The following is a 90,794-nucleotide window of genomic DNA, read 5'->3' on the forward strand; positions in this document are numbered from 1 at the left end:
TCTTGAAGAGCTCGATGAACGTCCTGAGCTGCGGCACGCGGGTGATGGCTTCGAGCGGGGCGCTTTCGTCGGAATTGACACCAACCGGCTTCAAGACGCGCGAGATGAGGAAGCCCATCATCGAGGTGGCGATGAAGTTGAAGAGAATGGTGGTGATGACGACGTGGCTGCCGCGCTTGGCCTGCAAATAGCCGGGCACGAAGGCCCAGAGCGCGCCGAAGGCGCCGCCGCAGATGATCATCAACGGGAAGACAATGGCCCAGTGGGCGCCATTGAGCGCGAGGCCCAGAAGGATGACGCCGAGGCCGCCAACATAGGCCTGACCCTCGGGACCAATATTGAAGAGGCCGGCGTGATAGGCCAGCGACACGGCGAGACCGGCAAAGATGAAGTCGGTCGTGTAGTAGAGCGTGTAGCCAAAACCCGAACCATAGCCGAAGGCGCCATAGAGCATGATGCCCACGGCCTGCAGCGGATTCTGGCCGACAGCGAGAACGATGAGACCGCCGACGAGGAAGGCCAGAACGACATTGAGGAGCGGCAGAAGGACGACGTCGGCCCAGCGTGGCAAAGGGGTCATTGGTTGGGATCCTTGCCGGAATTATCTTGCGGGCTCATCTGCGTGAGGGTCTGCTGCACGGGCGTTTCATGCGGGGCGAGCGTGCCGGGTTCGGAAACGGTGCCGACATCGCCGGCATGCGAGCCGGTCATGAGGAGGCCAAGTTCGGTTTCATCGGCCGTCGCCGGATCGGCCTCGCCGACGATCTTGCCGTCAAAAATCACCAGGATACGGTCGGCAAGCGAGCGGATTTCGTCCAGTTCCACTGAGACGAGCAGGATGGCCTTGCCGGCATCGCGCATCTTGATGATCTGATTGTGGATGAATTCGATAGCGCCGATATCGACGCCGCGCGTCGGCTGGCCGACGATGAGCACATCGGGATTGCGCTCCATCTCGCGCGCCAGGACGATCTTCTGCTGATTGCCGCCGGAGAAATTGGCGGTTTTGAGATCAAGGTTCGGCGGGCGGATGTCGAATTTCTTGATGTATTCCTCGGCCGTGGCGCGGGCCTTGGCGATATCGAGGCCGGCACCCGAGCCATAGCTGTGCTGGTAGCCGAGGATGGAGTTTTCCCACTCCGAAAAGGTGGTCACAAGGCCCATGCGGAGACGGTCTTCTGGGACGTGGGCGAGGCCGGCGGCACGGGCGCGGGCGGCGCCATCGTCGCCTTCAAGGCTCAGCACTTCGCCATTGAGGCGGATGGTGCCCAAAAGCTGGTCGCGCATGCCGGCGATGGATTCGAGGAGTTCGGACTGGCCATTGCCGGCGACGCCGGCAATGCCGACGATTTCGCCGGCGCGAACCTGGAAGGAAACGCCCTTGACGCGCGGCACCTTGAAATCGTCGGTGACGACGAGATCCTCAACATCGAGCAGCACCTTGCCGGGGCTGGCGGGGCCCTTTTCGACGCGGAGGAGCACGCGGCGGCCGACCATCAGCTCGGCCAATTCGCCGGGCGAGGTTTCCTTGGTGTTGAGCGTCTTGACCATGGCACCCTGGCGCATGACCGAGACTTCGTCGGTGATGGCCATGATTTCACGCAGCTTATGCGTGATGAGGATGATGGTTTTGCCTTCCTCGCGCAATTTGCCGAGGATGCGGAAGAGGTGATCGGCCTCGTCGGGCGTCAGAACGCCGGTGGGCTCGTCGAGAATGAGGGTTTCGGCACCGCGATAGAGGGCCTTCAAAATTTCGACGCGCTGCTGCTGGCCGACCGAGAGGTTCTCGATGATCGCATCGGGATCGACTTCGAGGCCGTAGTCGCGGGCCAGCGCCTTGAGCTGAGTGCGCGCCTTGTTCAGCGTCGGAGCGAGAAAGGCGGAATCCTCGGCGCCGAGGACGACGTTTTCGAGGACGGAGAAATTGTCGACCAGCATGAAGTGCTGGTGGACCATGCCGATGCCGAGAGCGAGGGCATGGCGGGAATCGGTGATATGGGCGGGCGTGCCGTTGACGCGGATTTCGCCGCTGTCGGCGGTGTAGAAGCCGTAGAGGATCGACATCAGGGTCGATTTGCCGGCGCCGTTTTCACCGACAATGCCGTGCACCGTGCCGCGCCTGATAGCGAGGTGGATGTCACGATTGGCGTGGACCGGGCCGAAATGCTTGTTGATGCCGACAAGCTCGATAGCGAGCGGGGCAGCAGCGGTCCCTTCGGACCGCTGCGCGTTTGTCGGGTGAAGACTTGTCATTGGAAGTCCTCCCCTTCTTCGTTCACTTAGAGAGACGGGCAGGCCTTGTCGGTGCGGAAGTCGTGCACGGTGACAGCGCCCGAGATGATGTCGGCAGAGGCCTTTTCGACCGCAGCCTTCATGTCATCGGTGATGAGCGAAGCATTGTTGTCGTCGAAGGCAGCGCCAACGCCGTCTTCGGCGAGGCCCAGAACGATGACGCCAGGCGCCCAGGTGCCGTCTTCAACGCCCTTCATGGCATTGTAGGTGGCAACGTCGACGCGCTTGACCATGGAGGTCAGGACCGAGCCGGGGTGCAGGTGGTTCTGGTTGCTGTCGACACCGATGCCGAACTTGCCGGCGTCGGCAGCAGCCTGGAGCACGCCGGCGCCAGCGCCACCGGCGACCTGGAAGATCACGTCAGCGCCCTGGTCGAGCTGGGACTTGGCGACTTCGGTGGCCTTGCCGGGATCGTTGAAGGCTTCAAAGCCGGTGCCGACATAGGTTTCGAGCACTTCGATATCCGGGTTCACGGACTTGGCGCCCTGGGCATAGCCGCAGGCGAAGGCTTCAAGCAGGTCGAAGTTGAAGGCCGGGACGACGCCGATCTTGCCCGATTCCGACTTCATGGCAGCAAGGATACCGACGAGGTAGGAGCCTTCCTGTTCCTTGAAGACGACCGACTGCACGTTGGGCAGGTCGACGACGGTGTCGATGATGGTGAACTTGGTGTCCGGGAATTCCGGCGCCACGGTCTTGAGCGCGGTTTCCCACGAGAAGCCCGGCATGACGATCGGGTTGTTGCCGCGCGAAGCGAACTGGCGGATGGCCTGTTCGCGCATGGCGTCGCCCGAGATTTCGAGATCCTGGTAGGCGCCGCCTTCGGCCTTGAACATTTCGGCGCCGTTATAGGCGGCTTCGTTGAACGACTTGTCGAACTTGCCGCCGCCGTCATAGACGAGAGCGGCGTCAGCGAAGGCTGCACCAGCCATGAGCGCGCTCAGAGCGACGCCGCCGGCAACGGCCTTGGTAAGGGTCGAGAATTTCATTGATTAGTCTCCCTGTCTCGCAGCGGACGCAAGAAATGCACCCTCGTTTATCCGCATGCGCTGAAGGGCGATAAAATCGTGCAATCACGCCCTTCGCAAGAGGGACGATGTCAAATTTTTCCGATTGGTCAAAAATTGGCGTTAATTTGCTCTCCCGTCCGCTTACCAGCGGGCGAGAATGGCCGAGAACAGGGCGCCGAGATCGACATCGGCATAGAGCACGGCGAGGATGGCGGCGAAGGCGATGACGTAGAGGGCGAGACTGTCGCGGGACGAGCTGGACATGGGCGATTTGAGACAAATTGTAATGAAGGACAACCTGTCTCTACATCGGAGGCAGCGGCGGGATTAAGGCCGGTTCGGGGCGGATATGGACGTGGTTAAGGGTCCGTAAACGCTCAGCTATTTTCGCGCGGCAGCGGGATGACCTCGACGCCGGCGGCGCTGCCGAAACGCTCGAAAAAGCTATCGATGATGCGCTGAGCGGAATTGCCGATGATGGCCTTGCCGAGCTTCATGATCTGGCCCGAGGCGCCGCCATTGGCGATGAAGGTGAGGATGGTGTTTTCCCCATCATCTTTGAGAATGACGTCAGCACTGCCTTCGGCGAGGCCCAGCATGCCGCCCTTGCCGCGGCCGGAAAGGGTATAGCTGACGGCGGGGACGATATTGGAGAGCGCAAGCTCGCCTTTGAAGGTCGGGTGCATGACGCCGAGATTGACCTTGATCTCGAGATCGAGCGTCTGCGGGCCCGACCAGGCGATGAGATGGCAGCCGGGAATGGCGGCCTTGAGCATTTCGGGATCGTTGAGCGCGTCCCAGATGCGGGCGCGCGGGGCACTCATTTTATAGCGTCCGCCGAACTCCATCAGGACTGCCCTGCCCTGTCGCCGACCGTGTCGCAAAGGCGGCATAATGCTTGGGCAAGACTGATCTCATCCATGGTGGCGAACCCTACTCTTTACGTGCGGCTTTTTCGCACCAATATGGACTAAATAGTTGCTGGGATGGGGGGATGCAATTGTCAGCGGAGCCCCCACGCGCAATCTAGGGTTTAGGCAAATGCCGGCCCCAAAGCCAAACTATGCCAGGGAGCAAATGATGACCGACCAAGTGACGACCGCCCCGCAGACCACCGCGCCGGCCATTGCCGAAAAGCCGTTGCAGTACCTGGACAAGGCGGTCAACGCCATTCGCGATCTTGGTATCTGGCCCGAACAGCAGGGCGAGCAGCCGATCACTGGCTTGCTGAGCCAGATCACCGAACTCGATGAGACCCGCGTCATCCTGATCGGCCGCACGCTCTCCCAGGCGAGCGCCTTCAACGAGGTAGTGCGCGAGCAGGTTGCCGCCATGAAGATCGGCGAGCGCTACGAAGACATTACCAAGGGCTTTGACTCGATCCGCGACGATGCCAAGGGCATGGTCGACCAGCTCCAGGACAACAAGCTCGACCTCTTGGAACGCGCTTCGAACGTGTGGATGAAGGTGAGCCGCGGCGATATCGCGACGCGCTTCAACAAGATCCGGGACACGTATCTGGAAGTCACCAAGGATACCAAGGACCAGATCGATCGCGAGCAGACGATCCTGGAGGCCTATCGCGATTTCCGCGGCGCGCTGAAGCAGTCGGAAGTGATGGCGCTCGAAGTGCTGCAGACGGCAGAAAAGCGTCTCGAAGAGCAGAAGAATATCCTGCAGAAGGCGGCGGACGAACTGGCTGCTTTTGCCGGTGACGTGCCGGCCGATCGCGCCCGCCTCGAAATGGCGCGCGACGAAAAGCTGCGCGACATGCAGAACGAGGAAAAGCGCTACCAGATCGCCAAGGACCTCTCGGACAACCTGACCATTTCCTACAATACTTCGGAAGTGGTGATGGCGCGCCTGATGCAGACGACCAATGCCAAGGAACGCGTCTATCAGCAGTCGATCTCGTTCTTCTCGACCAACGAAACCGTTCTTACGGCGCTTTCGGCTTCGTTCACCGGCATGTTTGGCCTCCACGAGTCGACTGCGACGCTGAATGCGATGAAGGAAGGCATGTCCAAGAGCTTGGAAACGCTCTCGGAGATTGGCGACAAGGTGCAGGAAGAAGCGGTCAAGGCCGGCTATGGCCCGACCGTGCGCGCCGATGCCGTCAAGAAGCTCGTCGATTCCGTGGTCAACTTCCAGGAAAAGAGCCGCACCATCATCAATGAGATGCGGATTGCCTCGACCAAGAACTCGGCCGAAATCCGCGATGCGGTGGAAGACGGCAAGCGGCGCCTGGCGACGCTGGCTGCCGAGGGCAATGCCCTGCTGCTCGAAACCAAGAACTGAAACTCTCCGACTGTCATCCCGGCCCTCGGATCAAGTCCGAGGGTGCATTGCGGGGATCCATCCTGAAATCTCAAGATGGGCCCCGGCCTTCGCCGGGGTGGCTATCGAGAGTGGGACGAGACCGGCAAAAACACGGAATGCTCTGAATTTATGCATAGCGGCGACGGGATTAAAAAAAGAGGATGAGCGACGCGACAGCCAAACCGGCTGCCCCACTCGATGAAGTCATGCTGGCCATGGATGTGGTGGATACGCTCCGCCATCGCCAAGACCTGGTGACGCGCGAACTCGATGGTTCGGCACGCGAAGGCCAGCTGATCGAGCGCCTGCGCGAAATCTACCGGCAACAGGGCATCGAGGTTCCCGACCATATTCTCAAGGAGGGGGTCGAGGCACTCGCCGAGAGCCGCTTTGCCTATGACCCACCGGCGCCCGGCTTGAATACGACGCTTGCCCGGCTCTATGTGGGTCGCAAGACCTGGGGCCGTCCGGTGCTGCTGGCGCTCGGCGCCCTATTGGTGCTGAGCGTGGGCTATTTCGGCATCTACAGGCCTTTCCAGGCCGGGCAGGAGCACCGCAGCCAGGTGGAACTGACCGAAGGCCTGCCGGCGCAGATGGATGCGCTCTACAACACCATTTTCGAAGAGACCAAGGTGCAGCAGGCAGTTGTGCAGGCCGAGGCACTGGTCAACCGGGGCAAGGCCTTTGCCGCCGAGGGCAATCGGCCCGGCGCCGAAGGGATCGTCGAAGACCTGACGGCACTGCGCGACAAGCTGCGCCAGGAATATGTCGTGCGTGTCGTCAATCGTTCCGACGAACAGTCGGGCTTCTGGACTTTTCCGGAAATCAATACCGATGCCACGAACTACTATCTCGTCGTCGAGGCGATCGATCCGGACGGCAAGGCGCTGAGCCTGCCCATTCTCAACGAGGAAACGGGCGAAACCGAAGTGGTGGCCCAATGGGGCCAGCGCGTACCTGAAGCGGTCTACAATGCCGTGGCGGCCGACAAGCGCGACGATGGCATTATCCAGACCAATGAGGTGGGGCTCAAGTCCGACGGTTTCCTCGATGTCCAATATCAGATGCCGGTGCTGGACGGCGCGGTGACCCGGTGGTGATGGCATGAGCATAGGTGGTCCGCAGGCTCTGGCGAGCCTGGAAGAAGCGATGCGCGACATCCGGCGCGAGGAAGACGAGATTTCCCGCCGGCTGGCGCGATCGACCGAAATCGTCGCCAAGATCAAGGAAAGCGAAGCAGAGCTGTTTCGCCAGCTTGCACAGCTGCGTCTCGATCCGGCCATTCAATCCGAACTCGACGGACGCATTTCGAGTGCCGAGAGCAAGGCGCGTGAATCGCTGAAGTCGCATGGCAAGGCCGTCGACAAGGCGCAAAAAACCATCGAGGAACTGGAAGCGGCGCGGGTTTCGCTGGTTGAACGGCGCCGCAATGCTGTGGCCGATCTGGCGGAAACGCAGAAATCGCTCGATGCGCTGTTCCAGCAGGTTTCGGCCCAGCTCAAAACCGATCCGGCCTATGCCGAGAAGCAGAGCGCAGCACAAGCGCTTGGTGAAGTGGCCGACCAGTCGATGGAAAAGACCCGGCTCGCAGAACAGGATCGGGAAGAGAAGGGCAAGCCTTATCGCGACGACCCGCTCTTCATGTATCTGTGGGACAGCGGCTATGGCACCTCGGCCTATAAGGCCAACAATCTCATTCGCTATCTCGATGGGCTGGTGGCTGGTCTCGTAGGCTTCCAGAAGGCGCGACCCAACTATGCCATGCTCAACGATATTCCCCTGCGCCTGCGCGAGCATGCCGAGCGGCAGGAGGCCAATGCGCAGGCGGCGGAAGCGGAGCTGACGGCGCTTGCCAATGCGGCGGCGGACGCGGCCGGCGGGCGGCCCTTGCGCGAGGCCAAGACCAAGGCCGAAGCCGATGTGCAGGCGATCGATGCCGCCATCGTCGAGGCCGAGGACAAGCGCAACGAGGCGGGCGAAGCGCTGCAATCCCTGACCAATGGCAGTGACCCCGCGCTCGCTTCGGCGGCGGAGGCTCTTGCGGCCGCGCTCGGCCAGGAAGACATCCAGACCCTCCTTGCCGAAGCGCGGCGCACCCGCACCGGCAAGGACGACACCATTGTCGCCCAGATCGATGAATCGCGCACCCGCATGCGCGAGGAAGAAGAGGAAAGCCGGGACCTGCGCGAGCGCAGCAAGACCCTCGCCGCGCGGCGTCGTGAACTCGAAGACATCCAGTGGGAATTCAAGAAGCAGCGCTTTGACGATCCGCGCTCGAGTTTCCGCGAGGAAAAGCTGGTCGGTGACCTGCTCAACGACTTCCTGCGCGGCGGCATTTCGGCGGCAAGCTATTGGGACCAGTGGCGGAAAAGCCAGAACTGGGCGCCGGGCAATGAATGGGGTGCGGGCAATAATTCCTCGACGCGCCGCAGCCAGTCTTCGCCCTGGGGTGATCAGGGTGGCGGCGGTTTCAACTGGCCGGACAACAGCTTTGGCGGTTCAGCAAGCCGGCGCAAAACGAAGCCGTCGAGTGGCGGCTTTGGCGGGGGCTGGGGTGGTGGCGGCAATAGCGGCGGCGGTTTTTCGCGGCCGCGGACTGGCGATACAGGCACGCGAAAACACTCGGGCTTCAAGACCGGCGGCGGGTTTTAGGTTTTTTGCGCCCGGCGTCGGGATCTCGACGTCCATCCACGATGTCATTCCCGCGAAGCGGGAACCCCTGCTTGGAAACGGAGGTCCCCGCTTTCGCGGGGATGACACTGTGCTGGGGGCAGGTATCAGGGCCGACCGGTAGTGAAGTGTCCTCGGGTCGAGCCCGAGGATGACGTTCGGTGGTTGGGTATGCCTGGCGTTTGACTAGACCGGCTGGCTGCCGAGCACGGCGAGGAGGCGCGGGTTGATCTTGCCGCTTTCGGTCATGCCGGTGCCACGCTCGAAAGTGCGGATGGCTTCGGCTGTCTTGGGGCCGGCGACGCCGTCGGGGGTGCCGACATTGAAGCCGAGACGATTGAGTGCCTGCTGCACGCGGGAAACGACTTCCTTGTTGGAGATCGCCTCGCCGGGATCGAAATCGGCCGCCCAGGTGCCGATGGGGGCGAAATTGACGTCGAGGGCGATGGGCTCGCTGGCCCAGGTCTCGACTTCGCCACCAATGCGGCTGACGGCATCGGCCGTGAGGGACTTGGCGATATCGTCGCGGGCCTTGCCGGCATCGGCATCGCCTGCCTTGGCGGCGAGCGAGAACCACTTGTAGGACTGCTCAAAATCCTGTTCGACACCGAGGCCGCGGGCATAGAGCATGCCCAGGTTGAACTGGCTATCGACCATACCGAGGGTGGCGGCCTGGGTGAACCACTGGGCCGCTTCCTCGAACTGCTGCTCGCCCAACTGGCCGCTGGCATAGAGCGCGGCAAGATTGTGCATGGCCATGCGATTGCCGGCTTCAGCGGCGCGCTGATACCAGAGGCGGGCCATTTCGAGGTCTTTTTCGACGCCCGTGCCGGCTTCGTAGAGATTGCCGAGGCGGTATTGCGCGGGAACAAAGCCCTGGGCGGCCGAGCGCTCATACCACTTGGCGGCTTCTTCGGGGCTGGCTTCGATGGCTCGGCCTTCGGTGTAGATGGCGGCGATTTCGAACTGGGCCTTGGCGTCGCCATCGGCGGCGGCCTGGCGCAGCGGCTCGGGGCCGAGGGCTTCGGGCGGCAGTTCGAACTGTTCGGGGGCGACGGAGGCGGCGATGGAGCCCGTCGGCGGGGTCGCGTCGTCGGTGATGGTTTCGACGGGTGCGTTGGCACCGCCGCTCGTGTCCTGGGCCAGGAGGGTCGGCGGCATCGGCGTTTCGGTGGCACGGGTAAAGCTCATCCGCTCGCCAGGATTGATCGAGCCGACGGCCGTTGCGTCGACCATGTCGATGACGCGGGGCGCGACGAGTTCGGAGACTTCGGCGGCAGGGGTTGGATCGACCGGGCTCGTCGTCGGGGTGGTTTCCGTCGACGTAGCGGCGGCGGGCTGGGGCGCCGGCGCCGAACGCATGCGCTGCATGACGAGATTGAGCGTCAGCATGGAGACGGCGACGACTGCGGCGGCGAGCAGCAGCGTGCGGCGGTTGCGCATGAGGAAGTTGGGACGCGCTTCTTCGGCTTCGTCGCTCGGGGCGACGGCGACGGGCGCCTCGGGCACCGGCTTGCGCGGCCGGCGCTTTTCGGTCTTGGGCTCGGGCGCTGGGGCGGGCGCGGCTTCTTCCGGGGCAGCCTTGGGCTGGGGACGGACGCGCGCCAGGGCGCGGCCGATCAGCGAATTGCCGCTCGTGGGTTCGGTGACCTGCTCCTGCCGGGCGCGCTGGGCGCGGCGGGCGGCGGCGACGAAGGTGCTGGTATTGGAGACCGGGGCTTCGACGGCCGGGGCCGATGTTTCGGCGCGCGGGGGGGCCGTGAAACCATCGCGATCGAACTGGGCGAAGCTCGACTGCGGGCGCGGCGGGCGCTCGACCTTTTCAGGATCGAAGGCGGGCTGCGCGTCGGTACGTGCTGGGGCGGGCGCGGCGGGCCGCGGGGCGGCAGCCTGCGGCTGCGCCGACGCGACAGCCGGCGGCTGCGCTGAGGAGCGCGGCTGGGGCACGTCGGCGAAGCCGCGATCGACCAGCGGCGCTTCGTCGGCCGGATTGGACGGCATGGTATCGGCGCGCTTCTTGCCGTTGAGGCTCGACAGGATGGAATCGAGGCGCGCGGTGCTCGGTTCTTCGACGGCAGCGTCGAATTCGGACGCGCGGCTCTGCGGCTTTGCGGGCCGCGGCGCCGGTGCGGGCGGCTCGGCACGGGTCGGGGCGGCGGCCGGAGCCGAGGTGGAGGTGCGCGAGGCGAGTGCGGCTTCGAGGCGGGCCAGGCGCTCGGCGGTGTCCTTGCCGGCGGTGTTGAAGACGGCGGTCATGCGCTTTTCGAGCGCATCAAAACCTTCGGGATTGAGGACGGGAACCGGGGCACCGGATCTGGCGAAGGCGGCGGAGGTCTTTTCGGCGACGAGGCTGGCGATGGTTTCGGCGTCGGCGCCCGCACCCTTGCTGACCGAGCGCACGAGGCTCGAAATCCGGTCCTCGATGGTCTTCAGGCTTTCCGGGCCGAACATGGCGACAGGGGCCGGAGCCTTGCGGCTCATGGCGTCGCTGGTGCGTTCGGCAACGAGGGTCGCGAGGGACTCGAAATCGGGCTTGTCGCCGGCATCGTGATAGAGCCGGGCGAGGCCATCGAGCTGGGCGCCGGCTTCATCCATGCGCGTCATCAGGCGCTTGAGCTGGCCTTCGACGGCGGAGGTATCGACCGGGGCGACCTTGCTCGAAAGGGCTTCAAGCTGGCTTTCGAGGCGCGTGAAACGGGGCTCCATGCTCTTGAGCACGGATTGCTGCAGGGCAGCGATATCATCCTTGAGCGCCAGGACGTCGTCGCTGCTGCCATCGACGGATTGGAGGCGCTGGGCCAGGGTCTCGACGCGGGAGGCGAGGAGTTCGGGATTGGCAGCGCTGTCGCGCAGGGCCTGGGTGACCTCGGCCATTTCGCTCGTCAGGCGTTCGAAATCGCCACCGGAAATGCTCATATTGCGCTCGATGGCATCGATGCGATCGTAGACGCTGCGCACATTGGCTTCGATGGAGGCCATGGCCGGCTCGAAATTGCCCTTGGGGGCAAATTCGGCGCGCTCCTCGCGGATGATCTCGCGCTCCATCTGCTGGGCCTGGAGTTCGGCGAGCTTGGCGACGGTGGCCGAGACGTCGTCGAGACGCGAATTGACGGCGGAAAGATCGACCTTGGGCGCGCGTTCCATCATGGAGGCCAGGGCGCCGATCTGGGTTTCCAGGCGCTTGACCTGGCCGGTCTCGCCGACGGCGCCGGCGAGGAGCTCGACGACCTGGGTCAGTTGTTCGACCTGGGAGGCGACTTCGAGGACGTCGGACGAGCTATGGCGAGCTGTGCGGAGCTGGCCTTCCAGGCGCCCGAGGCGATCGCCCATGCCGGAAACGAGGCTCGAGAGCTCGCGGAATTCGGGCATGTCAGAGGGGCGGCGGTCGATGGCCGAAATGGTCTGCGCGCCCTGGCGGCTGCGGATTTCGGCAATGGCGGCATTGAGGTCGTCGGCCTCGTCCTCATGCGGGGTGAAGCGATCGACGGCGCGCTTGACGCTGCGCAGGGCCTCCGAGCGGCGGCGGCTTGCCGGATCGGGTGCGCTGACCTGATCGCGCAGGTGCCGGACGCGGTTGGAGACCCCTGCCCCATCCGATACGGCGCCGAAGCGACTTTCCACCTGATCGAGCAAAGCGACCAATTCGCCGCGCAGGGCCTGCCAATCCCCGGCGCCGGGGTCGAAAGCGGTATCGGCGTAGTCCGATTGCGGATAAGCGCGGGCCATGGTCAGTCCCTGTCAAAGCGAACGCGTGCCAAGCCGAAGCAGCACGAAGGTCTAACGGTCACTTTTGGGAAAACATGGTAAAGAAGCCGTTAAGGATTGCTGCAATATGCAAATGCCTCGGGCGGAAAAGGATGGTTTTCTGGTTCCGCCCCCTGATTTGGAGTAGTTTAGGCCCATGACTCGTCGCCGCATCATCATCGTGGATGACCATCCCCTGTTCCGGGCGGCGCTGCGCCAGACCCTGGCCGGAGGCGACGCTACTGTCAGCGTGGAAGAAGCGGGCGACCTCGCCAATCTCAGCAAATCACTCGATGCGGATCGCGATTGCGATCTGGTGCTGCTCGATCTCAACATGCCGGGCGTGCGCGGATTTTCGGGCCTCCTCTTGGTGCGGGCGCAATATCCGGAAATTCCGGTGATGATCATTTCGGCCGTGGAAGACGCGACCGTGGTGCGGCGCGCCTTTGAGCTCGGGGCTTCGGGGTATCTCCATAAATCCGAGGGGCCGACGGAAATCCGGCGCGCCATCGAGACGGTACTGGCCGGCGAAGTGTTCGTGCCCAAGGGGACAACGATCACTGGGGACGACGAGCAATCGGCTTTGATGAAGCGGCTGGCGACGCTGACGCCGCAGCAGGTGCGCGTGTTGATGATGCTCAGCGATGGGCTGATGAACAAGCAGATCGCCTATGAGCTTTCGATTTCGGAAGCGACGGTGAAGGCGCATGTTTCTGCCATTCTGCAGAAGCTCGATGTCGATAGCCGCACTCAGGCAGTGATTGCTGCGGCGCGGATCGAAGAAGGCCAGTTCGAGGCGCTGTTTGCGACCGGGGCGGAAAAAGCTTAGACACGTCCTCGACATAGAGAAGGACGAGGCGATGAAGCCCAAGATCAACATCATCACCATCGGCGTCGACGAACTCGAACGCGCCTTTGTGTTCTATCGCGCGCTGTTCGATATCGAGGATGACAAGATCGGTGCGGGCGAGGATCACGTCGCGTTCTTTTTCGACGAGGATTTTTCCTTCGTGCTTTTTCCGCGTGAGCAGATTGCGCAGACGGCGGGAAAGCCTGAGGCGCTGGAGGGGACGCCGGGGTTTGTGCTGAGCCATCAGGCGGAAAATGCCGATGAGGTCGACGCGATTCTCGAGCGCGTGCTGATCGGCGGCGGCTCGATCATTGCCGCGGGGACCGAAACGGAATGGGGCTATTCGGCCTATTTCGAGGATACCGAGGGCAATGTCTGGGAACTGATGGCTTCGCCGGCGGCGAACTGAGGTCGGAGCCTCTTTGGGGCATCGCACCCCCACCCTTGATCCCTCCCCACAAGGGGGAGGGAGACGAAGGAACTGTGAAATCTCCGCCAGCGCCTCCCTCCCCTTGATGGGGAGGGAATGAGGGTGGGGTGGCGGGAGCCACAGAGCCCTCGTTGTGAGGGGCCGGCGCTGAAGCATGTCGGCGCGCTGCCCTCCCCCACGAAAATTCCAATCATTCGATACAATTTTGTCCTGTTTTTCTGGAACCTTGACCACTTGTTGACGGTCTAGTCGTTAGCCTCTGGCGCAAACAGCCAACCGTAAAACGGGACCCAGGGTCTTGCAGATCTATCTGCCGATCGCCGAGCTTTCCGTGAACCTCTTCTTTCTCGTGGGGATCGGAGGGGCGGTCGGCTTTTTGTCGGGTCTGTTCGGCGTGGGTGGCGGGTTCCTGCTTACCCCGCTTCTGATCTTTTCGGGCGTGCCGGCGCCGGTGGCTGTCGCCTCGGTGACGGGACAGGTCGTGGCAGCATCGACCTCGGGCGCGCTCAGTCATTATAGGCGTGGCGGCATCGACCTGCATCTCGCCATGTATCTCATTCTTTCGGGCATTTTGGGTGCCTTTGGCGGGGTCGCGACCTTCTCCGTGCTACGCGCGGCGGGCCAGCTCGACCTCGTGATTGCCGTGGGCTTTGTGGTTCTGCTCGGTTTCGTCGGCATCCTGATGCTGCAGGAAGCGGTGCGGGCGCTGCTGAAAAGCCGGCAGGGCGTGGTGGTGCGCGAGCGCCTGCCCAATCAGCATAGCTGGATCCATGGCCTGCCCTGGCGCGTGCGCTTCAAGAAAAGCCGGCTCTATATCAGCGTGCTTCCAGTGCTCGCCATTGGCCTCTTCATCGGCTTTGTCGGTTCGCTGCTCGGCATTGGCGGCGGCTTTGTCATGGTGCCGGCGCTGGTTTATCTGCTGCGTGTGCCGGGCAATGTCGTCATCGGCACATCGCTGGCGCAGGTTGTGGCCATGATGGCGGCGACGACGATCATGCATGCCGTGCAGAGCCAGAGCGTCGATATCTTGCTGGCTTTCTGCCTGATGGTGGGCGGCACGGCCGGGGCGCAATTTGGTGCCGCGGCCGGGCAGCATCTGCGCGGCGAGCAATTGCGTGGGCTTTTGGCGCTGCTGGTGCTGGCTGTCGCCATTCGTTTCGGCCTGTCGCTGGTGCTGGCGCCGGACGATGTCTTCTCCATGGCCGTGACGAGTGTGGTGCGATGAGCCGCCTTCTCGCGCTTTTGCTTATCGTGCTTTTCTCGGCAGTGCCGGCGGGTGCGGCGGCGCGGCTGGTTTCCGGCGTTTCCAACGATACGATCCAGATCACCTCGAGCTTTGACGGCGAAAGGCTGACCTTTTTCGGCACCATCGCGCCAGAGGCGGGATCGGGACAGCGCTATGTCGAAGGGCCATTCGATGTGGTGATCGTGGTGCTCGGGCCGACGCAGGACCGGGTGGCGCGCGAAAAGACGCATAATTTCGGCATCTGGCTCAATACCGAACAGGTCGAGTTCAAGCGCTTTCCGAGCTATTTTCATGTGCTGTCGAGCCGGCGGCTGCTGGAGATTGCCGATATCAATCTGCTCAACCAGAATTTCATTCTGCCCGAAGCCCATGCCATGGTGCCCAATATTGCCGGCTTCATGAAGACGCTGGTGTTCGGGCGCGAACTGATCCGGCTGATGTCGGAACAGGGGCTGTTCGGGGTCCAGGAAAACGGCGTACGGTTTCACTCGGACACGTTCTATTCGGCGCAATTGACGCTGCCGAGCAGCGCGCCGCCGGGACCCTATATCGCCCAGACCTATGTGTTCCAGAATGGCGAGATCATTGCGCGCAAATCCGAGGGCTTTGCGGTGCGCAAGATCGCCTTCGAGCGGTTTCTGGCGCAATCGGCGACGCAATATCCGCTGCTCTATGGCATTGCCTGCGTGATCCTGGCGCTGTTTACCGGCTGGCTGGGCGGCGTTCTGTTCAGGCGTTAGAGCCTAGCCGCGCACAAGGCGCTTTGTGGACACAGGATAAGTCCGATCCCGACCCAGCATGGTCACTTCGACGGTTGGCCAATTGAGCAGGCCGAAGAAGGCAGGTGACAGGATATTGAGCGCGCCGGTGGAGCTGCCATAGGCGGGCAGGATCAGGACGCGATTGTCGTGGACGAAGCAGGCGCTGCGGGCGGTGCGCCCCTCCATGGCGATGCGGGCGGCCGGATGGAGATGGCCGGCGACGAGGCCGGGTTTTCCTTTTTTGGGTTCATGCGAGAGGGTGAGGCCGTCGAGTTCCAGTTCGGCGCAGCAGAAGCCGCCGATGGCGTGGGGCGCGGGGTCGTGATTGCCCGAGAGCCAGGTGCAGTCGACGCTTTCGACGATGGCGTCGAGGCGGAGGCGCTCGGCATTGGCGAGCAACGTGCTGGAATCGGCGCGGTGAAAGGTGTCGCCCAGCGAGATCAGTTTCCTGGCGCCGGTGCGGCGGAGATCGGCTTCTAGGCGCGACAGGGTCATGCCGGTGTCGTAGGGCGGCAGCATTTGGCCGCGACGAGCAAAACTCGCCATTTTCTCGAAATGAAGATCGGCCACGAGCAGGGTTTGCCGGGCGTGCCAATAGAGCGCGCCGGACGGCAGGGGCTCGAAATTATGGCCGGCGAAGCGCAGCAAGGGAGACTCGGTCGGTTGGGCAAAGGCAGCGTTGTTCATATGGCGGCTGTTGTGTCCAATCGAAAGGTCCCCTCACCCGGATTGCTCCGCAATCCGACCTCTCCCCCGAGGGAGAGGTGAAGGCTCAGAGTTCGCCGATGGCTTCGCGAAGGAGTTCATCTGCCGCATCAGCCATAGCCGATTCGCGGGCTTCGCCGAAAATCGGTTCCTTGCCGATATCGAGCATGACCGGCACGGCGAGGGGCGAAATCTGGTGCAGGGGCTTGTGGACGATGTGGGATTTTATGCGGGCGAGCATATTGCCGAGGCGCTCGATATCGAGGAGGCCGCGGGCGGCGTCGCGTCTCGTGGCTTCGATGAGGATGTGGTCGGGCTCGTGCTGATAGAGCACGTCATAGATGATGTCCGAACTCATGGTGATCTGGCGGCCGGACTTTTCCTTGCCGGGGTGGCGGCGCTCGATGAGGCCGGAAATGATCGCGCAATTGCGGAAGGTGCGCTTCATCAGGGCGGATTCGTCGAGCCAGGATTCGAGATCATCGCCGAGCATGTCTTCGTCGAAGAGTTCGTCGAGCGAGAGACGGTTGGTGCGGATCAGCGCCGAGAGATCGCCGAGGCCCCAGATGGCCAAGGCATATTCGGAGGCGACGAAGCCGAGGGGGCGGGCGCGCATGCGCTCGAGCCGACGGGTGAGGAGCATGCCGAGAGTCTGGTGCGCGAGGCGCCCTTCGAAAGGGTAGCAGACGAGGAAATTGTTGGTGCCGCGAGGGAAGGTTTCAACGAGGAGGCTATCGCGGCGGGGGAGGACGGAGAAATCGCGCTGCAGGCGGAGCCAATCTGCGACCTGATTGGGAAGTTTGCCCCACTCGTCGGGCGTATCCATGAGGCGGCGGACGCGTTCGGCGAGATAGGTCGAGAGCGGGAATTTGCCGCCCATGTAGGACGGGATTTTCGGGTTTTGGGCGACGGCGCGGGAGACGAAAGCTTCGTTATCCTTCATGCCTTCGAAGGCGACGATTTCGCCGCCGAAGATGAAGGTATCGCCGACCGTGAGCGTGCCGAAGAAGTATTCTTCCATTTCGCCGAGGACGCGGCCGCCGGCGCCGATGGGGCCGGTGGTGCGGCCGCGCTTCTGCTCTTTTGAGCGGATGAGGCGGACGCGGACCATGGGCTCTTCGATGATGGTGCCAATATTGAGGCGGTATTGCTGGGCGACTGAAGGGTGCGAGAGGCGCCAGGTGCCATCGAGGTTTTGTTTCAGACGCGCATAGCGCTCATAGGCGCGGAGGGCATAGCCGCCGGTGGCGACGAAATCGAGAACGCGATCGAATTTGGGGCGCGTGAGGTCGCGATAAGGCCAGGCGCGGGTGACTTCGGCATAGAGGTCGTCGGCGAAGAAGGGTTCGGCCGAGGCCATGCCGAGGACGTGTTGGGCGAGGACGTCGTAGCCGCCGGGATGGGGGTCTTCGCTATCCTGATGGTTTTCGGAGACCGCTTCGACGGCGGCTTCGCATTCCAAAACTTCGAAGCGATTGGAGGGGACGAGGAGGGCTTTTGAGGGTTCGTCGAGCCGGTGATTGGCGCGGCCGATGCGCTGCAGCATGCGCGACGAGCCTTTGGGCGCGCCGACCTGCACGACGAGATCGACATCGCCCCAGTCGATGCCGAGATCGAGGGTCGAGGTACAGACGACGGCTTTCAGCCGGCCATCTGACATGGCGGCTTCGACCTTGCGGCGTTGTTCGACCGAAAGAGAGCCGTGGTGGAGGGCGATGGGGAGCATGTCTTCGTTGATGTCCCAGAGGCCCTGGAACAGCATTTCGGCCTGGGAGCGGGTGTTGACGAAGAGGAGCGTGGTCTTGTGCTGCTTGATCGTCTCGTAAAGTTCGCGATGGGCGTATTTGGCGGAATGGCCGGCCCAGGGAAGGCGTTCTTCGGTTTCGAGAATGGCGAGTTCGGGCGGAGCGCCGCCGATCATGCGGAGGAGATCGGTGGGGCGATCGGGATGGGGTTGGGCGATCCAATCACGCAGGAGATCGGGGCGGGCGACGGTGGCCGAGAGCGCGGTGATGCGCATGTCGGGCGCGAGTTTTGCCAAACGCGCGAGGCCGAGGGAGAGGAGATCGCCGCGCTTACTGGTGACAAGGGCGTGGAGTTCGTCGAGGACGACGCGGCGGAGGGTGCCGAACATGAGTTCGGCATGGGGATGAGAGATGAGCAGCGCCAGTTGTTCGGGGGTGGTGAGGAGGATGTGGGGCGGTTTTACGCGCTGGCGGGTGCGTTTTGATGCCGAGGTGTCGCCGGTGCGGGCTTCGACCGTGATGGGCAGGCCCATGTCGTCGATGGGGTTGGAAAGGTTGCGGTGCACGTCGACCGCGAGGGCCTTTAGCGGTGAAATATAGAGGGTGTGGAGGCCCTGGAATTTGCCGTCGACCAGTTCAGAAAGGCTGGGGAGGAAGCCGGCCATGGTCTTGCCGGCGCCGGTGGGGGCGATGAGGAGTTGGCTCGCGCCGGACTGATAACTGCGCAGCACGTCGAGCTGGTGCTGGCGGGGCGACCAGCCGCGCGTGGCGAACCAGTTGGCGATGACAGGTGGGAGGGTGGGGTCCACGAAAGTTGACAACAGGCACCTACTGCAAATCAGCGACAAGCCTATATGATGGGTTCGACACTGCCAAACGGAGCCGCCTGATGACAGAAGACAGCCGACCCGCATCTCGTTCCGGTCTTGAACGCCTATTGGGCGATCGGCCGGGGTCTTTGGCGATAAAACTGCTGCTGATTTCGCTATTTGTGGGCTTCGTCATGACGGCGCTCGGCTTCAGTGCGGCCGACCTCGCTTATGGCGCCGTGCAGATGGTTCGCGATGCGATCAAGGATGGCGGCGCGGTGTTCCGGCAGGTTGGGACCTATATCGTCACCGGTGCGGCGATCGTGGTGCCGGTGTGGCTGATCCTCCGCCTGATGCAGAGGCGCTGATGCTGGCGGGGCGACTGACGCTGACGCCGATCGATGCACTGACGGAACTGACATGGAAGGCGCAGGAGCTGGCCGAGAAGGCTGGCGGCCGACGCGTGGCTATCGGGCTCGCGGGTGGGCCGGGGACCGGCAAATCGACGCTGGCGGCGGAGCTTGTCGCGGCGCTGAATGTGGCGGAGCCGGGCTCGGCGGCGCTGGTGCCGATGGATGGCTTCCATATGAAGCACGCAAAACTAGAGGCGATGGGGCAGACCGATTTCAAGGGCGCGCCGCATACGTTCGAAGGGGCGGAATTCGTTGTGTTTCTCGGGCGATTGAAGGCGGCGACGGAGGCCGTGAGCGGACCGGGTTACTCTCGGAAAATCGAGGATACGGTCGACGACGCTTTTACGATCGCGTCGGCCGTAAAGGTGCTGGTGGTGGAGGGGAATTATCTGCTGCTGGGCGATGCGCCATGGGATGAGGTGAAGCCGCTGCTGGATTTTTCGGCTTTCATCGTTGTACCGCGCGAGATGGTGCGGGCCCGGTTGATGAAGCGGCATGGCGAAGAGGGCTTGTTCACCGAGGAGCGCAACCGGGCGCATATCGAGCGGAATGATTTGCCGAATTATGATCGCGTGATGCTGTCGCAGGATCGCGCGGATGTGGTGATCACGCTGGATGTGGCGCAGTGAATAGCTGGGTCATTGCCGCAGCAATTCTGATTGGCTCGGCGATGGTTGCCGGCGCGGTGCTGTTGCGGCCCAGTCCATTTCAGGAATGCGTTGGGATCGTCTCGGCTGACATATTTCATCAGAACCTGACGGCGACGCTTGATCCACGCGATGTCGAAGTCGAGGCGGCAAAAGTCTGCTCAGGGGCAGCATTGTAGCCACGTCCTCGTGGTTCGAGGCTTCGCTTACGCTACGCACCTCACCGTGAGGACTACTGCGGCGTGGTTACCCCTATGAAACGTCGCCATCCCCCCTTGCCCAGGCGTCGGTTTTGGCACCTACCAATTCGGAAATGTTCTTCTTGCCGGCCGAGCGTACGCCGGCAACGAGGCCGCGCTTGATCCGGTCGAGCAGGTCGAGGCCGCCAAAGACCATGGCGGAATAGAGCTGGATGGCATTGGCGCCGGCTTCGATTTTTGCCAGCGCCGTTTGCGGGGAGTGGATGCCGCCGACGCCAACCAGCGGCAATGTGCCGACGCGCTGGCGCATCTGGGCGAGGCGCCGGGTCGAGAGCGGGAAGAGCGGTTTGCCCGAGAGGCCGCCGGTTTCGGTGGCATTTTCTATGCCCGCGACTGCGTCACGCGAGATGGTGGTGTTGGAGACGATGAGGCCATCGAGATCGGTCGCGAGGATGACGCGGGCGATGGCATCCATCGCGGCTTCGTCGAGATCGGGCGCGATCTTGAGGAGGACGGGCACGCGGGTTTTCGCCTTGGCGCGGGCGGAGAGCACGGCGTCGAGGAGGCGGGTGAGGGCTTCGTCGGCCTGGAGATTGCGGAGGCCTGGAGTGTTGGGCGAGGAAATGTTGACGGTGAGATAGTCGGCGAGGTCAGCGAAGCGCGTTACGCCGAGGACATAGTCGGCGACAAAGTCCTCGCTGTCCTTGTTGGCACCGATATTGACTCCGAGGGCGGCGGGGACGCGCAGGCCTTTGAGGCGCGCAAAGGCAGCGTCGTGGCCTTCATTATTAAAACCCATGCGATTGATGACGCCATCGGCAGCGGCGACGCGGAAGAGGCGCGGTTTTGGATTGCCGGTCTGCGGGCGAGGGGTGACCGTGCCGATTTCGACCATGCCGAAACCCATCAGCGCCAGTGGCCGCGGTACTTCGGCGTTCTTGTCGAAGCCCGCGGCCATGCCGACGGGGTTTTTCAGTTCGAGGCCGCAAAGGGTGGTGGCGAGTTCGGGCGGGTCCTTGTGCTCCTGGCTCGGGGCGAGGCCGAGGCGCAGGGCGGTGATGGTGGCGCCGTGGGCGGTTTCGGGGTCCATGCGCAAGAGCGTGTCGCGCGTCAGATTGGCGAGGCCGGCATTGCGCAGGAGCGGAGCAAAGGCGGAGAAGATCATTTGACACCTGCGGGCAAGGTGCAGGAGCCGTCGGCGGCAACGCTGATCGGTTCTTCCCAAACCACGCTCGTGAGTTTCAAGGGGCCACCATAAAGGTGCGGAAAGAGTTCGCCTCCGCGGGAGGGCTCCCAGACAAGATTGCTGCCGAGATCGGCCGTGGGGACGGCGAGCAGCAACAGGCCTGCCTGCCCCGCGAAATGCAGGCGCAGGGTTTCGGACAATTGCGCCGCCGTCGAAAAATGCATGTAGCCGTCTTTGGCATCGATGGGCATGCCTTCGAACTGGCCGGAAACGCGCGCAGGGGCGAAGGCCACGGCAGTGGTGATTTTGTAGATCAGCTCGGGTGTCGACATGGGCGCAAACCTAGTTAAGTGATCAAGTCTGGGCAAGCGTGATTGCGCGGGCTTTACAGGGGGAACGGCTGATATTAATCTAGGATTAATTTCCTCAATCCTGATCAATGTCCTTTTAACGGCTTCCACCATGCTTTCTCACCGGGCCATCTGGGATGGCATCGACGCGCTGGCGCAGCGCCATGGCCATTCGGTTTCGGCCCTGGCGCGGCTGGCCGGGCTCGATGCGACCGCGTTCAATGTGTCCAAGCGCGTAAGCAAGGACGGGCGCGAGCGCTGGCCTTCCACGGAGAGCATTTCCAAAATTCTGGAAGCGACGGGCGAAGGGTTCGACAGTTTTCTCGCGGGAGCCGGGGCTTTCATGCAGACCAGCAATACCGCCTTCGGGCAGACGGTGCCGCTTCTGGGTCTGGCGCAGGCGGGCGCGGGCGGCTTTTTCGACAGTGCGGGATTTCCGGCCGGGGAGGGCTGGGATGAGGTCACCCTGCCCTCCCCGGTCGATCCCGGCATTTATGCGCTTGAAATCCAGGGCGACAGCATGGAGCCGCTTTATCGCGAGGGGGACCGGGTGGTGGTTTCGCCAACAGAACAGGTGCGGCGTGGCGACCGGGTGGTGGTGAAAACGCGCGAGGGTGAGGTGATGGCCAAGATTCTCTTTCGGCAGAGCGCCAAGCAGATCGAATTGCATTCGCTCAACCCGGCCTATGAGCCGCGGGTGCTGAATACCAGGGATATCGAATGGATTGCGCGGATCATCTGGGCCAGCCAGTGAAAATTGCCCTGGCGACAGCGGCGGATGCGGCAGACTGGGTCGCCATGCGGACGGCGCTGTGGCCGAGCGGCGGCGATGGTGCGCATGCGGCCGATATTGCCGAATTGCTTGATGATGCCGGGGAAACGATCAACCTGATCGCGCGGGACGCGGATGGCGCGGCACTGGGCTTTGTCGAGGCGGCGCTGCGGCATGACTATGTGAATGGCTGCAAGACCTCGCCGGTGGCGTTTCTCGAAGGCATTTTCGTGAAGCCGGAGGCGCGTGGGCGGGGTGTGGCGCGTGCCATGGTTGGCGCCGTGGAGGCCTGGGCGCGGGAACAGGGCTGCACCGAATTTGCCTCGGACGCGGCGCTGGAGAATTTTGTCAGCCACGATATGCACCGCGCGCTGGGTTTTGCGGAAACGCAGCGCGTGGCGTTTTTCAGGAAAGTGCTGGGCTAGCGCCTAGCTGCACCCTGCCCTGGCGAAGAGGTCGGCCAGGATGATCGGGGTTGCCGGAGTTTCGGCCCAGCTTGCCGTGTCAGGCGCACCGGCAGAGAGCGCCGCGAGGGCGACGTCTTCCGAAAGATTGAAGCTGCTGGTGCATTTGAGCGGCGCGGCGCCGCGGGCCACGGCTTCCGAAACCATGAGACCCGCGGTTTCGCCGACGCCGGCGAGATAGGCGATCACCGTATTGCGGGCTGTGGCGTCACTGCGGGCGCGTTGCACCATTTCCATGACTTGGGTGACGGAAATCCGGCCGGTGCCGGTGGTCGGGGCGGCCATGGCGGGAGCTATGGATAGGGCGAGAAGAGCGAGGAGAGACAGACTACGCATCGAATTTCCTTATTGTTTTGCGATAATTTCTATTCCTCATACGAGCTATTGTTATTGTCAAACGATAATTTTTGTGAGACCAATCGCACATCGAAACGGGAGACGAGACCATGAGTGAGGCAATGGAAACCGGATTTGGCAGCGACAGGGTCATCCACGTTGCGCCGCGCATGGCGCTGTTGTTCAACGGCCTTTCCATTGCCGCGGTGACGCTGGCGACGCTCCTGCCCATGGGGGCGGCGCTCTATTGGCTCTTCATCGACCCGGCCGAGGCGCGGAACATTGTGGGGCTTGGGCCGGAGCTTTTGCCCGATATCACCATGGGGCAGAGGATTGCTGCAGCAGTGGTCGCCTTGTTGACGACGCTGCCGATGGCCTGGGGGTTTGCACGACTGCGGATATGCCTCAGGAGTTTTGCGGCCGGTCGGCCCTTTGCCTCCGAGGGGATCGCGGGGCTGAGGGACTTTGCCATGGGTGGCATGCTGGCGGCGCTGGCGCTGCTCGTCAGCCACACGCTGATGGGCCTGGTGCTCACCTGGACTGCGGCCGAAGGACACCGGCAACTGATCGTGCTCATCGACAGCGACATGCTGCTGCTCGCCATGTTTGCCGGCACCATCGCCGCGCTGGCCTGGGCCATGGAAAAGGCCGCGGCGATCGCCGAAGAAAACAGCCAGTTCATCTGACCCATGGCGATCAAGGTGAACCTCGCCGTCGTGCTGGCGCAGCAGAATGTGAAGTCGAAGGACCTCGCCGAATATATCGGCATTACCGAGGCGAACCTGAGCCTGCTCAAGCAGGGGAAGGTCAAGGGAATCCGGTTCGATACGCTCGAAGCGATCTGCCGGTATTTGCAGTGTCAGCCGGGGGATATTTTGGTGTTCGAGCCGGACGAAGGCGCGAGTTAGAAAACCGGGCGGCAACGACCGGTAAAAAGAGTGCGGCGCGTGATCCGTAGTCCACGCGCCGCACTTTTTTGATTCAAGCAGTGCTTAGCCGAGCTTGCCTGCAAGCGCCCTGTCGATGAGCTTGCGGGTGTTTTCGATGCCGTAGAGGGCAGCGAAGGAGCCGAAGCGGGGGCCGCGTTCCTGGCCAATAAGGACCTGATAGAGCATCTGGAAGAAATCGCCGGACACGCCGGGGCCGCCAGTCGGGCTCTTCTTGGTGTGGTCCTGATAGCGCTCGATGGTGCGGGCCACGTCGAGGGCGGCAGTCTGGATCGTTTCGTTGTCGGCGTCGGCCGGGAGAGCGGCAAACGCGGCAGAAACGGCCTCGAGCGCGGCGCGTTCGACATCGTCGGGCGCGCGATAGGTCTTCTTCACGAAATCGCGGAAGTAGCGCATGGCGTAGCCGACAAGCGCATCGAGATGCGGATGCGTCTTGGCGGAGACACCCGGCGCATAGGCCGAGATATAGCCCCACATGACTTCCGGGGTTTCCGGGTTGGATGCAGTGGCGAGGTTAAGCAGCAGCGCGAAGGTGACCGGCATGTCCACCTCCGGCACATTGCCGTAGTGGACGTGGAAGGCCGGGTTTTCGAGGCGAGCGGCGGCGTCCTGCTTTTCGTAGGCGGCGACATGAGCAAAGTATTCGTCCACGGCGCGGGGGATGACATCGAAATGCAGGCGCTTGGCGACGCGCGGCTTCTGGAACATGTAGAGCCCCAGGCTTTCCGTCGAGGCATAGGTCAACCATTCGTCGATGGTCAGGCCATTGCCCTTGGACTTGGAAATCTTCTGGCCTTCGGCATCGAGGAAAAGTTCATACACGTAGTGCTCGGGCGGCGTGCCGCCGAGGATCGCGCAGATCTTGTCGTAGATGTGCTGATTGGTCTGGTGGTCCTTGCCGAACATTTCAAAGTCGACGCCGAGCGCGGCCCAGCGCATGCCGAAATCGGGCTTCCACTGCAGCTTGACGTGGCCGCCGGTGACCGGGACGGTGGTATCGCGGCCGTCTTCGTCCGTGAAGGTTATGGTGCCGTCCTTGGCGTTGACTTCCTTCATCGGCACATAGAGCACGCGGCCGGAAATCGGGGAGATCGGCAGGAAGGGCGAATAGGTCGCCTGACGCTCGGCCCCGAGGGTCGGCAGCATCACATCCATGATGGCCTGGTAGCGCTCGGCGGCGAGGCGCAGGACGTGGTCGAATTTTCCTGACCGGTAGTAGTCGCTGGCGCTGGCGAATTCGTAATCGAACCCGAAGGTATCGAGGAAGCGGCGGAGCATGGCGTTGTTGTGGTGGCCAAAACTCTCGTATTCGTTGGTCCAGGGATCGGGCACTGCAGTCAGCGGCTTTTGGAGATGCGGCTCCATCGCCTCCTTGGAGGGGACGGTATCCGGAATCTTGCGCATGCCATCGAGATCGTCCGAGAAGCACAGGAGCCGCGTCGGGATTTCATCGCGCGTGAGCAGGCGGAAGGCGGTGCGAACCATGGTGGTGCGCGCCACTTCGCCGAAGGTGCCGATATGGGGCAGGCCCGAGGGGCCATAGCCGGTCTCAAACAGGGCCTCGCCCTTGCCCGACTTTTCCAGCCGTTTGACGATCTTGCGTGCTTCTTCGAATGGCCAAGCGCGAGCGGACTGCGCAGGCTCAAAGAACGACGGATCGAGGGCGGGCAAAACAGCGGGCGACACGGGGCGGGTAGCCTTTCTGGGACGGGAAAACGCTTGAGGAAAGGCGGTGTCGCATTCCCTTTGGCTTACGTCAATGTCGCAGGTGGTTGCGAAACCGGGCGACGCATCCTAGTTTTTGCACCACTTACCATTGCTGGAAGGCGCCATGACCATCTCTGCCCACGACGCTCTCATTCACCTGATGCTGGTGGCTGCCTCTTCGGACAGCACGATGACAGAGCGTGAGCTCATCCGCATCCAGGCGCTGATCGACCGGCTGCCGGTGTTCGAGGGCTTTGACAAGTCGCGGCTGACGGAGGTCGCCAATGAATGTGCAGACCTGCTCAACGGGCCGGATGGGCTTGATCGCGTGGTGGACAACGCGCTGGCGGCGCTGCCGAAGAAGCTCGAAGACACGGCTTATGCGCTGGCCGTAGAGATCACGTCCGTGGACCTGCATCTCGAGCAGGAGGAACTGCGCTATCTTGAAATGCTGCGGGACAAGCTGACGATCGATCGGTTGACGACGGCTGCCATTGAAGTGGCGGCGCGGGCGCGGCACCGGCGGATGCCGAGCTAATAGAACCCGACGGGGAACCAGCGCAGGTAGAGTTCGTCGAGCGCGCCGTTTTCCTTGAGGCGCACCAGGGCCCAATCGATGGCGTGGCGGGCGGCGTCATTGCCCGCGGGAACGGCGATGGTGAGGCCTTCGCCGAAGAGTTCGGGACGGAAATAGGGCTCGCCGGCAAAGGAGCAGCAAGCCGGATTGTCGTTGAGCCAGAAGGCGGAGCGCATGGCATCGCCGAAATAGGCGTTCACCTTGCCGTCGCGCAGCGCCGTCAAGGCGAGGATTTCGGATTCGAAGGTTTCTACCGTCACATTGGGCAGGTAGCGGGCCATAAAATCGGCATGGGCCGATCCGGCGCGGACGGCGACGGTCTTGCTCGAGAGGTTTGTCACCGAGAAGGTGGCGACGTCATCGGCGCGGGTGACGAAGCGGCCGGGAAGCGCGAGATAGGTCGAGGAAAAATCGAATTTTTCGCCGTTTTCGGGCGTGACGGCGAGGCCGGCGATAAGGGCATCGCCCTGGGAATCGGCGAGGGCATTGGCGGCTTGGTCCCACGGCCATGCCTGCAGGGTGCAGGCGATGTTGACCTCGGCGCAGATGCGCTTGGCGAGGTCGACGTTGAAGCCGATCAGCTCGCCATTGGTGTCGCGGAAATTGAAGGGCGGAAAATCGGCCGTGGTGAGGAAGCGGATGGCCGGGACGGACCCTTGCAGGGGCAGAATTTCGCGGGCGTCGGGATCGGAATGGTAGGGTAGCGGCTGGGCGAGCGCAGGGGTGGCGAGGAACGCGGCCACCAGGGTCGCTAGTACTTTAAGCATCGCCATCCTCCGCATCGAGACACGCCCTCGTCCTTCGACAGGCTCAGGATGAGGTCTACTGGGATAGTCCAAAGTAGACCTCATGGTGAGCTTGTCGAACCACGAGGGCGTGGCACTTCTTGTCACACCTGATCGAGCGCGTACATCAGGTCCGCGATCAGATCATCGGCATCTTCAAGGCCGACGGAGAGGCGCAACAGGCCCGGGGTGACGCCGGTTTCCAAGCGGACTTCTTCGGTGAGACGCGCGTGGGTGGTGGTGCGCGGGTGGGTGATCAGCGATTTGGCGTCACCCAGATTATTGGAAATCAGCACCACCGCGAGGGAATCCGAGAGTGTGAAGGCCGCGTCCTGGCCGCCCTTCAAGTCCAGAGCGAGAAGGGTCGAGCCGCGGGTCATCTGGCGCTTGGCGAGATCGTATTGCGGATGGCTCTTGTGGTGCGGGTAGATGACGCGATTGACCTTGGGGTGCGAAGCCAGGGCCTCGGCGATCTTTTCGGCGCTATCGGTCATCTGGCGGATGCGCAGGGCGTAGGTCTCAAGACCCTTGAGTAGTACCCAGGCATTGAAGGCGCTGAGCGTGGCGCCGGTCTGGCGGAGGAAGGTGTGGACGTCGGCCTCGATGATGGCCTTCGAGCCCAGCACGATGCCGCCGAGCACCCTGCCCTGCCCATCGATATGCTTGGTCGCCGAATAGGTGACGAGATCGGCACCCAGTTCGAGCGGCTTCTGGTAGAGCGCAGTCGAAAAGACGTTGTCGACAATCAGCTTGGCGCCGTGGGCATGGGCGATGTCGGCCACGGCCTTGATATCGACCAGTTCGAGCGTCGGATTGGTCGGGGTCTCGATGAAGACGACCTTGGTGTTCGGGCGCATGGCGCGAGCGAAATTCTCGGGGTCGCGGCCATCGACCAGCGTCGATTCAACACCGAAGCGCGGGGCGTAGTCTTCGACCACGTAGCGGCAACCGCCGAACAGTGCCTGGGCGGCGACAATATGGTCGCCTGCGCGGACCTGGCTCATCACCGCATTGGTGACGGCGGCCATGCCCGAGGCAAAACCGCGGGCAGCTTCCGCGCCCTCGATCAGCGCCATGCGGTCCTGGAACATGTCGACGGTGGGATTGGCGAAGCGCGAGTAATTGTGGCCGCCGGGGATCTTGTTGAGGAACAGATCCTCGGCATGCTGCGAGCTCGGGTAGGAATAGCCCGAATTGAGATAGATGGCTTCGCTGGTCTCGTTGAAGGGCGAACGCTTGCCCCCGCCATGGACCATCTGCGTCGCCGCCGAGCGCCGCTTGGGATCAAGGAGGGGATTTTTATCTTTAGACATAGCTTCGCCTTCGAACAAAAAAACCGGCACGCGCGGGCGGCCGGTTTCCCTAGCGGCCTTTAGCAATTTGTTTTAAGTGGCTGCAAGCGACCGGCCAAATCACCACTGGAAATGACTAAACCGCAATTGGCCGGTGGCGTCAATGTTCAGGCTTTGCTAGGGAGAGCGACCCCTGATTTGCCGGAGCACCGCACCATGGCAGAGGCCTGGCCGCAAGGCGTCTTTCCCGCACGCTTGATCGAAAAACTGCATGCGCAAGGCGCGATCGCGACGGCGCGGCCATTCGATGCCGATCAGGTGCAGCCGGCGAGCCTCGACCTGCGGCTCGGCGATGTCGCCTATCGCGTGCGCTCGAGCTTTTTGCCGGGACCGGCTCATTCCATGGTGGATCGGATCGAAGCGCTGAAACTGCACGAAATCGACCTGACGCGCGGAGCGGTGCTGGAGCGCGGCTGCGTTTATCTCGTGCCTTTGCAGGAAAATCTCGACTTGCCGGCAGAGGTGAGCGCTTCGGCCAATCCCAAGAGTTCGACCGGGCGGCTCGATGTTTTCACCCGCGTCATCGGCGATCGCGCGCGCGGCTTTGACCAGATGCCGGCGGGCTATAAGGGCCCGCTTTATCTCGAAGTCAGCCCGCGTACTTTTCCGGTGCTGGTGCGGACGGGATCGCGGCTGAGCCAGATGCGGTTCCGCTGCGGGGATACGCGGATTACTTCGGCCGAGCATCAAGCGCTGCATGCCAGCGATACGCTTGTCATCGGCGGCGACCAGCCGGTGGGCGAAGGCGTGGCGCTCTCCATCGATCTGCAGGGCGAAGGCCGTAACGGGCTCATCGGATTCCGGTCGAAGCGCCATACTGGTGTGGTCGATGTAGATAAGAAGAATGCGCTTGATGTGCTCGACTTCTGGGAGCCGCTCTACAATCGCGGGCAGTTGGAGCTGACGCTGGACCCGGATGAATTCTACATCCTCGTCAGCCATGAGGCTGTGCATGTGCCGCCCAGCCATGCGGCCGAAATGGTGCCGTTCGACCCGCTGGTCGGCGAATTCCGCGTGCACTATGCGGGCTTTTTCGATCCCGGCTTTGGCCACTCATCGGCCGGCGGCACGGGCAGCCGCGCGGTTCTCGAAGTGCGCAGCCGCGAGGTGCCGTTCCTCCTCGGGCACGGGCAGAGCATCGGCAAGCTGATCTATGAAAGGTTGGCTGAAAAGCCTGATCGCCTCTATGGCTCGGCGCTTGGTTCGAACTATCAGGCCCAGACGCTGAAACTTTCAAAGCACTTCAAGCCGTACCCGTGAGGGCGGCTTGACGCTGGGCGAGATTTCCAGCATCTAGTGGCGCGTCGCGGGTGTATCTCAATGGTAGAGAAGCAGCTTCCCAAGCTGATGACGAGGGTTCGATTCCCTTCACCCGCTCCAATCCCCCCACATTTTCCGACCGACTGATTGCCGCGGGCCATGCGCCCGGCAAACGGCAACCAACATGCTGTCATTCAACGAAATTTATGGACCGTAAATCGGTGTAAAGCCGGCGCTACACGGGTACGCAACGCTTAATCTCCATTAACTGGCGAGGGCGCCGCTGCCGCGTCAATCCTGTCCCTGTCGAGACCGCCTCGGCACGCAACAGGAGAGACAAATGCCCAATATCAAAACTGCTGCCTTCGCGGCTGTCGCCATTTCGGCGCTGCTCGCCTCGGCCACCGGCGCACTCGCCGCCGATCCCGTCAAAAACATCGTGCTGGTGCACGGCGCCTGGGCCGATGGCTCGGGTTGGCGCCCGATCTACGAGATCCTCAAGGCGGACGGCTACAATGTCCGTATGGTGCAGAATCCGCTGACCTCGCTGACCGACGATGTCGCGGCGACCGACCGGGTGCTCGACCGCATGGATGGCCCGACCATTCTTGTCGGCCACTCCTATGGCGGGGCCGTGATTACCGAGGCCGGCGATCATGAGAAGGTGGTGGGCCTCGTCTATGTCGAAGCTTTCATGCCCGATGTCGGCGAATCCGTGTTCGGCATGATCCCGCAGGATCCCAATCATCCGCCCCCGTTCGACTTCACGGCCGATGGTTTTGCTTTCTTCAATGAAGATGCCTTTGTTCCCGGCTTTGCCGACAGCCTGCCCCCGGCCGATGCCGAATTCCTGCGCGACAGTCAGGTGCCGATCTCGCTCAATGATGCCGGTGCATTTCCGCTGACCGTTGCCGCCTGGCGGGACAAGCCGACCTGGTACCAGACGGCCGATGCCGACCATGTCATCCCGCCTGCCCTGCAGGAGATGATGTACACGCGCGCCGGCTCCACCGTCGAAAAGGTCAGCGGCGGCCATCTCGCCTTCATCGCCCATGCCGAGGCTACGGCCAAGCTGATCGAGACCGCCGCCACTGCCGCGGCCGGCCAGTAGGCTTTCCGCGAGGGCCCCTGCCCCACATCGCGAAACCCTGCCGCCGCCCCGAGCCTCCCCCATTGCGGGGCGGCGGCACCCTTTCTCGCTCACCACAGGAGAGACAGATGAGCACCTTTACCACCAAGGACGGCACAGAAATCTTCTACAATGACTGGGGCTCCGGCCAGCCCGTGGTCTTCTCGCATGGCTGGCCGCTCAGTGCCGATGCGTTCGAAGACCAGATGTTTTACTTCGCCCAGCGCGGCTATCGCGCCATCGGGCATGACCGGCGCGGCCATGGCCGGTCGAGCCAGCCGTTCCATGGCAATGACATGGATACCTATGCCGATGACCTGGCGGAACTGGTCACCCATCTTGGCCTGCGCGACGCCATCCATATCGGCCATTCGACCGGCGGCGGCGAGGTTGCCCGCTATATCGGCCGGCATGGTACCGGGCGGGTCGCCAAGGCCGTGCTGATCGGCGCCGTGCCGCCGCTGATGCTGAAAACCGAAGCCAATCCGCTGGGCCTGCCGATCGAGGTGTTCGACGGTATCCGTGCCGGGGTTCATGCCGACCGCAGCCAGTTCTTCTGGGACCTGTCGATGCCGTTCTATAGCTACAACCGGCCCGGCGCCGCTGTCAGCGAAGGGGTGCGCAGCAGTTTCTGGCTGCAGGGCATGAATGCAGGCATGCCGGCATCGCATTACTGCATCAAGGCTTTCTCGGAAACCGACCTGACCGAGGACCTGAAGCGCTTCGATGTGCCGACGCTGATCCTCCATGGCGATGACGACCAGATCGTGCCGATCGTCGCCTCGGGCAATATCTCGTCGAAAATCGTCAGGGATGCGGAATTCGTCGTCTATGCGGGCGGCGACCATGGCATCTGCACCACCCAGAAGGATCGGGTGAACGCGGAGCTCTTCCGCTTCGTCACGGCAACGGGCGCGGCCCGCTCGGCCGCGTGATGAGGCAGCGCCCTTTCCGGGCGCTGCCGCCTCAAAGCCAATCGACTGCCAACCATCCATCAGGAGACGAAAATGACCAAAACCATCATGCTGATCCACGGAGCCTGGCTTAACTCCAAGAGCTGGGAACGCTGGAAAGCCCATTATGAGCAAAAGGGGTTTCGCGTTGTGGCGCCGGACTGGCCCTTTAACGATCGCAACCCGGCGGAGCTGCGCGCCAGTCCCCATCCGCAGCTTGCCAAGACGGGCGTGAAGGCGATCGTCGACCACTATGAGCGGCAGATCCAGGCGCTGCCCGAGGAGCCGATCCTGATCGGCCATTCGGCAGGCGGGGTCTGGGTGCAGCAATTGCTCGATCGCGGACTGGGCGTGGCGGGTGTCGCCATCGATCCAGCGCCGACGACCGGGGTGCCGCTTGGCCCGCATTCCATCGTCTCGGCAGCGCCAGCGCTCTTTGCCTGGAACGGCTGGAACCGGTCCTTGCAGATGACGCGCAAATTCTTTGCCACCCGCTTTGCCCAGACCGTTCCCACCAGGGCCGAGGCGGATGCGCTCTATGAGCGCTATATCGTACCGACGGCCGGCAAGGTCTATTGGGATGGCGTCGTCAGTTCTGAGGGCAAGATCCGCTGGAACAATGCCAATCGCGCGCCGCTGCTGCTGATCGGGGGCGGACGCGACCTCATTGCGGATGCCTCGATGACCAAGGCCATCTATGAGCGCCAGAAGCAGGCGCCGAGCAAGACCGAGCTGCGCATCTTTCCGGAGCGTTCGCACTGGACCTGCATGGACCCGGGCTGGGAAGAGGTTGCCGATCTCGCACTGGACTGGTCGTTGGCCAATATGCGGCGGAGCAAGACTCTTGTATTCCCGATAGCCGCTGCCTGAGATCAGGGCCGGCGCAGTCGATGCGCCGGCCGCTTTCGCTGGGGGACACGATGCGCATTCATCATCTCAATTGCGGCACGCATTGCCCGCTGGGCGGCGCGCTGTTCGATGGCCGCAGCCGCGGCCTTTTGGCCGATCTCTGCACGCATGTGGTGCTTATCGAGACGGCGCAGGGGCTGGTGCTGGTCGATACCGGCTATGGCTTGCAGGATGTGCTGCAGAAGCCGCGACGACGATTGGCCTATACATGGCCGCTGATCCTCAATACGAGGCTGCGCGAAGAGGATACGGCGCTGCGCCAGATCGAGGCGCTCGGCTTTTCGGCGCGCGATGTCCGCCACATCATTCTCACGCATCTCGACTTCGACCATGCCGGCGGCATCGAGGACTTTCCCGAAGCGCGGGTGCATGTGCTTGAGGCCGAGCGCGACGCCGCCGAGCACAAGCGCCGGGGTTTCATTGCCCGGCAGCGCTATCGGCCGCTCGACTGGGACGCTGTGCGGGACTGGCGCACCTATGCCGCGGGCGGGGAGGCCTGGTTCGGTTTTGAGGCGGTACGCGCGCTCGATGGATTGCCGCCCGAAATCCTGATGGTACCGCTGGCGGGGCACACGCATGGCCATGCCGGGATCACCATTGCCACCGAAGCCGGATGGCTGCTCCATGCCGGGGATGCTTATCTCCATCGCGGGCAGATGGATCATGCCCATCCGCATATGCCGGTGGGCCTTGCCGTCTATGAGCGGATCATGATGACGGACCTCATGGCAGCGCGCGGCAATCTCGAGCGGCTGCGAGCGCTGGACCGGGAGGCGGACGATGTGCGCGTCTTCTGCTCACATGACAGCGGCGATCTCGAAGCGCTCAAGGGCGCCTCGCGCTGAGATGTTCAATGAATCTCGTCGGCCGCGTATAGGGCACCGAGCAGGGCCCGCGCGGCCTGTGCGGGTTGATCTTCGCCTTCCCCGATGATCAGCAGGCCATGCCGGCTGCCATGGGGCTGGATGTCGAGCCGGCTCGGGATTACAGCGACCGGCTTTCCAGCGTCGAGGAACCTCGCAATCATTCGGGCGGCCGGATCGGCACTGTCTTCGAGCCAGAGCGGGCCAGGCAGACCGATGCAGAAGGCGCCGCCGAAATCTTCGGCATGCACATCGTCGAGGGCCAGGGTGTCGTTGACCGCATCGTGGACGGCCCGGTCAGCCTGATAGCGTTGCAGTTGCGGCAGGGGCGAAGCGGCGTTCGCCTGGCTGCGAATCCAGGGTGCGCCACCACCGGGGGAGGCCAGGACGAGGTCGATGCCGGCATCGACAAAGACATAATAGGGGATGACGAACCGCTCCAGCCGGAGCTCTGCGCCATGCTCGGAGGGTGAAACGTCGCGGTCCGGAATGAGAATCATCAGAATGCGCATGCTTGACGAGCCTATTGTTCTGGTCGGGCAGTTGCGACCGCCCATCCGAACTATGGCAGTTCGCCTGGCTGGGGCCAGTAAAGCGTTGTAAATTCAGCGCCTAGGCGAGCGCTTCGGCGATGGCCGATGCGCGCAGGAAATCGGGCCGCAGAAAACCCTCGGGCATGCGCGGCAGGAGTTCGGCCAGCGCGGCCTTTGCCACATCTTCGCGCCCGTCGCTGCGCCAGAACCTTGCAAGGCTCGTCGTGCTGCGCAGTTCCCAGGCGAGAGCTTCCTGTTCCTGGGCCGTGGTGCGGGCGAGCAGCAATTGCTGTTCGCCGCCGGCCGTGTCACCCAGAAGGAGCATGATGTCGCCCTTGATCCGCTGCAATTCCGGCAGGAACCAGTATTCGCCGGTTTCGGCACATTCGATGAGGCTCGCATCGATCGCCTCGCGGGCCTCGGCAAGCCGGCCGCTCCGCGCCAGCCCTTCGGCCAGCATGCCGCGCAGGGCGGCGAAGTGCAGTCTGAAACCGGCCGACTGCAATTTGCGGAGCGCCTCCTGCAATATTGCGAGGCCCTCCTCCACTTCCCCCGAACGCAGCATCAGGGCGCCGGCGCAGGCGTGGGAATAGGTGTGCCAGACATCCATGGCCGCCTGGGCGGAACGCTGTGCCAGAAGCGCGATATGGCGCTCGGCCCCCTCATAGTCTCCCACCAGGAGGCTGACCATGCAGGCGCCATCTAGGAGCACATGGCACAATGTCGGCGTGTCGTTGAGGGCCAGCGTTTCCTCCACCATGCCGGCAATTTCCGCCAGGGCACGCTCGGGAAAGCCCCGCACCAGCAGAGTGCGTGCAAGCGTCGAGCGGGCCATAACGCGCTGATCATATTGGAAGCGCACCAGATGCGACCGGTTAGGCGCCTGGCCATAGTGGCGCAGCATTTCGGTAAGATCTGCCGCCGCTTCGGACTGGTAGCCGAGCAGGTGCCGGGACCGGCCGCGCATGCGCTTGCCGATCAGGACGTCGCTGGCATCGCTGGAGTTCGCGCTGGTGACGATGAAACGCTCGGCAAGGGCAAGGGCGGCGCGATTGTCGCCGCTATTGGTGCGGTCCACCCAAAGAGCCCAGAGGGCTCGCAACTGATAGTCCGTTTCGCCAAGCTCTTCGGCAATGGTCAGGACGGTGCGCCAGGCGGCGGGGCCGCTCTCGACGCCGGATATGGCGTTGAGCTGCGGCCAGCCGAGGACGACGTTCAACTGCATGCGCTGGCGTTTTTCAGCCTGGGACTGCAAGCCGAGAGCCGCGACGGCGCGCTTTGCCGCCGCCAATCGCTCTTCGACGAGCGAAAGCTGGAACCAGAGGGGAATGGCCGAAACGGTCAGCGCAATGCCGAGGTCGATGGAGCCGCTGGGGCCGAATGCCCAGATGAGGGCGGCGCGCAGATTGCCCAGTTCCCGGCCATAGTTGGGCAGCCAGTCCTCATTGGGCTGGCTTTCCCATTCGGCTGCGGCGCGCTCGAAGAGCTGGAGATAGTATGCGGCGTGCAGTCTCGCCTTGGCCGGAGCTTCGCCGGCCTCGGCGAGCTTCTCGCTGCAATAGCGCCGTGTGGTTTCGAGCAGGCGATAGTGGACGATGCTATTGGCCACATCGGCCGTGAGCAGGGATTTGGCGACGAGGCTGACGATGACGTCGTCGACCTCGATTTCCCCGCCCTCGCCGGCGACATTGCGCGCGGCTTCGAGCGTGAAGCCGCCGTTGAAGACAGCCAGGCGCCGCAGCACCTGCTGCTCTTCGGTCGAGAGAAGGCCAAAGCTCCAGTCGAGTGTTGCCCGCAGGGTCTGATGGCGCGGCAGGGCCGTGCGTCGGCCTTGCTTGAGGAGCTTGAAGCGATCGTCGAGCGCATTGGCAAGGCCGGCAAGCCCAATCGTGTCGATGCGACCGGCGGCCAGTTCGATGGCGAGGGCAATGCCATCGAGCCTGCGGCAGATTTCGGTGGCATGCGCGGCATCGGCATCCCGCAGCTCGAACCCGCCAAGGGCTTCTGACGCGCGCTCGGCGAAGAGCTGGATGGCCGGATAGCGCAAGGCGGCTTCGGCCGTCAGTTCCGCATTCTCGGGTGGAAGATCGAGTGGCGGCAGGCGCTGCACCCATTCGGACGGCACGCGCAGCGGCTCGCGGCTGGTGGCCAGTACCTGCACGGCGGGACAAGCCCGCAATAGCTGTTCGGCGAGGCTGGCGACAGGCTCGATCAGATGCTCGCAATTGTCGAGAACCAGCAGCATTTTCCGGTTCTGCAGATAGGTCCAGAGATCGCGTACCGGGCCAACGCTGCCATTGACGCGCTCGATGACCGAGAGAAGGCCGGGAACGATCAGCTCGGCGCTGTCCATGGTGCCAAGATCGAGAAAGGCTACACCGTCGGGATAGGCGGAGACAACCGTCTCGGCCGCAGCGACGGCGACGGTGGTCTTGCCCATGCCGCCGGGGCCGACGATGTTGATGAGGCGGCGGCGCTGCAATTGGCCGATCAGGGTGGCAATGAAATCATCGCGGCCAACCGGGCGGACGACCGAAAGCGGCAGATTGGAGCGGCCGGCTTCAAGCGATATCGGCACCTCCTGGACGGGTCGAACCGGGCGGGCGACGGGCGCAACGAAGGCATAGCCGCGGCCCGGCACATTTTCGATCAGCGGGGCGGGAAGCTGGTCTTCGCCCAGGGCCTTGCGTAGCGAGGAGATGTGCACGCGCAGATTGGCTTCATCGACGAAGGTGTTGGGCCAGACGGCGGCAATGATTTCTTCCTTGCTGACGACGGAGCCCGCGCGGTCGACGAGGGTTGCAAGCACATCGAAGGCGCGGCTGCCGAGGCGCAGCACGGTGCCGTCCCGCACCAGTCGGCGCTGGGTCGGGGAGAATTCGAACGGTCCAAACGAAAGCGTATGCTCGTCCATCGTGGAATGGTCTCGGCCCGAACTGTCGATGACTAATGCGCTGCGCTGCCCGAAATCGAGGACGCGACGCCCCCTCCACGCGAAAAACTTCGCCGACCGTGTTCCCGTGCCGCGTCCATGTCTTGCAATCGCCCCGTGCGGCGGGACAATGCAGCCGGAAGGCTTCATGGTCAATGGCGATAGCGCGGACAATGCTTCCGCCACAATAGTTTGGGGCCGAAAGCGGCAATCCGCTTTCGGCCCCGGTTCATCGCTCGCTTGTGTGGCAAAGCGATCAGTAGCTTACAGTGCGAAGAGTTTTTTTACCTCGTCGGCGGTGACCTGGCGGCCATAGTCGGCGAGCTGGAAGCTTTCGGCGAATTCGTGGCCGCCGCTCATGCTGGGCAGCGCGTACATGAATTCCGGCCAGTATTTCAGGATAAAGGCGCGCTCGGCGGCCCAGTCGCCGATTTTCGGGGCTTCGTTGAGGAAGCCACGCTCGAAGGGGGCGAATTCGTAGAACTGGGTGGCGTGGGCGGCGCAGGCTTTGAGCTTGGCGTCGATGGACGAAGCGACATCGAAGACCACGTCGTGCTTGTGGACGTCGAGCGCACCGTAGTCGATCATCTTGAGAAAGATCGGCGTCTCGGCCAGCGGCGGCACTTCGGGGCAGATATTGCCATTGGTGCAGAAGCCGGAGGCCTCGCGCACGACCTTGCCGGCATTGCGGTTATCGAGGTGCCCGGGGCAATCGTCATGGAAGGTAATGACCACATCGGCCTGCCAGCGGCGGATGGAGGAGATGACGGCCGTGCGCAAAGCGAGGTCCGGCATCAGCTCGCCATCATGGATGTCGAGGATTTCGTAATCGAGCACGCCCAGATGGCGCGCAGCGGCATAGGCCTCGCGGGCGCGGCGGCGCTTTAGGGGATCGCGGTCCATCTGGTAGTGACCAGCATCACCATTGGTCAGCGACATGAATTTGACGGCGACGCCACGATCGGCAAGGCGCCGCATGGTACCGCCGGTATACATTTCCGCCTCGTCGGGATGGGCTTCGATGACGAGCACTTTGAGCGGATAAGACATGGTCGGTATTACTCCTTTGTAGCAGAAGCGGCGCGCAGCACATCGGCGGCCGCCTTGAGGGTTGCGCCGCTGCGCGACACGAAACCCTCGAGTTCGTCAAGAGAGGGATTGGGGGAGAAATAGTCGTCCGGCGCGATCATCGTGCCGGCGCGGACGCCGTCCTCGAAGACGCGGGAGAGGCGGATAAGCTCGAGGATTTCCCCGAGCACGGCATCCGGCTGGCGGGCCTGCCAGTCGGGGTCGAAAAGCGGGATCTGGTTCTTGTCCGAGCCCCAGACATTTTCGATCGTGAAATTGGGCCGGCTGCCGGCTTCGAAGATGGCGCCGAGAACTTTTACCCAATCGATGACGCCATCGCCGCAGGCGCGGGTCTGGCGTTCGAGGCCGTGCGGGCGGGCGAAGAGCACGATGTCGCGCATGTGGGTTTTGCGCACGAAGGGGGCGAGGCGGCGCGTGGCGGCGACGGGGTCTTCGCCGCGGACTACGACATTGGCGAGGTCGAGGGTGACGCCTAGGGCGTCGTCGCCGACCTGCTCGATCAGGCGGACGATTTCGGCCGTGGTGATCTCTTCATGGGTTTCAACGGCAATGACGGCGCCGCGGTCTTTGAGGACCGGTTTGAGTTTGAGCAGGAATTTCCGCGTGGCTTCGAGCTGGTCGGGCCAATCGACATCGGTGCGGTAGCGGTCGATGGCGTGGAGGCCCCAGCTATGGCGCTGGTAATTGGCCGTGTCGCCCCAGAGCGCGGTACAGCCGATGGCCGTGGTTGCCTCGATCATGCGGGTCATGCCGAGCACATAATCGCCCTGGCCGATGTCGCGGACCTCGGGGGCTTCGGGTGTGTTGTAGGGATTGATCTTGCCGAGCCCCATTTCGAGGTAGAGGCCGAGTTCATCGGCGCGCTGTTTTACGGCGGCGAGGAAGCCGGCATCGAGCGTCGGCGAGACATCGAGCACGGTGCGGAAGAAGACGCCGGCATGGCCGAGCTCGGCACAGCGCTCCAACAAAGCAATGGGGCCAAGTTCGGCAGCGCGAGGAAATTTTCGCCCGTCTATGCCGATGCGCAGTTCCGGAATGTTCATGATAGGGCCACCTGGCTTTGGTCAATCGGCAGCCCCAGCCCGCCGGGAACGGCGGCGATGAGGCGGCGCGTGTATTCGTGTTGGGGATTTTTGAGGACCGCCTTGGCCGGTCCCTCTTCGACCAGCTTGCCGCGGTGCATCACGGCGATACGGTCGGCTATGTAGCCGGCGCTGACCACGTCATGGGTGATGTAGAGCACCGCAACGCCCTGTTCATCGCGCAGGCGCGCGATGAGGTTGAGGATGTCGCGCCGGATCGAGACGTCGAGCATGGAAACCGGCTCGTCGGCCACCAGCAGCTTTGGCGAGGCGGCGAGCGCGCGGGCGAGGCCGACGCGTTGGCGCTGGCCGCCGGAGAGTTCATGCGGACGGCGGTCGAGATAGTTTTCGGTAGGGGTGAGGCCCACTTCGGTGAGGAGCGCGGCAACGCGTGTCTTCACATCGCGCTTGTCCGTGCCGGGCGCCGAAATCACGGCGCGGCGGAGGTGGTGGCCGATGGTGTGGAGCGGATTGAGCGAACCATAGACATCCTGGAACACCATCTGCGCGGCGCGTGGCGTGCCGGGGCGGCGGCGGGAGACGGGAACGGGCGTGTGGCCATCGACGAGGATGTCACCCGAGGTCGGGCGAATGAGGCCGGTTACGATGCGCCCAAAGGTGGATTTGCCACTGCCCGAGGCGCCGACCAGAGCCACGATTTCGCGGGGTGCCAGGCGGAAGGACATGTCATCGACGGCGCGGAGGACCGCGCTGCCGGTGAAGGGATTGCGGCCGTAGCTTTTGACGAGGTGGTGCGTTTCGAGGACGGGCGGAACGGGTTTGCGTTCGGCAACAGGCTCCGAAATCGTGAAATCGACCTTGGGCGTCGCCGAGAGCAGCGCCTTGGAATAGGGGTGCTCCTGATGCTGACGGAAGGTCGCCGTGCTGGCGGTCTCGACGATTTTTCCGTCTTTCATCACGGCGATGCGGTCGGCAACGTCGAAGAGCAGCGGTAGGTCGTGGGTGATGAGGAGGACGGCAAAGCCCATGCGCTTTTGCAGGGCTTTTACCGTCACAAAAATTTCCTGCTGCACGATCACGTCGAGGGCCGTGGTTGGCTCGTCGAGAATGATCAATTGCGGCGAGAGGGCGAGCGCCATGGCGATAACAACGCGCTGGCGCTGGCCACCCGAAAGTTCGTGCGGGAAAGCGCTGAGGCGACTGGGGTCGATGTCGACCATTTCCAGCAGCTCGGCCGGAGTCTTGGTACCGCCGCCGCGTTCGAGGACTTCCTTGAGCTGGGCGGAGATGCGCTTGACCGGATTGAGCGAGGTCAGCGCGTTTTGCAGCACGATGGAGGCCGTGTGCCAGCGCAGTTCGCGGACGCGATCAGAATTGGCAGTCAGCATGTCGTGGCCGGCGACGCGGATTTCGCCGCCGGTGATGACGCCGGGCGCGCGGAGGAGGCGCAGGATGGATTGGGCGATGGTGGACTTGCCGCAGCCGGATTCGCCGGCAAGGCCCATGAATTCGCCGGGCGCGATGCTGAAGGAGACTTTGTCCACGGCGGTGCGGATGCCGTCTTCGGTGGCGTAGCCGACGGAGAGGTTGGTGATTTCTAGGGCGGGAACGAGATCAGGCATCGCGCTTCACCGGGGTCATGAGCGAGGCGCTCGGTTTGCGGAAGCCGGCCTTTCGCAACAGGCGATCGGCGCGAAGGCGCGGATTGCCCAATTCGTCGACGGCATTGTTGATGAGGGCGAGGGAGAAGGCGGTGAGCGCGATGGCCATGCCGGGGACGACGAAGGTCCACCAGGCACCGCGGATCAGGGCGGAGGTATTTTGCGCCCAGAAGAGCATGGAGCCCCAGGTGACCTGGCCGCCATCGCCAAGGCCCAGGAATTCCAGCGAGGCCTGGGCGGTGATGGCAAAGATCACCTGATTGACGAAATAGGCGGCGACGACCGAACCCATATTGGGCAGGAGTTCGATGGCGACGATGCGCCAGCGGCGTTCCCCCACATCTTCGGCGGCGGCGATGAATTCGCGTTCGCGCAGGCTCAATGCCTGGGAGCGGAATAGCCGCGCGCCAAAGGCCCAGCCGGTGATGGTGAGCACCATGATCATAGTTGCCGGTCCGGGCGTCAGGAAGGCGGCGAGGACGACGATGAGCGGCAGCGAAGGAATGACGAGGAAGACATTGGTGACGAGCGTCAGCACATCATCGACCCAGCCGCGGAAATAGGCCGAGGTCAGCGCCACGATGAGCGCGAGCAGCGTCGTCAGAACCGCGATGGTGAAGGCGATCCAGAGTGTGTTCTGGCCGCCATAGAGGAACTGGCTGAGGACGTCCTGCCCCTGCCCGGTCGTGCCGAAAGGATGGGCCCAGGAGGGGAACTCGTTGATGCCGCCGGTGGCGCGGGTGGGGTTGTAGGGGGCGATCCAGCGGGCGAGCGCCGTGCTGCCCACGAGGATGACGAGAATGACGACGCCGACGAGCACCGGCACGGAGCCGAGGGCCTGACGCCGGATTTTGCCAAAGGTTTCGTAAAAGGACATGGCTCAGGCTCCCTGTCCGGCGCGGACACGCGGGTCGAGCAACACATAGAGCGTGTCGACGATGAAATTGGCCGCGAGCACCGAAAGCGTAATGATGAGGAAAAGCGCCTGCATCAGCGGATAGTCGACCGCGCTGACGGCGCGCATGAGCGAATAGCCAAGGCCCGGATAGGTGAAGACGATCTCGGTGAGCAATTGCCCGGAAAAGACGCCGCCAATGGCCGCGCCGAGGGCGGTGACGTTGGGCAGGAGCGCGGTGCGCACGGCGTGGGAGAAGAGCACGCGGCGCGGTTTTAGCCCTTTGGCTTCGGCAAGGGTGAGATAGTCTTCGCTCAAGACGCCGATCATGGCGTTGCGCATGTTGAGGGTCCATGGCCCGAGCGAGACCAGCACCACGGTGAAAGCAGGCGCAATCAGGTGGTAGAGCACATCGCCAATGCCCGAGAGGGTGAAGGGCGGCGGATTGACGCTCGAATAGGCATTGCCCATCGGGAACCACTTCAGCTTGAAGCAGAAGAAATAGAAAAGCAGCAGCGCGAGGAAAAAGTACGGGAACGAGCCGAGAAAGAGCAGCACCGGCGGCGCAACGCGATCGAAGATACCACCGCGTCGCCAGGCGGCGAGCGCCCCGAGCGCCGAACCGATGACGAAGCTGAGGAGCACCGAAGTAAGCCCCAAAAGCACGGACCAGCCGATACCGGCCGCGATGATATCGCTGACCTGGGCCGGGAAATTGGAGAGCGAGCGGCCGAAATCGCCGCGCAGGATATTGCCGAGATAGGTCAGGTATTGCTGGAACAGCGGATCGTCGGTGAGGCCATAGGCCTGCCGAAGAGCGGCGAGGGATTCTTCGTTCAGCGTCGTCGAATAGGTGGCGACGATGGTCGAGGCCGGATCGCCCGGCGTCAGGCGCGGCAGGAAGAAGTTCACGGTGATGGCGACGAAGGCGGCCAGCACGTAGAACGCCAAACGCTTAGCAATGTAGAGCATAAAAGGGCCTCCAAAGTGGGGCTCCCGCGAGCGGGAGCCCCGGCGCCGAATGGGAGCTATTCAGCGCGACGTTCGAGCTTCGGCCAGACCAGCAAGGGACCATTGGTCATCTGCAGGCTCAGAGGCGCGTAAGCATTCTCTGCATTGGGGAAACCGGTGAACCGGGTGGTGTTGTAGAGGCCCCAATCCGGCTGCTCGTAGAGCGGGATGGCCGGGGCGGCCTCGTTGAACATGCCTTCGAGCTCGGCGATGATCGCCTTCTGCTCGGTGGCGTCGGTGGAGGCGGCGAACTTGGCGAGAAGTTCGTCCACTGCCGGATCGCCATAGCGCTGCTGGTTGTTCGGCGAAGCCGTGCCAACCGGCTGGACCGACGAGGTCGCCATATTGTTGCGATAGAATTCGAAGGGCGTTGCGGTGCGCTGGGCGGTGCCGAGCGAGAGGTCGAACTGGCCGGTAAAGGTTGAATTGGTCCAGCTATCGGCTGTCGTCGTGCGCAGGGTTACGTTGATGCCGATATCGGCAAGGTTTTCCGCGACGATCTGGCTGGCCGAGACCCAGTCGTTCCAGCCAGAGGGAACGATGATGTCATAGGCCATGGGCTGGCCTTCCTTGTCGACGCGAATGCCGTCGGCGCCGCGCGCATAGCCGGCATCATCGAGCATCTTGTTGGCGGCATCAGGATCGATATTGACCCAGGAGGCGCCGGCTTCGACCACGGCCGGATCGATCCAGTCCTTGAACGGACCTTCGGGCAGGCCGGTGGCATTGCCGGGCACCGACTTGCCCCAGACACCGGTATTGATCATGCGCTGGCGATCGAGCGCGAGGCTCATGGCCTTGCGCACCGTCGTGTCGCCGAGAGCACCATCGGTGGTGTTGGCGAGCAGCATCACGACGGAGGTGCGCGGCCACCAATAGCCAAAATGTTCGGGATCGAGGGCCACGAAAGTGGTGTCCGGGTCGGGCACGAGCCCACCCCAATCGATATTGCCCGAGAGCACGGCGGCGCTGACCTGGTCATTGCCGTTAAAACCCTGGACGAAGACGCCTTCGATATTGAGCGGCTGCCAGTAGTTCGGGTTCTGCGTCACCTGATAGCGGTCGGTGCCGAAGGCATCGATGGTGGTGAAGGGGCCGGTGCCGACCGGTTCGGAATTCTCGAAGGTGACGGGATCGGCGACATCCTTCCAGACGTGCTCGGGCACGATGAACTGGTCGACGATGGCATAAAGGCCCGGTGTATAGGCTGTCGAAAAGGTGAATTTCACCGTCTTCGCATCCACCGCTTCCACGGCGCTGAGATATTGGCCGAAGGCGCCGGCGGCGGGGCCAATCAGGCCCGGATTGTCCTTCATGAGGTTGAAGGTGAAGGCGACGTCATCGGCGGAAAAGGCTTCACCGTCGGACCATTTGACGTCGTCGCGCAGGGTGAGCGTCAGGGTCAGTGCGTCGGCGGACCATTCGTAGCCCGTCGCCAGCCACGGATCGAGCTGACCCGTCGCATAGTTCTGGATCATGGTCGGTTCATACATGGTGCGGGTGCTGACCCAGCGCGCCGTGGGCGAGAAGGGGTTGAAGGTGCGCGTAAAGCTGTTGCCACCCTCGGCCACGATGCGGACGAGCTGATCCAGCGGCACCTCGGCCATGGCCGGAAGCGGTGCAGAAAGGGCCGCAACGCCTGCCAGGCCGGCCAAGGCCAGGGCGCGCAAACTTCTGGACAAGTGCCAGGGGGACTTCTTCAAACTTGTATGTCTGTGCATAAACGTCTCCGGGGAAGGCTGCTTCATCAGGGTGGTCCATCTCCTCACGGGAGGCCGCGTGCCGCGCTGCCTCCCGTGAACACACGCTCGCGAGCATGCTCGAGTGCGAGTTCTACGGCGCCCGCCCGCACGGCATTGCTGCTCACGGCGGTGGGAACAATCTGGGGAATGGCGATGGGCAGGCGTTTCAGGATGCCGATGACGCTCTCGCAGAGCGCTCGCCCGCCGGCCCGGCCGACATCGCCGCCGAGCACGACCATTTCAGGATCGAGAATGCCGATGGCGCCGGTCAGTGCCGCGGCGACGCGATAGCCAAGTTCGGCGAAGAAGGGGCCCTGCCCGCCGGTGCGAGCGGCTCGCGTAATCGCATCGATACTGTCGGTGCCGGCGAGGCCATGGCGCGCCACCAGTGCATCGATGCCTTCGACATTGAGAAGGTCTTCAACGAGGGCCATGTGGACGGCCTCGCCGGGCTGGGCGAAACGATCGGGCACCATGGCGCCGCCGAGTTCGCCAGCCGTGCCGGTCGAGCCATGGATCAGGCGCCCGCCGATCACCGCACCAGCACCAACGCCATCGCCGACCCAGAGCAGGATGAAGGACTGGATGGAGGTGGCGGCGCCAAAGGTCATCTCTTCGATGGCGACGAGATTGACGTCGTTTTCGATCAGCACATGGCGGTGGCCAAGCACTTCCTGCAGCGCCTCGGGAATATGGTAGCCCTCCCAATTGGGGAGCTGCTGGCCCTTGCGCAGATTGCCGGCGGTGATGTCGACGATACCAGGCAGGCCGACGACCAGTTGGTCGATCTGCCGGATTTCGATGCCGGCTTCCCTGGTCACGGCTTTAAGGACGGCGGTGAGGCGCTCGTGGGCGTCGTAGCGTTCGCCTGGTCGTCCCTCATGCTTGAAGGTGCCGATGATATTGCCGGAGATATCGGCAATGGCCGCGTCGATGCCATGGGTGCCGACATCGATGCCGGCCACGAAGGAGGCAGTGGGATCAAGGCCCCAAAGTCCCGCCTTGGGACCATAGGTGCCAGCCTTTTCACCATCGCGGCGGATGAGGTTGACCGCTTCGAGTCGGCGCAGCAGGTCGGACATGGCGGGCTTGGAAAGACCGGTAAAGGCCTCGAGTTCCATGCGCGTTAGGGCACCCTCGCTGAGGAGGCGCTGCAGCACCGCCTTTTCATTGAGATTGCGAAGCAGCCTGGGACTGCCGGAGAGAACTTCCATCACCACTTGACCGTCTGGTAACTTTCCTTACAGTAATTAAGGTCTCATCTGAAACCGCTTGTCAAGAGACTGTCACAGGGTGGATGCAACCGATGAAAACCAAACCCCCTTCGCCTTTCGACCGCGCCTATCACGGCCAGAGGATCCAGCAGGGCCGAGCGCTGATAGAGCAGCTCGGGCTAGAAGCGATCCTTGGCTTTTCAGCGCCTCGTGGCCTTGCGGCGGGAACGCGAACGAGCGGAAATCTGGGCTGGTTTGCCGGGTTCAGCCCGATCTGGGCGCCATCCCTACTGGTACTGACGGCGGGTCGGGCGACGATCGTCGCGCCCGGGAAGAACGAGGCGCGGCTCTTTTCGACCCGCGTGGGAACAGCGTTCGAGGTTATTGGCGCCGGACCGGACGGGATCATGGCGACGGCTTTGGAATTGCTTAGTGGGTACCAGCGCGTCGGTACGGCGGGAGCTGATGAATTGCCGCCGCGCTTTGTTACTCAGCTTGCAGCGACCCTGCCCCAAGCCGTAGCCGTGGATGCCGAATTGCAGGCGCTGCGGCTGACACGGGCACCGATAGAAATCGACCTGCACCGTCGGGCCAGTGCCATTTCGGATGCCATGATCGAACGCGCCTTTGCCTATGCGGCAGAGCCCGGCGCGACGCCGGCCGGCCTCATGGCCGAGGTGGAGCACGAGGGGCGCCGGCATGGCGCCGATATCTCACGGCTCTGGCTTTCCACTGGTCCCAGGCCGCCGGTGACCTATTTTGAAATGTTCGAATTGCCCGAGACGCTGGACCCCGGCGACCGGGTGCAACTCGGCACCATGGTTTCCTATGAGGGCTATTTTGCCCAGGGGTTGCGCATCGGCAGCATGGGGCCGGCTCGTGCAGCGCTGAAGGATGTCGTCGCGCGGATCGAGGCGATCCAGGACGATGCCCTGGCTCTGATGCGGCCAGGGCGTCCGGTGCATGAATTGGGCGATCTCATTGAAAGCCGGATTGACGCCATCTGCCCCTATTCGCGGCAAAGCGACCCGTTCCGCTTCCAGTCCTGCCATGGTCTGGGGCTCGATTATTCCGAGCCCGGCCTTGCTGTCGCGCTCTCGCCGCAGCGCGATCGCAGTCTTGATGCCCATGGCCCGGTCTTCCAGCCGGGCATGGTGTTTGAAATCCACCCCAATTTTTCGCTGCCCGAACTCGGCCATGTCTGCGCCGGGGATGTGGCTCTGGTCACCGAAACCGGGGCCGAATGGCTTACCCGGTTCCCGCGCGGCGTCTATCCGATCATCTGAAGGAGTTTTCATGTACGCATTGATGCGCGGCAGCATTCCCAATGCCGGCAATGAGCCATTTGAAGTTCTCAAAAGGGCCGCGGCGCTGGGGGCTTCGGAAGTCACCTTCTATAGCCTTTTCGAACTGAGTTCGACGCTGGACAAGGGCGCTTTGGGCGAGCTCAAGGCCGAGGCGGACCGCCTTGGTATCGCTATTGGTGCGAGCCTTGACTGGCTCAATCCGCTCCGCCTCGATCGCCACGGGCGGGAACTGGAGCTAGGCCACGGGGAATTGTCGCGCGGCGTTGCAAGACTGCTCGAAACCGGGGCCAGCCTCGGCATGGCCGATATGTTCTTCACCATCGGGACGCTGGAGGACCGGGCGGGCAATTGGGCGGCGCAACTCGATGCCGTTGGTGCGCTGCTGGTGGGGCTTCGACCCAATCTTGCCGATCTCGGCATGCGGGCACTGGTCAAGACGCATGAGGAAATCACCTCCTATGAGTGCCTGGCTCTGATCGAGCGCGTCGGGGCCGACAGGCTCGGGGTGTCTTATGATCCGGTGAACATGCTGGTGCGGATCGAAGACCCAATCGCGGCCGCAAAACGTCTCGCGCCGCATATCGCCCAGGTGCATGTGGACGATGCGATATTGCGGCCGGAAGAGCCCGGCTCCATCCGCCGCCATCTCGTGCCGGCGGGCGAAGGCATCATCGACTGGGGCGCGATTTTCGCGCTTGTGCCCAAGGCCAAGCGGCTCATCGAACTGCATAATGGGCAATTCGCCATGCCTGTCTTCGACACGGACTGGCTCAAATCCCAGCCCTATATCGACCTCTGCGAATATGCGGGGCTTGTCGGTAAAGCAGTTGGCAAGCGCGAACCGGAGGTTGCGGACCAAGGCAAAAACGGAGATCGTCTCGCAGCAGCGATAGGGATTTGCGGGGCGGCAATGGCGCGCCCCAAGCAGTGAACGGACAGGGATTTTTGATGTCGCCACAGATACGTCAGGCACGCCCGGAAGACAGGGAAGCCCTCTTTTCGATCTGTCTGCTTACGGCGGATGGTGGGGCCGATGCTTCGGCCCTTTATTCGGACCCGGACTATCCGGGACTGGTGTGGTCGGTGCCCTATCTCGACTTTGCCCCCGACCATGCCTTTGTGCTGGAAGATGACGGCGCCGTCATCGGCTATGTGGTCGGAACGACGGATACACAGGCCTTCGAACGGCGGCTCGACGCCGAGTGGTGGCCCATGCTGGCGGAGAAATATGCCGGACGCGAGGCGGCCACCAAACAGGACAAGAATGTGCTCGACCGCATCCGCCAGCCCAAGCATGGCAATGCCTCGATCTCGGATCGCTATCCCGCGCATCTCCACATCAACCTTTTGCCGCCGGCCCAATCGGGCGGCTGGGGCCGCAAGATGATCGAAGCCGAACTCGACTCGCTGCGGAAAGCCGACGCCAAGGCCATGCATCTCGGGCTCAGCCTGACCAATGACCGCGCCTATGGCTTTTACAAGCATATCGGGCTCAGCGAGATTGGCCGCGACGAGGCCATCTGGATGGGGATTACGCTCTAGGGAGACTGCCCGGCATATCCGATGCGCCCGGCCGACTGGTGGGCGATTTCATCCGCGTGTCATGAGCAAAGCCGATGGTGGCCGCGTGTCGCGCGATCCATCGAAAAGCATCACCGTTGAAAAACTTCTCACGACCTGCGAGCGCCTGTTGCAGGCGGCGACGCATCCTGAGGAAGTCACGGTTCGCTCCATCACCCAGCATGCGGGAACGAGCCTCGGCGCCGTGAACTATCATTTCGGCAGCATGGAGCAGTTGATCTTTTCGGCCGGCGAACGGGTCTATCTCCGGCTCAATGCCGAACGGCTATCCCTGCTGCGCCACGCGGTCGAAAGATCCCATCCTGCCCCGGCGCAGGTGGAAGATCTCATCATTGCGCTGGTCGGTCCGTCCATACGCTGGAGCCTTGATCCACATTCCAGCTATAGCGTGTTGCGCCATATGACGACGATTGCCCAATCCAGCGACCATCCGGAAATTTTCCGGCCGATGATCGAGGACGTGGAGCACCACCGGCAGTTCATCCCGCAATTTCGCAGGGTTGCACCCTGGCTGAGCGAGGTGGAGATCGGCTTTCGCATGTCGTGCCTGTTGGGCGTGCGCACGCAGATGACGCGCAATCGCCATCGCACGGACGAATTGACGAGCCACAGGCTCGATCTCACCGATCCTGACATTGTTCTCTCAGAGGTCGTGGCTGCCACGGCACCGATGTTCAAGCTGCGGCCATCGGGCGATTCATACAGCGTTCGAAACTCGTCACGCCACTGAGACGCGCGAGGTCTAGGTCCTGCTCCAGCAATAGGAGCATGGCATGTCCGAGACCATTTTCATCCACATTACCGATCTGCATGTGGGCAATCCGGCCGCGGCGGACGACCACCTTTTCAGCGACACTTCGGCGACGCTGGCGCGCGTAATCGAGCTGATCGGCACGATGGACAAGAGGCCGGCCTTCATCGTCGCGAGCGGCGATCTCACCAATCGCGGCGACGTCGAAAGCTATCGTCAGCTCAAGTCGATCATGGCGGCAACGGATTTGCCGGTGGTCTATGCCATCGGCAACCACGACACCCGGGCTGGCTTCTATGAAGGCATGTTCGACCGTACGAGCGATCTCGACGCGCCTTATGACCATGAACAGGTCATCGACGGCATCCACATCATCACGCTCGACACGACGACACCGGGCCAGATCGGCGGGAGCCTGACGGGCGAACAGTTCGCCTGGCTGGCCCGCGCGCTCGACACACGTTCCGACCTTCCCAAGCTGATCGTCGCCCATCATGCGCCGGCGCTTGGCGACGCGCCGCCCTGGGACCACTGGCGCACCATAGAGTTCGGCCAGTCCCAGGAATTGGCGAAGCTTCTCAAAGGACGCAACGTTCTCGGCATTCTCTCGGGCCATATCCACCACGACCGCTTTTCGGTCTGGCACGGGATCCCGGTCATTGTCGGCATGGGCCAGCACGCGGCTACCGACATTCTCACCACCGACATCCTGCGCATGGTCGAAGGCGCCTCCTTCGGGATCGGCACCATCCGCTCTTCCGGCCTCACCATGGCGCTCGTTCCGCTGCCCCAGACACGTCGCGAACTCAATCGCTACGACCTCTCCCTGCTGCGCCAGAAGCAGGAAGCGGCGCTGGCCGAAGCCACCAAGTAATCCCCTCCTCCCAACAGGAACCCCCGCGATGCAAAAGCGCACCTTCCTCAAGTTCATGGCTGCCGCCGCCCTTGGCGCCACCGCCATGACCGGCGTGGCCCACGCTGAAATGGCCACCGAAATCACCGAACCGGTGACCATCACCTTCTATAACTACAACCTTGCCACCGCGAGCGCCGGGGCCGATGCCACCCGCGAAATGATCGCAAAATTCGAGGAAGAAAACCCGCTGATCACGGTGGAAACCGTCGGCGTGCCTTCCAACGAAATCATCACGCGCCTTCAGGCAGACATGGCCGCGGGCCTGCAGCCCGACGTGGCACAGCTGGTGTTCCGCGATCTCATCTATCTTTCCACCGACCTCGGCGCACAGCCGCTGGAAGATATGGCGGGCGCGGCAGGCTATGCCGAACTGATCGACGGGCTCATTCCGCGCGGTGTTGATCTCGGCAAGGTCGACGGCAAGACCTATGGCCTTGCCTATACCTTCTCGACCCCGATCCTTTACTACAATGCCGACCTCTTCCGCGCAGCTGGTCTTGACCCGGAAAACCCGCCGAAAACCTGGGCCGAGGTGAAGACCGCCGCCGAGGCCATCGTCGAAAAGACCGACGCCGACGGCTTCTTCCCCGGCGCCTATGGACCGGCCGATGGTACCTTCGTCTATCAGGGCATTCTCATGTCCAACGGCGGCAATGTCCGCGACGGCAACACGCTGACCTTCGCCAATGAAGAAGGCATCGAGGCCGTGCAGATGCTGCGCGACATGGTCGATAGCGGCGCCCATGCCCGCCTCGACCCGGCCAATCCGCACGAGGCGTTCGCCGCCGGTAATCTGGGCATGTATCTCTATACGAGCGCCCTGCAGAACTCGCTTTCCAAGTCTGCCGAGGGCAATTGGGAACTGCGCGTTGCCGGCATGCCGGCCTTTGGCGACAAGCCGACCGCCCCCACCAATTCGGGCTCGGCGCTCTATGCCTTCTCGCAGGACCCGATCAAGCAGCGCGCCGCTTACGAGCTGATGAAGTTCCTGACTTCGGACTATGGCTACACCATCATCACCTCCAAGATCGGCTATCTGCCGCTGCGCCTCGACATCGTCGATGATCCGAACTTCCTCGGCCCCTGGACCGCTGAGCACCCGCTGATCCGCCCGAACCTCGAACAGCTCTCGCGCCTGACGCCGAACGTTGCTTTTCCCGGCCAGAACTATCGCCAGGCCGAAGCCATGATGAAGGAAGCCGTCACGGAAGCCGTGCTCGGCACCGGCGACGTGGCCCAGACCCTGCTCGACGCGCAGGCCAATGCCCAGGGCTTGATGCCCTGATTGCGACCGAGCGCGGCACTCTAGGCCGCGCCCCTTTCGCTCTTTGAAAAATTCCAAAAGAACAAGAAGAATGGAGGCCGCCATGACCCTGGCAGCGCCCCGTCATTGGCCCCTGCCTGACACCCACAATGTTCGCGACCTCGGCGGCTATGCCAGCAGGGTTGGCGGCACCACACAGTGGCGACGCATCCTGCGCGGCGAGGCTCTGCACCCCCTGACGGAGGACAGCCGCGCCGAGCTTGTCGATGGCAACCTGTCTCTAGTCATCGACCTGCGCGGCCCGCATGAAACCGGAATTGCCGCCCACCCCTTTGGCGATCACCCCTCGGTCGCCTATCGCAACATCGTTCTCTTCGATGCGCTGTCGCCGATTGCCATGGCGCAACAACCTTTCGATATGGCCGAGCGCTATTGCGAGGCGCTGGATCGCTGCGGTGCAAGGTTTGCCGAAGTTTTTCGCGCCGTCATCGAGGCCAAGCCGGGGATCGTGCTGTTTCATTGCACGGCGGGTAAGGACCGTACTGGCGTCGTCGCGGCCATGCTGCTCGCGACATCCGGCGTCTCGCATGAGGACATCGCCGCCGACTATGCGCTGACCGCCTCGGCAGGCGGCCTGATCGACCATCTGCGCAATCGCGCGCTTGCGGCGGGCACCGATCCCCGCCTTGTCGAACGCATGCTGGCCAGCGACGCCGAGACGATGGAGGCTTTTCTGGCCTACCTCGACGGCGCCCATGGCGGCATCGAGGCCTATCTGCAAAAGATCGGCCTGACCGCCATCGAGATCACGGCGCTCAGGGATCGCCTATGCACCTGATCCCGCTACGCGCGAACCGCAGCCCAGCACATGTCGGCCACCAGTTGCCGGTCCGCTGCCGGCAAAACTGTCTCGGTGAGACGGCGGCGTTTCAGCGTGTTGCGGATGGAGCCGCGCAGGAAGCTGGTGATCATGGTGGGCGTGCCTGCCCGCACCGCGCCTTCGGCCTGCGCCGCTTCGATCATGGCGATGCCGTGCAGCACGAAGGGACCGAAGACGGTCTTGGCGTCGTCGAGGCTGATCAGCGGGTTGTTGTCGAGATAGTCGAACAGCCGGGCGCGCTGGGCATCTTCCCAAATGAAGTCGATATAGCGCTCGATATAGCGGCCGACCTCTTCACGGGCGCTAAGCGAGGGATCGGGCGGCACCATCAGGCGCTCGGTCATCTCCGCGCTCACCTGCGTATAGACGCCCAGCACCAGTTCTTCCTTGCTCGCGAAATAATTATAGAGCGAGCCGGTCGCCACGCTGGCCTCTTCAGCGATCGCCGCCATCGAGCATTGCAGGCCATTGCGCACGATCAGCCGGGCGGCCGCTGCCAGAATGCGCTGACGCTTGTCGGGAACAACATCCATATTCTGAATGAACCTTCATTCACTTGTCATGGAGGAAAGGTAACTCTGCAGCCGTCGCCGCACAAGCCTTTTGTGCAAAAACTTTGACGAAACAGATAGTTACAGCGTTTTTGGCGCCTCCCCGCCATGCGCTAGAGCCAGGAGAACGCTCGTGTCCGAAACCGTCACTTTCGTGCATCTCACCGATTTGCATGTCGGCAATCCGGCCGTGGCCGATGACCACCTCTATTCCGACACCACCACCACGCTCCGCCGCATTCTGGCCGATGTAAAGACGCTGGTGCCGCAGCCCAAATTCATCGTTGCCAGCGGCGACCTGACCAATCGCGGCGACGAAGGTTCCTATGAAAACCTCAAGGCGCTGATCGCCGAAGCCGGCCTCGAAATGCCGATCCTCTTTGCCCTCGGCAATCATGACCGCCGCGATGGCTTCTATCCGGCCATGCTCGGCCAGACCGACAATCTTGATGCGCCCTATGACCACTCGGCTGTCATCGCCGGCATCCATGTCATCGTTCTTGACTCGAGCGTTCCCAACAAGGTTGGCGGCGCTTTCGAGCCGGGCCAGCTTGATTGGCTGAAGTCCGAACTCGCTGCCCATGCCGATCTGCCCAAGCTGCTGGTCATGCACCATGCCCCGGCCCTCGACACCACTGACGCGTCGATGGAGTGGGAATCGCTCGCCTATGCCGACACCGAAGCCCTCCGCGGCGCTGTCGCCGGCAAGAACGTCATCGGCATTCTGTCCGGCCACATCCACTATGACCGCGTCGCCAACTGGTATGGCATCCCGACCATTGTCGGCATCGGCCAGCACGCTGCCACCGACGTTCTCTGGCTCCATGAAGGTCTGCGCATGCTCGAAGGCGCTGCCTTTGCCATCGGCACGCTGCGTCCCTCCGGCCTTGCCATCACCTTCGCGCCGCAGGCTGCGACCCGTCGCGAACTGCACGGCTTCCGGTTCGCGGACATGGCCGAAATGCTCAAGAAATACGAAGCCGACACCGCGGCTGCGGCCGAATAACCCGCGAACGAGAGAAAGCTCCTCCCATGTTCCGCACGACCATTCTTGCCAGCTTGCTGGCGCTCTCCGCCGCTGTGCCGGTACTGGCCCAGACCATGGCGCCCACAATCGACCAGCCGGTCACCATCACCTTCTATAACTACAACCTCGCTACGGCCGGTCTCGGCGCCGAGGCCACGCAGAAGCTGATCAACGAATTCATGGAAGCCAATCCCAACGTCACCGTTGAGGGTATCGGCTATTCCAGCGCCGACGCCAGCCGCATCCAGGCCGACCTCGCCGCCGGCCTGCCGGTCGATCTCGTCCAGACCGTGTTCTCCGATCTCGACTTCTCGGTGAACAATTTTGGCGCCCAGGCACTCGAAGACATCGCTCCGACCGACGAAATCACCGCGCATATGTCGGGCATGCACCCCAATGGTACCAAGCTTGGCGTGCTCAACGGCAAGACCTATGGCCTCGCCTATACCTTCTCGACCCCGGTGCTGTTCTACAATGCCGACCTCTTCCGCGCTGCGGGCCTCGATCCCGATGCCCCGCCCGCGACATGGGAAGCAGTGAAGGCCGCTGCCCTCGCCATCGAGGAAAAGACCGATGCCGAAGGTTTTGCCGGCGGCATCACCGGTGTCGGTGCTGCCGACTGGCTCTTCCAGGGCGTCGTTCGCTCCAACAACGGTGAAGTCATCTCGCGCGATCGCACGACGCTGAAATTCGGCGAGCCGGAAGCCATCGAGGCCGTGACCATGCTGCGCGATCTCTATGATGCCGGCGTCTACGAAAACTACGACTTTGCCGGCGCCCTCGACGGCATGGCTTCGGGTCACCTCGGCATGTATCTCCAGACCAGCGCCCTGCAGGGTTCACTGGTGAAGGGCGCGGAAGGCAATTACGAGCTGCGCTCGGCCGCCATGCCGCGCTTTGGCGAAAAGCCGACGCGTCCGAACAATTCCGGTTCTGCCCTGACCATCCACACCACTGACCCGCTCAAGCAGCGCGCCGCCTGGGAACTGATGAAGTTCCTGACTTCCGAGCATGGCTACACCATCATCACCTCGGAAATCGGCTACCTGCCACTGCGTCCGGCCATCGTCACCGATCCGAACTACCTCGCCGGCTGGATCGCCGAGCATCCGCTCGTCGCCCCAAATCTCGAACAGCTCGACCGTCTCGAGCCCTGGGATCCGATGCCGGGCCCGAACTACCGCCAGATCACTAAGACCCTGATGGACGCAGTTGAAATGGCGGTCTTCGGCGGCGCCGATGTCGCGGCAACCATGGCCGATGCACAGGCCAATGCCCAGGCATTGATGCCGTAACCGCCTTGGCCCGCCGCATCCGTCCCGGTCGATGTCGTCCCTGCATCGACTGAAGCACACGGAGCGGCGGGCCAAACCCCTTTTTCTGCAACTGGAGTGCGACACATGGCTCTCGCTTCCGCCGGCCCCACGCGCCTGAGGCGAATGACCCAGTCCCGCTGGGCACCCTGGCTCTATCTCTCGCCGGCCCTGATCACTCTCGTGGTCTGGATCTACTGGCCGCTGTTCGACGCGCTCCGGCTTAGCTTTTATCAGTGGAATATGCTGCCCACCTCGCCGCAGACCTTTGTCGGCTGGGAGAATTATGCGCGCATTTTCGCGCTACCGAAATTCTGGCAGGCCCTGCGCAACACCGGCGTCTATATCGTCGGCCTCCTGCCGCTGGCCGTGCTCATTCCGCTGGCCATAGCCATCTACACCCACGACCTGCCGGAAAAATCGCGAAACATCTATCGCGCCATCATCTTCGTGCCGATGATCATTGCCCCCGTCGTTGCCGCCGCCGTCTGGCGCTGGCTGCTCGATCCCGGCTATGGCCTCGCCAATCAGATGCTGAAGGGGATCGGCCTCGACCCGGTCAAATTCCTTTCGGACCCCAAGATCGCCATCTGGACCGTGATCGTCATCACCGGCTGGAAGCTGATGGGCTTTTCAACGCTCATCCTTTCGGCGGCGAATGCGAATATCAATCCCTCGCTGGTGGAAGCCGCGCGCATGGACGGCGCGAGCAAGTGGGAAGTCATCCGCGACGTTCGCCTGCCGCTGCTTTCGTCCACCGTGCTGTTCCTGGTCGTCATGACAATCCTTCTCGGCGCGCAGTGGAGCTTTACCTATATCAACGTCCTGACCGGCGGCGGCCCGCTCGGCTCGACCACCAATATCTACTACCTCCTCTGGGACTTTGGCTTCTCCACCATGTCGGTAGGCTGGGGCTCGGCCTCGGCAGTCATTCTCTTCCTCGGCTTCGGCGTCGTGGCCTTCGTGCTGTTCCGCCTGATCGACAGGTATTCCTTCCATGACAACTGAAGCTCTTGCGCGCCCCATGGCGCGCCCGCTCCGCCGCATTTCCGAGCGCTCCGGCCTCAACACCGCCGCCGGCCATGTGCTGATGGTGCTGCTATCGATTTTCTGCCTGTTCCCGGTCTACTGGATGCTCGCCAGCTCCTTCCGCCCGGCCAATGCCATGTTCGAAACGAGCCTTTGGCCCACGACCATGTCGCTGGACAACTACACCCAGGCCGTCGATGCGATCCCGATCGCGCGCATGCTGTTCAACACGCTGGTCTTTTCGGCCCTCTCGACGGTGTTCCAGCTTCTTACGGGCATTCTGGCCGCCTTCGCCTTTGCGCGCTGGAAATTCCCGTTCGACAAGCTGGTCTATACGGCGGTCGCCCTTACCTGGCTCGTGCCGTTTCAAGTGGTGATGATCCCCAACTACCTGCTCGTCGCGCAGATGGGTCTCCTCGACAACATCATCGCACTGATCCTCCCCAACCTGGCCGCTGCCCTCGCGATTTTGCTTCTGGCACAGGCCATGCGCGGCTTTCCCAAGGAAGTCATGGAAGCCGCCCGCATGGACGGCGCCCGCAACTGGCGCATTCTCTGGGAAGTGCTGGTGCCGAACCTCCGCGGCACCATCGCCTCGCTCGCCATCCTCATCTTCATCTCGACCTGGAACGAATATTTCTGGCCGCTGCTTCTCAGCCGCACCGCCGAAAACTCCGTCGTCCAGATCGGCATCCAGATGTTCATGACCGCCGAAGGCAACCAGTGGGGGCCGCTCATGGCCGCGTCCACGCTGGCCAGCCTTCCGGTCCTCCTCATCTACATCGTCCTGCAGCGCCAGGTCGTCCAATCCTTCATGAAATCCGGTATCCGCTGATGCACACCACCCGCCACCTGCCCATTCCCGGCACCCATAATGTCCGCGATCTCGGCGGCTATGCCACGGCGTCGGGCCCGACCCAGTTCCGCCGCCTGCTGCGCGCCGATGCGCTCCATCGCTTGGATGAAACCGGCGTTGCAACGCTGGTCGACACCGGCGTCACCACCGTCATCGACCTGCGCCACTCCGACGAACTGGCCCACCAGCCCAACCCCTTCGCCGCACATGGCGCCGTGCGCTACCACAATGTCTCGCTGCTCGATGGCCTTGCGCCGAGCCTGATGACCGAAGGCGACCTGCTGCTCGAACTCTATCAGCTCGCCCTCAGCCAGCGTCAGGGCGCCATCGCCCAAGTGCTTTCCCTCATCGCCGACGCGCCGACTGGCACGGTGCTGTTCCACTGCACCGCCGGCAAGGACCGCACCGGCATCATCGCCGCGCTCCTCCTCGGCATCGCCGGCGTCGAAGCCTCCGACATCGTCGACGACTACGCCCAGACCGCCGCCCTGATCGCGCCCATCGTTGCCGATATCACCGAAGGCGCCGTCGCCCGTGGCGCCGATCCGGAAAGTTTTAGGCGTCTCCTCGCCTCGGAGCCAGAAACCATGGTCGCGACCCTCGCCTTCATCGAGGCCGAGTTCGGCTCCGTCCCCGCCTATCTCGCCCTGATCGGCCTTGACGAGGCGGCAATCACCCGCCTGCGCAACCGTCTGCTTGGAGAAATCTGATGGCTGATCTTGCTATCACCGACGTCAAGAAATCCTATGACGGCAAGCCGGTGCTGCATGGCGTCGATATTGCCATTCCCGATGGCCATTTCGTCGTCATCGTGGGCCCCTCGGGCTGCGGCAAATCTACTCTGCTGCGCATGATCGCTGGGCTTGAGGACATCACCTCGGGCACCATCAGCATCGGCGGCATCGAGATGAACGACATCGAGCCGTCGGATCGCGGCTGCGCCATGGTGTTTCAGAATTATGCGCTCTATCCGCATATGACGGTGCGGCAGAACATTGCCTATCCCCTGCGCATCGCCAAGCTGCCGCAGAGCGAGCGCGATAGCCGCGTCGAGCAGGCGGCAAAAATTCTCAACCTGACGGATTATCTCGATCGTCGTCCGGCCCAGCTTTCGGGCGGCCAGCGCCAGCGCGTCGCCATGGGCCGCGCCATCGTCCGCGAGCCCGATGTGTTTCTCTTCGACGAGCCCCTGTCCAATCTCGACGCGCTGCTGCGCGTGCAGATGCGTATCGAAATCAAGAAACTGCACAAGCGCCTCAAGGCAACGTCCATCTTCGTGACCCACGATCAGGTTGAGGCCATGACACTGGCCGATACGTTGATCGTGATGAATGCCGGCCGTGTCGAACAGATCGGTTCGCCGTCCGAGATTTATCGCCGTCCGGCCTCGGTCTTCGTAGCCGGCTTCATGGGGGCTCCGGCGATGAACCTGCTGCCGGCGAAAGCCGATGCGGATGGTCTTGTCCGGCTCGACGGCGTTGCAGATGGCATTGCCATTGCCCAGGCGGACGTCGCCAAGGGCAGATTGCTGACAGTGGGCATTCGTCCCGAAAGCATCGTTCTCTCGACCGAGGTTGGTTCCGGCCTGCCGGCCACCGTCGATCTCGTCGAAGAGCTCGGCGGTTCGCGCGTCGCCTATTGCAATTTCGCCGGTCATGAAGTCGCCGTGGTGCTGCCGGCAGGCGACGAAAATATCGAGGGTTCGACGATCTGGCTGACCCTGCCGCAGAATGCGATCCATTGCTTTGATCGTGAAACCGGCCTGCGCTTGGCGAGATCTACCCCGAACGGCAGGGTTTTGCGCGCAAAAAACCTGTCTGAAGCCGCGCCCTAGTGTCGGAGATGATGCGGCGGGATGTCACGTCTCGCCGTGTCGCGCTCAGCCGAGTTCCTGGGCGAGCCCGATGAGAAGGCCTTCGGGTCCGCGGATATAGCAAAGCCGATAGACGCCCTCGTAGTCGACGACTTCGCCCGCGAGCTCGGCGCCGCGCTTGAGCAGTCTTGCGAGCGTTTCGTCGAGATCGTCCACCGCGAACATGACGCGGAGATAGCCCAGCGCATTGACCGGCGCCTTGCGGTGATCGGCAATGACCTCCGGCCTCAGGAAACGCGAGAGTTCGAGCCGGCTGTGGCCGTCGGGCGTGCACATCATGGCGATCTCGACATGCTGATCGCCCAGCCCCGTGACCCGTCCGGCCCATTCGCCTTCGATCGTGGCGCGGCCCTCGAGCTCAAGGCCGAGCTCGAGAAAGAAATCGATCGCCCCGCCAAGATCAGCGACGACGATACCGACATTGTCCATGCGTTTGAGTGCCATAAAGCCAGCCTACAAAGTGGCGCCCGCGGCGTAAACTCACAAAGCCGGCTACCGGAGGCACGGCGCGTCGACCCACAGATCGAATTGGATATATTTGTTGACTCTATAATTCATATTAACTAGGGCTGCATTCGCGTAGCCAGCCGCCAGTCATCGCCAGCTCAGCCAGCCTCGCCTTTTCCTAATTCTCGGGGGCACCGATGAGCCGATCACTTCGGCCGGCAGAGCACAAGCGTGCTCGCCTGGCTATAACTGCGCACGCCTTGCTTTTGGCCACTGCGCTTATTTCCAGCCTTGCAACTGCAGGCGGCGCGCTGGCCCAGACCAGCGCGGCAGACCTTTCAAATACCCAGATTACGCTCCTCGAGCGGCTGGTCATTTCGGCGACGCGCCAGAGCAAGCGCCTGCTCGAAGTGCCGCAGACCATCACCGTGGTCACCCAGAACGATCTCGAAAATCGTGTCGTGCGCGATATGCAAGACCTCGTGCGCTATGAGCCGGGTGTGTCGGTCGATCGCCAGACCTCGATCACCAATCCCTGGGGCCAGCTCAACAGCTTTTCCATCCGCGGCATGGGCGGCAATCGCGTGCTGATGATGGTGGACGGCTCGCGCATCCAGGAACGCATCACCGACGGCAGCCGCGACTTCGTCGACACCTGGAATCTGCAGGCGGTCGAACTCGTGCGCGGCCCGAACTCGGTGCTCTGGGGCGCCGACGCGCTCGGCGGCACGGTCGCCATGCGCACCCGTGATCCCGCGGACCTGCTCGAAGGCCAGGACAAGAACTGGGCGCTGGAAGTGCGCACGGCCTTTGACAGCTACGACAATTCCTGGCGCAAGCAGGTCACCGGGGCCTATGATTTTGGCGCCGTGCAGGTGCTCGGCAGTTTTGGGCACATTTCGTCCCAGGAGGCAAAGCTCACCAAGGGCGATCCCAATGGGGGTATCTGGGGCTGTCCTCGTCCGGCCAATTTCCGCTGCAACGCGCTCTTTCCTGCCGAAACCAGCGCTTACAATGCTCTCGTCAAGGTCGTGGCAACGCCAAACGAAGACCACAAGATCACGCTGACGGGCGAGTATTTCGACCGCAACACAGTCATCCAGCAGATCTGGGATTCGAGTGCGGCATTTGGCGGGTATACGAGCACGTCCTACCCACGCACACTCGACATGGAACGCTATCGCCTTGCCATCGAGCACGAGTGGAACGTGGGGGCGAGCTGGCTCGATGCCGTCAAGTGGCAGGTCTCCTATTCTCCGCAGCGCCGCGTCACCAATTCGATCAATTACCGCACCTATCCCGGCCGCACCCAGCAGAACCATGCCCTGCGCGACTACGGTGAAACCTTCCTCGAGGCCGATCTGCAACTGACGTCGCTGTTCCAGGCGGGACCGACATTCCATACCCTTACCTATGGCTTTGATGGGGATTTCACCCAAAGCAATTACGAGGGCAAGGACCAGGTCTGGCGTTCCGACACTGGCTGGGGCAACCCGACTCCCAATGCCGGCTTTGCTTTCCCCAAGACCCAGACCATTCGCGCCGACTTCTTCATCCAGGATGAGATCAAGGCGCTCGATGACCGCCTGACCATCACGCCGGGCCTGCGGCTTGCCAATTACCGCATCGTCCCGGACGGCAGCTATGCAAGCCTGCCCGGCTTCACCCCCAAGCCGATCAACAGCACGGAACTGATCAAGAAGCTGTCGCTGCAATACCAGTTGACCGATGAGTTCTCGGTTTACGCGGCCTATGGCGAGGGCTTCAAGATGCCCAGCGCGCAGCAGCTTTTCCAGTCGAGCCGCTCGTCTGTCATGGCGCTGAACGACACGACCATCGTGCCCAATCTCAACCTAAAGCCTGAATCGGTCAGGAACTATGAGGTCGGGTTGCGAGGGGAATTCGAGCAGGGCTGGTTCTCGGTGTCCGGCTTCTATTCCCAGTACAGCAACTTCATTCGCGGCTTCCAGCCGACCCCGACCGCTGTACTCAATCCGGCAACGGGCGTTTGGTCCCATATCTGGTCGGACAATGTCGAAGCCGTTGACCTCTATGGCATCGAAATTGGCGCGGAATATGAATTCTACGAAAACATCTTCGCCAGCGCCAACCTGACCTGGCAGCGCGGTACCCAGCGTGTCAGTGCCGGCGCCGCGACGACGCCCTTCGACGGTGCGGTACCGCTGACCGCGGTTCTGGGCCTGCGCTACGAAATTCCCGAACATGGGCTCGAACTCGAGCTTATCGGCACGCTCGCCGCCGGACCGACCGAACGCTCGGACCCGAATGCCTTCAAGCCGGGCGGCTATGCCCTCCTCGATGGCTATGTCACCTGGAAGCCGACCGAAAATGTGGAAGTCAATTTCGGCGTCCAGAACATCTTCGATACCCGCTACTTCCCGAACACGCTGACCGGTTACGCGAACACCGCAGGCTCGGACGTCGCCGGCGTCAATCCGCTCGAAGGACAGGTCGGGCCCGGACGGACGTTCAAGGTCGGCACCACGGTGCGCTTCTAAGGCACTCGAAAGGGACGCCCAAGGGCGTCCCACCTTCTCTCGGAGCAGACGATGTCACGAATTTTCGCCCAGTTCTGGCGCCTCATGCAGCTTTGCCTTGCCGGGCTAGGCGGGAAATGGAGCATTGCGCTCTTTGCCCTCATCGTCGCGCTCGACCTGGGCGGGGTCTATGCCACTATTCTGATCGTCAGTTGGACCGGCGCCTTTTATGGCGCGCTCGAAGCCATGGATGGCGCCGAGGCGGTTCGGCAGGTCGGGATTTTCGGGATGATCGTGGCGGGCAATTCGGCCCGGCATCTCATTGGCCAATTGATGAGGAAGCGCCTCGAAATGCTCTGGCGCGGTCGCCTGACCGCGGGCGCGCTCGATATCTGGCTTTCCAACAAGGCCTATTGGCATATGGCCAATGCCACATTCGCGCATTGGGGCGACACGTCAGGAGGCCCGAAAGGCTATGCCGTCGACAATCCCGACCAGCGCATCGCCGACGATTGCCGGATTTTCATCACTGCGCTCCTCGGCGAAGTGCTCGATATGATCAGCCGCATTGTCGGACTCTTCTCCTATATCGCGCTCCTCTGGAGCCTCACCAATTTTCCGCTCTCGCTCGCGCCCATCGGCATCAATATCGAGATTCCGAACTATATGATCTGGGCCGCCTTCATCTATGTAGCGCTGGCGAGCCTGCTTACGCACGCCCTCGGCTATCCGCTCAAGGGCCTCGTGGTGGAGCAGCAGCGGCGCGAGGCCAATTTCCGTTTCGCGCTGGCGCGGCTGCGTTCGAGCTATGACGAAGTGGCGATGAGCAATGGCGAACACGCCGAGCGCGGCATCTTCGATACGCGTTTTAGTGCCATTGTCAGCAACTGGAAGAAATTGGTGAACCGCGAGCTGATCCTTGGCTGCTTCACCTATCCATTCAATCATTCGGTGCTGCGCATTCCGCTCTTTGTTGCCCTGCCCGGCTATCTCGCGGGCCACGTCGCCTTCGGTGGCTTGATGCAACTCAGCACCGCCTTTTCCAGCGTCGTCACCAGCCTGTCCTGGTTCATCTTTTCCTATCGCGACCTTGCCGACCTTGTTGCCGCTTCGTCGCGCCTCGACAATTTCCTCGAAGCGGCCAAGGCGGCAGGTGCGACCGGGCGCGGTATCGAGCATGAGACCGCCCCGGGCCCAGTCCTATCCCTGCGCGATGTCCGGGTGAATACGCCTGAAGCGCGGCCCCTACTCGACGTGCCTGTGCTGGATATCGAAGAGGGCGAGGCCGTGTGGCTGCGCGGCGCTTCAGGCCTGGGCAAGACGACGCTGATGAAGGCCCTGGCCGGTCTCTGGCCGCATGGAGCGGGCACCATATCTTCGCCCGAGGCGAGCATGGCCTTCCTGCCGCAGCGCCCCTATTTTCCCATCGGCACAGTGCGCGACGCCCTCGCCTATCCGCGCGCCGCCGGCGACTATTCGGCGGAAACCCTCGATGCCACGCTCGAAAAAGTCGGTCTCGGCCATATTGCCGGAGTGGAATTCGGTCGCTCGGACACGCGCACCGGCCACGGCCTTTCCGGTGGCGAACAGCAAAGACTGGCGCTCGCCCGCCTTCTCCTGTTGCAGCCGCAATGGGCTCTCCTCGACGAGCCGGCTTCGGCGCTGGACCCGGCAGCAGAGGCAGAGCTCTTTGCCTTGCTGCGTCGCGAATTGCCGGAGACCACCTTCATCATCGTCGCCCATCGCCAGCCGCAGGGGCTTGGCGAGGTCCGCGTCGTGGATCTCGGCCCGGCCGTGGTTTCCACTCCTTCCGTTCTTCCTCAACTGCCAGACACTGTGCCAGCATGACCACCAATCGCCGCGAAATCCTGCCCGTTCCACCCGCTTCGGTCATCCGCAAGCTCCCTGCCATGGGCGATCTGATGATCACCGCCAAGCGGAACGGCGCTACGCATGAACGTATCGGCACCGTCGAGACAGTCAGCATCGAGGATGGCTGGCTTGTCTGTGGCGGGGCGGCTCACAATAGCCGCATCGACCCGACCCTGATTACCTCCGTCATTATCGACCGCACCTCGGTGATGCAGGAAAAGGTCTATCCGCGCATCGATTTCCGCCGCGGCGAAGAGGTTCTATTCAGCGTCGTCGGCTTTGCCGGCCTTGAGCCTTTCGATGCGGCACTGGCCGAATTCGGCCCCGGCGAGGTTTTGCCCGAGGAGCCGAAGGAGCCGCGCGCCAAGCGCGAGGAGGCAGTGCTCGACGATCCCGGCGCGGCCACATTGCAGGCGGCGCTTGAGGCGGGCACAACGGTGACCATTGGCCTTTGGCGCCGGGGCTTCGAGCAGGAATGGACCGGCGTCATCGAAAGCGTCAAACCGGCCATGGGCTTCATCAATGTCATGCGGCCCGATTTTCACCTGCATCTGCTGGGCGGCACGGTGGCCGGATGGAACGATGGCGCGGCCCTCGATGCCGATGGCAAGCCGACGGGTTTGTGGCTGGCGCAGGGGGAAAAGGCGGCTGTGGCATGACCGCCGTTCCGCACGAGCCGGGCCAATGGCTGGACGGCGCCTCTGGGGCGGCCTTGACCCATGGGGCGGTGCTGGCGCGCATGGCACATCGCCGCGTCGTACTCCTCGGGGAAACCCACGACCGTTTCGACATCCACCGCTGGCAATTGCATGTCTGTGCCGGGCTTTTGACCCAACGCAGCGACATCGCCCTCGGCTTTGAGATGTTTCCGCGCCGCTGCCAACCCGTTCTCGACCGCTGGGTGGCCGGTGAACTGAGCGTCACCGATTTTCTGGAAGCGGCCGAATGGGACACCGTCTGGCGGTTCGATCCCGAGCTCTATCTGCCGCTCTTCCAGTTCTGCCGACAGTTTCGCCTGCCCATGCTGGCGCTTAATTGCGAGCGACCACTGGTCACCCGTGTCGGCAAGGAGGGCTGGGACGCCATTCCAGAAGACGAACGCGATGGCCTGACGCCCGCCGTGCCGGCCAGCCTCGCCCATCGCCAATATCTCTTCGACATCACCGGCGGCGGCCGTTCCGACCGCCCCATCACCGGTGCCGCCGATCCGGGCTTTGATCGCTTTGTCCGCGCCCAGCAGACCTGGGACCGGGCCTTTGCCTGCAATATTGCCAAGGCGCTCGATGCTGGCATTGCCGGCCAGATCGTCGGCATTATCGGCCGCGGTCACATGGAATTCGGCCACGGCACGCCTTTCCAGTTGGCCCAACTCGGCGTCGATGACACGGCCATTCTGCTGCCGTCGGACGAGGCTGAATTCGGCTCGGACCGCAAGACTATCGGCGACGCCCTGTTTCGCTTGCCCGGACCGCCGGACCGCGCCGCCCCCAGAAAACCCCTCCCTATCGAGAAGACTGCCAATGCGTAATTCCCTCTTCCCCGCCCTCCTTGCGCTCGGCCTTATGCTGACGCCGGCCGCTGCCCAGGAGGCAGCGCCGAGTGCCGCCCTGCCCGGCGGCGCGCAATCGCTCAATGAAGAACATGGCGACTGGACAGTTTCCTGCCGCGTGGAACAGGCCGCAAAACTCTGCGTCATGTCGCAGACCTTGGCCGATAGCCAGAGTGGTCAGCCGGTGCTGTCGATCGAGCTCGCGACGCCCGCTGTGGACAAGGCCGAAGGCATGTTGCTGCTGCCTTTCGGGCTTCGCCTTGCCGATGGCGCAACCCTCAAGGTCGATGGAACAACTCTGGGTGGCAATTGGGCCTTTGTCACCTGCATCGCCACGGGCTGCCTCGTGCCCGTCACGTTCGACGCCAGCCAGGTCAGCACGCTACGCGCCGGCACGGAACTCGTCATCACCGCACTCGGCGCTGGTGGCGGCGAACCGGTTGACCTCAAGGTTTCGCTGACCGGCTTTGCCCGGGCCGCCAACCGCTCGGTCGAACTCAGCCTCTAAATACGAAATCTGGAAGCGACCCGAGAGGGCCGCTTCCAGATCGCGATTGTTGCAATGGGGTCGCTTCTAACCCCAGCGAACGCCGGAGCGCCGCGAGCTTGACGGCGCAAGGGACGCGGCTGCCAGCCGCGCCGCCAGGAGGTCAAATATGCGGCGGCCTTTGCGGACATGCCAGCGCAGGGTGGCCCGGACGATCTGGACCGTCGTCATCGCCCCGCCTCCCATAGCGCTACTGCATCGGGACCGGCGGGGTAGCGCAATTGTTCGGTGCCATCTGTAGCAGCGCGCCAGATCGCCTCGGCCACGTCGCTTTCGCTGGTGGTCATGGCTGGCTTGGCAAAGGCCGCAAAGATGGGGCCGGCAACTTCGGCATAGGCCGGGGGGATCAGGTCCGAGATCGGCAACTCGGTATTGGCGGCAAAGCGGGTGGTCGGCGCATAGCCCGGCTCCACCAGTTTGACGCGGACATTGAAGCTGCGAAGTTCTTCCGCCAGTGAGCCCGAAAAGCCTTCGATGGCCATTTTGGTCGCCGTATAGGCGGCAGCGAAGGGCGATGGCGCCAGGGTGACGCTGGAGGTGACGTTGATGATCGTCCCGCCACCATTTTCACGCATGCCGGCGAGAGCCGCCTGCACCATGGCCATGGTGCCAATTGTATTGGTTTCGAAGAGTTTTCGGACATGGTTCAGCGGCGAGGCCTCGAAGGCGCCGACCATGCCGATGCCGGCATTATTGACCAGAACATCGATCGGCCCGGCGGCATGGAGGCCGGCCGCGATGCTGTCGCTGTCGGTGACATCGAGGGGCAGGACACGGATGCGGTCGTCTGCCGGCAAGAGTTCGGGCTGCGGCCGGCGCATGGCGGCGATGACCTTCCAGCCCTGGCCATGAAAGTGGCGGGCCGTTTCGAGGCCGTAGCCCGAGGACGTGCCGGTGATGAGAATGGTGTTCATGATGATGGTCCTTTGTGTGCGGTGAGTGGGATGCAGCCGATCAGGCAGCGGCGTTGAGGAAGCGGCCGAGCCATGCCGTGCGGGCCTGGCGGGCGGCGGTGGAGAGGGGGGCGTCGGGGAACATTGCGTCGAAGCCGTGGAAGCCGCCGGCCCAGATATGCAGTTCGGCCTGGCCGCCCGCCGCCCAGATGCGGCTCGCATAGTCGGCGTTTTCGTCGCGAAAGACTTCCGCCGTACCCGCGTCGATATAGGCGGTCGGGAGGCCCGAAAGATCGCTTGCGCGCGCAGGAGAAATATAGGGCGACACTTCGGCTTCGCCGGCGCCGCCGAGGACCGATTTCCAGCCGAAGGCGTTCTTTTCCTGCGTCCAGACGCCGGGATCGCCAGCATATTGGCGGCTGGATGTGGTGTCGTTCCGGTGGTCCAGCATCGGGCAGATGAGGATTTGCGCGGCAATGGTGGGACCGTCGAGATCGCGGGCCATGAGGACCATACCTGCAGCGAGCCCGCCGCCGGCGCTGGCTCCGGCCACGATGATGCGGGCCGGATCGATCCCGAGGCCAGCAGCATGGGCCGCGACCCAGGTCAGCCCCCGATAGCAATCCTCGACGAGGGTGCTGCCGGAGACCTCGGGAGCCAGGCGGTAGTCCACCGTGACGACGACGGCGCCGAAGCGCTTGAGCCATTCGAGCGGAATATCGAGATTAGCGAAGCGATCGCCCATCACCATGCCGCCGCCATGCACCCAATAGATGCAGGGCGCGGCATCGGTATTGGCCCCGGCCTGGCGGAAGATGGACAGGGGCATGGCAAAGCCATCCGTGGTTTCGACCTCGACCTCGCGATGATCGAGCGAGCGGCCTTCGAGATAGGTTTCGACGGGGGTCCTATATTGCCGCATCTGCATCAGGATTTCGGCATCGAGCATAACGCCCAGCGGCATGCCGGCGAGCCGGGCAGCGAGGTCGGGGTCGAGAGCGGGACGTGGGAGAGACATGGTTTTTCCTTGCGTGGTTGAGCGCGAAAAAGGCGCGGCGATGTCTGGGTTTCTTTGGGCCCGAGGGTGTTAGCCGAGGGGGGCCTTGCCGCCGACCGGCACGGCATCGACATAGGTCGATTCACCGCCCACGAGTGGGGCGAAGCGGGCGGTATAGGTCCGGGCGATGTCGCTTTCGAAAAAGCGGCCATGTGCCTCACGGCTGGTCCAGCCTTCGGTCACAAAGACCAGATCAGGATTGCTTGCCGACCGGGCGACGAGAAAAACCAGGCAATCGTCGTGGTGGAGGGCTGGTGCTTCGAGCAGCAGAGCGACAAGGGCGTCGCCCTTGCCGGGCTGAGCGGGGATGGTGGCGTGAAAACCGTGATTGATGGTCATTGGAGGGTCCTTTGGGGTTGCAGCAGCACTGGCTGCCGGTGATCCCAATCAACCACCAGACCCGGTCGCAGCGTTAGTCGAGGACTCTTCAATACTTGCACAATTCTCCCACTAGAGAGAGAATTGTTGCACGGGGTGAACGGCGGGATTATCGCTCTGACATTGAGAAAGCCGAGGTCGTGCCATGCTGATCGACGAACTGCGCGACCTGATCGAGCGCCATGCGCGAGAAGATGGGACTACCCCTATCGATGGTGTCATGGTCGCGAGGCACGATATCTCGGCGCCGGAACATTCCATGTCCGGGTCGGTCATGGCGCTGATCGCCCAGGGGGTGAAACGCCTGGCTTTGGGGGACCGCGTCTATGAATATGGCGCGGGTCAGTTTCTTGTTTCTTCGCTCGACATGCCCGTATCGGGCCAATTCGTCGGGGCCAGCAGCGCGGAACCGGCGCTGGGTTTTGGCCTGATATTGCATCCACCCAGCATTGCCGACCTGCTGTTGCGATCAGGCGCTTCGATGGCGCGGGGCGCTCGCGGCGCAGCCCCTTCGGCGATGGCTGTCAGCGATGCACCGCAACAACTGGTCGAGGCCGTCGTTCGACTATTGCGCTTGCTCGATTCTCCACGCGACCTGCCAGTGCTCGCGCCGCTCATCAAACAGGAAATCCTGTGGTGGCTGATCGTGGGCGAACAGGGGGCGGCGGTGCGCCATCTTGGCCTCGCAGACAGCAATCTCAGCCACATTGCGAGAGCGGTTAGCTGGATCCGCGAGCACTATGCGCGGCCCTTCCGCGTGGAGGATGTCGCTGAAATCTCGGGCATGAGTGCCTCCGCCTTTTACCGCCATTTTCAGGCCGTTACCGCCATGAGCCCGATCCAGTTCCAAAAACAAATCAGGTTGCAGGAGGCCCGCTTGAAGCTGGCGTCCGGGCGCCATGACGTGACCGGCGTCGGCTATAGCGTCGGCTATGACAGCCCCGCCCAATTCAGCCGCGAATATCGCCGCCAGTTCGGCACGCCCCCGAGTCAGGACAGCGCCCGGCTGCGCCAATTGCCGGACGCGAAGCTATCGGCTCTGGTTTGACGCCAATCTGGTTTCGGCAACCACGTCCCAGATGGCTTCGGCCAACGCGGCTTTGCTCATCACCGCAAAGTCGCGCGGGGCGGCGTCGCGGGCGAGGAGCGTGCCGCCATTGGTGCCGACCTGAAAACCGGTCGCGCTGGTTTCGCCGATCCGGGCCACGGGATTGGCAAAGAGGAAATCGAGGCCCTTGCGATCGAGCTTGAGCTGGCCGTTTTCGACGACATCGTCGGTTTCGGCGGCAAAGCCGAGGAACCACTGGTCGCTGGCTGCCTCACGGAGCGAACCGAGCACGTCGACGGATGGGACGAGGTCGAGCGTGGTGGCTGCGTTGGCGCGCTTGAGCTTTTTGGCCGAGGGCTCGGCCACGCGATAATCCATGACGGCGGCCGTGGCGATGACGCCATTGGCTTCGGGCAGGATTTTGAGGGCGGCGGCGGCCATTTCCTCGGCGGTGCGGACTTCTACCACGGAGAGCCGCGAACTGGCGTCGGCCGATGCGACCGGGCGAATGACGCCCTTGTCGATGCCGAGCACCATGCTGACGCGGGCGCCGCGGCGCAGCGCTGCCTCGGCCATGGCTGCGCCCATGCGACCGGTCGAATGATTGGTGATGTAGCGTACCGCATCGATCGGCGTGGTGGTCGGGCCAGAGGTGATGAGGACGTGGACGTCGACCAAGTCCTGAGTGGTGCTTTCGGTCAACTGCGTGTTGATCGCTTGTACGATGCTGTCGACGCTGGCCAATTTGCCGACACCCACTTCGCCACAGGCCAGAATGCCGGAGGCGGGATCGACGAAGCGCGCGCCGGCATCGGCGAGGCTGCGCAGGTGGGACTGGGTGACGGGTTTGTTCCACATCACCGTGTTCATGGCCGGGGCGATGAGCAGTGGCGCTTCAGTCGCCAGCGCGACGGTGGTGAGGAGATCGTCGGCCAGGCCCAGAGCGAGCTTGGCGAGCGTATTGGCGCTGGCTGGGGCGACGACGAAAAGGTCGGCCCAGCGCGCGAGGTCGATGTGCTCGGTGCCGGAGATGTCGGCGCCGAAAATGGCGGAGCGGACGGGATTGCCGCTCAGGGTTTCGAGCACCAGCGGGGTGACGAACTGGGTGGCGCTTTCGGTGAGGATGCAGCGGACGCGATGACCTTGCTTGGTCAATTGCGAGACGACATCGGCCATCTTGTAGGCAGCGATGCTGCCGGTGATGCCGATCAGGATATTGCTAGCCATTGAGCAACCCATAGCGGAAGAGGCCCAGAAGCGTCAGGTCGGGCTGGATATCGAAGCGAGGCGAGAGGGTGATGAGGCGGGTGCAGCCGCCCGTGGCGATGAGCTTGGCACCTTCGAGGCCGGAATCGCGGAGGAGGCGATCGGCGAGACCTTCGATAAGGGCCTCGTAGCCCTGCAGCACACCGCTCTGAATCTGCGTTTCGGTTGTGTTGCCGACGGCGCTTTGCGGCCGGATCAGTTCGACTGAGAAGAGCTTTGCCGCTCGGCTCTGGAGGGCCCGCCAACTGGTATCGAGCCCCGGCACGATGGCACCGCCAATATAGGCCGGGCGCGCGTCAACGAGACAGAAGGTGGTGGCCGTGCCGGCATCGACCAGGAGGAAAGGCGGCTCGGCAATGGTCAGGGCGCCGGCGACATTGGCAAGGCGGTCGGCGCCGAGCTGGTCGGGGAAAGGCAGGTCGAGCTCGAAATCGCGCTTGAGCTTTGAAGAGATCGAAATCACCTCGATGGGGCGCCTGCCACTGGCACAGGCGCCCCGCACGGTCTTTTCGAGAACCGGTACGACCGTCGAGAGGATCGCACGCTCTGCGACTTCCCAGATGCTGTCTTCAAGATGCTCGGCAAAGAGCTGGTTGAGATGGACGCGATATTCGTCGGCTGTGGCCAGCGGGTCGGTGCGGAAGCGGACCTCGGCCACCACTTTGCCAACTTCGCTGAACAGGCCCGCCACGGTGTGGGTATTGCCGATGTCGAGCAGCAGCCAATATTGCGTCATCTGAACCAGTCTTTCGGCCTCGCCTATGCTGCGGTCTTCAGAACATGGGCGTCGTTGTTTCGCAAGCGGTGCAAATAGAGTTCGACGAAATCGGCAGGCGCTGCTTCCCGGACGCTCGGGCGAGCGGCAAGGCTTTTCCGCCAGGCGTCGACCTTGGGCAGATCGGCGGTGAGGCCTGTCGTCACAATGGTTTCGAGCGCATCGAGCTGGCGGAAGGCCGGGGCAAAAACGGCATCCACCAGGCTGAACTGGCTGCCGGCAAAGAATGGGCCGGCAATAGTATCTTCAAGGCGGCGGAATTTTACCGCCAGGGCCTGGCTGGCGCTGTCGAGTTCGCCCTGATCCTTGGCGGCGCTCACGCGCCAGAGATCGCCCAAGACCTGCGAGCCGAATTCTATCCAGGAGCGGTGCTGCGCACGTTCAAGCGCGTCGCTCGGATGGAGCCGCTTTTCGGTGATGGTATCCTCGAGATATTCGAGGATGACGGCGCTTTCGAAGACGATGGCCGGCTCGTGGCCGTCGCGCTCGACCTTCAGGACCGGCACCTTGCCAAGCGGCGAGATGGCCAGGAACCAGTCGGGCTTGTTGGCGAGGTCGATATAGACGACGTCGAAGGGGACGCCCTTTTCCTTAAGCGCGATGACAGCACGCTGCACATAGGGGCAGGTGGGGAAGCTGATGAGAGTGAGCTTGGACATGGATACTTCTATTTCTGGCGACCGGGAGGGGTCGAGGCAAAGGCAGGATGCGCCAGCATAACCGGTCGGGCCGATGGAGGCGAGAAAGCCAGTGCCCCGAGAATTGCGTGACGGGCAATGAAACAACAAAGTCGGGCCGGTATGGGCAAAACCGTCTCCACTTGTCCCGAGATCGGACCGGTCTTCGCGGCTTGTTAAAGTTAACGGGAAATAGACCGAAACCCGCACATAATCGGCTCCAACGCTGGCGCCCAGAAGGATCTCGGCTGGCGTCTGGGAGGAAGAAGTGCGTCTTAATTCTCTACCGGTCAGGGTTTCCCTGTTCGCGGGTCTTGTCATTGCCTTGGTCTTTTGCGTCGGGATGACTTTCCTGGTGCAGCGTATCGGTAGCTCGGTGGAGCAGCAGACAACGGAACTGCAGGCCGAAACGACGCGGTCGCTCGCCGAAAAAGTCTCCCGCGATCTCGCGCTTGCCAAGCAAGCGGCCGCCGATATCGGCAGCGCCACGGCGGCGATGCGGACGGCAGGGGTCATCGACCGCGCCAGCTATGACAAGGTGCTTGAGACTGTTCTGGCCGAAAATCCGCAATTGCTCGCGACCTGGGCGGCATGGGCGCCCAATGCGCTTGATGGCAAGGACGCCGAATTTGCCGGCGTGGCGCCATGGGACGCTACCGGACGCTACGTGCCCTATTGGCAGCGCGGCGGCGGGCCTATCGTGCAGGAAATGCTGCTCGACTATGACACGCCCGGTGTTGGCGACTATGCGCTGTTGCCCAAGAACCTCGACCGGGCCGTGGCCATCGAACCCTATCCCTATGTGGTCAGCGGCAAGGAAGTGCTGATCACCTCGTTCGGCCTGCCGATCAAGGTTGGCGGCGCCTATGTCGGCACGGCCGGTATCGACCTGTCGCTGGGCGCCATTAATGACGAACTGGCGGCGCTGCGGCCGTTCGAAACCGGCAATGTGGCGCTGATTTCGGCGACCGGCATCGTCATTGCCCATCCCGATGCGAGCCTGGTCGGCACGACGCTGGCGGCGGACGCTGAACTGGCGCAGGTTGCGACGGCTGCAAGCAAGAGCGACAGCTATGTCGAAGCGGACGCTGCAGGCCCGGACGGCGCGCCCTGGCGCTACATGGCCATCAGCTTTGAGGCGGGCGGCACACAGGACCGCTGGAGCGTCGTTTCCATGGTGCCGCAGGCGACACTTGGCGCCGCCGTTTCGGAGGCGCGCTGGACCATCATCGCGCTTTCGGCGATCTGCGTTGCGGCGGCTGTCGGCATCGTCTTCGTGCTGATGCTGTGGCTCGTGGGCCGGCCGCTGAAGCAGCTTGGTACGACTGTCGAAACCATGGCCGATGGCAATTACGACCTGACCGTGCCCTTCATGACGCGGCAGGACGAAATCGGCACGCTGTCGCGATCGGTAGAGGTATTCCGCGACAATGGCATCAAGGTTGCGCAGATGACTGAGGCGGAAGCGGCCCGGATCATTCGGGATCGCGATGCGCGGGCGCAGATGATGACCGAACTGCAATCGGCCTTCGGCAATGTGGTGGATGCCGCCATCGACGGCGATTTCTCGCGCCGGGTGGAGACGGAATTCCCCGACGAGGAACTCAATTCGCTGGCGGCGGGCATCAACAAGCTTGTCGGCACTGTAGAGGGTGGTCTCGACGAGACCGGCCAAGTGCTGGCAGCGCTTGCCGATACCGATCTTACCCAGCGCATTCATGGCGATTATCGCGGCGCCTTTGCCAAGCTGAAGTCAGACACCAATGCCGTGGCCGATCGCCTCTCTGACGTCGTTGGGCAGTTGCGTGGCACATCGCGCGCACTCCGCACGGCAACGGCGGAAATTCTCTCCGGGGCCAATGATCTCAGCGATCGCACCACCAAGCAGGCGGCGACGATCGAGGAGACCTCGGCGGCCATGGAGCAGTTGGCGCGCACGGTGATCGACAATGCCGGGCAGGCGGAGGTTGCTTCGCACAAGGCCGACGAAGTTTCGCGCTCGGCCGAAGAGGGCGGCAGCCTGATGGAAGAGGCCAATGGCGCCATGGAGCGGATCACCCAGTCTTCGGCCAAGATTTCCAACATCATCGGCATGATCGACGACATTGCCTTCCAGACCAACCTCTTGGCCCTCAACGCCTCGGTCGAAGCGGCGCGGGCTGGCGAGGCGGGCAAGGGTTTTGCCGTGGTGGCCGTCGAAGTGCGGCGCCTCGCGCAATCGGCGGCGCAGGCTTCGTCCGACGTGAAACAGCTAATCGAGCAGAGCAGTGGCGAGGTTTCCGTGGGTTCGCGGCTCGTCGCCAATGCGGCCAATCGGTTGCTGACCATGCTGGAGGCGGTGCGCGAAAACAACGAACTGCTCGGCGGCATTGCCCGCGGCAGTCGCGAACAGGCCTCGGCCATCGAGGAAGTGACCACCGCCGTGCGGCAGATGGACGAGATGACCCAGCATAACGCCGCGCTCGTGGAAGAGATCAATGCCTCGATCGAGCAGACCGAGGCGCAGGCGACCGAACTCGATCGCGTCGTCGATGTCTTCCGGCTGGCCGATAGCGGTTCGCGCAGTGCTGCGCCGGAACGTCGGGCTGCACCGAAAAGACCCGCGCCGGTCTATCGCAGTCAGGGCAACGCGGCTATCGCTCAGGACTGGTCCGAGTTCTAAGACTGAATCAAAGTCATTGCCCGGCACGTCCGGGCAATGACGCTACCACCTGAGGCCGGATGGGCTTGGGCGCTTGAAATGGTCGGTGAGCGCAATCAGCACGACCATGTGCAGGCGCTCTTTCGAGCCCGGATCCTTGAGGCATTTGACGCGGGATGACACGGTGAATTTGAGGCCATTGCGCAGCCCGGTTGCCGTATAGGAGAGCAATTGGGCGGCAGCGTCATAACTGGCCGCTACGACCTTGAACTCCATCGTCGCATCGCCTTTCCATCAACTCGCCCCCTATCCATAATGGACCCGAGCGGCTGACATCTTCAAGGGGTGCGTTCGATACCGTCCACCCAGACGGCGGCGATATTGGCGCGCGTTGTGCCGTAGATCAGCTTTTCAAAAATGGCGGTTGGATCGGTTTCGCCGAAGAGGCGAATGGCGCCAGCTCGCGCATTCGTGTCCACGGCGAGGGCGTCGAAACGATAGCCGGGCGCGATTATGCCGATGGGCAGATCGAGCGCGACACCACCGCCAGCCGTGGCGAGATGGAAGGCGGTGATGAGGTCAATCGCCGAATTGGGGCGGCCGCGCTTTTCTGCCAGCAAGGCGGGGTCGGTGCCTTCGGCGAGCATGCGGGAGGACTGGACCGTGGTGCGGACGGCTTCGAACATGGAGGCGGAGGGGCCGCCGGATATGTCGGTGCCGAGGCCGACATGGACACCTTTTTCGAGCGCATGGCGCAGCGGGAAGACGGAATTGGCGAAGTAGATGTTCGAGAGGGCACAATGGCCCACCGCAGCGCCGCGGGAGGCGAGGCGGTCCATGTCCTCGTCGGTAAGAAAATTGGAATGAGCGAGGACGCTTTTTCGCGTCAGGAGGCCGAAGGAGTCCAGCGCGGCGGCGTCGGTGATGCCGAAACGGGAGAGGACGTGGCCGTGGGCCCAGTCGCTTTCCGAGCAATGGGTCTGAACGTGGCAGCCGCATTCCTGCGCCAGAGCGCCGAGGCCGGTGAGGGCTTCGTCAGTGCAGGAGGGGATGAAGCGAGGGGTTATCACTGGCAGGACGCGCCCTGCCCCGTTTTCAGGATGGGAGCGGATGTGGTCGATGACGGCGCGGGTTTCTGCCACCGCGGTTTCGGCGCTGTCGTCGCGGTAATATTCCGGGCAGGCGGCGGGATCATCCATGACGACTTTGCCGACGAGGGCGCGCTGGCCCTTTTCGATGCAGATATCGGCGAGGAGTTTGGTCGCCGCTTCGTGCTGTGTGGCGAAGTAGAGGGCCGTGGTGGTGCCGGTGCCCAGCAGATCGTCGACGAGGGCAGTGTAGCGCTCGCGGGCAAAGTCGAGGTCGGCGTAGCGGGCTTCGAGCGGGAACGTGTATTTTTGCAGCCAGACTTCCAGCGGCTCATCGAGGGCGAGGCCAAGCTGAGGGTATTGGGGCGCGTGGATGTGGAGATCGACTAGGCCGGGAAGGCCGTAGTGGCCGTCGGGGAGGCGATGGAGGCGATCGCCGAGTTCGGCTTCGACCAGCGTGCGCATGGAATCGCCGGCCGGGTGAATGTCGGTGATCACACCGTGCTCATCGACGCGGATGAGGACGTTTTCGAGCACCTCCAGTTTTTCGCGCGTCGGCGCGTGGAAGAAGGTGCCGATGATGCCAGCGCCGGAAATGTTCATATTCACCAGACGATCTTGTGCGCTTCGCCCGTTTGTACATTCACAAAACCCTCCGGGCAAAGCTCGGATGGGGCGACGAGCACCCAGCGCCAAGGGGAGCAGGTGAGCGTCGCAAAAATCAAAAATTCGGGGAAGCCGGGCTTCCAGCGGTTCATGGCGGCGGGGGCATAGACCCAGTCGACTTGCTCGGCGCGGGCGAGGAATTTCTTCATGTCGGCGTCGAAGACTTCGGCGGGGCGCGCGGTCATCAGGCCGGCGATTTCGAGGCGGACTTCGGCGACGACTTCGCCTTTGTGGACGAGGACCCAGCCGCCGTCGATTTCGGCAAGACGATTGACGGCCTTGGCCATGGCTGCGTCGGACGAGCCGATGCACCAGATATTGTGGCTGTCATGGGCGACCGAGCAGCAGAGGGCGGTGTCTGGGTCTGAGGGGCCTACGCCGCTCCAGAACATGGAAGCCACCGCGCCATCGCCGTGATAGCGATCGATCATCGACCATTTGGTGATGAGTTTTGCGGGGTCGCGCTGCACTTTGCCGTTTTCGACGGGGAGCGTTTCGATGGCGAAATCTTCGTTCCAAGCGAACGGGCGGGAGATGGCGGCCTGCATCGTAGTGCGGCCGGGTTCGGCTTTGATGGCAAAGTCTGACGCGGTCAGGATGCGGCCGATATTGACGGAGCCGCTGGCCCAAGCGGGCCAGTCGATGCGGGTCTTGGGACCGGTATAGGTCTTGCCATCTGAGACGAGTTGGCCATCGGAATAGACGTGGGCGATGTCGATGGTCTTGAGATCGCGCAGGAGAACTATGTCGGCATAGCGACCCGGGGTGATCGAGCCGACCCATTGGTCGATGCGCATGTGGCGCGCGGGATTGATCGTCGCGCACTGGATGGCGATCTCGGGCGAGAGGCCGTAGTGGATCGCGTGGCGCACATTGTGGTCGGTAGCGCCATCCCTAAGCGTATCGCTGGCACTCCGATCGTCCGTCGTGAAGGCGATGTTCGACCAGTCTTTCAGGCCCTTTTCGAGGAGGCCGGGAATTATGGCATCATAGGAGAAGGGACGCAGTTCGGTGAAAAGGCCGCGCAGCAGACGGTCCCAGGTCTCTTCCAGCGCCCAGACTTCGTGATCGGAGGAAAGGCCGGCGGCAGCGAAGGCGGAAATGTCGTGGAGGTCGGTGAGGCCATTGCCGTGGCCTTCGACGACACCGCGCATTTCAAAAGTGGCGCGGATCATGCCCCACATTCGGCTATAGCCCGGATTGGTCGGATCCCAGACGGAGGGCCAGTCCATGACTTCGTCGAGGCTGGTCACCGAGAGACGTTCGGAGAGGAATTGCTTTTGTTCGTCGTAGCCAAAGTAGCCGCCGGACTGTTCCCAGGGCGTGGGCGGCACGGCGGAGCCTGGCTGGATGAAAACCTTTAGGGGCGAACCGGCGCGGCGGGCCTTTTCCCAGAATTCGATGTTTTTCGGGCCATTGACGTTGGCGAATTCGTGGCTGGCTTCGCAGGTCCAGGTGTTGCCTCGCGGCAGGACCAATTCGGCTTCGAAGTCGGGCGTCAGGTGGGTGGATTCGATATGTTTGTGCACTTCGCCGAAACCAGGGACGGCGGAGAGATCGGGATAGGAAACGCGTTTGGCGATGGTGCCGCGATAGGAGCCGACGGGGCCGACATAGGCGATGCGGCGGCCGGAGACGATGACCTCTTGATTTTCCATCCACTCATTGGCGTGGACAGCGAGGAGGCGGCCGACCTCGATAGCGAGATCGGCGGGCTTTTTGCCTAGCGAAACGAGCAGTAAATGCTGACGGACTGTTACCTCTTGGGCAGCATCAAGGATCAAATCGTCAGGTTGCGTCATATCTTGGAAAGGGTCCGCATCTGCCGGGCACGCTGCGCACGGTAGGAAAAGAGGATGAGGGCGAGGACCGTCACCACGAAGGGGATGGTCTGGATCATCTCGCCGGGTATCCAGTTGAAGAGGTTGGGCATGACCACGGCCAGGGCCTCAAAAATGCCGAAGAGCAATGCCGCAAGCATGGCGCCAACCGGATGGCGGGCGCCGAGCAGCACGGCGCCAAGGGCGATGAAGCCGCGGCCGGCGGTCATATCACGGGTAAAGCCGATATAGTTGAACATGGCGAGTTGTGCGCCGCCGATGCCGGCCAGAGCACCTGATGCCACAAGACTCCAGGCACGGACCTTTGCGACGGGAATGCCGGCCGCTTCGGGCGCGGCAGGATATTCGCCGACGCCGCGGAGCCAGAGGCCATAGGGGGTGCGGAACAGGAAATACCAGACCGCAAAGACCATGAAGACGCCGAGCCAGGAGAGGATCGAATGGCCGGAGAGCAGGCTTTTGAGCGTCGGCCCCACGGCCGGGATGGCTTCGAGGAAAGAGAGGTCCACCGCCGGCACGGCTTTGGAAGGTAGATTGATGGAGGTGCCCTTGTCGCCTCCGGTGGCGCGCGAGAGGGCGAACACCGTGCCACCGGTCGCGAGGATGTTGACGGCGAAGCCGACGAGGATGATGTCGGCCTTGAGGCGGAGATGGAAGAAGGCCATCAGCGCGCCGAGCATGGCGCCCGCCGCGACGCCCGAAAGCACGGCGACATACCAGGGGGCATAGACCGAGACGATGACGGCGGTCAGCGCTGCGATCAGCATCATGCCTTCGAGCGCGACGTTGAGTGCGCCCGAAAGGTCGGAAATGAGGCCGCCAAGCGCTGCAAAGAGCAGCGGCGTTGTGGTGCGGACGACGGTGACGAAGAACGTGGCCGAAAAGACCGTGACGAGGAGTTCGATCATTGGGCGGCCTCCGGCGCTGCGGCGCTTGTCGGCTTCCTGCCGAAAAGTCCGGCAAAGAGCTTCTTGCCCGGCAGGGAGAAGGACGAGGCGACGAGCAGGATAATGATGGCCTGAACCACCGAGATCATTTCGGTGGGCACGTCAGTGCGTATGCCCATGAGCTGGGCGCCCTGGCGGAGATAGCCATAGGCCAAGGCAACGACGGGCACGGCGAGTGGCCGGGAGCGGGCGACGATGGCGATGAGAATGCCTTCGAAAGCGAGGTTGCCGTCGAAATTCTGCGCCAGATTGCCGAAGGCGCGGCCCTGCACGAAGACCGAGCCCAAGAGACCGCCAAAGGCGCCGGCGACGGTCATGGCCGAAACCATGATGAAGCTTGAGCGGATGCCGGCATATTCGGCGAATTTTGGATTATGCCCGACGAGGCGCAGTTTGAGGCCCCAACTGGTGCGATAGAGCAGGAACCAGACGGCAAAGGTAGCGACGAGGGCAATGATGATGCCGAGGTCGAAACGCGTGCCTGGCAGGATGGCCGGGAAGATCGCCGTATCGGGGAATTTTGCCGTCATCAACTGGCCGGTGCCGGCGGGCGCGAGATGGGCGCGGATGAGGTAGTTCACCACAAGAATGGCGATGTAGTTGAGCATGAGCGAGGAGACGATCTCGCTCGCGCCAAAGCGGGCTTTTGCGTAGCCCGGAATAAAGCCGTAGACGGCGCCGGCGCACATGGCGGCGAGCATGGCCACGGGAATGGCCAGGGGTGTCGCGCCGATGGGCGACATGGCGATGAGTGCGGCGAAGAGCCCGCCCATATAGACCTGGCCCTGCACGCCCATGGAGAATTGCCGGGCCTGAAAGACAAGGCTGAAAGCAAGGCCGGTAAGGGTCAATTTGGCAACGTCGTCGATCCAAAGGCCCATGGTGCGGTTGGACGAAAGCGGTGCCGTAAGCAGGGTCTGGAAGGCCGCGCCGGGATCGGCCGATGTAAGAAGGATGACGACGAGGGCGACGGCCAAGGCAATGACCAGCGCGGTCAGGGCGCGGCCAGTTTCGTTGCGAATGGTTTTCCAGCGGGAGGGAGAAGTGGTGCTCATTGGAGGGCTGCCCGCATGCTTTCGGGGTCCTGGCTCGAAAGGCCGAGCATATAGGTGCCCAGCGTTTCGGCGGTGAGATCATCGGAATTGACGAAGGCGGCAACGATCTTGCCGCGATAGAAGACGATGAGGCGATCGGAGAGCGCCAGGAGTTCGGAGAGGTCGGCAGAGCTCAGCAGCACCGCGGCGCCACCATCGCGGGCATCGGTAAGGGACTTCCAGATGAACTGGGTGGCGCCGAGATCGACGCCGCGGGTCGGCTGATTGACGAGGAGCAGTTTGGGTTGCTCCGAGAGTTCGCGGGCAACCACGACCTTCTGCATATTGCCGCCCGAAAGCGTGCCGGCAGCGTAGCCGGGTCCGCCGGAGCGAATGGAAAAACGCTCGATCAGCGAGAGGGCGTTAGCCTTGATGGCTTTCAGGTCGAGCAGGCCATTGCGCACGAAGCGCTTGTCGGCAAGGCGGGTGGCGACGAGGTTTTCGGCAATGGTTGAGCCAGTGGCGAGGCCACGGGCAATGCGGTCTTCGGGGATGCTGGCAAGGCCGAGTTCGCGGCGCTCAAGCACGCTTTTGGGCCCGAGGCTGGTGCCATTGAGATAGATGACGCCATCGGCGAGGGGGCGGAGGCCGGCAATGGCTTCGAGCAATTCGGCCTGGCCATTGCCCTCGACGCCAACGAGGCCGAGAATTTCGCCGGAGTGGACCTTGAGGTTGAGGTCCTGCGCAATGGTGACGCCACTTTCGGCGGTCAGTTTCAGCGCCTTGACCTCGCAGGCGAGCTCGCCGCGGCCCTTGGCGCGCTCGACGCGCAGGGCGATTTCGCGGCCAACCATCATGGTGGCGAGGCTCTCTTCGGTGACATCCCTGGCATTGACCGAGCCAACGGTCTTGCCGCCGCGCATGACGGTGATGCGGTCGGAAATTTCGAGGACTTCGGGGAGCTTGTGGGCGATGAAGATGACGGTGCGGCCCTGGGCGACCAGCGCGCGGACGGCGACAAAAAGCTCTTCGACCTCTTGCGGCGCGAGCACGGCCGTGGGTTCGTCGAGAATAAGAATGCGCGCGTCTCGATAAAGCGCCTTGAGGATTTCCACCCGCTGCTGCTGGCCGACAGGGAGTTGGCCAACCGGCGGCAGGGGATCGACCGCAAGGCGGAACTTTTCGGAGAGCGCGCGCACTTTTTCGATCGCCTCGCGGCGGTCGAACTTGATGCCGTTGCGCGGCTCGGAGCCGAGCACGACGTTTTCATAGACCGAGAAGGACGGGACCAACGAGAAATGCTGAAAGACCATGCCGATACCGTGGTCGATGGCTTCGCGCGGATTTGCAAAGCTGACGACTTTGCCGTCGAGGCGGATTTCGCCGCGATCGGGCTGTTCGATGCCGAACAGGATTTTCATCAGCGTGGATTTGCCGGCGCCGTTTTCGCCGACGACGGCATGCACCTCGCCCGCGGAAACGGAGAGATTGACGCCGTCATTGGCGACAGTGCCGCCGGGATAGGTCTTGCCGATGGAAATGGCTTCGAGCAGCGGCGCCATCGCGGGTCCCCGTAAAAACAAAGACCCCGCCCTTTTAGAAAAGGCGGGGTCTGAAGGCTTAGTTCATGGCGCTTTCGACGGTGATTTCGCCGGCGATGATCTTGGCTTCCTGAGCATCGACTTCGGCGCGCACTTCGGCGGGAACGAGCTTTTCATAAAAGCTGTTCTTGGAAATGCCCACGGCACCATCGGCAAGGCCGAGGATCAGGTTGGTGCCATAGGGGGCAGTGCCTTCGATGGTCTGCTGCAGGGCGGTGAAGAGCGAGTCGCCGACCTTCTTTTCGACCGAGGTGAAGATCACATCGGCCTGGGCCGGATCGGTCGGGGCGAAGATTGCAGCCTGGTCGCTATCGACGCCGACAGCCAGCTTGCCTTCGTCACGCGCGGCCTGCAGCGCGCCGATGCCGGTGCCGCCGGCAATCGGGAAGACGATATCGACGCCCTGGGCGAACTGGGCAAGCGCCAGTTCCTTGCCCTTGGCCGGATCGGTAAAGGAACCGGCGACGGCGCGGGTCACTTCCACATCCGGATTGGCAGCCTTGGCACCCTGTTCGAAGCCGAGGGCGAATTCGAGAATAGTCGCGCCTTCGACGCCGAGGATTTCGCCGATCTTGCCGGTCTTGGAGATTTTCGCGGCAGCATAGCCGGCCAGATAGCCAGCGGTCGAAACGCGATAATTGATGGCGAGGATATTGGAATTGGCGCCGCCGGTGAAATCGGGGGCATCATCGAAAATGATGAATTTGGTATCTGGATATTCCGGGGACAATTCGGCCATGAAGCCGGTCATTTCCCAGGTGCCGCCGATGACGACGTCATAACCCTGGTCGGTGGCATCGGCCAGGGCCGGCTGCCAGCGGCCGCGATCCATGCCGGCTTCGATGACCGTGACATCGACGGGAAGCTCCGCCTCGGCCCGGTCCAGACCCGCCGCGGCAGAGTCGAAGAAACTCTTGTCGCCGAGATTGCCGTGAACGACCAGGGCAACCTTGAGCGGGTTTTCCTTAGTATATTCCTGCGCCATGACGGCGCCGGCCGACACCGAGGCCAGAAGGCCGGCGGCGAAAAGGCCCGCAAAAGCGCGGCGGGTAAGTTTGGACTTGGACATTGACGGAGCTCCCTTGGCTTTGTCAGGTATTGGCGCGGTAAGCGACGGAAGCGCGATAGAGCGCCACGAGGCGATCGACCTTGGCTTCCTCGATAATGGTCACCATGGGCGTGCCCAGGCGGCCGGTTGGATCAACCACCGTCATGCCGCGGGTGATGCCGGGCGAGAGCGCCACATCCATCGAGGCACGCAGGGTTTTGGTCACGAGTTCCGGCTCGATCACAGCGGCAATGGCCAGGGGATCGACAAAGCGGAAGTGGTCCGGGCCGCCATAGCCGACCGTGGTGCGGCGGGCATGTTCGACGAGGGCGACCGAGAAAGTCTTTTCCGGGCTTTCCGGGATGTCCTTCAGTAATGCCTCGACTTCGTCGCCGGTCATGAAATGGGTGACGCAGGGCTCCCAGGGAGCAATGAGCATTTCAATCTCGGTGCCGAAGACGATGGCAGCGGCTTCCGGGTCGGCATAGATGTTGAACTCAGCCGCCGGGGTGGTGTTGCCACGGCCATAGACGGTGGCGCCCATGATGGTGAGCTGGCCGATGCCGGCGGTGATGTCGGGCGCCAGACGCAGGGCAAGTGCCAGATTGGTCAGCGGCCCGATCATCAGGATATCGACCTTTTCGCCGGCCTTGGCGGCGGCGCGGAAGGTATCCACCAGATAGCCGACGCCATTGGTGCCGGCAACTTCGGGGATCTTTGCCGGACGCGGGGCGCCGCCGAGACCATCTTCGCCGTGGATGTATTTTGCGTCGATGACCGGCTGGGTCAGCGGGCGATCGGCGCCCTTGTGCACGGGAACCGAGGCCTTGCCGGCAACTTCGAGCACCGTAAGAATATTGCGGGTTGCCGCATCGAGGCCGACATTGCCGAAGACGGTGGTGATCGCGTCCGGCGTACGGCCGTTGGCGATCAGCATGAGAAGGGCCTGCGCGTCGTCGACGCCGCCATCAGTATCGAGAATGAGTTTTCTTGCCATTATGCCACTTTCCGGGCCGCTTCGACGCGGGCCCAGAAATCCTTGTAGGTGTTTGAGTATTCGGCCCGGATTTCGGAGAAGGGCCGACGCAGGAGCTGCCTGTCGGCCACCAGTTGTTCGCCGGCGACATAGACATGGCGCACATCCCGTCCGCTTCCCGAATAGACGAGAAGCGTCTCGATGTCAGGGGTTTCGGAATAACCGGCGCCGGAAATATCCACGGCGATGATGTCGGCGGATTTGCCGATTTCAAGCGAGCCGATCTCGTTTTCAAGACCCAGGGCCCTGGCGCCTTCGATGGTCGCCATGCGCACGAGTTCGGCGCTGGAAATGGGCTGCGCCCTGCCCTCGCGATGCGAGGCAACGAGGCCGGCGACGCGCATTTCGTTGATCATGTCATAGCCGTTGTTGGCGGCGACATTGTCGGTGCCGAGGGCGACGGTAACGCCGGCTGCTTTCAAATCCACGACGGGACAAATGCCTTCGCGGCCGGAGCGCAGGCCGGCCGTCGCATTGTGGGAAATGGAAGCGTGCGGAGCGCGAGCGAAGACAGCGATGTCTTCTGGGCTGAGATCGAGGCAGTGCGCGGCATGAATGTGGCCATTGAAGAAGCCGAGCTTTTCGAGTGCGACGGCGGCCGTCGTGCCATAAAGCCGCTCGGTTTCCTCATTGTCTTCGGAGCCGCAGGCCATGTGCAGGTGCAAGCCAACGCCATACTCGTTGGCCACGGCGACTTCAGCAAGCAGCAGGTCTTCGGTGTTGTCGACATAGGGCGCGTGCGGGCCGAACCAGGGAATAACCCGACCATCGGCGGAACGCTGCTGGCGGAGGAAGTTCGTGGCCAGAGCCAGTTCTTCCTCGCCGCGCGCCTTGTCGCCGAGCTGCACAATGCCATAGGCGATCACCGCGCGAAGACCGGCCTCCTTGACCGCCGCGGCAATCTCCTCGGCGAAGAAATATTGATCGCAAAAGGTGGTGGTGCCCGTAAGAACCATTTCGGCACAGGAGAGGGCCACGGCAGGGCCGATGTCGGAGGCAACCAACGACAGTTCCGGCTCGCGGATGGAATTGTACCAGCCTTCCATGGTGAGGAGGCTTTGCCCCTCGGAACGACCACGGAACAGCACCATGGCCGAATGGGTATGAGCATTGACGAGGCCGGGCATGACCACATGGCCGGAAAGCTCCTTCACCTCGTCGAAGTCGACGGCGGCGGGGCAGGTTTCCATAGGACCGACACCGGTAATCCGCCCATCGGCAAAGGCCACCCAGCCGGCGGGATAGACGGCATTGCCGCTATCCACAGTGAGAACCCATGCATTGCGAAGGAGTGTAGAAGCCATTTGACCAATCGCTAGTAAAGCGCTTTACATGTTAATCTAACGACGGTTTCGCGGGGGTTGTCAAATGCTATCGCTCTGGATTTGCACAAGCGCTCACCGTACGGGATTTTTGCATATTTCTTCGGCAGGCTGCCTATGAGCGTTAATCCGTTTGCCGCAGATCCAGCCGTTCCGGCACGCCTTGGCGCGGTTGGTCCCGAGGCTCGGCAGACCATTGCCATGCGGGTGAAGGCGGCGATTTCCGCGCATGACCGGAAGCCGGCGGGCAATGATGGCAGCGTGCTTGCGGCGGGCATTGCGACGGAACTCGTCGCCGAATTCGGCCTCGCTTCGGTGCGCGACCTCATGTGCTTGCTGCTCGATGTCGCCAAGGATATTGCCAGCCCCAGCATTTCCGATTTTCACGTCGGCGCCGTCGGGCTCGAGGCAGAAACCGGCAATCTGATCCTCGGCGGTAATGTCGAGTTTCCGGGTACGCATCTGGGTTTTACCCTCCATGGCGAGGGCTTTGTCTTCACCCGCGCCATGAGCCGGGGCACCAATATCTCGGTGATCGCTATCGGTGAGGCACATCCCTGCGCTCATTGCCGACAGTGTCTTGCTGAATATGCGGCGAGCGAAAAACTCGAACTGATCGATCCATTGGGGCACACGCTGACCCTAGCGCAGCTTTATCCCTGGCCGTTCGATCCGAATTATCTCGGCGAAAGCGGCGCGGTGCCGGGCCGCGAACTCTGGCCGGGGCTGACATTCGACGAGGATGCTGGCTCCCCGGTCGCCGATACCCTCTTGGCCAAGGGGCGGCGCAGTCATTCGCCCTATAGCAAATGTCCCGGCGCGGTCCTGCTGCACCTCCAGGACGGGAACATGGTTGCCGGCCACGCCATCGAAAGCGTGGCGTTCAACCCCACCATTCACCCGATCCAGGCGGCCATGGTCGATCTTCTCGCCCATGGCTATGCCTATTCCGATATTGTCGGGGCAAGCCTCGGCACGGTGCGCGGCGGGGACGTCGATTACACCGTCAGCACAAGGGAATTGTTGAGCCGAATAGCTCCGGGCGTGCCCTTGCTCGTGCTGGGGTGGCGGCCATGAGCTCAGCCGATTTTTCTCGCACGCCCTGGGTCGATGTTGCCAAGCGCATTGAAGATGGCACTTTGGCCGTACTCGCCCTTGGCGCTTGCGAACAGCATGGCGCGCATCTGCCGCTGACGACAGACACCGACATGGCGCACGGCATCGGCAAACGCCTGGCCGACGAACTCGATGCGCTCTTGCTGCCGCCGATCACCTATGGCGACGCATGGACGGCCAGCGCCTATCCCGGCACGATTTCCATCTCGCCGCGCACGCTGCAGGCGATGATGGAGGATATCGGGCACGAACTCCTGCGCATGGGCGTGCAGGGTCTCGTGATCGTCAACGGCCATTTCGGCAATCGCGAGCCCATGTTGCTCGCCGCGCGTACGCTGACGAAGGCTGGCCTGCCGGTGTGCCATCTCGACTATCCCGGGCTCGAGCGCTTTGCCGCCGAAATCTGTGACAGCCAGCCGGCGGGACCGGGCTTTTATCACGCGGACGAAGTGGAAACGGCGATCATGCTCGCGGTTGCGCCAGAAGGCGTCGATATGGAGCGGGCGGAGCCGTCCTATCCAAGCCTTCCGCCGACCTTCGGCAGCGAGCCCATGCAGTTTCGCGATTTTAATCCTTCTGGCGTTTTCGGCGATCCACGCCCGGCCACAGCGGCCAAGGGTGAAGCGCTGATCGCGGGCATTTTGGGCGAGAGCCTGCGTATCGTCGCGGCCTGGAGGGAGCGCCATGGCATCTAGGGGGCAGAGATGGCCACGCTGAGTGATGTCGCTGCCGAAGCCGGGGTCTCGCCCACGGCGGTTTCGCGCTATCTCAACAATCGCATCGACCTGCCGCAGGCAACGCGCGACCGGATCGACGCGGCGATAGCCAAGCTCGACTATCGCCCCAATCTCCTGGCCCGGCGCCTTTCCACCGGCAAATCCGAAGCCTTCGCGCTCGTCACGCCCGACATTGCCAACCCCTTCTTTGCCGAGCTGGCGGCGGCCGTCGAACGGCAGGCGCATGCAAATGGCTATTCTGTCTATATCACCTCCACCGGTGGCCATGCCGATGCTGAAATGAATGCGATCCGCCGCATGGCCGACAGCCATGTCGATGGGCTGATCATGACCACCAATCGGGTGGATGACGGCTCACTCGCCAATCTCCTCGCCGGCAGGGAAAATGTCGTACTGCTCGATGAGGATATCGACGGGGTCAGCGTGCCCCGCGTTTTCGTCGACAACGCGGAAGGCACCTATCTCGCGGCAAAACATCTCATTGCCATGGGGCACAGGGATATTGCGCTGATCGGCGGGCCGCACAGGCTGATGAGCGTCAATGAGCGCCTTGCCGGTTTTACCCGCGCCATGGACGAGGCCGGATTGCCGGTACGGCCAGGCTGGGTGCTGCTGGGCGACTATACCCGTGATTATGGCGTGGCGGCCGCCTCTGTACTGCTCGATGCTGTCGATCCACCGACCGCCATTCTCGCCTGTTCCGACTATATTGCCATCGGCGTCATGCAGGTCGTCAGGGAACACGGGCTATCCATTCCCAATGATATCAGCCTCGTCGGCTTCGACGACATGGCCTTTGCCGCCCTCGTCGATCCGCCGCTGACCACCATTCGCCAGCCGGTCGCCGCTATGGGCGAGCTGGCGGTAAAACATCTCCTCGCCCTTCTCGAAGGGCAGACCCCGGCAGCCGAAACGCGCCTGCCGGTCGAATTGGTGACGCGCCAATCCGTCGCCCCTCCCTCTCGAAAGGCCCTGAAATGAAGAAGCGCATCCTGATCGCCGGTGAATCCTGGACCGTGCATTCGATCCACCAGAAGGGTTTTGATAGTTTTACGACCACCGAATATGCCGAAGGGGTGCGCTGGCTGAAGGCGGCGCTGGAAAAGGGCGGCTGGGATGTCACCTTCCAGCCTTCGCATGTGGCGGCGCGCGAGTTTCCCTTCACCGCCGAAGATCTCGCGGCCTATGACGTCGTGCTGCTCTCCGATATCGGCGCCAATACACTGCTGCTGCACCCCGAGACATTTACGAAGTCAAAGGTTCTCCCCAATCGGCTCGCCTCGATCCGAGACTATGTCGCCAATGGTGGCGGCCTCGTCATGGTCGGCGGCTACCTGACCTTCCAGGGCATCGATGCCAAGGCGCAATATGCCGGCTCGCCCATCGAGGAAGCGCTGCCGGTATCAATCGAAAAGGGCGATGATCGTGTCGAGGCGCCGCAGGGGATCGAGCCGGTCGTCATCGATGCCGCGCACCCGATCGTGGCTGGTCTCGACGCCAGTTGGCCGATCCTTCTCGGCTATAATCGCATTGCCGCCAAACCCGGTGCGACACTGGTCGCCAGCGTTGGCGACGACCCGCTCATCGTCGCCGGCAATTTCGGTAAAGGCCGCAGCGTTGCCTTTGCCTCGGATTGCGGCCCGCACTGGGCGCCGCCGCCCTTCGTTGATTGGGCTGGCTATGACAGGCTTTGGACGCAGCTTTGCGATTGGGCTGCCAAGAAGGCCTGATCTGGCTTGCCCGGCCCAACCGGCCTATGGGACACTGCCAGGGGTCGGCGCCACGGCGCCGGCCTATCTATTTTGAGACTGGATATTTCGTGACCACTCCCCTTCCCGATGATCTTATTGTCAATGCCAAGGACGAGGTGGAGATCCGCAAGCACCTTGCCCTTGTTGCCCTGGGCAAAAAGCCGGCCGACCGCGCCGTGCGCGTTGGGCGCCTGCTCGATACCTACGGCCGCAATTGGCATGAGGATCAGGAGATCGTCATTTCGGGTCGACGCATTGCCTGGGTGGGTCCGGCCGGCGCCTATCCCGGCGAAGTCGCGGAGCGCGTCGATCGCCGGCAGTTTAGCGCCGTTCCGGGCTTTGGCGAGGTGCACAAGCATATCGAATCGAGCCACCTGACGCCGGAATGGGAAGCCGCGCTGGTGCTGCCGCATGGCTGCACCTGGACTTGTGAAGCGAGCCACGAATTTTCCAACGTCAACGGCCCGAAAAATCTCGAATTCTGGCTGACGGCACGGCGCGCCGGATCGCCCGCAAAGATCTTTCCGCTGCCCGGCTCGGCCGTGCCGCCGACGGCCTATGAATGGGGCGGCGGGCATTTTGGCTTTGCCGAGCAAAACGAATTCCTGCGCGATCATCTGCTGGTTGCGGGCCTCGACGAGGTCATGGATTGGCCGGCGGTGTGGAACCCAGAAAACCCCTCGCATGAACGGCTCTGGGGGATGATCGAGGCGACCTTTGCCCAACGCGGCGTTGTGGAAGGTCATGCCGCCGGCATGCGCGACATCAATGATATCAATGCCTTCGCTGGCGCCGGCATGGCTTCGGACCATGAAGCCTGGACGCCGGAAGAAGTCGCCGACAAGCTCCGGCGGGGCCTCTTCATGGAGCTGCGGCCGCATTCGCTCAAGGACATCATCACGGGGCTCCTGGCGCAGGGCCAGCAGGACTGGTCTAATTTCGCCCTTTGCACCGATGATCGCAGCGCGTCCGACACGATGAAGCTCGGTGCGACCGACCACAATGTGCGGCTTGCGATGGAAGCGGGCCTGCCGCTGGAGATCGCTGTTCAGCTCGTTACCATCAATCCAGCGCGCCACATGCGGCTGACCCCGTGGGTCGGCTCGATTGCGCCCGGCCGTTTTGCCGATCTGGTTCTGCTCGATGACGAAAAGACCCTCGGTATTGCCGAAGTTTGGGCGGATGGTAAGCAGGTCTCCTCGGGCAATACCTATACCGCCCTGGTACCAAAAATCGATTGGCCGGAATGGGCGACGTCGAGCGTAAACATCCAGCGTAAACTGACCGCCGAAGACTTTGCGATTGCCGCGCCAGCAGATCGTAAAAGCGTCAATGCGGCGCTGCTGCGTCCCTTCCATTGGCATGACGAGTTCATCACAGCCGAACTACCCGTCGTCGACGGTTTGGTGCAGCGCGATAGCGAGCGTAACATCACGAAATTTGCCATTGTCGATCGCTTTTCGGGCGAGGGCAAAACGGCAAAAATGTTCTGGCTGGGGACGGGGCCGAAGACGCCCGATACCGCCCTTGCCTGCTCCATGGGTCATGACAAGCACAATATCTGGGTTGTCGGCTCGTCCGATGAAGCCATGGCGCTGGCCGTAAACACGCTCAACGAGATCCAAGGCGGCTGGGCGCTGGTCAGCGGCGGAAAAGTGCTGGCGACCGTGCGCTACGAGGTTGGCGGGTTGATGGCCTGCCGGCCGGCGCCGGAGCTCGACAAGGAAATGGTCGAACTCTATCGGCAGGGCGAAACCATCGAATGGATGTATGAGCCGACCTTCTCGCCGCGCTGGTGGCCGGGTTTCCCCGAGCGCCTGGCCTTTGCCACGCTGACCTGTTCGCCATGGCGCTGGGTGCTGGTGGCGCCCTCGCCACTGGCGCCGGACGGTTTCGTCAATGTTTCCAATGGCGAGACGCATCCAATCGTCTGGTAGAAAAGCAAAAGGCGGGCTCAAGGCCCGCCTTTTTCATATGTATTTCGCCAACGATGCGTCGTTCTGATGATCTACAAATGCAAAAAGCCTCCGCTTTTGGCGGAGGCTTTTAGTTTTGTATCG

Annotated in this window: 84 protein-coding genes, 1 tRNA gene, 1 pseudogene and 1 riboswitch (1 of these 87 running past the window's edge); of the genes and pseudogenes, 46 read left to right on the forward strand and 40 right to left on the reverse strand. The window is 62.9% G+C overall.

Going from position 1 to position 90,794, the window contains the following annotated elements; genetic code table 11:
* The 5 genes and pseudogenes from JP75_RS11375 to JP75_RS11390 all read right to left on the reverse strand — a co-directional run.
* On the reverse strand, positions 1 to 580 hold the 5' portion of the coding sequence (locus JP75_RS11375; RefSeq protein WP_035082852.1) for an ABC transporter permease. It extends 509 nt beyond the left edge of the window; only the first 580 of its 1,089 coding nucleotides appear in the window; it begins with the start codon at positions 578 to 580; its stop codon lies off the left edge, out of view.
* Positions 581 to 702: 122 nt separating this feature from the next.
* Positions 703 to 2,253: pseudogene (locus JP75_RS11380) on the reverse strand (ABC transporter ATP-binding protein); the annotation flags it as partial.
* Between the two features lie 26 nt (positions 2,254 to 2,279).
* Entirely contained in the window at positions 2,280 to 3,281 is a 1,002-nt protein-coding gene (locus JP75_RS11385; RefSeq protein WP_035082855.1) for a BMP family lipoprotein, read from the reverse strand.
* Positions 3,282 to 3,443: 162 nt separating this feature from the next.
* Positions 3,444 to 3,566: a hypothetical protein gene (locus tag JP75_RS27225; protein ID WP_280113993.1), complete on the reverse strand. Its 123-nt coding sequence runs from the start codon at positions 3,564 to 3,566 to the stop codon at positions 3,444 to 3,446.
* Between the two features lie 113 nt (positions 3,567 to 3,679).
* Positions 3,680 to 4,126, reverse strand: coding sequence for an SRPBCC family protein (locus tag JP75_RS11390; RefSeq protein ID WP_160194677.1), 447 nt, complete (start codon positions 4,124 to 4,126; stop codon positions 3,680 to 3,682).
* Between the two features lie 256 nt (positions 4,127 to 4,382).
* Here JP75_RS11390 and JP75_RS11395 point away from each other — a divergent pair, with 256 nt between their 5' ends.
* The 3 genes from JP75_RS11395 to JP75_RS11405 all read left to right on the forward strand — a co-directional run bounded on the left by JP75_RS11395 (position 4,383) and on the right by JP75_RS11405 (position 8,273).
* Entirely contained in the window at positions 4,383 to 5,600 is a 1,218-nt protein-coding gene (locus tag JP75_RS11395; RefSeq protein WP_051960634.1) for a hypothetical protein, read from the forward strand.
* Between the two features lie 182 nt (positions 5,601 to 5,782).
* Complete coding sequence (locus JP75_RS11400) at positions 5,783 to 6,721, forward strand: DUF6384 family protein (protein ID WP_035082858.1); 939 nt, start codon at positions 5,783 to 5,785, stop codon at positions 6,719 to 6,721.
* Positions 6,722 to 6,725: 4 nt separating this feature from the next.
* Positions 6,726 to 8,273 (forward strand): hypothetical protein, encoded by a 1,548-nt coding sequence (locus JP75_RS11405; protein WP_152565812.1) that lies wholly within the window; start codon positions 6,726 to 6,728, stop codon positions 8,271 to 8,273.
* Between the two features lie 204 nt (positions 8,274 to 8,477).
* On the opposite strand, the gene JP75_RS11410 is transcribed toward JP75_RS11405, so the two are convergent.
* Positions 8,478 to 12,017 (reverse strand): peptidoglycan-binding protein, encoded by a 3,540-nt coding sequence (locus JP75_RS11410; RefSeq protein WP_035082864.1) that lies wholly within the window; start codon positions 12,015 to 12,017, stop codon positions 8,478 to 8,480.
* A gap of 175 nt (positions 12,018 to 12,192) precedes the next feature.
* Between JP75_RS11410 and JP75_RS11415 the strand changes: the two genes are divergently transcribed.
* The 4 genes from JP75_RS11415 to JP75_RS11430 all read left to right on the forward strand — a co-directional run bounded on the left by JP75_RS11415 (position 12,193) and on the right by JP75_RS11430 (position 15,301).
* Entirely contained in the window at positions 12,193 to 12,864 is a 672-nt protein-coding gene (locus JP75_RS11415) for a response regulator (protein WP_035082867.1), read from the forward strand.
* Positions 12,865 to 12,895: 31 nt separating this feature from the next.
* Positions 12,896 to 13,294, forward strand: a complete 399-nt coding sequence (locus JP75_RS11420) for a VOC family protein (RefSeq protein WP_035082870.1) — start codon at positions 12,896 to 12,898, stop codon at positions 13,292 to 13,294.
* 319 nt (positions 13,295 to 13,613) lie between these two features.
* Positions 13,614 to 14,540, forward strand: coding sequence for a sulfite exporter TauE/SafE family protein (locus JP75_RS11425; RefSeq protein ID WP_035082873.1), 927 nt, complete (start codon positions 13,614 to 13,616; stop codon positions 14,538 to 14,540).
* Positions 14,537 to 15,301, forward strand: a complete 765-nt coding sequence (locus tag JP75_RS11430) for a TIGR02186 family protein (protein WP_035082876.1) — start codon at positions 14,537 to 14,539, stop codon at positions 15,299 to 15,301. Before JP75_RS11425 ends, JP75_RS11430 begins: the two co-directional genes overlap by 4 nt.
* Positions 15,302 to 15,304: 3 nt before the next feature.
* On the opposite strand, the gene pdeM is transcribed toward JP75_RS11430, so the two are convergent.
* Both pdeM and JP75_RS11440 read right to left on the reverse strand, forming a co-directional pair.
* Positions 15,305 to 16,009, reverse strand: a complete 705-nt coding sequence (pdeM, locus tag JP75_RS11435; protein WP_035082879.1) for a ligase-associated DNA damage response endonuclease PdeM — start codon at positions 16,007 to 16,009, stop codon at positions 15,305 to 15,307.
* Positions 16,010 to 16,094: 85 nt separating this feature from the next.
* Positions 16,095 to 18,686, reverse strand: coding sequence for a ligase-associated DNA damage response DEXH box helicase (locus tag JP75_RS11440; RefSeq protein ID WP_084587624.1), 2,592 nt, complete (start codon positions 18,684 to 18,686; stop codon positions 16,095 to 16,097).
* Between JP75_RS11440 and JP75_RS26255 the strand changes: the two genes are divergently transcribed.
* The 3 genes from JP75_RS26255 to JP75_RS25880 are packed head-to-tail and all read left to right on the forward strand — an operon-like array spanning position 18,662 to position 19,820.
* Positions 18,662 to 18,949: a DUF6460 domain-containing protein gene (locus JP75_RS26255; RefSeq protein WP_152565813.1), complete on the forward strand. Its 288-nt coding sequence runs from the start codon at positions 18,662 to 18,664 to the stop codon at positions 18,947 to 18,949. The genes JP75_RS11440 and JP75_RS26255 overlap by 25 nt on opposite strands.
* Entirely contained in the window at positions 18,916 to 19,623 is a 708-nt protein-coding gene (locus JP75_RS11450) for a nucleoside/nucleotide kinase family protein (protein WP_152565814.1), read from the forward strand. Before JP75_RS26255 ends, JP75_RS11450 begins: the two co-directional genes overlap by 34 nt.
* Positions 19,620 to 19,820, forward strand: coding sequence for a hypothetical protein (locus tag JP75_RS25880; RefSeq protein WP_084587626.1), 201 nt, complete (start codon positions 19,620 to 19,622; stop codon positions 19,818 to 19,820). Before JP75_RS11450 ends, JP75_RS25880 begins: the two co-directional genes overlap by 4 nt.
* 73 nt (positions 19,821 to 19,893) lie before the next feature.
* Here the strand turns inward: JP75_RS25880 and JP75_RS11455 are convergent, their stop codons facing one another.
* A complete protein-coding gene (locus JP75_RS11455; RefSeq protein WP_084587627.1) occupies positions 19,894 to 21,006 on the reverse strand; it encodes a quinone-dependent dihydroorotate dehydrogenase in 1,113 nt (370 codons plus the stop codon).
* Positions 21,003 to 21,359, reverse strand: coding sequence for a DUF952 domain-containing protein (locus JP75_RS11460; RefSeq protein WP_035082890.1), 357 nt, complete (start codon positions 21,357 to 21,359; stop codon positions 21,003 to 21,005). The genes JP75_RS11455 and JP75_RS11460 overlap by 4 nt, the downstream gene beginning before the upstream one ends.
* Before the next feature lie 130 nt (positions 21,360 to 21,489).
* Between JP75_RS11460 and JP75_RS11465 the strand changes: the two genes are divergently transcribed.
* Positions 21,490 to 22,131: a S24 family peptidase gene (locus JP75_RS11465; RefSeq protein ID WP_035082893.1), complete on the forward strand. Its 642-nt coding sequence runs from the start codon at positions 21,490 to 21,492 to the stop codon at positions 22,129 to 22,131.
* Positions 22,098 to 22,574, forward strand: a complete 477-nt coding sequence (gene aac(6') / locus JP75_RS11470; protein WP_035082896.1) for an aminoglycoside 6'-N-acetyltransferase — start codon at positions 22,098 to 22,100, stop codon at positions 22,572 to 22,574. The genes JP75_RS11465 and aac(6') overlap by 34 nt, the downstream gene beginning before the upstream one ends.
* 3 nt (positions 22,575 to 22,577) lie before the next feature.
* Here the strand turns inward: aac(6') and JP75_RS11475 are convergent, their stop codons facing one another.
* Positions 22,578 to 22,949, reverse strand: coding sequence for a hypothetical protein (locus JP75_RS11475; protein ID WP_035082900.1), 372 nt, complete (start codon positions 22,947 to 22,949; stop codon positions 22,578 to 22,580).
* 110 nt (positions 22,950 to 23,059) lie between these two features.
* Between JP75_RS11475 and JP75_RS25285 the strand changes: the two genes are divergently transcribed.
* Both JP75_RS25285 and JP75_RS11485 read left to right on the forward strand, forming a co-directional pair.
* Entirely contained in the window at positions 23,060 to 23,635 is a 576-nt protein-coding gene (locus JP75_RS25285) for a hypothetical protein (protein WP_152565815.1), read from the forward strand.
* Between the two features lie 3 nt (positions 23,636 to 23,638).
* Complete coding sequence (locus JP75_RS11485) at positions 23,639 to 23,857, forward strand: helix-turn-helix domain-containing protein (protein WP_035082901.1); 219 nt, start codon at positions 23,639 to 23,641, stop codon at positions 23,855 to 23,857.
* 84 nt (positions 23,858 to 23,941) lie between these two features.
* Here the strand turns inward: JP75_RS11485 and JP75_RS11490 are convergent, their stop codons facing one another.
* Complete coding sequence (locus tag JP75_RS11490; RefSeq protein ID WP_035082903.1) at positions 23,942 to 25,582, reverse strand: lysine--tRNA ligase; 1,641 nt, start codon at positions 25,580 to 25,582, stop codon at positions 23,942 to 23,944.
* A 145-nt stretch (positions 25,583 to 25,727) separates the two neighbouring features.
* Between JP75_RS11490 and JP75_RS11495 the strand changes: the two genes are divergently transcribed.
* Complete coding sequence (locus JP75_RS11495; protein WP_035082905.1) at positions 25,728 to 26,141, forward strand: tellurite resistance TerB family protein; 414 nt, start codon at positions 25,728 to 25,730, stop codon at positions 26,139 to 26,141.
* Here the strand turns inward: JP75_RS11495 and JP75_RS11500 are convergent.
* Together JP75_RS11500 and metZ are read right to left on the reverse strand one after the other, a co-directional pair.
* A complete protein-coding gene (locus JP75_RS11500; RefSeq protein WP_051960615.1) occupies positions 26,138 to 26,947 on the reverse strand; it encodes a transporter substrate-binding domain-containing protein in 810 nt (269 codons plus the stop codon). The two genes, JP75_RS11495 and JP75_RS11500, sit on opposite strands and share 4 nt — an antisense overlap.
* A gap of 122 nt (positions 26,948 to 27,069) precedes the next feature.
* Positions 27,070 to 28,278, reverse strand: a complete 1,209-nt coding sequence (metZ, locus tag JP75_RS11505; RefSeq protein WP_035083078.1) for an O-succinylhomoserine sulfhydrylase — start codon at positions 28,276 to 28,278, stop codon at positions 27,070 to 27,072.
* Positions 28,279 to 28,318: 40 nt separating this feature from the next.
* Positions 28,319 to 28,394, reverse strand: a riboswitch (SAM riboswitch).
* Positions 28,395 to 28,473: 79 nt separating this feature from the next.
* On the opposite strand from metZ, the gene JP75_RS11510 reads away from it, so the two are divergent.
* The 6 genes from JP75_RS11510 to JP75_RS11535 all read left to right on the forward strand — a co-directional run bounded on the left by JP75_RS11510 (position 28,474) and on the right by JP75_RS11535 (position 33,413).
* Positions 28,474 to 29,577: a 2'-deoxycytidine 5'-triphosphate deaminase gene (locus JP75_RS11510; RefSeq protein WP_035082910.1), complete on the forward strand. Its 1,104-nt coding sequence runs from the start codon at positions 28,474 to 28,476 to the stop codon at positions 29,575 to 29,577.
* A 46-nt stretch (positions 29,578 to 29,623) separates the two neighbouring features.
* Positions 29,624 to 29,697 (forward strand) — tRNA-Gly (locus tag JP75_RS11515).
* A gap of 220 nt (positions 29,698 to 29,917) precedes the next feature.
* On the forward strand, positions 29,918 to 30,688 hold the full coding sequence (locus JP75_RS11520) for an alpha/beta hydrolase (RefSeq protein ID WP_035082912.1): 771 nt from the start codon (positions 29,918 to 29,920) through the stop codon (positions 30,686 to 30,688).
* A gap of 107 nt (positions 30,689 to 30,795) precedes the next feature.
* Positions 30,796 to 31,641 (forward strand): alpha/beta fold hydrolase, encoded by an 846-nt coding sequence (locus JP75_RS11525; protein WP_035082914.1) that lies wholly within the window; start codon positions 30,796 to 30,798, stop codon positions 31,639 to 31,641.
* A 72-nt stretch (positions 31,642 to 31,713) separates the two neighbouring features.
* A complete protein-coding gene (locus tag JP75_RS11530) occupies positions 31,714 to 32,529 on the forward strand; it encodes an alpha/beta hydrolase (RefSeq protein WP_035082916.1) in 816 nt (271 codons plus the stop codon).
* A 50-nt stretch (positions 32,530 to 32,579) separates the two neighbouring features.
* Complete coding sequence (locus JP75_RS11535; RefSeq protein ID WP_035083081.1) at positions 32,580 to 33,413, forward strand: MBL fold metallo-hydrolase; 834 nt, start codon at positions 32,580 to 32,582, stop codon at positions 33,411 to 33,413.
* Positions 33,414 to 33,418: 5 nt separating this feature from the next.
* Here JP75_RS11535 and JP75_RS11540 read toward each other — a convergent pair whose 3' ends face one another.
* From JP75_RS11540 to JP75_RS11580, 9 genes are all read right to left on the reverse strand, one after another.
* Positions 33,419 to 33,943, reverse strand: coding sequence for a type 1 glutamine amidotransferase family protein (locus JP75_RS11540; RefSeq protein WP_035082918.1), 525 nt, complete (start codon positions 33,941 to 33,943; stop codon positions 33,419 to 33,421).
* Positions 33,944 to 34,043: 100 nt separating this feature from the next.
* A complete protein-coding gene (locus tag JP75_RS11545) occupies positions 34,044 to 36,878 on the reverse strand; it encodes an ATP-binding protein (protein WP_051960616.1) in 2,835 nt (944 codons plus the stop codon).
* 282 nt (positions 36,879 to 37,160) lie between these two features.
* Positions 37,161 to 37,946 (reverse strand): PIG-L deacetylase family protein, encoded by a 786-nt coding sequence (locus JP75_RS11550; RefSeq protein WP_035082920.1) that lies wholly within the window; start codon positions 37,944 to 37,946, stop codon positions 37,161 to 37,163.
* Positions 37,947 to 37,954: 8 nt separating this feature from the next.
* On the reverse strand, positions 37,955 to 39,028 hold the full coding sequence (locus JP75_RS11555; RefSeq protein WP_051960617.1) for a sugar phosphate isomerase/epimerase family protein: 1,074 nt from the start codon (positions 39,026 to 39,028) through the stop codon (positions 37,955 to 37,957).
* Positions 39,025 to 40,650 carry a dipeptide ABC transporter ATP-binding protein gene (locus JP75_RS11560; protein ID WP_051960618.1) on the reverse strand — a complete coding sequence of 542 codons (1,626 nt, stop codon included), beginning with the start codon at positions 40,648 to 40,650 and terminating at the stop codon, positions 39,025 to 39,027. The genes JP75_RS11555 and JP75_RS11560 overlap by 4 nt, the downstream gene beginning before the upstream one ends.
* The gene (locus JP75_RS11565; protein ID WP_051960619.1) at positions 40,643 to 41,566 is read right to left on the reverse strand and encodes an ABC transporter permease; all 924 of its coding nucleotides are present in this window, start codon (positions 41,564 to 41,566) and stop codon (positions 40,643 to 40,645) included. The genes JP75_RS11560 and JP75_RS11565 overlap by 8 nt, the downstream gene beginning before the upstream one ends.
* A 3-nt stretch (positions 41,567 to 41,569) precedes the next feature.
* Positions 41,570 to 42,556: an ABC transporter permease gene (locus tag JP75_RS11570; protein ID WP_035082922.1), complete on the reverse strand. Its 987-nt coding sequence runs from the start codon at positions 42,554 to 42,556 to the stop codon at positions 41,570 to 41,572.
* Between the two features lie 56 nt (positions 42,557 to 42,612).
* The gene (locus JP75_RS11575) at positions 42,613 to 44,277 is read right to left on the reverse strand and encodes an ABC transporter substrate-binding protein (RefSeq protein WP_160194678.1); all 1,665 of its coding nucleotides are present in this window, start codon (positions 44,275 to 44,277) and stop codon (positions 42,613 to 42,615) included.
* 83 nt (positions 44,278 to 44,360) lie between these two features.
* Complete coding sequence (locus JP75_RS11580; RefSeq protein WP_035082924.1) at positions 44,361 to 45,551, reverse strand: ROK family transcriptional regulator; 1,191 nt, start codon at positions 45,549 to 45,551, stop codon at positions 44,361 to 44,363.
* Positions 45,552 to 45,643: 92 nt separating this feature from the next.
* Here JP75_RS11580 and JP75_RS11585 point away from each other — a divergent pair, with 92 nt between their 5' ends.
* The 7 genes from JP75_RS11585 (at position 45,644) to JP75_RS11615 (ending at position 52,208) form a co-directional block, all read left to right on the forward strand.
* The gene (locus JP75_RS11585; RefSeq protein WP_035082926.1) at positions 45,644 to 46,837 is read left to right on the forward strand and encodes a M24 family metallopeptidase; all 1,194 of its coding nucleotides are present in this window, start codon (positions 45,644 to 45,646) and stop codon (positions 46,835 to 46,837) included.
* A 10-nt stretch (positions 46,838 to 46,847) separates the two neighbouring features.
* Positions 46,848 to 47,789 (forward strand): sugar phosphate isomerase/epimerase family protein, encoded by a 942-nt coding sequence (locus JP75_RS11590; RefSeq protein WP_035082928.1) that lies wholly within the window; start codon positions 46,848 to 46,850, stop codon positions 47,787 to 47,789.
* A gap of 17 nt (positions 47,790 to 47,806) precedes the next feature.
* Positions 47,807 to 48,400, forward strand: coding sequence for a GNAT family N-acetyltransferase (locus tag JP75_RS11595; RefSeq protein WP_035082930.1), 594 nt, complete (start codon positions 47,807 to 47,809; stop codon positions 48,398 to 48,400).
* 61 nt (positions 48,401 to 48,461) lie between these two features.
* Positions 48,462 to 49,169, forward strand: coding sequence for a TetR/AcrR family transcriptional regulator (locus tag JP75_RS25290; RefSeq protein ID WP_051960621.1), 708 nt, complete (start codon positions 48,462 to 48,464; stop codon positions 49,167 to 49,169).
* 43 nt (positions 49,170 to 49,212) lie between these two features.
* A complete protein-coding gene (locus JP75_RS11605) occupies positions 49,213 to 50,064 on the forward strand; it encodes a metallophosphoesterase (RefSeq protein ID WP_035082933.1) in 852 nt (283 codons plus the stop codon).
* 28 nt (positions 50,065 to 50,092) lie between these two features.
* A complete protein-coding gene (locus tag JP75_RS11610) occupies positions 50,093 to 51,391 on the forward strand; it encodes an ABC transporter substrate-binding protein (protein ID WP_035082936.1) in 1,299 nt (432 codons plus the stop codon).
* Positions 51,392 to 51,473: 82 nt separating this feature from the next.
* The gene (locus JP75_RS11615) at positions 51,474 to 52,208 is read left to right on the forward strand and encodes a tyrosine-protein phosphatase (RefSeq protein WP_160194679.1); all 735 of its coding nucleotides are present in this window, start codon (positions 51,474 to 51,476) and stop codon (positions 52,206 to 52,208) included.
* Positions 52,209 to 52,213: 5 nt separating this feature from the next.
* Here JP75_RS11615 and JP75_RS11620 read toward each other — a convergent pair whose 3' ends face one another.
* A complete protein-coding gene (locus JP75_RS11620; protein WP_035082940.1) occupies positions 52,214 to 52,783 on the reverse strand; it encodes a TetR/AcrR family transcriptional regulator in 570 nt (189 codons plus the stop codon).
* A gap of 151 nt (positions 52,784 to 52,934) precedes the next feature.
* Between JP75_RS11620 and JP75_RS11625 the strand changes: the two genes are divergently transcribed.
* The 6 genes from JP75_RS11625 (at position 52,935) to JP75_RS11650 (ending at position 58,860) form a co-directional block, all read left to right on the forward strand.
* Positions 52,935 to 53,807 (forward strand): metallophosphoesterase, encoded by an 873-nt coding sequence (locus JP75_RS11625; RefSeq protein WP_035082943.1) that lies wholly within the window; start codon positions 52,935 to 52,937, stop codon positions 53,805 to 53,807.
* Positions 53,808 to 53,833: 26 nt separating this feature from the next.
* Positions 53,834 to 55,123, forward strand: coding sequence for an ABC transporter substrate-binding protein (locus JP75_RS11630; RefSeq protein ID WP_035082946.1), 1,290 nt, complete (start codon positions 53,834 to 53,836; stop codon positions 55,121 to 55,123).
* Between the two features lie 105 nt (positions 55,124 to 55,228).
* Positions 55,229 to 56,149 (forward strand): carbohydrate ABC transporter permease, encoded by a 921-nt coding sequence (locus JP75_RS11635; protein ID WP_035082948.1) that lies wholly within the window; start codon positions 55,229 to 55,231, stop codon positions 56,147 to 56,149.
* A complete protein-coding gene (locus tag JP75_RS11640) occupies positions 56,139 to 57,005 on the forward strand; it encodes a carbohydrate ABC transporter permease (protein WP_051960623.1) in 867 nt (288 codons plus the stop codon). Before JP75_RS11635 ends, JP75_RS11640 begins: the two co-directional genes overlap by 11 nt.
* Complete coding sequence (locus JP75_RS11645) at positions 57,005 to 57,736, forward strand: tyrosine-protein phosphatase (RefSeq protein ID WP_051960624.1); 732 nt, start codon at positions 57,005 to 57,007, stop codon at positions 57,734 to 57,736. The genes JP75_RS11640 and JP75_RS11645 overlap by 1 nt, the downstream gene beginning before the upstream one ends.
* Positions 57,736 to 58,860 (forward strand): ABC transporter ATP-binding protein, encoded by a 1,125-nt coding sequence (locus tag JP75_RS11650; protein ID WP_035082952.1) that lies wholly within the window; start codon positions 57,736 to 57,738, stop codon positions 58,858 to 58,860. Before JP75_RS11645 ends, JP75_RS11650 begins: the two co-directional genes overlap by 1 nt.
* Positions 58,861 to 58,905: 45 nt before the next feature.
* Here JP75_RS11650 and JP75_RS11655 read toward each other — a convergent pair whose 3' ends face one another.
* Positions 58,906 to 59,343, reverse strand: a complete 438-nt coding sequence (locus JP75_RS11655) for a VOC family protein (protein ID WP_035082954.1) — start codon at positions 59,341 to 59,343, stop codon at positions 58,906 to 58,908.
* Positions 59,344 to 59,543: 200 nt separating this feature from the next.
* On the opposite strand from JP75_RS11655, the gene JP75_RS11660 reads away from it, so the two are divergent.
* From JP75_RS11660 to JP75_RS11680, 5 genes are read left to right on the forward strand one after another with little or no spacing between them, the layout of a single operon-like run.
* Positions 59,544 to 61,865 (forward strand): TonB-dependent receptor, encoded by a 2,322-nt coding sequence (locus tag JP75_RS11660; RefSeq protein WP_084587632.1) that lies wholly within the window; start codon positions 59,544 to 59,546, stop codon positions 61,863 to 61,865.
* Between the two features lie 51 nt (positions 61,866 to 61,916).
* Positions 61,917 to 63,692 (forward strand): ABC transporter ATP-binding protein/permease, encoded by a 1,776-nt coding sequence (locus JP75_RS11665; protein ID WP_051960626.1) that lies wholly within the window; start codon positions 61,917 to 61,919, stop codon positions 63,690 to 63,692.
* The gene (locus JP75_RS11670; protein ID WP_035082957.1) at positions 63,689 to 64,375 is read left to right on the forward strand and encodes a hypothetical protein; all 687 of its coding nucleotides are present in this window, start codon (positions 63,689 to 63,691) and stop codon (positions 64,373 to 64,375) included. Before JP75_RS11665 ends, JP75_RS11670 begins: the two co-directional genes overlap by 4 nt.
* Positions 64,372 to 65,244, forward strand: a complete 873-nt coding sequence (locus JP75_RS11675) for a ChaN family lipoprotein (protein ID WP_035082960.1) — start codon at positions 64,372 to 64,374, stop codon at positions 65,242 to 65,244. Before JP75_RS11670 ends, JP75_RS11675 begins: the two co-directional genes overlap by 4 nt.
* Positions 65,237 to 65,773, forward strand: a complete 537-nt coding sequence (locus tag JP75_RS11680) for an invasion associated locus B family protein (RefSeq protein ID WP_035082963.1) — start codon at positions 65,237 to 65,239, stop codon at positions 65,771 to 65,773. Before JP75_RS11675 ends, JP75_RS11680 begins: the two co-directional genes overlap by 8 nt.
* A gap of 206 nt (positions 65,774 to 65,979) precedes the next feature.
* On the opposite strand, the gene JP75_RS11685 is transcribed toward JP75_RS11680, so the two are convergent.
* The 3 genes from JP75_RS11685 to JP75_RS11695 form a co-directional block, all read right to left on the reverse strand.
* Entirely contained in the window at positions 65,980 to 66,726 is a 747-nt protein-coding gene (locus JP75_RS11685; RefSeq protein ID WP_035082965.1) for an SDR family oxidoreductase, read from the reverse strand.
* A gap of 40 nt (positions 66,727 to 66,766) precedes the next feature.
* On the reverse strand, positions 66,767 to 67,723 hold the full coding sequence (locus tag JP75_RS11690) for an alpha/beta hydrolase (RefSeq protein ID WP_035082967.1): 957 nt from the start codon (positions 67,721 to 67,723) through the stop codon (positions 66,767 to 66,769).
* A 69-nt stretch (positions 67,724 to 67,792) separates the two neighbouring features.
* The gene (locus JP75_RS11695) at positions 67,793 to 68,101 is read right to left on the reverse strand and encodes a putative quinol monooxygenase (protein ID WP_035082970.1); all 309 of its coding nucleotides are present in this window, start codon (positions 68,099 to 68,101) and stop codon (positions 67,793 to 67,795) included.
* Between the two features lie 184 nt (positions 68,102 to 68,285).
* On the opposite strand from JP75_RS11695, the gene JP75_RS11700 reads away from it, so the two are divergent.
* Positions 68,286 to 69,188 (forward strand): AraC family transcriptional regulator, encoded by a 903-nt coding sequence (locus JP75_RS11700; protein WP_035082972.1) that lies wholly within the window; start codon positions 68,286 to 68,288, stop codon positions 69,186 to 69,188.
* Here the strand turns inward: JP75_RS11700 and coaBC are convergent.
* The 3 genes from coaBC to JP75_RS11715 are packed head-to-tail and all read right to left on the reverse strand — an operon-like array spanning position 69,171 to position 71,888.
* Complete coding sequence (gene coaBC, locus JP75_RS11705) at positions 69,171 to 70,415, reverse strand: bifunctional phosphopantothenoylcysteine decarboxylase/phosphopantothenate--cysteine ligase CoaBC (protein WP_035082974.1); 1,245 nt, start codon at positions 70,413 to 70,415, stop codon at positions 69,171 to 69,173. The genes JP75_RS11700 and coaBC overlap by 18 nt on opposite strands.
* Positions 70,408 to 71,190 carry a type III pantothenate kinase gene (locus JP75_RS11710; protein WP_035082977.1) on the reverse strand — a complete coding sequence of 261 codons (783 nt, stop codon included), beginning with the start codon at positions 71,188 to 71,190 and terminating at the stop codon, positions 70,408 to 70,410. Before JP75_RS11710 ends, coaBC begins: the two co-directional genes overlap by 8 nt.
* A gap of 23 nt (positions 71,191 to 71,213) precedes the next feature.
* On the reverse strand, positions 71,214 to 71,888 hold the full coding sequence (locus JP75_RS11715; RefSeq protein ID WP_035082979.1) for a glutathione S-transferase family protein: 675 nt from the start codon (positions 71,886 to 71,888) through the stop codon (positions 71,214 to 71,216).
* A gap of 286 nt (positions 71,889 to 72,174) precedes the next feature.
* Here JP75_RS11715 and JP75_RS25295 point away from each other — a divergent pair, with 286 nt between their 5' ends.
* Positions 72,175 to 74,568, forward strand: a complete 2,394-nt coding sequence (locus JP75_RS25295) for a methyl-accepting chemotaxis protein (RefSeq protein ID WP_152565819.1) — start codon at positions 72,175 to 72,177, stop codon at positions 74,566 to 74,568.
* 42 nt (positions 74,569 to 74,610) lie between these two features.
* On the opposite strand, the gene JP75_RS11725 is transcribed toward JP75_RS25295, so the two are convergent.
* The 9 genes from JP75_RS11725 to JP75_RS11765 form a co-directional block, all read right to left on the reverse strand.
* Complete coding sequence (locus JP75_RS11725) at positions 74,611 to 74,823, reverse strand: hypothetical protein (protein WP_035082982.1); 213 nt, start codon at positions 74,821 to 74,823, stop codon at positions 74,611 to 74,613.
* Positions 74,824 to 74,885: 62 nt separating this feature from the next.
* Positions 74,886 to 76,238: a guanine deaminase gene (gene guaD, locus JP75_RS11730; protein ID WP_035082986.1), complete on the reverse strand. Its 1,353-nt coding sequence runs from the start codon at positions 76,236 to 76,238 to the stop codon at positions 74,886 to 74,888.
* A 2-nt stretch (positions 76,239 to 76,240) separates the two neighbouring features.
* Positions 76,241 to 78,103: an adenine deaminase gene (locus JP75_RS11735; protein WP_035082989.1), complete on the reverse strand. Its 1,863-nt coding sequence runs from the start codon at positions 78,101 to 78,103 to the stop codon at positions 76,241 to 76,243.
* A complete protein-coding gene (locus JP75_RS11740; protein ID WP_035082991.1) occupies positions 78,100 to 79,050 on the reverse strand; it encodes an ABC transporter permease in 951 nt (316 codons plus the stop codon). Before JP75_RS11740 ends, JP75_RS11735 begins: the two co-directional genes overlap by 4 nt.
* On the reverse strand, positions 79,047 to 80,144 hold the full coding sequence (locus tag JP75_RS11745) for an ABC transporter permease (RefSeq protein ID WP_051960628.1): 1,098 nt from the start codon (positions 80,142 to 80,144) through the stop codon (positions 79,047 to 79,049). Before JP75_RS11745 ends, JP75_RS11740 begins: the two co-directional genes overlap by 4 nt.
* Positions 80,141 to 81,685, reverse strand: coding sequence for an ABC transporter ATP-binding protein (locus tag JP75_RS11750; protein WP_035082994.1), 1,545 nt, complete (start codon positions 81,683 to 81,685; stop codon positions 80,141 to 80,143). Before JP75_RS11750 ends, JP75_RS11745 begins: the two co-directional genes overlap by 4 nt.
* 58 nt (positions 81,686 to 81,743) lie before the next feature.
* On the reverse strand, positions 81,744 to 82,793 hold the full coding sequence (locus JP75_RS11755) for a BMP family lipoprotein (protein ID WP_084587634.1): 1,050 nt from the start codon (positions 82,791 to 82,793) through the stop codon (positions 81,744 to 81,746).
* Between the two features lie 22 nt (positions 82,794 to 82,815).
* Positions 82,816 to 83,769 carry a nucleoside hydrolase gene (locus JP75_RS11760; protein ID WP_035082997.1) on the reverse strand — a complete coding sequence of 318 codons (954 nt, stop codon included), beginning with the start codon at positions 83,767 to 83,769 and terminating at the stop codon, positions 82,816 to 82,818.
* On the reverse strand, positions 83,769 to 85,112 hold the full coding sequence (locus JP75_RS11765; protein WP_035082999.1) for an amidohydrolase family protein: 1,344 nt from the start codon (positions 85,110 to 85,112) through the stop codon (positions 83,769 to 83,771). Before JP75_RS11765 ends, JP75_RS11760 begins: the two co-directional genes overlap by 1 nt.
* 135 nt (positions 85,113 to 85,247) lie before the next feature.
* Between JP75_RS11765 and JP75_RS11770 the strand changes: the two genes are divergently transcribed.
* The 5 genes from JP75_RS11770 to JP75_RS11790 all read left to right on the forward strand — a co-directional run bounded on the left by JP75_RS11770 (position 85,248) and on the right by JP75_RS11790 (position 90,671).
* Positions 85,248 to 86,207 carry a hypothetical protein gene (locus tag JP75_RS11770; RefSeq protein WP_051960629.1) on the forward strand — a complete coding sequence of 320 codons (960 nt, stop codon included), beginning with the start codon at positions 85,248 to 85,250 and terminating at the stop codon, positions 86,205 to 86,207.
* On the forward strand, positions 86,204 to 86,941 hold the full coding sequence (locus tag JP75_RS11775) for a creatininase family protein (RefSeq protein WP_035083000.1): 738 nt from the start codon (positions 86,204 to 86,206) through the stop codon (positions 86,939 to 86,941). The genes JP75_RS11770 and JP75_RS11775 overlap by 4 nt, the downstream gene beginning before the upstream one ends.
* Positions 86,942 to 86,950: 9 nt before the next feature.
* The gene (locus tag JP75_RS11780) at positions 86,951 to 87,964 is read left to right on the forward strand and encodes a LacI family DNA-binding transcriptional regulator (RefSeq protein WP_035083001.1); all 1,014 of its coding nucleotides are present in this window, start codon (positions 86,951 to 86,953) and stop codon (positions 87,962 to 87,964) included.
* The gene (locus JP75_RS11785) at positions 87,961 to 88,713 is read left to right on the forward strand and encodes a glutamine amidotransferase (RefSeq protein WP_035083003.1); all 753 of its coding nucleotides are present in this window, start codon (positions 87,961 to 87,963) and stop codon (positions 88,711 to 88,713) included. Before JP75_RS11780 ends, JP75_RS11785 begins: the two co-directional genes overlap by 4 nt.
* A gap of 89 nt (positions 88,714 to 88,802) precedes the next feature.
* Positions 88,803 to 90,671, forward strand: a complete 1,869-nt coding sequence (locus tag JP75_RS11790; RefSeq protein ID WP_051960630.1) for an adenine deaminase — start codon at positions 88,803 to 88,805, stop codon at positions 90,669 to 90,671.
* The last annotated feature ends 123 nt before the right edge of the window (positions 90,672 to 90,794 follow it).

This window comes from Devosia riboflavina, assembly GCF_000743575.1.
In the GTDB taxonomy this organism is placed as follows: Bacteria; Pseudomonadota; Alphaproteobacteria; order Rhizobiales; family Devosiaceae; genus Devosia; species Devosia riboflavina.

Coding starts and splice junctions, on each gene's coding strand:
- JP75_RS11385 (WP_035082855.1), bottom strand. CDS start 3,281: ATGAAATTCTCGACCCTTACCAAGGCCGTTGCCGGCGGCGTCGCTCTG.
- JP75_RS27225 (WP_280113993.1), bottom strand. CDS start 3,566: ATGTCCAGCTCGTCCCGCGACAGTCTCGCCCTCTACGTCATCGCCTTC.
- JP75_RS11390 (WP_160194677.1), bottom strand. CDS start 4,126: ATGAGTGCCCCGCGCGCCCGCATCTGGGACGCGCTCAACGATCCCGAA.
- JP75_RS11395 (WP_051960634.1), top strand. CDS start 4,383: ATGACCGACCAAGTGACGACCGCCCCGCAGACCACCGCGCCGGCCATT.
- JP75_RS11400 (WP_035082858.1), top strand. CDS start 5,783: ATGAGCGACGCGACAGCCAAACCGGCTGCCCCACTCGATGAAGTCATG.
- JP75_RS11405 (WP_152565812.1), top strand. CDS start 6,726: ATGAGCATAGGTGGTCCGCAGGCTCTGGCGAGCCTGGAAGAAGCGATG.
- JP75_RS11410 (WP_035082864.1), bottom strand. CDS start 12,017: ATGGCCCGCGCTTATCCGCAATCGGACTACGCCGATACCGCTTTCGAC.
- JP75_RS11415 (WP_035082867.1), top strand. CDS start 12,193: ATGACTCGTCGCCGCATCATCATCGTGGATGACCATCCCCTGTTCCGG.
- JP75_RS11420 (WP_035082870.1), top strand. CDS start 12,896: ATGAAGCCCAAGATCAACATCATCACCATCGGCGTCGACGAACTCGAA.
- JP75_RS11430 (WP_035082876.1), top strand. CDS start 14,537: ATGAGCCGCCTTCTCGCGCTTTTGCTTATCGTGCTTTTCTCGGCAGTG.
- pdeM (WP_035082879.1), bottom strand. CDS start 16,009: ATGAACAACGCTGCCTTTGCCCAACCGACCGAGTCTCCCTTGCTGCGC.
- JP75_RS26255 (WP_152565813.1), top strand. CDS start 18,662: ATGACAGAAGACAGCCGACCCGCATCTCGTTCCGGTCTTGAACGCCTA.
- JP75_RS11440 (WP_084587624.1), bottom strand. CDS start 18,686: ATGCGGGTCGGCTGTCTTCTGTCATCAGGCGGCTCCGTTTGGCAGTGT.
- JP75_RS11455 (WP_084587627.1), bottom strand. CDS start 21,006: ATGATCTTCTCCGCCTTTGCTCCGCTCCTGCGCAATGCCGGCCTCGCC.
- JP75_RS11460 (WP_035082890.1), bottom strand. CDS start 21,359: ATGTCGACACCCGAGCTGATCTACAAAATCACCACTGCCGTGGCCTTC.
- JP75_RS11465 (WP_035082893.1), top strand. CDS start 21,490: ATGCTTTCTCACCGGGCCATCTGGGATGGCATCGACGCGCTGGCGCAG.
- JP75_RS11475 (WP_035082900.1), bottom strand. CDS start 22,949: ATGCGTAGTCTGTCTCTCCTCGCTCTTCTCGCCCTATCCATAGCTCCC.
- JP75_RS25285 (WP_152565815.1), top strand. CDS start 23,060: ATGAGTGAGGCAATGGAAACCGGATTTGGCAGCGACAGGGTCATCCAC.
- JP75_RS11485 (WP_035082901.1), top strand. CDS start 23,639: ATGGCGATCAAGGTGAACCTCGCCGTCGTGCTGGCGCAGCAGAATGTG.
- JP75_RS11495 (WP_035082905.1), top strand. CDS start 25,728: ATGACCATCTCTGCCCACGACGCTCTCATTCACCTGATGCTGGTGGCT.
- JP75_RS11500 (WP_051960615.1), bottom strand. CDS start 26,947: ATGCTTAAAGTACTAGCGACCCTGGTGGCCGCGTTCCTCGCCACCCCT.
- metZ (WP_035083078.1), bottom strand. CDS start 28,278: ATGTCTAAAGATAAAAATCCCCTCCTTGATCCCAAGCGGCGCTCGGCG.
- JP75_RS11510 (WP_035082910.1), top strand. CDS start 28,474: ATGGCAGAGGCCTGGCCGCAAGGCGTCTTTCCCGCACGCTTGATCGAA.
- JP75_RS11520 (WP_035082912.1), top strand. CDS start 29,918: ATGCCCAATATCAAAACTGCTGCCTTCGCGGCTGTCGCCATTTCGGCG.
- JP75_RS11525 (WP_035082914.1), top strand. CDS start 30,796: ATGAGCACCTTTACCACCAAGGACGGCACAGAAATCTTCTACAATGAC.
- JP75_RS11530 (WP_035082916.1), top strand. CDS start 31,714: ATGACCAAAACCATCATGCTGATCCACGGAGCCTGGCTTAACTCCAAG.
- JP75_RS11535 (WP_035083081.1), top strand. CDS start 32,580: ATGCGCATTCATCATCTCAATTGCGGCACGCATTGCCCGCTGGGCGGC.
- JP75_RS11540 (WP_035082918.1), bottom strand. CDS start 33,943: ATGCGCATTCTGATGATTCTCATTCCGGACCGCGACGTTTCACCCTCC.
- JP75_RS11545 (WP_051960616.1), bottom strand. CDS start 36,878: ATGGACGAGCATACGCTTTCGTTTGGACCGTTCGAATTCTCCCCGACC.
- JP75_RS11550 (WP_035082920.1), bottom strand. CDS start 37,946: ATGTCTTATCCGCTCAAAGTGCTCGTCATCGAAGCCCATCCCGACGAG.
- JP75_RS11555 (WP_051960617.1), bottom strand. CDS start 39,028: ATGAACATTCCGGAACTGCGCATCGGCATAGACGGGCGAAAATTTCCT.
- JP75_RS11560 (WP_051960618.1), bottom strand. CDS start 40,650: ATGCCTGATCTCGTTCCCGCCCTAGAAATCACCAACCTCTCCGTCGGC.
- JP75_RS11565 (WP_051960619.1), bottom strand. CDS start 41,566: ATGTCCTTTTACGAAACCTTTGGCAAAATCCGGCGTCAGGCCCTCGGC.
- JP75_RS11570 (WP_035082922.1), bottom strand. CDS start 42,556: ATGCTCTACATTGCTAAGCGTTTGGCGTTCTACGTGCTGGCCGCCTTC.
- JP75_RS11580 (WP_035082924.1), bottom strand. CDS start 45,551: ATGGAAGTTCTCTCCGGCAGTCCCAGGCTGCTTCGCAATCTCAATGAA.
- JP75_RS11585 (WP_035082926.1), top strand. CDS start 45,644: ATGAAAACCAAACCCCCTTCGCCTTTCGACCGCGCCTATCACGGCCAG.
- JP75_RS11590 (WP_035082928.1), top strand. CDS start 46,848: ATGTACGCATTGATGCGCGGCAGCATTCCCAATGCCGGCAATGAGCCA.
- JP75_RS11595 (WP_035082930.1), top strand. CDS start 47,807: ATGTCGCCACAGATACGTCAGGCACGCCCGGAAGACAGGGAAGCCCTC.
- JP75_RS25290 (WP_051960621.1), top strand. CDS start 48,462: ATGAGCAAAGCCGATGGTGGCCGCGTGTCGCGCGATCCATCGAAAAGC.
- JP75_RS11605 (WP_035082933.1), top strand. CDS start 49,213: ATGTCCGAGACCATTTTCATCCACATTACCGATCTGCATGTGGGCAAT.
- JP75_RS11610 (WP_035082936.1), top strand. CDS start 50,093: ATGCAAAAGCGCACCTTCCTCAAGTTCATGGCTGCCGCCGCCCTTGGC.
- JP75_RS11615 (WP_160194679.1), top strand. CDS start 51,474: ATGACCCTGGCAGCGCCCCGTCATTGGCCCCTGCCTGACACCCACAAT.
- JP75_RS11620 (WP_035082940.1), bottom strand. CDS start 52,783: ATGGATGTTGTTCCCGACAAGCGTCAGCGCATTCTGGCAGCGGCCGCC.
- JP75_RS11630 (WP_035082946.1), top strand. CDS start 53,834: ATGTTCCGCACGACCATTCTTGCCAGCTTGCTGGCGCTCTCCGCCGCT.
- JP75_RS11635 (WP_035082948.1), top strand. CDS start 55,229: ATGGCTCTCGCTTCCGCCGGCCCCACGCGCCTGAGGCGAATGACCCAG.
- JP75_RS11640 (WP_051960623.1), top strand. CDS start 56,139: ATGACAACTGAAGCTCTTGCGCGCCCCATGGCGCGCCCGCTCCGCCGC.
- JP75_RS11645 (WP_051960624.1), top strand. CDS start 57,005: ATGCACACCACCCGCCACCTGCCCATTCCCGGCACCCATAATGTCCGC.
- JP75_RS11650 (WP_035082952.1), top strand. CDS start 57,736: ATGGCTGATCTTGCTATCACCGACGTCAAGAAATCCTATGACGGCAAG.
- JP75_RS11655 (WP_035082954.1), bottom strand. CDS start 59,343: ATGGCACTCAAACGCATGGACAATGTCGGTATCGTCGTCGCTGATCTT.
- JP75_RS11660 (WP_084587632.1), top strand. CDS start 59,544: ATGAGCCGATCACTTCGGCCGGCAGAGCACAAGCGTGCTCGCCTGGCT.
- JP75_RS11665 (WP_051960626.1), top strand. CDS start 61,917: ATGTCACGAATTTTCGCCCAGTTCTGGCGCCTCATGCAGCTTTGCCTT.
- JP75_RS11670 (WP_035082957.1), top strand. CDS start 63,689: ATGACCACCAATCGCCGCGAAATCCTGCCCGTTCCACCCGCTTCGGTC.
- JP75_RS11675 (WP_035082960.1), top strand. CDS start 64,372: ATGACCGCCGTTCCGCACGAGCCGGGCCAATGGCTGGACGGCGCCTCT.
- JP75_RS11680 (WP_035082963.1), top strand. CDS start 65,237: ATGCGTAATTCCCTCTTCCCCGCCCTCCTTGCGCTCGGCCTTATGCTG.
- JP75_RS11685 (WP_035082965.1), bottom strand. CDS start 66,726: ATGAACACCATTCTCATCACCGGCACGTCCTCGGGCTACGGCCTCGAA.
- JP75_RS11690 (WP_035082967.1), bottom strand. CDS start 67,723: ATGTCTCTCCCACGTCCCGCTCTCGACCCCGACCTCGCTGCCCGGCTC.
- JP75_RS11695 (WP_035082970.1), bottom strand. CDS start 68,101: ATGACCATCAATCACGGTTTTCACGCCACCATCCCCGCTCAGCCCGGC.
- JP75_RS11700 (WP_035082972.1), top strand. CDS start 68,286: ATGCTGATCGACGAACTGCGCGACCTGATCGAGCGCCATGCGCGAGAA.
- coaBC (WP_035082974.1), bottom strand. CDS start 70,415: ATGGCTAGCAATATCCTGATCGGCATCACCGGCAGCATCGCTGCCTAC.
- JP75_RS11710 (WP_035082977.1), bottom strand. CDS start 71,190: ATGACGCAATATTGGCTGCTGCTCGACATCGGCAATACCCACACCGTG.
- JP75_RS11715 (WP_035082979.1), bottom strand. CDS start 71,888: ATGTCCAAGCTCACTCTCATCAGCTTCCCCACCTGCCCCTATGTGCAG.
- JP75_RS11725 (WP_035082982.1), bottom strand. CDS start 74,823: ATGGAGTTCAAGGTCGTAGCGGCCAGTTATGACGCTGCCGCCCAATTG.
- guaD (WP_035082986.1), bottom strand. CDS start 76,238: ATGAACATTTCCGGCGCTGGCATCATCGGCACCTTCTTCCACGCGCCG.
- JP75_RS11735 (WP_035082989.1), bottom strand. CDS start 78,103: ATGACGCAACCTGACGATTTGATCCTTGATGCTGCCCAAGAGGTAACA.
- JP75_RS11740 (WP_035082991.1), bottom strand. CDS start 79,050: ATGATCGAACTCCTCGTCACGGTCTTTTCGGCCACGTTCTTCGTCACC.
- JP75_RS11745 (WP_051960628.1), bottom strand. CDS start 80,144: ATGAGCACCACTTCTCCCTCCCGCTGGAAAACCATTCGCAACGAAACT.
- JP75_RS11750 (WP_035082994.1), bottom strand. CDS start 81,685: ATGGCGCCGCTGCTCGAAGCCATTTCCATCGGCAAGACCTATCCCGGC.
- JP75_RS11755 (WP_084587634.1), bottom strand. CDS start 82,793: ATGTCCAAGTCCAAACTTACCCGCCGCGCTTTTGCGGGCCTTTTCGCC.
- JP75_RS11760 (WP_035082997.1), bottom strand. CDS start 83,769: ATGGCAAGAAAACTCATTCTCGATACTGATGGCGGCGTCGACGACGCG.
- JP75_RS11765 (WP_035082999.1), bottom strand. CDS start 85,112: ATGGCTTCTACACTCCTTCGCAATGCATGGGTTCTCACTGTGGATAGC.
- JP75_RS11770 (WP_051960629.1), top strand. CDS start 85,248: ATGAGCGTTAATCCGTTTGCCGCAGATCCAGCCGTTCCGGCACGCCTT.
- JP75_RS11775 (WP_035083000.1), top strand. CDS start 86,204: ATGAGCTCAGCCGATTTTTCTCGCACGCCCTGGGTCGATGTTGCCAAG.
- JP75_RS11780 (WP_035083001.1), top strand. CDS start 86,951: ATGGCCACGCTGAGTGATGTCGCTGCCGAAGCCGGGGTCTCGCCCACG.
- JP75_RS11785 (WP_035083003.1), top strand. CDS start 87,961: ATGAAGAAGCGCATCCTGATCGCCGGTGAATCCTGGACCGTGCATTCG.